Source organism: Sanguibacter massiliensis (assembly GCF_900240335.1).
GTDB lineage: Bacteria > Actinomycetota > Actinomycetes > Actinomycetales > Cellulomonadaceae > Flavimobilis > Flavimobilis massiliensis.
The window spans coordinates 2,877,318-2,990,759 of record NZ_LT964979.1; the positions used below are offsets into that span (position 1 = coordinate 2,877,318).

A 113,442-nucleotide genomic window follows, 5' to 3' on the forward strand; every position below is an offset into this window, starting at 1 on the left:
AGCGCCTCGTCGAGCTGCGCCTCCGTGACCTCGCCGCGCTCGACGAAGCCGAGGTCGACGACCGCCTGACGGACGGTGACGCCCGTCTTGACGGCGTGCTTGGCGACCTTCGCGGCCGCCTCGTAGCCGATGACGCGGTTGAGGGGCGTGACGATCGACGGTGACGACTCGGCGAGCGCGCGCGCCCGCTCCTCGTTCGCCGTGATGCCCGCGACCGTGCGGTCCGCGAGGACGCGCGACGCGTTGGTGAGCAGACGGATCGACTCGAGGATCGACGACGCGATGACGGGGATCTGGACATTGAGCTCGAACGAGCCCGACGCGCCCGCCCACGCGACCGTCGCGTCGTTGCCGACGACGCGCGCCGCGACCATAAGAACGGCCTCGGGCACGACGGGGTTGACCTTGCCCGGCATGATCGACGAGCCCGGCTGCAGGTCGGGGATGAAGATCTCGCCGAGGCCCGTGTTGGGGCCCGAGCCCATCCAACGGATGTCGTTGCAGATCTTCGTGAGCGAGACCGCGATCGTGCGGAGCGCGCCCGAGAGCTCGACGAGGCCGTCGCGCGAGGACTGCGCCTCGAAGTGGTCGCGCGCCTCGGTGAGGGGCAGGCCCGTGTCCTCGACGAGGAGTGCGATGACACGCTGCGGGAAGCCGGCCGGGGTGTTGATGCCGGTGCCGACAGCGGTGCCGCCAAGCGGGACCTCGGCCGCGCGGGGGAGCGCGGCCTCGAGGCGCTCGATGCCATAGCGGATCGCGGCCGCGTAGCCGCCGAACTCCTGGCCGAGCGTCACGGGCGTCGCGTCCATGAGGTGGGTGCGGCCCGCCTTGACGACCCCGGCGAACTCGGTGGCCTTCGCGCCGATCGCCTCGGCGAGGTGCTCGAGCGCGGGCACGAGGTCGCCGACGACGCCCGCGGTCGCGGCGACGTGCGCCGACGTGGGGAAGACGTCGTTCGACGACTGCGACGCGTTGACGTGGTCGTTGGGGTGGACCTCGCGGCCGAGGTGGCGGGTCGCGAGGGTCGCGAGCACCTCGTTCGTGTTCATGTTCGACGACGTGCCTGAGCCTGTCTGGTAGACGTCGACGGGGAAGTGCGCGTCGTGCTGGCCGGTCGCGACCTCGTCGGCGGCTGCGACGATCGCGTCGGCGACGTCCTGCGGGAGGACGCCGAGCTCGGCGTTGGCGCGGGCGGCGGCCTTCTTGATGCGCGCGAGCGCCTCGATGTGGCCGCGCTCGAGCACCGAGCCGGAGATCGGGAAGTTCTCGACGGCCCGCTGCGTCTGCGCGCGGTAGAGCGCAGCAGCGGGGACGCGGACCTCTCCCATCGTGTCGTGCTCGATGCGGAAGTCAGCGTCCTGGGCAGGGATCGGCGCGTCGCCGACGGCGTTGTCAGTCATAGGTCCATCGTGCCGCACGACGCGCCCCGGTCTCGACCGGGGAAGCGCCGTGAAAATCGGGACCTGGGTCACACCGCCGCGCTCCTCCTCAGAGGGTGACGGGCTCCTCGCCGACGTCGCCCTTGACGGAGAGCAGTGTCGCGCGGCCGTCCGCGAGGGTGTACTCGACGCCGACGATCGCGACCGTTCCCGCGTCGACCTCGGCCTTGATCGCGGCCGAGTACCCGTAGAGCTGGTCGACGGTGTGGCGCACGTGCTGGCGGCGCAGGGTGTCGGGGTCGGTGAAGTCGACGCCCTCGGCGGTCGCGCCGACGATCGACGGGATGACGCGGTCGACGACCGCGCGCACGAACCCGTCGGCCTGATCGCCCGTCGAGAGGGTGTGCGCCGCGGCGGCGATCGCACCGCACGAGTCGTGCGCGAGGACGACGATGAGCTGAGCGTCGAGCACGCCGATGCCGTACTCGATCGACCCGATGACGGTCGTGTCGAGGACGTGGCCGGCCGTGCGGACGACGAAGGCGTCGCCGAGGCCCTGGTCGAAGATGATCTCGGCGGCGACACGCGAGTCGGAGCAGCCGAAGATCACCGCGAAGGGGTTCTGGGCGACGGCGAGCTCGGCGCGCCGCGCGGCGCCCTGCGACGGATGGAGCATCGTGTCGGAGACGAAGCGCGCGTTGCCTGCCTTGAGCGCCCGCCATGCAGCGGCGGGGGACTCGGTGGGCTTGGTCGAGGAGGTGGTCGCGTTCATGTTCGTCATTGTGCGCCTGTCCTCCGGTTGCCGCAGGTCCGTCCATGTGACGTCCGACACGCGGGACGGCCGTTCTGGCAGGTGGACCGCCGGTGGGAGGGCTCGCTGGTCAGACGGGCTCGGGCCCGTCGAGCTCCGCGCGTCGCGGCGGGTTCGCGCCCGCACGTGACGTCGTGATCGCTGCGGCCTTCACCGCACGTGCGACGACGTCCCGCAGGAGGTCGGGCTCGATGGCGAGCAGCGCCGCACGGCGCGGCGCGCCGAGCAGGTCGTGGCTCCACAGGCCGTCGATGAGCGTGCCCGTGAACGCGTCGCCCGCGCCGACCGTGTCGGCGATCTCGACGGGGACGCCGGGGACGTCGACGCGACCCGCCGCGGACCATGTGCTCGCGCCGTCAGCACCCCGCGTGAGGACGACGATCGCCCCCGACCGCTTGTGCCACAGTGCCGCCGTGACCTCGGGGTCCCGGTGCGGGTAGAGCCACGCAAGACCCGCGTGCGAGACCTTGACGACGTCCGCGAGCATGAGGAACCGCTCGACGCCCGGCGCGGCCGTGAGCGGCCGCCCGAGGATCGCGGGCCGCACGTTCGGGTCGAACGTCACCGTCGAGACGCGCCGCTGCACGGCGAGCAGGTCCGCGACCGCGTCGGCACCCGGCGCGAGGGCGGTCGCGAGCGACCCCGTGTGAACGACGAGCGTGTCCGGGGCGACGTCGATGCGGTGCGGCAGCCGCCACTCGATCTCGAAGTCATAGCTCGCGGTGCCTGACGCGTCGAGCGTCGCGGTCGCGATCGACGTCTCCGGTGCGCCCGTCGAGCCGAGGTGCAGCCCGACACGGGACCCCTCGAGCCAGCGGCGCACCATCGCTCCGTACGCGTCCTCGCCGATCCACGTGAGCAGCTCGACGTCACGCGCGAGCCGACCGAGCGTCAGCGCGACGTTCGCCGGGCTGCCGCCCGGGTGCTCGTCGACCGAGCCGTCCGTGCGCCGCACCGTGTCGATGAGAGCTTCGCCGACGACGAGCGCACGACCCGCCGGCCCTGCGAGGACCGGCGTCGAACCCGTCGTCGGCAGTGGTTCGTGAGGGGTCACGCCTCGTCCCCATCCGCAGCCCGGCCCTCACGGGTCGCGGCGTCAAGACGCTCACGAGCGCCGTCGAGCCACTCCTGGCAGCGCGCGGCCAGCGCCTCGCCACGCTCCCAGAGCGCGAGGCTCGCCTCGAGGGTCTCGCCGCCGGCCTCGAGGCGGGCGACGACCTGGACGAGTTCGTCACGGGCCTGCTCGTACGAGAGGGCAGCGACATCGGGGAGCGGGGTCTCGGACACGGGTCCACCGTAGCGGCAGCCGCCGACATCCGCGGAAAGCAGGCGACCAACGGCCCACCAGCGTGCCACCCTGGGCGCATGAACGAGCACGAGCACGTGGCACCGGGCTGGGACGACGCGGCCGACACCCTGCGCGGCCTCGCCGCACGCGACCGGTTCTCCGGCGTCGTCGTCGTCGAGGGAGCAGGCGGGCCGCGGCTGCGTCTTGCGCTCGGCGTCGCGGACCGCGCGGCCGGCCGGCCCGTGACGTTCCACGACCGCTTCGGCACCGCGAGCGTCTCGAAGATGCTCACCGCGGCGGCCGTGCTCGACGCGCACGTCGCAGGCCTGCTCGACCTCGACGCCCCGGTCGTCGACCTCCTGCCCGCCGCGCGTCGGCCCCGCACGCTCGACCCGCGCGTCACCGTGCGGCACCTGCTCACGCACACCTCGGGCATCGGCGATTACGCCGAGGAGGACGACACCCAGCCCGGCTATGTCCCTGACTACGCCGCGCTGTGGCGCACGATCCCGTCCGTGACGATGGAACGGCCGGACGACTTCCTCCCGCTCTACACCGACCTGCCGCCCGTCGACGAGCCGGGTGCGGCGTTCCACTACTCCAACAGCGGCTACGTGCTCCTCGCGGCGCTCCTCGAGGAGGTGACGGGCGACGCGTTCGTCGACCGCGTGACCGAACGCGTCCTCGTCCCCACGGGCATGACGTCGAGCGGCTACCTGCGCCTCGACGAGGCGCAGCCTGACGTGGCGACCGGTTACCTGCCGCGACGTCGCGGCGCACCGTGGCGCTCGAACGTCCTGGCCATGCCCGTCGTCGGCGGGGGCGACGGCGGCTGCTTCCTCACGGCTGACGACGCGACGCGCTTCGCCCGCGCGCTTGGGGACGGCACGCTGCTCGGAGGCGAGGTCGCGCGCCTCATGCGCACCCCGGGTCCGCGCATCGACGTCGACGCGTCGATGGGGCACGGCGTCTACCTGCTCGAGGACGGCGCGCTCGGGCACGACGGCGGTGACCCCGGCGTCGAGGCGTACGTCCGCTACGACGTCCCGACCGACGCAACCGTCGTCATCCTCTGCAACGGCGAGGGGATGCTCGACGGCGCGTGGCGGGCGGTGCGGGAGGCGTTGCGCGGGTAGGCCCGCGCGCCAGCGCGCGCCTGTGGAGAACGGCGCTCCGCCGGGATCTTCACGCGCGGTTCGGCGTCCTCCACGAGCGGCTCAGCGCGCCTCGGCGGCGACCTCGCCGTCCGCGAGGCGCACCCGCAACGCGTCGCCCGCCGTCACCTGGCCGGGCTCCCGCAGCACCGAGCCGTCCGCGAGCTGGACGACCGCGTACCCGCGCTCGAGCACCGCCGCGGGGGACAGCGCCCGCACCTGGGCACGCAACGTCGCGACGTCCGCGCCGCCGCGGAGGAGCGCGGCGGCGAACGCCGACCGGCCGCGCTCGCGGACCCGTTCGACGTCGGCCTCGCGCGCGTCGACCATCGACGCCGGCCGGGCGAGCGCGGGACGCGAACGGACCTGCTCGAGCCCCCTTACCTCGCGGTCGAGGAGCGCACGGACCGCGAGCGTCGCGCGCTGGCGTGCCTGGCGCAACCGCAGTCGCTCCTCCGAGACGTCGGGCACGATGCGCTTGGCCGCGTCCGTGGGCGTCGAAGCCCGGTAGTCGGCGACGAGGTCGAGCAGCGGCGCGTCGGTCTCGTGACCGATCGCCGAGACGAGCGGGGTGCGGCACGCCGCCGCGGCCCGCACGAGCGCCTCGTTCGAGAACGGCAGGAGGTCCTCGACCGCGCCGCCGCCACGCGCGACGACGACGACCTCGACCTCGGGCCGCGCGTCGAGCTCCGCGATCGCGGCGCTCACCTGGTGCACCGCGTCCTTGCCCTGAACAGCGACCTCGCGGATCTCGAAGCGGACCTGCGGCCAGCGGGCGCGCGCGTTGACGACGACGTCGTGCTCCGCCTTCGACTCGCGTCCGCACACGAGCCCGACGACGCGTGGGAGGAACGGCAGTGGCTTCTTGCGGTCCGCGTCGAAGAGCCCCTCGGCTGCGAGGACGTTCTTGAGGTGCTCGATGCGGGCGAGGAGCTCGCCCGTGCCGACGGGGCGGATCTCGTCGGCCTGCATCTGGAACGAGCCGCGGCCCTTCCAGAACGTCGGCGTCGCGTGGACGACGACGTGCGCGCCCTCCGTGAGGGGCACCTGCTGCTTGGCGAGGACGTTCGCGTACATCGCGACGGGCAGCGAGACGTCGGCGTCCGTGTCCCGCAGGGTGAGGAACGCCATCGACGCGCCCGGGCGGCGGTTGAGCTGGACGACCTGGCCCTCGACCCACGTGGGGCTCATACGCGCCATGTAGTCGGCGATCTTCTGAGAGAGCAGCCGGACGGGCCAGGGGTTCTCCGCGGTCGTGTCGAGGGCACGCGCGGGCAGCGGCGCGCGCCCGGCGGGGCGCTGGTCGTCGGAGGTCACGCGCCCATCATGCCCGCCCCCACCGACATCCGACCGCTCCCAGCAAACTGCGACCGCCCCCCGTAACCTCCGACCGCCCCGCCGGCCTCGACCCGGTCGCTCCTTCATCACCTCCTTCTTCTTCTTCTCTCTCTTCCGCGACTCGTAGGTCTGGAGCACCGTTCGATGGTGCTCGAGACCTACGAGTCGGTTCGCTCGGGAGCGGGCGGGAGAACTTCGAGGGGAGAGGGTGCGGAGGTGGGGTGCGTCACGGCCCGTCCGGAGCGCCTCACCTAGACTGGCCGGGTGACCACCACCTCTGCCTCGCCGGCCCCCGCGACCGACGCCCCGACGACCGGACGGGTCCTGCTCGCAGCCCCGCGCGGGTACTGCGCGGGCGTCGACCGTGCCGTCGTCGCCGTCGAGAAGGCCCTCGAGCACTACGGCGCCCCCATCTACGTGCGCAAGGAGATCGTCCACAACAAGTACGTCGTCGAGACGCTCGCCGAGCGCGGCGCGATCTTCGTCGACGAGACCGACGAGGTTCCTGAGGGCGCACGCGTCGTGTTCTCCGCGCACGGGGTGTCCCCGGCGGTCCACGAGGCGGCCGCAGCGCGCGCGCTCGAGACGATCGACGCGACGTGCCCGCTCGTCACGAAGGTCCACAAGGAGGCCGTGCGCTTCGCGGCTGACGACTACGACATCCTCCTCATCGGCCACGAGGGCCACGAGGAGGTCGAGGGCACCGCGGGCGAGGCCCCCGAGCACATCCAGATCGTCAACTCGCCCGACGAGGTCGACAAGGTCGTCGTGCGCGACCCGGACAAGGTCGTGTGGATCTCGCAGACGACGCTCTCGGTCGACGAGACGATGGAGACCGTCCGCCGGCTGCGTGAGCGCTTCCCGACGCTCCAGGACCCGCCGAGCGACGACATCTGCTACGCGACGCAGAACCGTCAGGTTGCCGTGAAGAAGCTCGCGCCGCGCTGCGAGCTCGTCATCGTCGTGGGTTCGCGCAACTCGTCGAACTCGGTGCGGCTCATGGAGGTCGCCAAGGAGGCCGGCGCCGACGACGCGCACCTCATCGACTACGCCAAGGAGATCGACCCGGCGTGGCTCGAGGGCGTGACGACGGTCGGTGTGACGTCGGGTGCGTCGGTTCCCGAGATCCTCGTCGAGGAGGTTCTGCGTTACCTCGCGGAGCGCGGCTACGGCGAGGTCGAGGAGGTCCGGACGGCGACGGAGGACCTCATGTTCTCGCTGCCGCGTGAGCTGCGCGGCGCGCTCAAGGCCGCGGGCCAGGGGTCGGGGCGTCCCGAGCGTGAGGGGCGGCGCGCGCTCAAGGTCGACGCTGTCTGACAGGTCCGTCCGCCGACGGCCGGTCGCCCCGTGCGGGTGACCGGCCGTCGGCGTTGACGGCGCAGGACGTCAGTCCGGGAAGATGCCGGTCGAGAGGTAGCGGTCGCCCCGGTCGGGGAGGATGACGACGATCGTCGCGTCCTCGACCTCGCGGGCGAGCCGCACGGCGACGGCGGTCGCGCCGCCTGCGGAGACTCCCGCGAAGATGCCTTCGCGCGCGGCGAGGGCGCGGGTCGTGTCCTCGGCCTCGGCCTGGGTGACGGAGCGGACCTCGTCGATGACCGACGGGTCGTGGATCGCGGGCAGGTACTCGGCGGGCCACGCCCGGATTCCGGCGATGCGTGCGCCCTCCGCAGGCTGCACGCCGACGATCCGGACGTCCGTGCTGCGCTCCTTGAGGTAGCGTCCGGCGCCGACGATCGTGCCTGTCGTCCCCATCGAGGAGACGAGGTGCGTGACACGGCCTCGTGTTGCCTCCCAGATCTCGGGGCCAGTCGTGCGGTGGTGGGCGTCGGGGTTGTCGGGGTTGGAGAACTGGTCGAGGACGACGCCCTCGCCGCGGGCGGCCATAGCGGCGACGAGGTCGCGTGCGTGCTCCATGCCGAGCGCGGGGTCGGTGAGGACGAGCTCGGCGCCGTACGCGCGCATGGTGCGGGCGCGCTCGACGGAGAGGTCGCCGGGCATGACGAGGATCATGCGGTACCCCTTGATGGCGGCGGCCATGGCGAGCGCGATGCCGGTGTTGCCGCTCGTCGCCTCGACGAGCGTGTCGCCGGGGCGAATGGTGCCGCGTTCCTCGGCGCGCTGGATCATGTTGAGCGCGGGGCGGTCCTTGACGGAGCCGGCGGGGTTGGTGCCCTCGAGCTTGGCAAGGACGACGGTGCCGGTCGCGGCGTCCTCCGCGAGGCGTTGCAGGCGCACGAGGGGGGTGCGGCCGACGGTGTCCTCGAGCGTGGGGTAGTCGGGCCCGGTCATGGGTGTCCTTCCGTCGGCGGTGCTCAGCCCAGGTTACGCACGTCCGGGGTGACGTCATCGCTGGGGTCGTCGTCGTCCCGCGTGGCGAGCACCGAGAGCAGAGGGTTCGCGGGAGGGGGAGCGTCGAGCTCGGCGTCGGTGACGCCGAGGTCGCGGAACCTCCGTGCCGTGACGAGGACACGGGTCTCGAGGGAGCCGACGGCCTGGTTGTACGCGCCGGCCGCGGACTCGATCGCGCGACCGACCTTGCCGAGGTGTCCGGAGAGCGTGCTGAGCCGCGTGTGGAGCTCGCGGCCGAGCGTGAGGACCTGCTGCGCGTTCTCAGCGAGGGTCTCCTCGCGCCACGCGTGCGCGACGGTGCGCAGGAGCGCGAGCAGCGTCATGGGGGTTGCGACGACGACGTTCTTCGAGAACGCGTGCTCGACGAGCCCGCCGTCGGCCTCGAGCGCCGCGTGGAGGAACGGCTCGGCGGGCACGAAGAGCACGACGAACTCGGGCGACGGGGCGAGATGCTCCCAGTAGCGCTTGCCGCCGAGGTCGTCGATGTGCCGCCGTACGGCGCGGGCGTGCGCCGCGAGCCGCTCGGCGCGCACCGCCGGGTCGTCGGACTCGCACGCCTCGAGGTAGGCGTTGAAGGGCACCTTGGCGTCGACGACGACGTTCTTGCCGCCCGCGAGCCGCACGACCATGTCGGGGCGGAGGGCACCGTCGTCGGTGCGGACATGGACCTGCTCGTCGAAGTCGACGCGGTCGAGGAGCCCCGCGGCCTCGACGACGCGGCGGAGCTGGGTCTCCCCCCAGCGGCCGCGGACGTCGCTCGTACGGAGCGCGGCGACGAGCCGGCCAGTCTCGGCGCGGAGGCGCTCGGACGACTCCCGCATGGCGCGCACCTGCTCGCCGAGGCTTGCGCTGCTCGCGAGCCGCGCGCGCTCGGCAGCCGTCACCTCGGTGCGCAGCTGGCCGAGGGTCGTCGCGATGGGGTCGACGAGCGCCCGCACGGACTCCTCGCGCCGCAGCATGTCGGCCTGCCCGGCGACCTGCGTGGCCCGCAGCCGCTGCTCGGCCAGGCCGAGGAACTGCTCCGAGCTCGACGCGAGGGCCTCGGCGGCGAGCACGCGGAAGCGGTCCTCGGCGCGCTTGCCAGCCTCGACCTCCGCGGCGAGACGCTCCGCGCCCGCGCGGCGCTCTGCCTCGAGCTCGGCGCCGAGCCGTTCGGCGCGCAGCGCGTGCTCGCGGTCCGCGCGGGCTCCGCGCACGACCGCACCGAGGTAGCCGAGAGCAGCGCCCACGAGCAGCGCCGCGAGGAGAGCAACAGGGTCGTCCATGTCGCTGAGCCAAGCACGTGCCACCGACATTCGCGCGAACGTTAGGCTCAGCGCATGGATGCATCAGGCGCGCCACCGCTCGCGATCGAGGCGCGCGACCTCTGGCGACGCTTCGGGACGACGGTCGCGGTCGCAGGGATCGACCTTCTCGTGCCCACGGGCTCGTTCTACGGCGTCGTCGGCCCCAACGGTGCGGGCAAGACGACGACGCTCTCGATGATCACCGGCCTCCTGCGACCCGACGCGGGGCACGTGAGCATCCACGGCACCGACCTGTGGGCCGATCCAGATGTCGCGAAGCGACTCCTCGGCGCGCTGCCCGACGGCGTCCGGCTCTTCGACCGCCTCACGGGCGCGCAGCTCATCACGTACGCGGGCCTGCTGCGCGGCCTCGACCGCGACGTCGTCGCCTCCCGCACCGCCGAGCTCCTCGCCGCGCTTGACCTTGAGCAGGCGGGCAGCACGCTCGTCTCCGACTACTCGGCGGGCATGACGAAGAAGGTCGCGCTCGCGACCGCGATCGTCCACGGGCCGCGCGTCATGGTGCTCGACGAGCCGTTCGAAGCCGTCGACCCGGTGTCGGCCGCTAACATCCGTGACATTCTCCGGCAGTTCGTCGCGGGCGGCGGCACCGTCGTCGTCTCGTCGCACGTCATGGAGCTCGTCGAGCGCATGTGCGACCACGTCGCGATCGTCGCCGCGGGCCGCGTCCTTGCTGCGGGGACGGTCGACGAGGTGCGCGGCACCGCGACGCTCGAGGACCGGTTCGTCGAGCTCGTCGGCGGTCGCCGCACGTCTGAGGGGCTGCAGTGGTTGCACACGTCGTGAGGCTGCGGCTCACGCTGTGGGCCGGAAGCCTGCGCGCGAGCCCGTGGCAGATCGTCGGGCTCGCGCTGGGACTGCTCAACGCCGTGCTCGTCTCGCTCGTGCTCGTCGGATCGATGGCGTACACGCGGACGATCGCCGAGGAGACGTGGGACGTCACGCTCATCGTCGGTGGTGCGCTCGTCGTCGTCGGCTGGTGGGTCGTGCCGCTGCTCGCGTTCGGTGTGGACTCGGCGCTCGACCCGCGCCGGTTCGCGCTGCTCGCCGTGCCGCGCAGGCCGCTGCTCGCGGGACTCGCGGTCGCGGGCCTCCTCGGCATCCCGGGGCTCACGACGCTCGCGGTCGCGACGGCCGGGCTGCTCGTGTGGGTGCCTGACATCCTCCCGATCATCGTCGGGCTCGTGCTGCTCCCCGTCGTCATGCTCACGTGCATCGCCGGCTCACGGGCGTTCGCGCTCCTCATGGAGCCGTTGCTCGCGGCGCGGCGCTTCCGGGAGGTCGTGGGCGTGCTCGCGCTCGCCCCGATCGTCGTCGTCGCGCCCGCGCTCGGGCAGTCGCTGCGCGCGCTGCGGCGCGGCGCGGACGTCGCGCCCGCGCTCATCGAGATCGTCGGCTGGACGCCGCCCGGCGCGGTGTGGGCCGTGCAGGTCGACGTCGCCCAGGGGCGCTGGGGCCGGGCTGCGGCGCACCTCGCGATCGCGCTCGTCACGGCGGCGCTGCTCGTCAAGCTGTGGGACGTCGGGCTCGAGCGAGCGCTCACGACGCCGCCGCCGCGCCCCAACGTCGTCGCGCAGCACGGCCCGGGCTGGTTCGGTCGCCTGCCAGCGACGCCGACGGGTGCGGTGCTCGCGCGCAGCCTCACGTACTGGGCGCGCGACTCCCGGTACATATCGAACCTCACGGTGCTGCCCGTGCTCGTCGTCGCGCTGCACGTCCTGTCGCAGGGTGCGGCCCCGGTGACGACGATCATCGCCCCGGCGATCGTCGCGTTCACGCTCGGCTGGGCGGTCGTCGCGGACGTCGCGATGGACTCCTCGGCGTTCTGGCTGCACGCGTCGGCGGGGGTGCGGGGGATCGCGGACCGGACGGGGCGGGCGCTCGCCGTGCTTGTCGTCGGCGTGCCGGCGGTCGTCGTCACGTTCGTCGCCGGTGCGTGGCGGGCGGACCGCTGGGGCCTTGCGCCCGCGTCGCTTGGGCTGTCGGCGGTGCTGCTGGGGGCGTCCCTCGGGATCTCGTCGCTCGTCTCGGCGTGGGTGCTGTTCGCGGTGCCGGCGCCGGGGGACGGGCCGTTCTCGACGCCGCACGGCTCGGCGACCGCGAACCTCTTCGTGCAGTCGCTCGCGTGGATCGTCGTCATGGTCCTCGCGACGCCGTCGATTGTGTTGACGGTGTACGCGTGGCGCGGCTCGGCGGCGGCGGGGTGGGGCGGTCTCGCGCTCGGGCTGACGCTCGGCGTCGGGCTGCTCGTCGCGGGGCTGCGGGTCGGGGCACGCATCTACGACGCGCGCGTCCCCGAGCTCGTCCACGCGTTGCGCACGCGCGGCTGAGGTCGCCGGCTCGGCGTCTCGTCCGCGCCGGTCGGCCCGCGGTGTCGGGGCTGCCGGTGTTCAGGCTGTGGCGGCGGTTGGTGCGGTTCCGTCGGGCAGCGTCGTGCGGCCTGCGAGCCACAGCGCGACGAGCCCGAGCAGCGTCGTGAGTCCGAACCCGAGGAGGTAGCCGCCGATGCCGAGGGCGTTGACGACGACGTGCACGGCCGCGCCCGTGAGCGCGATCGCGAGGGACATGCCGAGCGCGTCGGAGACCTGGAGCGCGGACGTCGCGGCGCCGTGCTCGGCGGGCGGGGCGACGTCGAGGACGAGCACCGAGAGCGTCGGGTAGACCATGCCGACGCCGAGCCCGGCGAGCGCCCACGCGACCCAGCCGACGGCGAGCGGCGTGCCGGGCAGCGCGATGGTCGCTGACGCGGCGATGCCGACGATGCTCAGCGTCGTGCCGAGCCGCAGGTACGTGAGCGACGACGCGAGGTTGCGGCCACGCAGCTGGGACCCGAGGGCCCACGTGACGGCCGCGACGGTGAGGATCGTGCCGGAGCGTGTGGGGCTGAGGCCGCGCTCGGTCTGGAGGATGAGCGGCAGCATGACCTCGGTCGCGAAGTAGGCGGCGGCGATGACGCCGCGCAGCCCGACGACGGCCGGCAGGCCGCGCCGGGCGCGGAGCGTGCCCGGCGGCAGGAGGAAGTGCGCGGCGACGAGCGCCGCGAGCAGACCTGCGGCACCGACGACGACGCCTGCGGTCCCGTCGCGCTCGGTCGCGAGGGTGACGACGGTGACGCCGACGCCTGCGACGGCGCCCCAGCCGATGCGCCGGACGCCCGCGCGCGTCGTGGCGGCGTCGGGCAGGGTCTCGGGGCCGGGGACGTGCCATGTCGTCCGCAGGACGACGGCGGCCGCGGGTGCGGCGACGAGCGCGACCGCGCCGAACACCCAGCGCCACCCGATCGTGTCGACGACGAGCCCCGCGACCACGGGCCCGACGAGCGAGGGCACGACCCACGCGGCGGCGAACCATGCGAAGACTCGGGCGCGCTGCGCGGGCGCGAAGGCGCGCGCGACGACCATGTAGAGCGCGACGACGTACGCGCCCTGCCCGAGGCCTTGAAGAGCACGCCCGAGGAGCAGCAGGCTCATCGACGGCGTGAACGCGGCGATGACGAGGCCCGCGGCGAACGTCACGACGCCGAGCAGCATGGGCAGCGCAGGGCGCGCCCGGTCGGCCACGACGCCTGCCGCCACCATGCCGACGACGCTCGTCGCGACCGTCAGCGCGAACGCGGCCGAGTACAGCGCCATGCCGTCGAGCGCTCGGGCGATCGTCGCCATGGCCGTCGCGACGGCGAGCGACTCGAACGCTCCGGCGGTGATGAGGGTGACCATCCCAACGACGAGCATGGTCTGGCGGGGCGCGGAGGACGGCAGGTCGTGCACCGGCCAACCCTAGCCCCCGTAGACTGTGTGCCCGTGGCCCTCACTATCGGAATCGCCGGTCTTCCCAACGTCGGCAAGTCGACTCTCTTCAACGCCCTCACCCGCGCGCAGGTGCTCGCCGCGAACTATCCGTTCGCGACGATCGAGCCCAACGTCGGTGTCGTGCCGCTCCCGGACGAGCGCCTCACGGTGCTCGCAGGGATCTTCGGCTCGGAGCGCATCCTGCCCGCGACCGTGTCGTTCGTCGACATCGCTGGCATCGTGCGCGGCGCGTCCGAGGGTGAGGGGCTCGGCAACAAGTTCCTCGCGAACATCCGTGAGGCCGACGCGATCTGCCAGGTGACCCGTGCGTTCGCGGACCCCGACGTCGTGCACGTCGACGGCAAGGTCTCGCCCAAGGACGACATCGAGACGATCAACACCGAGCTCATCCTCGCGGACCTCCAGACCCTCGAGAAGGCGGTCCCGCGCATGGAGAAGGAGGTGAAGATCAAGAAGGGCGACCCCGTGCTCCTCGCGGCGGCGCTCAAGGCGCAGGCCATTCTCGAGTCTGGTCGCACCCTCTTCTCCGCCGCCGCGTCCGAGAAGCTCGACCTCACCGAGATCGCCTCGCTGCAGCTCATGACGGCCAAGCCGTTCATCTACGTCTTTAACACCGACGACGCGGGCCTCGCCGACGAGGCCATGCAGGCCGAGCTCCGCGAGCTCGTCGCGCCCGCCGACGCGATCTTCCTCGACGCGAAGTTCGAGTCCGAGCTCGTCGAGCTCGACGAGGACGAGGCCGCCGAGATGCTCGCCGAGAACGGCCAGGACGAGTCCGGCCTCGACCAGCTCGCGAAGGTCGGCTTCCGCACGCTCGGCCTGCAGACGTACCTCACGGCCGGCCCCAAGGAGTCGCGCGCCTGGACGATCCGCCAGGGCTGGACCGCCCCGCAGGCCGCCGGCGTCATCCACACCGACTTCGAGCGTGGCTTCATCAAGGCCGAGGTCATCGGGTTCGACGACCTCGTCGAGGCGGGCTCCGTCGCTGCCGCGCGCTCCGCGGGCAAGGCGCGCGTCGAGGGCAAGGACTATGTGATGCAGGACGGGGACGTGGTGGAGTTTAGGTTTAACGTCTAGCGTTATTGACGCTATGCGTTATATGCTGGCCTCGTGATCAGATCGTTCGGCAGCAAGGACACCGAACGCATCTGGCATGAGTAGTACGTCAAGCGCGTCGATCGGACGGTGCAGCGGGCGACCCTACGGAAGCTCGAGCTGATCCATGCGGCGAAGGACGTCGAGGATTTCCGGATCCGCCGGGCAACCGGTTGGAGCAGCTCGTCGGCGACCGTCGAGGGCAGCACAGCATCCGAGTCAACACTCAATGGCGCATCTGCTTCGTCTGGAGAGAAAGAGGGGCAGAAGATGTCGAACTCGTCGACTACCACTGAGACCGACTTGATCGAGCCGATCCATCCGGGAGAGATCCTGATGGAGGACTTCATCGAGGGCTTCGGGATCACGCAGAATAAGCTCGCTGTCTCGATCGGGGTGCCGCCGCGTCGGATCAACGAGATCGTGCACGGCAAGCGTGGCATCACAGCAGACACGGCGATCCGTCTGGCGCGATACTTTGGCACGTCCGAGGAATTCTGGATGACCCTGCAGTCGAACTACGAGCTGCGGATGGAGCGCCGTGCTCTGCGGGACAAGGTTGCCGCGATCACTCCGCTGAAGGTCGCATGAGCGGCGAGTCAACCATGGCATTTCGTCAGCTTCGTGCGGGTGACGCTGCTGCGGTCAAGGGGGGCATGATCGCCGCGTCCGGAGATCGCGCGAGCAGGGATGAGACAACTGTGTTCGCGGGGCCTGACATCCGAGCGTGCTTCTTCGGGGATTCATTCGTCGCTGGAGTGGGCGATTCGAGCGGGCTTGGTTGGGTGGGGCGCGTTACTGCAACAGCTCGGTCCAAAGGGCACAGGCTGACGTCTTACAACCTCGGCGTACGGAGCGAGACGTCTATTCAGGTTGCATCCCGAATTCCGCTTGAAGCGCCGCCGAGGTGGTCGGATGCCGAAGACGCCCGCCTCGTTGTCTCGTTCGGCGTCAATGACACGAGTGACGTCGGAGGGCGTCTACGAGCATCCGTCGAAGATGGTCTCAGGGCTGTTCGGAGTGCGGCGCAGAGCATTTCGCCGGAGCGGTTCTTACTTGTTGGGCCGCCAGCCGTCGCTGATGATCAGCAGAACTCGCTGATCGAGACTCGGGATCGGTCCCTTCAATCAGAGACAGGGGTCCTCGGTATCCGGTTCGTCTCCACATTCCGCCCGACACGCGATTCGAGGATGTGGCGGCATCAAGTGGCGGTCGGGGATGGTTTCCACCCGGATGCCGATGGGTACGAGTTGCTAGCGTCGATAATTGAGCCTGTCTTGCTGGACTGGTTGGCTCCTTTGGAGCATGATCCAAATGTTCCGTGACAATGAAACACGGTGGAGTTCCGCTTTAACGTATAGCCCCCTCGAGCTCAGCGCAGGGGGCGGTGCAGGGGCTGCTCGTGGTCTTTCCAGACAGACTCGCTCGGCCCGCAAGTGTTCAACTGCGAACACCCTAGAGTGGACAGATGAACTCCGTTTCCGAGCCACTCTCTGACACCGCTCGGCGTCGGATTGTGTCGGGGTGGGCGAGCGTGATCGGTGTGCCTGCCCAGGACATCCGCAAGGATGAGTGGGTCTTCGTTGAACGGGCGGATATCGAGGCTGTCGTTGTCGTGCGTGTCGAAGGGTACGGTTTCGCGGCTGCACCTCCGGAACACGTGGAGCTGCTTCGTCACGCACCCCCAGAGTCGCTCCTTGATGCAGCCGCTCTCGCGAGGATGCTTCCTGCAGGCGCTGACCCCATCGGTAGCGCTGACCTTCTCTTCGCCGACAGCAGTCCACGGCTGACGCGGATCGGTGCTTGTGCCTCCGGGCCGGAGGATATGGCCACCCTGCGGAGTCAAGTGAGCGCATCCGAGTGGCAAGAGAGCGGCATCGAGGAAACAGAACGCCAGTGGACCGCGATGGCTCCGGCCGGGAGCCCTGCTGCGGTCGCAGGCTTCAAACGCTGGCGTTCGGAGCTCGCCCAGATGGCGGTCCTCGCAAGTCCGGCGCACCGAGGGGCGGGCTTCGCCTATGCCACCGCAGCTGTAGCGACGCAGGAGGCGTTGGGGATCGGTCTGGTCGCACAGTGGCGCAGTCGTCAGGGAAACGAGGCATCCCGCCGGCTCGCACAGCGATTGGGTTTCACCCAACTCGGCGTACAAGTGGCAGTCACGCTGAAGCGATAGGTGACCGGCCGTTTGCCAACGACGCGACTCGAGGGACTGATGGTGCGATCCGACGAACGCACGTGACCGGGCTACGACTACCCACGAGTCACCCGCGACGTAGAGGTTATTCAGCTACGGAATGTGGTCGAGTTCAGGTTTAACGTCTAGCGTTATTGACGCCGGTCGTTATATCCTGGTCTCGTGATCAGATCGTTCGGGAGCAAGGACACCGAACGATTGTGGCGTCGTGAGCGAGTGCGCTCGATCGATCATCGGATCCATCGGGTCGCACTGCGCAAGCTTCGTCAGGTGGGATCGGCGGAGTCCATCGAGGATCTTCGGGTCCCGCCGGGCAACCGGCTCGAAGCGCTGAAGGGCGACCGCGCCGGGCAGCACAGCATCAGGATCAACGACGAGTGGCGGATCTGGTTCGTGCGGACCGACGCAGGACCGGAGGAGGTGGAGATCGTTGACTACCACTGAGAAGATTGCCCCGATCCACCCTGGGGAGGTCCTCATGGAGGACTTCATCGAGGGCTTCGGGATCACGCAGAACAAGCTCGCCGTGTCGATCGGCGTCCCGCCTCGGCGGATCAACGAGATCGTGCATGGCAAGCGGGGGATCACGGCGGACACCGCGCTCCGGCTCGGCAAGCTCTTCGGCACCACCGCACAGTTCTGGCTGAACCTGCAGACGCTCTACGACCTCGACCTCGCAGAGGATCGCGCGGCTGAGCAGATCGACGCCATCGTGCCGCTGCAATCCGCATGACCTTCAGCGGGATGGACGCCGCTGAGGTAGTCCGAGTCGTTGGCTGGCTCGAGGAGCGATCAGTCGTCTACCAGGTCAACGGCGGGTGGGCCGTTGACGCTCTGCACGGTTCCCAGACCAGATCACATGGTGATCTGGATGTGTTCGTCGACTCGACGACGGTCGACGCCTTCATGGAATGGTTGCTCGGTCGCGGATACAGCATCGTGGAGGACTGGCGTCCGATCCGAGTTGAGCTGCGCGCCGGCGACAGGGCGGTCGACATCCATCCGATGGACGTGGACTGTGTCGGCGACGGGGTCCAGCAGGGCTTCGGTGAAGACTCGTTCGTCCACCGAGCGCGCGAGCGCGCGGTCGGAGTGATCGGAGATCGCTCGGTAGTTGTCGCGTGCGCCGCGCGACTCATGGCGCTGAGGCTCGGTTACGACCTCCGGCCGGAGGACCGCCACGATCTCGACGTGCTTGGGAGGTTGGTCGCCGACCACTCTTGAGGTCCGTGGCGGGCAGTTGACGCAGATGGTTGTCCGTGCCGGAACTCAGTGGAATTCCGCTTCAACGTCTGACGTGTTCCGGTCGTTGAGCCGGCCGCAGGCGAGACGAAACGTACCTATGCTGGCCTCATGATTGACGAGTGGCGACGCGTGTACAGAGAGTCGACGATGGTGGGCTGGGACTTCTCGACCCTCGACGGGCAGCTTAGCGCCGACGAACCGTGGTGGGACTTCGAACAGGATTGCTTCTCCGCCATTGCTTCTGCACGGCGGATTGCGGACCTTGGGACCGGTGGCGGTGAGAGGCTGCTGGACCTGCTGGGCTCGGACGACATCACGGGCAAGAGCATCATCGCCACTGAGGGTTGGGAACCGAACGTCGCGGTAGCGCACCGCGCTCTTGCCTCGCGGGGCATCGCAGTTGTCAGGTACGACTCTGAGCAGGACACGCGGATGCCGTTTGCCGACAGCAGCTTCGATCTCGTGATGTCCCGCCATGAGTCGATTGATCCGCAGGAGATTGCACGGGTGCTGGCTCCCGGGGGTCGATTGTTGACGCAACAGGTCGACGGGCATGATGCGGAGGAGGTCCACGAATGGTTCGGTCAGCCGTTTGAGTATCCGCATGTGACTTCGCGTCGCTTCGTCGATGACATTGAGTCGGCGGGCCTGAATGTTGACGTCGTGGACGATTGGCATGGAACGATGGAGTTCGAGAGCGTGACGGCGCTGATCACGTATCTTGCCTTGACTCCTTGGGATGCGCCGAACTTCTCCGTATCTGAGCACGAGGCCCAGCTGTTGGCGCTGGACGAAGATCGCCCGATCAAGGTGACTCAGCGGCGTTTCCGCGTGTACGCGACGAAGCCGTAGGCCGATGAAGCTGGAGGGTTGGGCCGCACACCGTCAACGCTCACGCAGCGCGGCGGGGACTGAGGCAGATCGGATCGAGACGATCCGCCCGGGAGAGATCCTGATGGAGGACTTCATCGAGGGTTTCGGGATCACGCAAAACAAGCTTGCGGTGTCGATCGGTGTGCCCCCGCGCCGGATCAACGAGATCGTGCACGGCAAGCGCGGGATCAGTGAGGACACAGCTTTCCGTTTCGCGCGCTACTTCGGCACGTCCGAGGAGTTTTGGGTGAACTTACAGTCGAACTATGAGCTGCGGCTCGAGCGTCGAGCGCTGCGCGACATGGTCGCGGCGATCACGCCACTGCGCTTGACGTGATGGACCGCACAGTGCTGCGCCCCGACGGCGTCTGGATCGCGGTCACCGACCTCGGTGGCGATGGCCCCACCGTCGTACTGTTGCACGGCCTCGCGGGGAGTTCACGCGAACTGTTGCCCACGGCGCATGCGCTACCGGGCTATCGTGTGCTGCTCGTAGACCAGCGGGGGCACGGCGCGAGCACGCGGCTTCCCGATGATCTGTCGCGCGATGCCTTCGTCGGAGACGTCGTCGCAGTGATTGAGGAACTCGTCCCTGGGCGGCGGGCGACGCTTGTCGGGCAGTCGATGGGAGCCCACACCGCGTTCCTTGTCGCGGCGGCGAGGCCAGACCTGGTCGAGGGGCTCGTGATGCTGGAAGGGCACGTGGCGGGCAACGGTGATCCGGGAGAAGCTGCCGGACTCGGCAGCTACTTCGAGTCCTGGCCGGTGCCGTTCGAAGACGAAGCTGCCGCGCGGGGGTTCCTCGGTGATGACGCGATCGTCAATGCCTGGGTGGCCGACCTTCTTCAGGCCGATGATGGCCTGGTGCCGCGCTTCGATGCCTCGGTCATGCAGCGCACGATCGAGGCCGTCCATGAGCCGCGCTGGCAGGAGTGGGAGGCTCTGCAGGTTCCGACGCTCGCGGTCTTCGCAAAGCATGGGATGTTCAGCGATGCCGATAAGGACGAACTGGTCCGTCGCAGGCCTGAAACGGAGAGAGTAGATCTGGCCGACGGCAGCCATGACGCCCACCTTGACGCTTTCGACGAGTGGACCGATGTGCTCCATCACTGGCTGTCCCGCGATCAGACCGGGCCGTTGCGACCCAGCGGCCGCTGAGGTTGGTCCGTGCCGGAACTTGGTCGAGTTCCGGTTCTCGAACTGAACCTTTGGGGCGTTCTGGCGGATTCCTCCGACGGTGGCGCCAGCGATCTCACAGGATGCTGATCCTCGATTTCTGTGGTGATAGGTTTCTTCGATGCGCGAGTTGACATGGGATGGCTTTCGCAATGCCCGGGACCTCGGAGGAATGTCGACGCCGCTCGCGCCAGGGGGTACGACGCTGCATCGGCGCATCGCGCGGGGGCCGCGACGTGAGTCCCTCACGGAAGCCGGTTGGCGCGACGCTGCGGGGTGGGGATTGCGTTCGATAGTTGACCTGAGATGTGCCTACGAAACGGGTGCACGGGAGACAGATCCCGTGGCCCGGTCGCCGCGCGAGCTATCGATCACCTTGGCTCCGACGGAAGATCAGAATGATCCCGAGTTCCGTGAGGTCTGCTTTCCGATTCTGGACTCACCGGAGTATTGGAGGCACAACGTTCGTATACTCCCGGCCCTTGTTCGGGTGGCCCTCGAGGCGATCGCTTGGTCTGAGCCGGGCGTGCTCGTGCACTGTTCCGCTGGGCGGGATCGAACAGGCATGATCACGGCGATCCTGCTCGCCAATGCAGGAGTGAGCGCGTCTGACATCGTCGCGGACTATGAGGTGTCCGTGCGGGCAATGGCTGGGACTGCTGCGCACGGTGGGCCGACTCATGACCGTCAGGCATCGTGGTCGAGTTCCGAGGTGAGTGATTGGCTAGCTGAAGTGAGATCGCATGTTCGAGCGTTCGTTGGTGCGCCGGACGCACTAATGGATGCCATAGGGGTGGGGAGCGAGACGAAGCAAGCGCTCCGAGCGTTGCTTATCGAATAGTCGCAGCAAAGGTTGCTCCGTGCCGGAGCGCGGTGGAGTTCCGGTTTAACGTCTAGCGTTAATGACGGACTCCGTCATACACTGGGCACGTGATCAGATCGTTCGGGAGCAAGGACACCGAGCGCATCTGGCACGAGCAGTACGTCAAGCGCGTCGACCGCACCGTGCAACGGGCGGCTCTGCGGAAGCTCGAGCTGATCCATGCCGCCGGGGACGTCGAGGATCTCCGGATCCCGCCGGGGAACCGACTGGAGCGGCTCGTCGGCGACCGTCGTGGACAGCACAGCATTCGTGTGAACGCGCAATGGCGTCTCTGCTTCGTCTGGAGAGATGGAGGTGCAGAAGATGTCGAACTCGTCGACTACCACTGAGGCCGACCTGATCGAGCCGATCCATCCGGGGGAGATCCTCATGGAGGACTTCATCGAGGGCTTCGGGATCACGCAGAACAAGCTCGCCGTGTCGATCGGTGTGCCGCCGCGCCGGATCAACGAGATCGTGCACGGCAAGCGGGGGATCACCGCTGATACGGCGATCCGTCTGGCGCGCTACTTCGGAACGTCCGAGGAGCTCTGGATGAATCTGCAGTCGAACTACGAGCTCCGGCTCGAGCGCCGTGCACTGCGCGACAAGGTTGCCGCGATCACGCCGTTGCATGTCGCATGACCGGGCGTCTCATCGTGATCTCCGGCCTTCCCGGCGTCGGAAAGACAAGCGTGGCCGAGATCATCGCGGCGAGCACGGGGTCGGTCCACCTGTCCATCGACACCGTCGAGGAGTCGCTCCTTGCATGCGGTCTGCCGGCAGGGTGGGAAGTAGGTGTCGCGGCGTACGAGGCGGCGCGTGCAATGGCGGAGCAGAATCTGCGGCTCGGTCACGATGTCGTCGTTGATGCGGTCAACGACAGTGACGAGGCTCGGCAGACATGGCGGACGGCGGCCTCGCGAACAGGTGCACGCATCGAGTTCGTGTACCTCATGATCTCCGATGCGCGGGAGCATGAGCGAAGGCTCCGCGGCAGAAATCGCGGACTCACCCACGTCGGCGAGCCGACCTGGTCGGACGTGCAGCGCCGTCGCGCTGATTACGCCGCGTGGTCCGATGAGGTCGTGGAGTTCGATACGGCTGCGCGGACTGCGGACGAGGTTGCAGACGCGCTCGCTGCGCATCTCGGCGCGTAATGCGGGAACGTCATCGCTGATGGTTCTCCGTGTCGGAACGCAGTGGAGTTCCGATTTAACGTCTAGCGTTAATGACGCACCCCGTTATACACTGGTCGAGTGATCAGATCGTTCGGCAGCACGGACACCGAGCGCATCTGGCATGAGCAGTACGTCAAGCGCGTTGACCGGACGGCGAGAGGGCGACCTTGCGGAAGTTCGAGCTGATTCATGCGGCGAAGGATGTCGAGGACCTCAGGGTCCCGCCAGGTAACCGCCTGGAGCGTCTGGTCGGTGACCGACGCGGGCAGCACAGCATCCGCGTGAACGCGCAATGGCGTCTCTGCTTCGTCTGGAGAGATGGAGGTGCGGACAATGTCGAACTCGTCGACTACCACTGAGGACGACCTGATCGAGCCGATCCACCCTGGGGAGATCCTCATGGAGGACTTCATCGAGGGCTTCGGGATCGCGCAGAACAAGCTCGCCGTGTCCATCGGTGTGCCGCCGCGGCGCATCAACGAGATCGTGCACGGCAAGCGGGGTATCACGGCTGATACCGCGATCCGCCTGGCGCGGTACTTCGGCACGTCCGAGGAGTTCTGGATGAACCTGCAGTCTCACTTTGAACTGCGGATGGAACGGCGGGCACTCCGCGACAACGTCGAGGCGATCACCCCGTTGCAGTCCGCGTGAACGGAACAGCCTCGACCATCGTCGGCTCCGAGACCTCTCGGCTGATCTTCATCCGAGGCAACTCGGGCAGCGGGAAGCCGAGTCTTGCGAAGGCCATTCGTGCCGCTCGTCCGCGCGGCGTGGCGATCATCGGTCACGACGTTCTGCGTCGTGAGATCCTGCACGTGCGCGATCACCCAGGTGCCCTGAGCGTGCCGTACATCGACATGTCGGCACGCTTCGCCCTTGACCAAGGTCTCCACGTGATCGTCGAAGGGATCCTGCATTCCGAGATCTACGGAGACATGTTGGCGCGTCTGCGTTCCGACCATCGAGGCGTGACTCGCTCCTACTGCTATGAACTCGGGCTGGACGAGACTCTGAGAAGGCATCGCACCAAGCCTTTGGCAGACGAAGTGACCGAGGAGATCGTCGCTTCCTGGTACCGCAGCGTCGATCGCGTGCCGGAACTCGACGAGGCCGTCCTCGGTGCAGGTCTTAGCGCCAGTGACGCTCTCGAGCGAGTCCTCGTCGACGTGGGCTGGGGTCGACGGGAAGGTGGCTCCTCGGAGTTAGGGTACTGAGGGCCATCGGCGTGGGTGATGGTCCTTGGTGACGGAACTCGGTGGAGTTCCGGTTTAATGTATAAAGAAGAATTCCTCCGCGTGGCGGAGGGATTCTGAGGTACTCGTACCAGTCCAAGCCCGGTGCTCGTGGGCTCCACGGCACGGTTTCAGCCGTGACTAGCCACGTGCTATTGAAGCCTTAGCTGGCCGAGCGCGATTGGCACTATCACTGACGGTAGTCGATGGTGACGACGCCAAGGCAGCTGAGTTGTACATGTGGGCTTGGCATCTAGCCGGAACACTTCGCTCGACGATCTCGTTCGTAGAGGTTGCTGTTGGCAACACTCTTGATGCTCAAGTGGTCCCGTGGAATGCGGCGCAGCCCGGTCAGGACTGGGCGCTATGAGACGGTACTGCAGTTGCTCTATGTGTTGACCGGGCCAAAAAGGCTTAAGTAGCTCTTCACGATCGAGGGTGTAGGGCGGGTCTGATCCGCCAGTTTCCAGCAGGGATCTGGAGATCCGATTAGTGAGGTTGCGGAACCCGCGGGCGGAGACGTGAAGGTGTTCGAGTCTGCCGTTGAGTGCGTCGGACGATCCGTTGCTGGTGCCGGGTCGGGTGCGAGCCACGCCCGGCGGCAGCGAGACCGAGACCGTCGAACCGAGCGAAGGTGGTCAGATCGGGCTGGTCGAACCCTGCCGGTGGGGTAGCGTCAGTCATGTCGAGGTCTTTCGGATGGAGGGAGTAGGAACCTCCATCCTCGGAAGACCTAGATGCCTATCCGGGAACCGACGCGCCGATCCGACCTACACGCTCATCTGCGAAGAGTTGCTCAACGGTTGTCATCGACTTAGTTGACACCCCTACATGTGGGGCGTCATGGGGTTTCCTAATCTAAAGTAATGCGATCTCTCGTTCCTGAGCTCACGATATGCGGCTTACTTGGATAGAGGTGATAAAGCTCAGATTCAAATGTTCGTCCTTTCGGGGGGGTGCACGAGGATAAGTTGCAATTATGGAATGTGACAAATTCACCAAAAGTGGCTTCAGAAAAATCGACGGAGCGAAGGCACTCATCTGGCGACGGGTGGGTGTCATAGATTCCGTTGAAACAGGTGTCTTCAATTTTCCCAACGAACTTGCAGTTGGCAAATTTGCTACCGTTAAAGTTCACCCTTTTTAAGATGCACTTAATGAACGTGCAATCGATGAAAGTGGTGCCATTGAAGTCTTTTCCCTGAAATTTGCACCTATCGAATATGCAGTTTTTGTACACCCCGTTATTGCTTGCAAATGTGGTGTTCGTCAGGTTGACTTGAGTGAATGTGCAAGACTCAAAGTTCGAATCATAGAAGATCTTTGACCCATCCAGGATCGATTTGCTAAAGTGGCAGCCCACGAAAGATACATTCTCAAAAATCGCACTATCGAAGTCGGTGCTTGAAAAATCGTAGTCTTCAAAGGTGGCCCCCGAGAACTTTGTTTTTAGTTCTAGTTTTACACCCCTGTATTCATTGTTCATTCAAAAGTCTCCAATGATTGTGTCGCCGGAAAACGCTGGCCCCTTTTCCAGGGGCATCATCATACTTCTTCTGGTGGGTGTCGCGCTCCCGGCCGTTTTCAGTTGTGAAATGCCAGGGCAGTGTCATGCGGTCTAGGTAGGACTCTTGCGTCAGGATCCCCGCCGCTCTTGGCGGTCGCAGTCCCATCCGGTGTTACCCAGACCTGCTCACCCCCGCCCGCCAGATACTCACCACGCACGGGGCGTGGTGGAGTTCCGGTTCGACGTGTGACCCGCGAACCCCGCGCATCGAGCTGACCGCCGCCCCAGCCCGTGCGGCCAGTGTCGTGGCGCAGGACCCGCCGACGCCCGCCCTCTGGGACGTGACTGTCTCGACAACACTCATCACAGCAGTACCGCGGACCGTTCTGCGCCAGCGACGCGACGCTCCGTATCACCGCGAGCCGTGAACAGCCTCCTTGATGCATGACACCGGGCACTCCCGTAACGTTGAGGGTATGAATGGGGCGTTTTCAAGGAGTCGAGCGAAGGTGCCACCGGCGCAAGCTGGCCGACTCGACTCCACGGACCGCCGGTACGAGCCTTTCGTGCGCCTCGTCCCTGCCCCAGTGCGGCGGGTGGCCTCGTCGTGGCGGTGGGATGCGCCGGACGGGGGCGGTTCGTGGGGCCTGCACATCGAGCACGTGGGTGCCCCGGCGGCTCCGGTCCGAATGTTGCTGGTCCATGGGGCGGGAGGGAACGCGGCGGCGATGTGGCCCTACGCTGCACACCTGAGTCGCCTGGGTGTTCGGGTGACGGTGGTGGATCTGCCCGGTTACGGGCGAACGATCCGGGTGCGGCGTGGACGCCGCAGCGTCAGTTATGGCGACTGGCAGCAGTTGCTCGTCGATCTCGTGGGTCGCGAGCATGACGAGCGGCCACTTGTCCTCGTTGGGGCGAGCATGGGTGGTGCCCTCGCGGTCGACACGGCTGCAGTGACCGGACTGGCCAAGCGGGTCATCGCGACCTGCCTGCTCGACCCGAGTCGGCCGGGCACCGCTGCCGCCATCGTGCGAGCCCCGTGGATAGCGCGGCTGGGATTGCCACTGCTGCGGTTCGCTCGGGGGCCAGCGGCGAATCTACGGATCCCGGTCCGCGTGCTGACCCCTATGTCTGCGATGTCAAACGACCCTGGCCTCAGTCATGCAGTGCTCACCGACCGGCGCGGCGGTGGTGGCTCGATGCCGGTGGGCTGGTACCGCTCGTTCCTCGAGGCAGGTCCGGCTGTTCCACCCGAGCAATACCAAGGACCACCGGTCGTGCTGTTGCATCCGGCCGAGGATCGTTGGACTACGCCGGAGCTCAGCCTCGACTACCTCGGTCGACTTCACGGCAAGACCCGCGTCGTGATGCTTCCTGGCTGCGGCCACTTCCCCCTCGAGGAGCCCGGCCTCCAGGTCCTCCTGGACGCGGTTTCGGATGAGATTGAACAGGTGCTGGATGACCAGCGGAGAGGCCGCTGAGTCGGCCATGCGCGGTGAGGGACCGTAGTCCTGAGGCCGGTCTGGCCTGGTGAGGCGTGTATGCGTTCCCAGTCGTGGCGACGTCGTGGAGTTCCGGTTCAATGTGTGACCCGCGAACCCCGAGCATCGGTCTGACCGCGGCCCCGGCTGCCTCGGGATGAGGGCGTTGGGGCGTCGTCGCGCCGGGGGCGTGTGCCCCCCTGCAGTTTCGTCGCACTTGGAACTCTCTGGATCGTTCGCGATTGAGGTGAGGTCGTCCGGCCGGATAACGTTTTTCTGGACAGTTTGTCCGGTGATGCGCACGTACCCACCGCTCGGCGAGATGAACGGAGCACGATGGACATCCACGAGGCAGCGATCGACGCGTACGTCCACGGGGACGCGACCTGACTTGGGTCACGTTCTCCACAGCCGGAAGAGCGCGGTTCGTTGACCTGCGATGATGCGCGCGATTCTGTGGATTGGTGCCTCGGTTGAGGCACTAAGTATTCTCCAGGGATGGTGTGGGTCCGGCGAGTGCGGACGGCGTCGGGCGCGACGGCCGTGCAGATCGTGGAATCCGTGCAGGGCCGACGCCGGATCGTGCGCCATGTTGGCTCAGCCCACGACGAGGTCACGCTGGCGATGCTCCTGCAGGAAGCCGACGGGTTGATCGTCGACGACGCTCAGATGCAGCTTGATCTGGGTCTGCACTCCACGGGTCGCCACGTTGCGCTGCTGCCCGAGCCGACCGCACCTGAACTTCTCCCGGAGCCACCAGCGCCCCGCGGCCGGCCGGCGCGTCCCCCACGGGTGACCCGCTCCTTCTCCGGGCTGCTCTATGAGGTCCTTGCGGGAGTCTTCGACGACCTCGGCTTCGACGTCGTGGCCGATGAGACCTTTCGGGACCTGGTCATCGCGCGGATCGTTGAGCCCACCTCCCTGCTCGACGTCGACCGGGTCCTTGCTGACCTGGGTCGAGTGTCGGCGTCGCTCTCGACGCGCAAGCGCACGCTCAAGCGCGCCCATGACGGCCGCTACCGGGACCTGATCGCCACCGCCTGCTTCGCTCACGCACGCAGCCGCGGAGACATCTCGCTGGTGCTCTATGACGTGACGACGTTGTACTTCGAGGCCGAGAAGGAAGACGACCTGCGCAAGGTCGGGTTCTCCAAGGAGCGCCGGGTCGACCCGCAGATTGTCGTGGGACTGCTCGTGGACCGCACCGGGTTCCCGCTCGAGATCGGCTGCTTCGAGGGCAACAAGGCCGAGACTCACACGCTTGTGCCCATCATCAAGTCCTTCCAGGCCCGCCACGGCATCGAGGCCATGGTCGTCGTCGCAGACGCCGGCATGCTCTCGGCGAAGAACCTTCACGAGCTGGAGGATGCGGGGCTGTCCTTCATCGTCGGGGCCCGTCAGACCTCCGCGCCGCTGGACCTGGCCTCTCACTACCGCTGGAACGGCACCGCGATGGTCGAGGGGCAGATCATCGACACCCTCACTCCCAAGCATCGCGGCGCACGGGCGGACAACGACACCCAGCAGCGCGCCGAACCGGTCCGGAGGCCGCAGGGGGCCCCCGCCTCATGGCGGGCGGTGTGGGCGTACCCGACCAAGAGATTCGTCCGGGACAACAAGACCCTCACCCTGCAGGAGAACCGCGCCCGAGCGGTCATCGAGGGCGACAAGGCCGCCCGCGGCACGCGTTTCGTCAAGACCTCCGGCAGCGCCCGCAGCCTGGACGAGGCCGCCCTTGCGCGGGCCCGGATGGTGGCCGGGCTCAAGGGCTACGTCACCAACATCCCCGCGGCGATCATGCCAGCCGGAGAGGTCATCTCCAGCTACCACGACCTGTGGCACGTGGAGGCGTCCTTCCGGATGTCCAAGACGGACCTTCGAGCCCGTCCGTTCTTCGCACGCACCCGCGAAGCCATCGAGGCCCACCTCACCATCGTGTTCACCGCACTGGCGGTCTCCCGCACGATCCAGGACCGCACGGGCCTCTCGATCCGCAAGGTTCTGCGCGATCTACGGCCATTGCGCTCAGCAACCATCGAAGCTGGGGGCGTCGTCACCGACGTCGCCCCCGCAATCCCGGCTGACAAGCAGGCGTTGCTCGACGCGCTCAGGACACCGTCGTCAGGGCACTAAGGCGTTTGACCCAACTCAGGACNATTGCGCTCAGCAACCATCGAAGCTGGGGGCGTCGTCACCGACGTCGCCCCCGCAATCCCGGCTGACAAGCAGGCGTTGCTCGACGCGCTCAGGACACCGTCGTCAGGGCACTAAGGCGTTTGACCCAACTCAGGTCCACGGGGACGCGAGCGCCCCGGAGCGATTTTGGGCCTACGGCGCGGCGCTGAGTTTCGCGGGAGGTGCCGACAACGCGGGACTGGTGGGCGCCGTCGAGAACTACCTCGCCAGCGGATCTGCAGATGACCTTGCCGCGGCCGAAGCGGCGTTCGAGCTGTTGGGGCTCGAGCCTGTCGCCGCTCTCGTCAAGCATGCTCATGCTGAGTACGTGCGCATGCGACCTGACGGTCCGTCGCAGGAGCTCGACGACGCGGACGAGCAGCTCTGGGACGAGCTCGACGCGCAGTGGTTCACGCTCGGTGTCACGGAGCGGCTCGACAGTTTCTCCGGCACCATGCGCGACGATCTCGCCTGACGGGTTGTCCCGGCGTGACGTGCGCGTCGGAGCCACCCTCAGTGGCGTGGTCTCCACCTGGCGTACGGTGCGGAGGGGCGCGGTGGCGTCGCCCCGTGCCGAGACCGCCAAGGAGCCCGATCCTATGTCTGACACCCTTCCCGCATGCCCCGAGTGTTCCGAGGCCTACACGTACGAGCAGGGCGCGCTGCTTGTCTGCCCGATGTGCGGCTACGAGTGGTCCGCCTCGGAGCCGTCGGATGTCCTGGGCGTGGCCGTCCGCGACGCCGTCGGCAACGAGCTCGCCGACGGCGACACTGTGACGATCGTCAAGGACCTCAAGGTTTCCGGCGCCGGCGGTGGGTCGATCAAGGTCGGCACGAAGGTCAAGGGCATCCGCCTGCTCGCCGAGCCCGTCAACGGTCATGACATCGACGCGACCGTGCCTGGCTTCGGGCGCATGCAGCTGAAGTCGTCGGTCGTGAAGAAGGCCTGAGCAGCGGGCGGCTGCCGCCGCCAGGGCGCAGCGCGGCACTCGTCTCCAGGCGTCGACGACCATACTTCAGTTGCGGCTGTATAGTCATCATGTGCTGACCATTGCCTCGCGTCTCGACGTCATGAACCGGCTCGGCCGGGCCATGGCGGACCCGACGCGCTCCCGGATCCTCCTCACGCTGCTCGACGCCCCCGGCTACCCGGCCGAACTCGCGCGCGAGCTCGGGCTCACCCGCTCGAACGTCTCCAACCACCTCACGTGCCTGCGCGACTGCGGCATCGTCGTCGCCGAGCCCGAGGGGCGCCGGACGCGCTACGAAATCGCCCACCCGCACCTCGCCGCGGCGCTCCTCGCGCTCGTCGACGTCACCCTCGCGGTCGACGAGGACGCGCCGTGCCTCGACGTCGAGTGCACCGTGCCCGGATGCTGCGACGCCGGAGGCAACCGATGACCGCCCTCGCGCTCGACCCCGCGCGCACCGCGGCCCTGCGTCGACGGATCAGGATCGTCGTCGCGATCACGATCACGTGGAACGTCATCGAGGCGTGCGTCGCCCTGCTCGCGGGGTCTGCCGCGTCGTCAGCCGCGCTCATCGGGTTCGGCCTCGACTCGATCGTCGAGGTGCTCTCGGCCGCGGCGGTCGCGTGGCAGTTCTCCGCGCCCGACCCGCAGAGTCGCGAGAAGGTGACGCTCCGCGTCATCGCGGTCTCGTTCTTCGCGCTCGCCGCGTACGTCACCGTCGACGCCCTCCTGTCGCTTACGGGCATGCGCGATCCCGAGCACTCGCCGGTCGGCATCGCCGTCGCAGCGCTCAGCCTCGTCGTCATGCCGTTCCTCAGCTGGTTCGAGCGCCGGACGGGCCGCGAGCTCGGCTCGGCGTCGGCGATCGCCGACTCCAAGCAGACGCTCATCTGCACCTACCTCTCGGCGGCGCTGCTCGTCGGACTCCTGCTCAACGCCCTGCTCGGTTGGGCGTGGGCCGACTCCGTCGCGGCCCTCGTCATCGCGGTGCTCGCCGTCCGTGAGGGCCTCGAGGCGTGGAAGGGCGACCCGTGCTGCGCGACGCCACTCTCCGTGCTCACGGGCGAGCGCGAGGCCCCCGCCTGCGACGACGACTGCTGCTGACGTTCTCCCGCTCCTGCCGAGCGGCTGCCAGAGCGTCATGATGAACGCATGAGCCCCGACTCCCAGCATGCAGCCGCCGAGATCGACGCGATCGTCGCCGCCGCCGGCGGGTGGCGCGGCGACGCGCTCGCCCGCCTCCGCCGCGTCGTCCTCAGCGCCGACGAGGGGATCGTCGAGGAGATCAAGTGGCGCAAGCCCTCGAAGCCCGAGGGTGTCGCGACGTGGGTGTGCGACGGCAACGTCGCGATGGCCGACATCCTCAAGGCGGCCGTGCGGCTGACGTTCCCCCAGGGTGCCCGGCTCGACGACCCGGCAGGCCTCTTCAACGCGCGCCTCGACGGGAAGACGGTCCGCGCGATCGACCTCGCCGAGGGCGACAAGATCGACGACGACGCCCTCCGCCAGCTCGTGCGCGACGCCGTCCGCGTCAACCGCGGCGGCTGAGCGGTCAGGCAGCTCTACGCAGTGAACGTCTGCGTGAGCGTCCGCTCGTCGCCCACCCATCGCAGGCGACCGAGCGCGCCGTTGACGAGCAGCCCCTCGGGCGCGTGGGCCCGCGCGAACGCGGGCACGTCGCCGTACGGGGAGCCGACGACGTCGCTCAGCGTGAGGGGCGTCATGAGCGTCGAGATGTCGGAGAGCCCGACGAGCCACGTGGGCTCGGACGCGTCGATCGCGTCCCAGTCGAGCAGCGGCAGGAGGTCGGTCGCGGTGTCGCCGCCGTCAGGGCGGCACGACCGCCCTGACGGCGGGGTCCGTGAGGAAGGCGGTGAGCTCGCGCGCGCGGTCGGCGGCGGGGGCGCTCACGTGAGCGCTGCCGTCCATGCACCTCCCGACGACGACGCGGAAGCCGTGGGCACGCAGGCCCGCGACGGCGACATCGATGCGTGCCTGCAGCGACGCCGGGACGCCGCACGAGGGCGAGGTGACGGCGATGAGGTCGCCGGGGGCGAGCGGCGCAGGGAAGCGGATGGGCATGCACCCAGGCTCGGGCCGCTGCGCCCAGCCGGCGATCTGACGCGCTGCTGCGCGGGCGCGCGTGAGCCGTGGGTCGTTCGGCTCGGCCATGACCGCGAATCGGCATCATGCATGCCTGTTCGGTAGCGGGTGCTGTACGTTCACCCGGAGCGCCCGCACAACGAGGAGGAACGGCATGGTGGGTCCTACCCTCGTGCTCGTCAGGCACGAGGAGCTCTCCGGGGTGCACCTCGACGGCCTGCGTCGAATGTTCGACGGCGAGTACGCGCGGGACTTCGGTGACTGGGACCCGGAGCAGCCGTACGGATACGCGCCGCACGACATTTATGTCATCGCGCGAGATCATCGGGGGATCGTCGGCCACGTCGGATGGGCCCGGCGCACCATCGTCGTCGGTGCACGTCACGTGGTCATCGCAGGGGTCGGGGGAGTGATCGTCGCTGGCCGCGCACGAGGGAGCCGCCTCGGATCGATCCTCATGGACGTGACGGCCGGGTCGATCGCGGACGCGTACCAGCAGTTTCTGGTGACGCGGCGGACTTGGCTCGAGAGCGAGAACCGTCGCCTCGGCCCCAACCGGGGTGAGGGAGACCTCGGGGAGCAACAGTTGTGACGTCTGCTTTCTCAACGAGGGTGCCGGGGTCGGCCACTCGGCTGCCCGTCGTCACGACGGGGAGGGACGTCGTGCCGCTCGTCGAGCCCGGAGCGGTAGAGACGTGACCATGAGCGGACGACTCCCCGACAAGGTGGGTCGCGCCTATGCGGCACGCGCCTCCGAGTACGTCGAACGGCTCGGCGGCCTCGAGATGATGTCAGCCGTCGACATCGAGACGATCACTCGCTGGGGTCGGCAGCGCCAAGGCGCGGTGCTCGACGCCGGGTGCGGACCAGGCCACTGGACCGCGCACCTTGACGGTCTCGGCTGTGACGTCACGGGGCTCGATGTGGTTCCGGCCTTCCTCGACAGCGCACGCGCAAGGTTCCCCGAGGTGCGGTTCCGGCTCGGCGATCTTGACCGGCTCCCGTACGCGTCCGAGAGCCTCAACGGGGTCCTCGCCTGGTACTCCCTCATCCACACACCGCCCGAGTCGCTGCCGACGGTCGTGCGGGAGCTCGCACGATCCCTCGAGCCGGAGGGGTCGTTGCTCGTCGGATGGTTCCTCGGAGAGCGCGTCGAGGCGTTCGACCATGCTGTCGTCACGGCGTACACGTGGCCGGTCGACGAGATGACGCGTCTGCTCGACGACGCTGGCCTTGAGGTCGTCGCGGTGCAGACGCGGCATGACGCAGGTGCTCGTCCCCATGCTGACGCCGTCGCGACGCGGCGCGCGGTCCATGTCGCCCGGTGAGGCCGACGACTGTGAGCGCCCGTGCACACGATTCGTGTGCACAGGCCCGAACAGAGCGCAGCCTCGGGGAGCGGCTCAGCGTGGGACGGGTCCCGCCGACGTCGCCGTCGGGTCGAGGCTTCGCCGGAGCAGCTCCGCGCGCGCCTCGACATCGATCCGCCAGCCGAACCCTCGGCGGGACAGGCGCCAGCGTTCGTCGTCCGTCCGCGTCCGGACAGGGCTGACGACGGCGTCCCCGAGCCGGACCACGCGACCAGAGGGAAGCCGCACGACGAGCGCCGTCACCTCGGTCCGCAACGGGCCTGTCGTGACGAGGCCGCCCGCGAATGACGACGCGCCCGGACGCGCGGTCCGTGAGTCGCCAGAGGTAGCCCTCCATCTTCACGCCGGTGCGCGGACCCGTCGACAGCGTCCAGGTCGACGTGGGTGGATGATCGGACGGTCGGTACGGACGGAAGGACGACCCATGGCCGTGACGGTCTTCTCGCGAGGTGTGTGGTTCCCGACGGTCGTCCGGGCGGGTGACGCCCTGCGGCTCGAACTCGCTGCGGGCGCCGACGCGCTCCATGATCCGCGCGTGCTCGGCTTCCCGATCCGCGCTGAGCACGCCGACGTCCTGCGGGCGGAGCTCGCGCGCGACCTGCTGCTGTGGAGCGCGCTCCTGCCGTTGTGGGACGACGCCGGTATCCGTGGTCCGCTCGACGAGGGCGCGGCCGTCGCGCTGCTCGACCCGGTTCTGCTCGCGCCGCCGGAGGAGGTCGACGCGCTGTTCCGCACGATCCGCTGGTCGCGCGAGCAGCTCGTCGCGCACGGAGCGGACGTCGTGCTGCTCGAGCGCGGAGAGGTCCACGCGTCGCTCGCGCACGCGACGGTCGAGCGTGACCAGGGCCGTGTCGACGCCTACCGGTAGGCGCGTCCTCGCCGCACACGGTTCTGATGAGGGGTTCCCGCCACGGCGGGACGCGGAGCGGGTCCTAGTCCGCGGTCTCCCCGAGCAGCAGCCAGCGCACCGCTCGTCGGCTGAGGAGGAGCGAGACGGCGAGGAACGTCACGGGGAAGAACCCTCCGAGGCTCACGGCGTCGCCGAAGAGCAGCTTGACGAGCCGGAGGATCACGAGCTTGCTGCCGGCGGCGACGACCCACAGGGCGAGCACGCTCGCGACCTTGCCGCCCGTGCTCGACGCTGCGCGCAGGCGCCCGAGGATGGCGCTCTTGGCGACGAGCACGACCTCGAGCGACAACTCGAGGAGGAGAGGGTGTGACCTGGCCCGACGGCCGGCGCTGCGTCGTCGACGGGGCGTCGATGGCGGTCCAGGTCTCGGGCTACGTCATCGTCGTGCGGTCAGCGTGTCACGGTGGCATGAGCCGTGCGCGCGGTGCAGGCTGTCTGGAGCCGACGACGGGGGAGAACGATGGACGACTGGCGCGACGACCGAGTGCGGGCGGCGCTCGAGGGGCGCAACCCGACGGTGCTCGCAGAACTCGACGCGGCGTTCGCCGTGATCGGTGACGTCCAGTGGCTGCCGGGGTACTCCCTCGCGCTCACGAAGGTTCCGGGCGTCGACCGGCTCTCGGACCTGCCGCGCGGGGAGCGCATCCGCTTCCTCTCGGACACCGACCTCGTCGCGACGGCGGTCGAGAACGTCTGCGCGCGGCGCGACGCGGGCTACCGGCGTGTCAACGTCGAGATCCTCGGCAACGCCGACGCGTTTCTCCACGCGCACGTGTGGCCGCGGTACACCTGGGAACCTGCGGAGCTTGTGCGCAAGCCGGTGTGGCTCTACTCCCCGGACCGGTGGAGCGACCAGGCGCACGCGCTCGGGCCGCAGCACGACGGTCTGCGTGCGGAGCTCGAGGCGGAGCTGGCCGCGCTTGCGTAGCGGGCGTGGTCGCGGGGGTCGGGGCGCTCGCCCCGACCCCCGCGACCTCGTTCAGGCGGCGGGCTTGCCGATGCGGACGCGCCAGACCTCGGGGCCCTGCTCGAGGTAGTCCCACGTGTACCGGCCGGGGAACTCGGCGTCGAACTGGTACCAGAGCGGCTTGGGGTCGTGGTCGTTGACGAGCTCGAACCCGTGACCGCTCTCGAGCGCGTGGTAGGTCTGCAGGATCAGCTCGTGGCGGCGCTGCGGCACGTCGTTGCGGACGTCGAGCTGCGGGTCGTTGCTCATGTTCTCTCCTGGGTGGGGTGTGCCGTGGCCGTGCTGGCGCACGGTTCCGTGGGCAGGCGGACGAGGTGGTGCATCGTGCCGTTGACGCGTTCGGCCTGGCGCGGGTGCTCGTCCCGCAGCGCGAGCCAGGCGCGGGCTGCGAGCCGGTTGGCGGCGTCGGGCCGGCCTGCGCTGCCGAGCGCACGCAGGGCTCGCAGGAGGACGTCGACCGTCGCGACGAGCGTGTCGTCGTCGGGCGCTGCCATCGGGCACCTCCTCATTTTCTACAGGTGATTCCGTAGTAACTAGGACCCTACACCGCGCGCACGCCACCCGCGCCGGTCGACCCCACGTCCGCGTATACCGAGCCGCATACTCACCGCATGGCGACGACGATCTAGGTCTCGGCCGAGCTCCGCGACCGCATCGCACGCTGACCTGCGCCGTGGCCATCATCGTGCCCGGCACGACCGTCGATCGCGGCTGGCCCAACCACGTGCCGCTCCGCGGGCCTCACCTCGACCTCCCACGCCCGACGTTCGCGATGACCGAGCAGCCCCGCACGGTGGGCCGGGAACGCATCGTCGACGTCGCAGGAGTCGTCGACGTCGCGACCATGCGCGACGTCGACGCGTGACTGCGTGACTTCTTCGGCCTGCGCTGAGCGCGCCGGACCACGTCAGCCGACGAGCACCGGGACGCTCGCCCAGCCGCCGACGGGCGCGACCTCGCGCACCGGCTCGGCCGCGTCGTCGAGCGCGAGCGTGCTCGTGCCCGCGAGCAGCGCCCGCACGAGCGTCCGCAGCTCGATCGTCGCGAGCGTCCGACCCGGGCACACGTGCGCACCAATCCCGTAGACAAGGTTGTGAGGCGCGTTGCCCGCGGCATCGAGCACGTCAGGGTCGCCGAACACGTTCTCGTCACGGTTCGCCGACGTCCAGTGGAGCTTGACCTTCGCACCCGCCGGGATCTGCACGCCGTCGAGCTCGACGGGGCACGTCGTGACTCGGCGGTTGCCGATGAACGGCGAGTCGCGGCGCAGGAGCTCGTCGCAGATCGCGTCGAGCTCGACGTCCGAGACACCCGAGCGCAGGCGCGCCTGGAGCGCGGGAGCGGTCGCGAGGCCGTGGACGAGCACACCCGTGCACAGCGCGATCGACCCGAGGTCGCCACCCGTCCAGTTGCGCAGCACCGACACGACGTCGTCGTGCGCGATCGGTGCCCCGTCGATCGTCACGGCGAGCAGCTGGTCGGTGACGTCCGCGTCCGGCGACGCGTCGGGCGACCGGCCGGCGAGGACCTCGCGGATGATGTCGTCGAAGTGCTCGGCGACCTGCCGCGTGCGCGCGAGGTCACCCGAGCGGGTCGCCGCGTAGTTCTCGCCGATCCACGCGACGAGACGATCCTCGACGTCGGTGGGCCAGCCGAGCCACGCGCTCTGCGCGCGGACCGCGAACAGCGCGCCGATGCCGCCGACCGCGTCGATCGACGTGCCGCGCGGCAGGCTCGCGACGAGCTCGGCGGCCACGCGCTCGAACACGGGCACGTGCCGGGCGAGCGCTCCGGCGCTCAGCAGGGGGTCGAGCGCCTCCCGGAACGCCGAGTGCTCGGCCCCGTCGAGCCCGTTGGGCACCTGCCGGAAGCGCGAGGCAGCGCTCGAGAACGACGCGGCGTCGAGCGCCGCGCGCCGCACGAGGTCGTGGCGCAGCAGCACCCACTCGTCACGATCGTTGCGGACGATGCCGTGCGCGGGCCGCAGCTCGTCGGTGTACTCGCGCAGGTCGCGGCCGGCAGGCGAGATACCGTCAGGGACGTGGAAGGACATGCACCCAGCATGCCCGCTCGCGGCTCGCGCCGCACCGGAGACCCCCGTGCAAAACCGGTCGCGGCGACGAGCCCCGCCCCTCGCGGTCCCCACGGACCAGCTCCGGTTCCCTCTGTCGGAGCGCCACGTGCAGCCCTGGCAGCGCCCGCGCAGGGGGCGGTAGGTTCGGACGGACATGAAGGGGTGATCGCCATGAGCTTCCGTCCGCCTCCTCCCGTGCTCGGCGCGCTCGCGCTCGCGGCGCAGTGCGCGCTCGCCGGTCGGAGCTCGCCGACGCGGGCCTCGACGGTCGCGGCGACGGCCGTCGGCGTCGGTGCGGCGTGCCTCGGCGGGGGAGCGGTCCTGCGGTTCCACGCACGGGGCACGACGCTCGACCCGGTCCACGTCGGTGCGAGCGCGCTCGTCGTCAACGGCCCCAACATGTACACGCGCAACCCGATGTACCTCGCGCTGGCCGGCGCGCTCACGTCGTTAGCGGTCTGGCGGCGCTCACCGGTCGCGCTCGTGCCCGTCGCGGCGTTCCTGCTCGCGGTCGACCGGCTGCAGGTGCCGCTCGAGGAAGCGGTGCTGCGCGAGCGGTTCGGCGACGAGTACGCGCGGTACACGGCGTCGACGCCACGGTGGGTCGGAGCGTGCTCGGCGTCGCGTTCCGCGGACGCGGGCACGTGAGGCACCACCCCGAGATCGAGGGGCTCTCGCCCGGGTACTTCGCGCTCGTCATGGGCACAGGTATCGTCTCGATCGGACTGCACGAGGTCGGCGCCTCCGCCGCGTCGAGCGTGCTGCTCGTCATCGCCGCGCTCGCCTACGTCGTCCTGTGGGTCCTCTACGTGTGGCGTGCGATCGCCTACCCGCACGCGGTGCAGCGCGACCTGCGCAACCCCGAGACCGCGTTCGCGTACTTCACGATCGTCGCCGCGACCGACGTCCTCGCGGTGCGGCTCGTCCTCGTGGGGCTCGTCGCCGTCGCGGTCCCGCTCGTCGTCGTCGGGGCCGCGCTGTGGTTCGTCTTCGGCTACCTCCTGCCGTGGCAGGTGCTCATGACGCGTGACGGCGGTCGGATCCTCGCGCGGACGAACGGCACGTGGTTCATTTGGGCCGTCGCGAGCCAGTCCCTCGCGGTTGCGATGACCGTCATCCACCCGCACGTGTCGACGGGGCAGGCGTGGGTCGGGATCCTCGCCGTGCTCTCGTGGTCAGTCGGGGTGGCGCTCTACGGCGGCGTCGGGGTGCTCGTACTCCTGCGGATCGTCCACTACGGCATCACGCCGCGCGAGTTCGAGCCGCCGTACTGGGTCGCGATGGGGGCGATGGCGATCGCGGTCGTCGCGGGCAGCAACATCGTCGCCATGGGGTCGACGCCCATGGTCGACGCGACGCGCGCGCTCATCGCGGGGACCGTCGCGGTGTTCTGGAGCTTCTGCCTGTGGCTCGTGCCGGTGCTCGTGGGGGCGGGCTTCTGGCGACACGTCGTCCACCGGGTGCCGCTCGTCTACGTGCCGACGCTGTGGTCGATCGTCTTCCCGGTGGGGATGTTCGCGGTCGCGTCGCTCAACCTCGGCCGTGTCGACAGGCTGCCGCTCGTCGAGTCGCTCGGCAAGGTCGCGCTCGGGATCGCCCTGCTCGTGTGGGCGGTCGTGCTCGTCGCGATGCTCCGCCACGTCGCGCTCGCGACGTGGCGCGGCCGGGGTGCGGTGGAGCATCCTGCCGCGTAGGGAGCGGCCCCGCGCAGGTCAGTCGGCCGACGGCCGGCGGCGGGCCTGCTTCGTCTCGGCACGTTCACGCTTCGCCTGGAGGCGGCGTCGCTGGGAGCCAGCGGTCCGGCGGGTCGCGCGGCGGACGACCGGGGGAGCGACGGCCTCGCGCAGGAGCGCCGCGAGTCGTTCACGTGCGGCCCGACGGTTGCGGTGCTGCGCGCGGTGCTCAGAGGAGTCGACGGTGAGGACCGTCCCGGCGAGCCGCGGCGCGAGCGCGGCGAGGACGCGGGCCCGCTGGGTGTCGTCGAGCGCGGTCGTCGTCGCAAGGTCGAGGCTCAGCTGGACGCGCGAGTCCGACGTGTTGACGCCCTGACCGCCCGGCCCCGAGGAGTGGGAGAACTGCTCGACGAGCTCGCTCGCGGGGATGTGCAGCCCGCGGGGCGCGCCGGGCGCGGGCAGCACGACGAGGTCCTCCACGGGCTATGCGTCCGTCAGGGTCGCGGCGCCGGGGAACGCCCCGACCTCGGGCGTGTCGCCACCGGCGTCGTGGTCACGAGCGTCGTCCCCATGCGCGTCGCCTTCACCAGCGTCGCCGTCACCAGCGTCGCCGTCACCGGCGTCGGACGCCGCGGCGCGGGCCGCGTGGAGCAGCCCCGCCCAGCGCTCGAGGAACGCGCGCTCGTCGAGGCGCTTGCGGCGCATCCAACCGGTGACCTCGTCGTTGCACTTGCTCGCGTTGCACGAGCGGCACGCGGGCACGACGTTCTCGGCGGTGTAGCGACCGCCGCGGGAGACGGGAAGGACGCAGTCCTTCTGGAGCGCGACCCCGTCCGCGCCGCAGTACGCGCAGCCCTGCCATGCCTCGAGGAGGGCCTGCCACTCGGCGGTGGTGAGGTCGTTCGTCACGGCGGCGAGACGACGCTTGCGGCGTCGGGCGTACGTCGCGGCGCGCGTGCGAGGAGGCATGCTCCTGACCCTAGCCCGACGCGCCCCCGCCCCGTGGTGGCGGGCCGAGGGCGCGTCGATGCGTGTCAGGCCTCCTGCTGTGTAGCAGTACCAGAAGCCGTCCTCGGAGTCGGCGATCTTGTTGCTCGCGTTCGTCGCGTCGACGACGAGCGTGCGGTCGTCGCCGAGGACGGCGGAGCCGCCGGAGCCGACGCCGATGTGGTCGATCTTCCAGCGTCCCGGGGCGCCGCCGGGTGCGGCGGCGTCCGCGGCAACTGCCGCGGGGGCCAGCGCGCCGGTCGCGAGCACGACGGCGCCGAACGCGGCCCAGGCTCGCCGGGCATGGGTGGGGGTACGTCTCACTGCAGCTCCTCGTCGAGTGGTGAACCCGTGTCGTCGTTGGCACGGCGCGGCGAGAAAGCGGTTGCTAGCCGGACGCTCGAAAGGCTAGCAGTCCGCGGGAGCGTGTGCATGGGCACGACGGAAACCGGGTTCCGTCGGGCGGGCGGGTGCGGGTGGAAGTCGCGAGCCGTGCGTGCCGGCGTCAGTGCGTCGGGCCGTCCGCGACGACGAGGTCGTCGGGAACGTCGAGGAAGGCCTCGACGATCGCGCGCAGCCCCGCCGCCGTCGTCACGAGCGGCGTCTGCGGACTGCCGACCGGACCGTGCTCGTCCCACGGCACGTGGACGAACGCGGCGCGACGTCCGGCGGCCGCGCGCGACCAGGCGCCGAGGTGGTAGGCGACTGCGTTGCAGACGTAGGCGCCGGCCGTGAGCGATGTGCCGGCCGAGGCGCCCGCGGCGGTCGCCGCGGCGGCGGCCGCCTTGACGGGCCCGCGGAGGAGGTAGGCGTCCGGGCCCGTGGGGTCGAGCGGCTCGCCGGCCGGGCGGTGCCCGTCGTCGTCGGGGATGCGCGCGTCGGCGAGGTTGACGGCGACGCGCTCGACGGTGAGGCCCGCGCGCCCGCCCGCGAGACCCGTCGCGACGACGAGCGCAGGGGCGTGCTCGGGGACGAGGCGCGCGAACTCGTCGCGCGCTCGTGCGAACGCGACGGAGAGGGTCGCGGTGACGAGGCGTTCAGGGCGGTCCCACGCGGCGGCGACGAGCGCGACCGCCTTGGCGGACGGGTTGCACCGTGCGCCGTCGAAGGGATTGAAGCCGGTGAGGAGCACGGTGGTCATGAGGACGAGCCTAGGGCGGCGTGCGTGTGCCAGGGAGCAGCGGAAGCGTGCAGGTGGGGGACCTTCGTCCCGGTCGTCGGACAATTCTGTCCGAGACTTGATACCGCGGGTACTGAGTAACGAATTGGACTCACCCGACATTCCTGGGATGTGTTCCGGGCCACGGTAGAAATGCGCGCATCGTGGTCACATTGCGTCCGCACCTTGAGATTAGGAGATGTTCTCGCAGTTCACGAGGCCGAGCGGCGGCGGGCTCGGAGCAGTTGCCCCGTGTTTCATCCGTGTTCCGTCTTTGTAACGATGCCCCGCCTACAGGAGAAAGTGGCCCGCGTCACCGGATTTGCTGTGTACGGTTTCGGGGAACCACAAGTTGGTTCTTGACGTGGCGCACGACGGCACGGGGGTGGCTGCCCCCACGTCGGGACCCGACGACCCGGGGTCGTGCGTCGTTCACCGAGGAGGAACATTGAAGATCAGGAAGTTTGCGGCTCCGCTCGCGCTCCTGGCGTCCGGCGCGCTGGTGCTCAGCGCGTGCGGCACGTCCGAGGACCCGAAGCCGGGCGCATCGAACACCACGACGAGCCCGGGTGGCTCCGCCGCTCCCGAGGGTCCCGGCAAGGCCGACCTCGGTGAGGTCTCGACGAAGGACGACACCATCTCGTACACCCTCGGTGGCGAGGAGTGGCTCGGGTACAACAACATGACGCCCGAGACGTACTCGACGTACAACTCGGTCATCAACGACCGTCTCATCGGTGGCTTCATCTACTTCGGCGTCGACGGCTCGATCCACCAGGACCCCGAGTACGGCACGTTCAAGCTCACGTCCGAGGAGCCGATGACGGTCGAGTACACGCTCGCCGACAACGCGGCCTGGTCCGACGGCACGCCGATCGCCTACGAGGACTACCTCCTCGACTGGGCGGCCCAGGCGATCACTGACGGCGAGGACGAGAAGGGCAACCCCAAGCCGCTCTTCAACCACGTCGGTGGCCTCGACTTCGGCACCCGCGTCCTCGAGGGCCCCAAGGGCGAGGTCGGCGGCAAGACGTTCACGTACGAGTACAAGGACCCGTACCCGGACTACCAGCTCCAGGTCAACGGTGCGTTCCCGTCGCACGTCGTCGCTGAGCAGGCCGGCATGACGGTCGAGGAGCTCGTCAAGGCGATCCAGGACAAGGACGTCGAGAAGCTCCGCCCCGCCGCGAAGTTCTGGAACGAGGGCTGGCTCTCGCCCACGCCCGGCACCCTCCCCGACCCGGCAATCACGCCGGTCTCCGGCCCCTACAAGCTGAAGTCGTGGACGGCCGGCCAGTCCGTCACGCTCGAGGCCAACGAGAAGTACTTCGGCACGCCTGCCGCGACGAAGACGCTCGTCTACCGCTTCCTCTCGCCTGACACCCACGTCCAGGCGCTCGCCAACGGTGACCTCAACGTCATCGAGCCGCAGGCCGTCGTCGACACCGTCGCGCAGATCGAGGCCCTCGGCGACTCCGTGAAGACCGAGGCGGGTCAGTCCCTCACGTGGGAGCACCTCGACTTCAACTTCAACAGCGGCGTGTTCAAGGACTCGCTCGAGCTGCGTGAGGCGTTTGCCATGTGCGTGCCGCGTCAGCAGATCGTCGACAACCTCATCAAGCCGGTCGACCCCGAGGCCGTCGTCATGAACGCCCGCGAGGTCTTCCCGTTCCAGGACAACTACGCTGACGTCGTCGGCACCTCCTACGACGGCCGTTACGACAAGGTCGACATCGAGGGCGCCAAGGCGAAGATCGCCGCCTCCGGTGTCGAGGGCCCGATCAAGGTCCGCATCGGCTACTCGGCCCCGAACCCGCGCCGTACCAACGAGGTCGCACTCATCAAGTCCTCGTGCGACGAGGCTGGCTTCGAGATTGAGGACGTCGGCAACAAGGACTTCTTCGCGAAGACCCTGCCGAACGGTGACTACGAGGTCGCGCTCTTCGCGTGGGCCGGCTCCGGCCAGATCGTCTCGGGCCAGAACATCTACGCCTCGACCGGCCAGCAGAACTACGGCGGCTACAAGAACGACAAGGTCGACGCCGCCTGGGAGGCGCTCGGCTCGACGCTCGACACTGCCAAGCAGCAGGAGCAGGTGAAGATCATCGAGAAGGAGCTCTGGGACACCCTCTACGGCATCCCCGTCTTCGCTCACCCGGGTCTCGTCGCCTACGACGCCACGATCTCGAACGTCCGCAAGACGGCGACCCAGTCGACCGTCGCGTGGAACGCCGAGCAGTGGGTCCGCGCGTCCTGACCGACGCACGGCGGCTCACGAGCCGTCATGACAGCCTGACGCGCCCGACGCATTAGGCTTGCACAGCAAGACCGCTGGGGTGAGGTCCATTGCGACCTCACCCCAGCGGCGCGAGGATGCCACCGAACCGCCCCCGACCGGGACGGCTCGGCGACGGTGCCGTGCCGACCATCCCCGCACCATCCAGAGACGTGAAGGAATCGTCCGTGGCCAAGTTCATCCTGCGTAGGCTCGGAGCCTCGTTCCTGGTGCTGCTCGGCGGCTCGATGCTGCTGTTCTTCCTCGTGACCATCTCGGGCGACCCACTCGCCGACCTGCGAGAGTCGAACGACAAGAACAAGGACTACCTCATCCGCCAGCGGACCGAGTTCATGGGGCTCGAGCAGCCCTGGTTCCAGCGGTACGGCGTGTGGCTCGGCGGCGTCGCGAGGTGCGTGACGCTCAGCTGTGACCTCGGCACCAACATGAACGGCACCGATGTCGGAAGCCTCCTGGGCAACGCCGCCCAGTCGACGCTCCGGCTCGTGGTCCTCGCGACCGTGCTCGCGATCGTCATCGGCGTCATCGTCGGCATCACGACCGCGATCCGCCAGTACTCGGGCTTCGACTACGTCGTGACCTTCCTCGCGTTCCTCTTCTTCTCGCTCCCCGTCTTCTGGGCCGCGGTCCTCCTCAAGCAGTACGGAGCGATCGAGTTCAACGACTGGATCAAGGATCCGACGTTCACGCTCGCGCAGATCGCCGGCACCGCGGTAGTCCTCGCCCTCATCCTCCAGGGCGTTCTCGGCGGCCCATGGAAGCGTCGCGCGCTCACCGCGGGAGTCACACTCGTGTTCGTCATCGCCGCGATGTCGTACTTCTCCGCGACCGAGTGGTTCCGCCGCCCCATGCTCGGCATCGCCTTCGTCATCATCGTCGGACTCGGCGCAGCCGTCGGCGGGACCGCGCTCTTCACCGGCATCCGCAACCGCCGCGTCCTCTACGCGACGCTCGGCACTGTCGCCGCCGGTGCGGTGAGCCACATCATCGTCGTCCCGCTCCTCATCGACGGCGGCTGGGGCACGATCTTCGGGCTCCTGCCCGTCGCGATCCTCATCTCGGGCGCCATCGGCTGGTTCGTCGGCGGCTACTCGCGCCGCGCCGCGGTGACGCTGTCGATCTCCGTCGCGGTCATCATGGGCATGCTGACGATCGCCGACGTCGCGAGCCGTCACTGGGCGTCGCTCCTCGGTCTCAAGCCCCGTCCCATCTCGACGATCGGTTCGGAGACCCCGAACTTCTCGGGTGGCTTCTGGGAGTCCTTCCTCGACAAGGGCGCTCAGATCATCCTCCCGACGGTCGTCCTCACGCTCATCTCGATCGCCTCGTACACCCGCTACACGCGGTCCTCGATGCTCGAGGTCATGAACCAGGACTACATCCGCACGGCACGGTCGAAGGGCCTCTCCGAGCGGGTCGTCATCGTCAAGCACGGTTTCCGCAACGCGCTCATCCCCATCACGACGATCGTCGCGTTCGACTTCGCCGGACTCATCGGCGGCGCCATCATCACCGAGCAGGTCTTCGGCTGGAAGGGCATGGGTGAGCTCTTCCAGACCGGCCTCAACCATGTCGACCCCGCCCCTGTCATGGCGTTCTTCCTCGTCACAGGCACCGCGGCGATCCTCATGAACCTCGTGGCCGACCTCGCGTACGCCGCGCTCGACCCCCGGATCAGGCGGTGAGGACCTTGATCACCTCGCAGACCGCCGACCACCACGCCCCCAGCGGAGCCCGCCATGACTGACCCGAACAAGCCCGCCGCGCACGAGAACCTCCAGACCCCGAGCCCGGGCATCGGGGGCGTCGAGCCCGTCGTCGCAGGCACCGACCTCGACGTCGAGAAGGCAGCGCCCGACTCCACACAGAAGTCGTACTCGCAGGGCCAACTCGTCCTGCGTCGCTTCCTGCGCCACAAGGGCGCGATGACCTCACTCGTCATCCTCCTCTTCATCGTCGTCGTCGCCTACTCCTCGATCGGGTTCGGACCCTTCCCCGGCTGGTGGGACAAGGACTTTGCCAAGGCCGCTGACGTCGTCAACGGCGGCCGGCCCACGCTCCAGCTGTGGCCCTTCAGCCTCGGCGAACACCCGTTCGGCCAGGACGACACGGGCAAGGACTACTTCGCCCTCGCGATGCGCGGGACGCAGATCTCGATCCTCATCGCGCTCACCGTCGGCCTCGGCTCGACGCTCATCGGCACGCTCATCGGCGGGATCGCCGGCTATTTCCGTGGCTGGGTCGAGTCGGTGCTCATGCGCCTCACCGACCTCGTCATCGTCATCCCGCTGCTCGTGCTCGCCGCGGTCCTCGGCAAGATCGCCGGTCAGTGGGGTGCGGCAGGCCTCGCCGTCGTCCTCGCCCTCGTGACCTGGACGGGCCTCGCACGACTCGTGCGCGGCGAGGTGCTCTCCCTGCGCGAGCGCGAGTTCGTCGCCTCCGCCCTCGCGATCGGTGCATCTCCGCGCCGCATCATCTTCAAGCACATCCTGCCGAACACGGTCGGGGTCATCATCGTCTCCGCGACCCTCGCGATCGCCTCGGCGATCCTCCTCGAGACGTCGCTCAGCTTCCTGAGCTACGGAGTCCAGCCGCCGGACGTGTCGCTCGGCACGCTCATCTCGACGTACCAGGGTGCGTTCTCGACGCGGCCGTGGCTCTTCTGGTGGCCCGGCATGCTGATCCTCGCGATCGCGCTGTGCGTGAACTTCATCGGTGACGGGCTGCGCGACGCGTTCGACCCGCGCCAGAACAGGAGCAAGGACTGATGAGCGTCGACACCACCCAGGACCCGGTCCTCTCATTCACCGACCTCGACGTCAAGTTCCGCACCGAGTTCGGTTCCGTCCACGCGGTCAAGGGCATCAGCCTCGAGGTCCGCCCGGGCGAGGTCCTCGCCCTCGTCGGCGAGTCCGGCTCGGGCAAGTCCGTGACGTCGATGACGGCGCTCGGCCTCCTGCCGGGCAACGCTCGGATCTCCGGTCGCGTCACCGTCGGCGACAAGGTCGTCGGCGAGCTCGACGACGCCGCGCTGCGCCGCATGCGCGGCAACGACATCGCCATGGTCTTCCAGGAGCCCATGACGGCACTCAACCCCGTCCTGACGATCGGGTCGCAGCTCACCGAGTCGCTCGAGCTCCACGACGTCGCGCACGGCAAGGAGGCCGACGTCCGCGCGGTCGAGCTCCTCCGCATGGTCGGCATCCCCGAGCCCGAGCGCCGCGTCACGCAGTTCCCCCACGAACTCTCGGGCGGTCAGCGTCAGCGCGTCGTCATCGCCATGGCGCTCGCATGTGACCCGCAGGTCATCGTCGCCGACGAGCCCACGACGGCGCTCGACGTCACGGTTCAGGCCGACATCCTCGACCTCCTGCGGTCGCTCAAGGAGAAGCTCGACACCGGCATCCTCCTCATCACCCACAACATGGGTGTCGTCGCCGACATGGCAGACCGCGTCGCGGTCATGCTCAAGGGCGAGATCGTCGAGGAGGGGACGGCCGACGAGGTCCTCAACCACGCGCAGCACCCGTACACGAAGCGTCTGCTCGCCGCCGTGCCGCACCTCGGTCAGGGCCCCGAGCAGTTCGGCATCGCCGTGCCCGGCGCGCCCGCGGAGGCGAGCGCCGAGGCCGAGAAGCCCGCGCTCGCGCTCGACGTGCGCAACCTCGTCGTCGAGTACCAGCGGCTCGGCAAAACGCCGTTCCGTGCCGTCGACGACGTCTCGTTCCACGTCGCCCCGGGCGAGATCGTCGGCCTTGTCGGCGAGTCCGGCTCGGGCAAGTCCACGATCGCGCGCTGCGCCCTCGGGCTCATCCCGGCGGCCGGTGGCGAGGTCGAGATCTTCGGCACCGACCTCTACCGTGCGCACGGCAAGGCCGAGAAGGCGATCCGCCGGCGTGTGGGCGTCGTCTTCCAGGACCCGGCGTCGTCGCTCAACCCGCGCTTCCCCATCGGCGACTGCATCGCGGAGCCGCTCGTCGTCCACAAGGTCGGCAACCGCAAGAGTCAGCTCGCACGTGTCAGGGAGCTGCTCGACGCGGTCGAGCTGCCGCGCGACGTCATCAACCGCTACCCGCACGAGCTCTCGGGCGGTCAGCGTCAGCGCGTGAGCATCGCGCGCGCCCTGACGCTCGACCCGCAGCTGCTCGTCGCCGACGAGCCGACGAGCGCGCTCGACGTCTCCGTGCAGGCGCAGGTGCTCAAGATGTTCCTCGCGCTGCAGGAGCGGTACCAGTTCGGCTGCATCTTCGTGAGCCACGACCTCGCGGTCATCGACATGCTCGCGGACCGCGTCGTCGTCCTCCAGAACGGCAAGATCGTCGAGCAGGGCCCGCGCGAGGACGTCCTCGGGCACCCGCGCGAGGAGTACACGCGCCGCCTCATCGCCGCCGCGCCCGTCCCGGAGCCGGGCGAGCAGCGTCGGCGTCGCGAGGAGCGCCACGCGCTCCTCGCCGAGCTGGGCGACCAGGTCGCCGAGCTCAAGGTCGACTGAGGGACATGACGGGCCTCGCGAGGCTCGCGGGTCGTCGCGCTGCGGCGGCCCGCGGGCCTCTCGTCGCGCTCGGGGTCCTTGCGGCGCTCGTCGTCGCGTGCGTCGTCGGCGTGCTCGGCCAGGTCGAGCAGGGCGTCCGCGACGTCGTGCGAGACTCCGCGGCACTCAACGGCGACGGCGGCAGGCTCGTCCTGCGGACGCGCCTGCTCGCCGACGCCGCCACGCAGGACCGCACGGTCCGGGACCTCGTCGGGGACGCGACCCGCGGCGCACGGACCGTCGTCGAGCGTGCGCAGTCGCCCGACGCCGCTGACACCCCCTTCGTCACGTGGACGGTGTCGGTCGACAGGGCGACCGTCGAGCCCGACGACGTCGAGCGGCTCGCGGGCGGCCTCGGAGCGCTCGAGGCCGCGTTCAAGGCGTCCGACGCGCAGTCCCGTGGCGTCGTCGTCAGCGGAGGGCTCGTCGCGACGACGACGAGCCTCGCCGCGCGTGTCGGCGCGTTCCGGCAGGTCGCGATCGTTCCCGTGCTCGTGCTCGGGGTCGTGGGTGCCGTCGGGCTCGGGCGGGTCGCGCGCCAGCTCGTCGCCGGACGTCGGCCCGAGGACGCGCTCCTAGCGTCCCGCGGCGTGAGCGGGCGCCAGCTCCGCGCGCTTGCCGGGCTCGAGACGGGAGCGGTCACGACGCTCGGCGCGGCTCTCGGCGGAGGCGCCGCCTATGCGCTGCTCGCCGCGACGACCGGAGCCGTCGCCGGACTCGGTCCACGTGCCCTCGTCGCGGGCGCCGTCACGGTGCTCGTCGCGACCGTGACGACGACCGTCCTGGCGGGACGGCAGCTCGACGACATCGTGCGTGCCGAGCCGCGCGGGAGCGTCGCCGCCGGCCCCGTCGTCACTGCCGCCGGGCTTGCCGTGCTCGCCGTCGCCGCGGGGTGGCGCCTCGCGGTCGCGGGGGAGGGCACGCCCGACGTGCTCGCGGTGAGCGCCCCCGGCGTGCTGCTCGTCGTCCTCGTGCTGCTCGGCGTCCAGGCGACCGGTCCGGCGTTCGGGCTTCTCGCGCGGCGCGCGGCCCGGGGCCGCGGACTCGATCGCGTCCTCGCGCTCCGCTCCGCGGCGCGTCGACACGGGGTGAGGCTTCCTGCTCTCGTCGTCGGTCTCGCCGCCGGGACGCTCGTGCTCGCGAGCAGCTTCGGGGCGTCCGTGACGCTCGGTGGTGCCAGGCTCGCGACGCTCGCCGCAGGCGCCGACGTCCGGGTCACGGTCGCGTCGAGCGGACCCGTGACGGCCGCCGACGTCGACCGCGCGCCCGGTACGGCCGCTGGCGCGGTCGCGGGCGCGGCCGTCGTCGTGCGGCCCGGGAGCGTCGGCTCCGACGAGGTCACCGTCGTCGCAGCCCGCCCGGGCGACCTCGAGGCCGTCCTGCGTGACGGCGCGGGCCTCACGGATGCGCTCGCCGGAGGACCGCACCTCGGCGGCCCCGCGGTCGGCGAGGGCGGTCTCACCGTGCCCGTGCACGCCCGGCTCGACCTTCCGGGCCCGCTCGAGGAGGGCTTCAGCACCGAGAACCTCTCGCTCCGCGTCACCGGCAGCGCGTGGTTCGTCGACACCGACGGACGGTGGGCATTCGTGAGGGCGGACGGCGTCGAGCTCGAGGCCGTCGGCGCGGAAGCGTCGGGCACGCTGCGCCTCGAGGCGCCCGACCCGGGGCCGTGGCACGTGGTCGCTCTCGATGTCGCGGCCGACGACGTCCTCCACAGCGGCTCGTCCGACGACGCGAGCCTCGCCGGAGCGGGCGGCGCCATCACCGTCGAGGTCGGCGCGGTGACGGGGGCCGACGGGCCCGCCGGGCCGCCGACATGGGAGCGCGAGCCTGCCTGGACCCCAGCGGACGAGGTCCCCGCAGGCACGTCCCTGCGCTGGGTCGCACCCGGAGGGGCCACGGACCCCGCGGCGCCGGTCCTGCCCGGCGTCATCGACACGACGCTCGCCCGTGCGCTCGACCTCGCCGTCGGCGGGACCCTCCCCGTGACCGTCGCCGGGACGACCGTCGACGTCCGCGTGGGCGAGATCCGCGACACCGTGCCGGGCGCGCCCGCACCCGCGGTGCTCGTCGACGCCGACGCTCTGCGCACGGCTCAGGTCGCGGCGGGCGGCGCCGCGCTGCGCTCCGAGGAGGTCTGGCTCCGCGCCGACGCGCCCGACGAGACCGCGGCCGCGGCTGCCAGCGAGCTCGCCGCCGACCTCGTCGCGGCCGGATCCTGGGGCACGACGCACGACGACGTCGCCACCGTCGCCGAGCCCCGCGGTACCGACGTGCCCGCCGCGTTCTGGACCGCCGGCCTCGCGACCGTGCTGCTCGCGCTCGCCGGGCTGCGTTCGACGACGGCGGCGCAGGCGGCCACCCGCGCGGGGGAGACCGTCGCGCTCCGGGCACTCGGGCTCGACGGCCGGCGCCAAGGGCGGCTGCGGACGGCCGAGGCCGCCTGGGTGCTCGGCGCGGGCACTGTCGTCGGCCTCGCTGTGGGGGCGGTCGTTGCGCTCGTCGCGACGCCCGTGCTCGTGCGGGCAGCGACGGGGAGCGTCGGCACGATGCCCCTCGCGTTCGACGTCCCGCCGCTGCTCGCGGGTCTGGCTGTGCTCGCCGCGGGAGCCGCCGGGCTCGTCGCGCTCCACGCCCGGACCGTCGTGCGGCAGGCCGAGGACCGCGACCTGCGGGAGGTGTCGGCATGAGCCACATGTCCTCGCGTGCATCGCTCCTCGTCCGCAGCCTGCGCCACCGCGTCGGCGCAGGCGTCGTCGTTGCGCTCGTCGCCCTCCTCGGCGCCGGCGTCGTCACTCTCTGGCCCCGCGGCGTCGCCGCGATGGAGGCCGAGGTCGTCGGAGCCCGGGTCGGAACGTCCACGGACCTCGCACGCGACCTCACCGTACGGACGTCGAGCTGGGCGTTCGACGAGGCCGAGGCGTCCGGCCTCGAGGGCACCATGCAGCGGGTCCTCGGTCCCGCGCAGGCGTATCTCCTCGCGCTGCGGGACGCGATCCCCGAGCCGGCACGACGCCTCGTCGGCGAACCTCAGGTGCGGCTGTCCGACGCGACCGACCCGCTCGCGCAGGTCGCCGACGGTCCCGGGTCCGACGTCCGCTTCCCCGAGCTCGTCCGCGTGGCTGCCCCGGGCTTCCTCGAGCGCGTCCGGCTCGTCGAGGGGCGCGTCCCGAGCGACGCCGTGCCGCGTCCGGGAGAGCCCACCGAGACGCTCGTCTCGGCCGACGGCGCGGCGCGGCTCGGGTGGGACGTCGGCGAGGTCCGCGGTGCGACCCTCAGCGACGGTGGGTACACCCTCGTCGGGACGTACGAGGTCCTCGACCCGTCCGACGGCTACTGGCTCCACACGCCCGCGGGCGCCGGGCCCGCGGTCCTCGAGGACCTCGACAGGGGAGTGACGGTCCGGGTCCTCGGCATCGTCGACCCCGAGGTCCTCGCGATGACGGCGGCGCGACCCGTGCTCGACGCATGGTTCCCCGTGAGCGGCGAGGGAGTCGCCGACCCGACGACGGTCGCGGCGCAGCTGCGCGCGGCGGCGGCGTCCGCGTCCGCCGACCTCGGGGGCGTGCGCTTCTCGACGGGCATGCCCGACCTCCTCGACGGCGTGGTCGCCGACGTCGCGACGTCGCGCACGCTCGCCTCGTTCGCGCTCGCCGGCCCGCTCGCGGCCCTCGCGCTCGCACTCGGCGTCGGCACGCAGGGACTCGTCGCACGGCGGCGCGAGGATGCTGCGCTCGCGCGGGCCCGCGGTGCGTCAGGGCTCCAGGTGCGCGGCCTCGCAGCGCTGCAGACCTGGTGCGTCGCGCTGCCCGCGGCCGCCCTCGGCGCGGCCGCTGCCGCGGCTCTCGGCAGCGGTGTCGGACCGGGCGCGCCGGGCGACCTGCTCGGTGCGGTGCTCGTCGGGACCGCCCCCGGCCTGCTCGCCGCCGCGCTCGTCGCCCCGCCCCGGGCGTCCGTCGCACGCACGAGGATCGTGCGTGCGCTGCGGGTCACGGGAGCCGTCGTGCTCGTCGTCGCGGCCGCCGTCGTCACCGTGCTCGCCCTCGTCGGGAGGCTCCCGTCCGACGATCCGCTCGTCGTCGCGCTGCCCGCGCTCCTTGCCGCCGCGACCGCCGTCCTCGTCGTCGCGCTCGTCCGGCCGCTGCTCGGCCTGCTCGTCGCGGCCGCCCGCCGGCGTCCGGGGCCGGGAGCGCTCGTCGGCCTCGCCCGCGCGGCGCGCGGCCGGCCGGGCGTCGTCGCGGGGATCCTCGCGCTCGTCGTCGGGACGGGCGTCGTCGTCCAGGCGACCGCGCTCCTCACGACGGTGCGCGCGGGCGCGGCCGACGGCGCGTGGCAGGCGACCGGGGCAGACCTCCGGCTCTCCGGGCCACGCATGACGCCCGAGCTCGTCGCCCAGGTCGAGGCCGTCGACGGTGTGCGGCTCGCGGTCGCCGCCGAGGTCGTCACCCCGGCCGACCTGCGCCGTGGTGCGTCGGGCGCGAACGTCGAGCTGCTCGCGGTCGACACCGCCCGGCGCGCCCGCCGCGACGCCGCGGGCTACCGTCACGCGCTGCCCGACGGCCTCACGACGGCGGACGGTCCCGTGCCGGTCGTCGTCTCGACGTCCGTCCGGGCCGACACGGGCGGAGCGCTGCCCGACGGCACGACGCTCCAGGTCGACGGCCTGCGGCTCCCCGTCGTCGAGGCCGCGTCACGCGACGTCGTCGCAGGTCTTGGACGCGGCTCGCGGTGGATCCTCGCCGACACGGGCGCGCTCGCCGCCCACGGCCTCACCCGCTCGGCCCCGGCCGTCCTCCTCGTCGACGTCGAGGACTCGCTCGACGTCGCGGCCGTCACCGCCCTCGGCGACCGCCTCGCGGAGATCGTCGGGACGGGCGACGTCCGCTCGTTCGCCCCCGTGCGCGACGCCCGCCTCGCCGACCCGACCGTCGCGTGGCTCGTCCGCGGCGTCCTCGTCGGCGCCGGTGTCGCGGTGCTCGCGGTCCTCGCGGCGCTCGTCGCCGCGCTCGCCGCCGCCGCCCCGGTGCGCCGACGCACGCTCGCGACCCTCCGCAGCGTCGGCGCGAGCACACGCGACGTGAGGGCCGCCGTCGCGGCCGAGCTCACCGGCTGGGTCGTCCTTGGCGTCGTCGTCGGCGCCGCGCTCGGCCTCGGCCTCACGCTCGTCGCCGTCGGCGTCGTCGACCTGCCGACGTTCCTCGCGGCGCGCGAGGTCCCGCCGCGCGTCGACCTCCTCGCGCTCGGCGTCGTCGTCGGCGCGGTCGCCGCCGCCGTCGCGGCCGCGACGTTCCTCACCGTGCGTGGCGGGGACCACCGCGCACGCGACGCCGCCCTGCTCGCCGAGGAAGAGGGATGACCGCCATGACCGTCCGCACCGCCGAGGAGGCACCATGACCGCCGTCTGGGACGAGGCCCGCACCGACGAGACCGAGCCCGACATCCTCTGCCGCGACCTCGTGCGCATCTTCGTCACCGAGGGCGTCGAGGTGCAGGCCCTCCAGGGCCTCACGCTGCGCGTCGAGCGCGGCGAGGTCGTCGCGCTCGTCGGAGCCTCCGGCTCCGGCAAGTCGACGCTCCTGTCGATCCTCTCGGGCCTCGACCGCCCGACGGGCGGTGCGGCACGCGTCGCCGGCCAGGACCTCGTCGCGATGACCCGCGCCGAGCGCGTCGCCTTCCAGCGGCACCGCGTCGGGTTCGTCTGGCAGCAGACCGCGCGCAACCTCCTGCCGTACCTCACGGCCACGCAGAACGTCGTCGTCCCCATGGCCCTCGCGGGGACGCCGCGGCGGACCGCGGCCCGCGCCGCACGGGCTGCGGAGCTCCTCGCGCTGCTTGGCGTCACGCACGTCGCCGACCGGCTGCCCGCGCACATGTCCGGCGGCGAGCAGCAGCGCGTCGCGATCGCGGTCGCGCTCGCGAACGACCCCCGCGTCCTCCTCGCCGACGAGCCGACCGGCGAGCTCGACGAGGCGACGAGCGCCGAGGTCCTCGAGGCGTTCCGCAACGCGAACGCCGAGCTTGGCACGACCGTCCTCGTCGTCACCCACGACCCCGCGGTCGCCGACCACGTCTCCCGCACCGTCCGCATCCGCGACGGCCGCACGTCCCTCGAGGTGCTGCGCCGGCGCGAGGTCGGCGCCGACGGTGTCGCTCGCGACCTCGTCGAGGAGTTCGCCGTGCTCGCCCCCGTCGGACGCATGCAGCTGCCGCCCGAGTTCGTCACGCAGCTCGGCCTGCGCGACCGCGTGCGCCTCGACCTCGAGCCCGACCACGTGAGCGTGTGGCCCGGCACGGGACCGTCGCCCGCCGCACCCCCGAACACCACGTCCCCGACCGCCATGTCCCCGTCGACGTCGGCCGGTGTCAGCCCCGCGGGCCGCCACGCCGCGACCGAGGAGCAGTCATGACCGAGGTGCTGCTGCGCGCGCACGACGTCTCGCGCGAGTTCCGCACGCCAGCGGGCGTCGTTCACGCCGTCGTCGGGGTGAGCCTCGAGGTCCGCGCGGGCGAGCTCGTCGTCGTCCGCGGACGCTCGGGCGCGGGCAAGACGACGCTCCTCGGCATGCTTGCGGGGGCCGATGTCCCCACGTCCGGAGCGGTCGAGCGACCCGCGGGGCCGGGGGAGACGGGCTACGTCATGCAGACCTTCGGGCTCGTCGACGTGCTCTCCGCCGCCGAGAACGTCGAGCTGCCGTTGCGCGTCGCGCGCACGCCGTCGGCCGAGCGCGACGAGCGCGTGCGCGACGCGCTCGCGACCGTCGGCCTCGCCCGCCACGGGCACCAGCGTCCCGCCGAGCTCTCGGGAGGACAGCGCCAGCGTGTCGCGATCGCCCGTGCGCTCGTCACCCGGCCCCGGCTGCTCGTCGCCGACGAGCCGACGGGCCAGCTCGACTCGGTAACCGCGGGCGCCGTCATGGACGTCCTGCGGGAGCTCACACGCTCGGGCGGCGTCGCCGCGATCGTTGCGACGCACGACCCGATCCTCGTCGAGCGCGCCGACCGCGTGCTCGACCTCCACGACGGGCGCCTCGCGGGCGTCTGAGTGGCGGCGACCGCCGCGAGGAGGGTCACGTCGTGGACGTCACACGGCGCGCCGGGTTGCGCGGGCGTTAGGATGGACCGTTGCGCAGCGGAGATGCGCGCGACACCCCCACCCCCTGACGGAACGGTTACTCCTATGTCTGTGCGCTCCGACCTGCGCAACGTGGCGATCGTCGCCCACGTCGACCACGGCAAGACGACGATGGTTGACGCCATGCTGCACACCTCCGGAGCCTTCGGTGCGCACGACCACGTCGACGAGCGCGCGATGGACTCGGGCGACCTCGAGCGCGAGAAGGGCATCACGATCCTCGCGAAGAACACGGCGGTCCGGTACACCGGTCCGTCGGCCGCGGAGTTCGGGCACCCCGAGGGCATCACCATCAACGTCATCGACACCCCCGGTCACGCCGACTTCGGTGGCGAGGTCGAGCGCGGCCTGTCGATGGTCGACGGCGTCGTCCTCCTCGTCGACTCCTCCGAGGGTCCCCTCCCGCAGACCCGCTTCGTGCTCCGCAAGGCGCTCGCCGCGAAGCTCCCGGTCATCCTCGTCGTCAACAAGGTCGACCGTTCCGACGCGCGCATCGACCACGTCGTCGCCGAGGCGACCGACCTCCTCCTCGGCCTCGCGTCCGACCTCCAGGACGAGGTCCCGGACCTCGACCTCGACTCCGTGCTCGACGTCCCCGTCGTCTTCGCCGCCGCGAAGGCCAAGCGCGCCTCTCTCAACCAGCCGGCCGACGGCTCGCTCCCTGACGCCGAGGACCTCGAGCCGCTCTTCCGCACGATCCTCGAGAAGATCCCCGCGCCGACGTACGAGGACGACGCGCCGCTCCAGGCCCACGTCACGAACCTCGACGCGTCCCCGTTCCTCGGCCGCCTCGCGCTCCTGCGCGTCTTCAACGGCACGATCCGCAAGGGCCAGACGGTCGCGTGGGCACGCCACGACGGCACGCTCCAGAACGTCCGCATCACCGAGCTCCTCGCGACGAAGGCGCTCACGCGTGTTCCCGCGGAGTCGGCGGGCCCCGGCGACATCGTCGCCGTCGCCGGCATCGAGGACATCACCATCGGCGAGACGCTCACGGACCCGGACGACCCGCGTCCGCTGCCGCTCATCACGGTCGACGACCCGGCCATCTCCATGACGATCGGCATCAACACGTCGCCGCTCGCCGGCAAGGGCGGCAAGGGCCACAAGGTCACGGCCCGCCAGGTCAAGGACCGCCTCGACGCCGAGCTCATCGGTAACGTCTCGCTCCGCGTCCTGCCGACCGAGCGTCCCGACGCGTGGGAGGTCCAGGGCCGTGGCGAGCTCGCGCTCGCGATCCTCGTCGAGCAGATGCGCCGCGAGGGCTTCGAGCTCACCGTCGGCAAGCCCCAGGTCGTCACGAAGAAGATCGACGGCAAGGTCCACGAGCCGATCGAGCGCATGACGATCGACGTCCCCGAGGAGTTCCTCGGCGCCGTCACGCAGCTCATGGCGCAGCGCAAGGGCCGCATGGAGAGCATGACGAATCACGGCACCGGCTGGGTGCGCATGGAGTTCATGGTCCCCGCGCGCGGCCTCATCGGCTTCCGCACGCGCTTCCTCACGGAGACGCGCGGCACGGGCATCGCCTCCTCGCTCGCCGAGGGCTACGAGCCGTGGGCCGGCCAGATCGAGACCCGCGTGACGGGCTCGCTCGTCGCCGACCGCGCGGGCAAGGTCACGCCCTACGCGATGATCAACCTCCAGGAGCGCGGCTCGTTCTTCGTCGAGCCGACCGCCGAGGTGTACGAGGGCCAGGTCGTCGGGGAGAACTCCCGCAACGAGGACATGGACGTCAACATCACCAAGGAGAAGAAGCTCACGAACATGCGTGCGGCCTCCTCCGACAACTTCGAGAACCTCGTGCCGCCGCGCCGGCTCACGCTCGAGGAGTCCCTCGAGTTCACGCAGGAGGACGAGTGCGTCGAGGTGACGCCCGAGATCGTCCGTATCCGCAAGGTTGTCCTTGACCAGACCGAGCGGGGCCGCGCCGCCTCGCGCGCCAAGAAGTCCTGACACGCGGCTGACGTGCGCCTCCTCGCGGTCCACGCCCACCCCGACGACGAGACCCTGTCCACAGGGCCTCTGCTCGCGGCGTGGGCGCGGACGGGGGAGGCGTTCGTCGTCACGTGCACGCGCGGCGAGCGCGGGGAGGTCCTTGGGCCGCTCGACGCTCTCGAGGGCGACGGCCCCGCGCTCGCGGCGCACCGCGAGACCGAGCTCGCGGCGGCTCTGGCCGCGCTCGGCGTCCGCGGCCACGCGTTCCTCGACACGCTGCCCGTGCCCGCCGGGGCGCGGGCACTTCCGGGGACCGTCGTCGACTCGGGGATGCGGTGGGTCGATGCCCCGGGCGGCACCGCGGGTCCCGCCGACGACGCGGGCACGGACGCCCTGACGAGCGTGCCGCTCGACGACGCGGCCACCGTGCTCGCCGCGCACGTGCGGGAGCTCGCGCCCGACGTCGTCGTTACGTACGATGCCGGCGGCGGCTACGGCCACCCCGACCACGTGCGCACGCACGAGGTGACGGTGCGGGCGCTCGCGCTGCTCGCCGCGGTGGGCGACGACGTCCCGCCGCTCCTGTGCCCGTCGACGCCGCCCGCGACGGACGTCGCCGTGCGCGCACACCTCGCCGCCGCGCCCTGGGTCACGGACGTGCGCGCGGCCCACGGGCTCAGCCTGCCCGCCGCGGGCAGCCGGCCCGCCGTCGTCGCCGACCGCGAGATCGTCGTCGAGGTCGACCTTGCGCCCGTGCTTGACGCGGTGCTCGGCGCGCTCCGCGCGCATGCGACCCAGGTGACGGCCGTGACCGCCGCCCCGTCCTCGGACGAGGTGCTCGCGGCCGTTCTCGCGCTCTCGAACCTCGTCGTCCAGGGCCTGCCGCGCACCGTGTCCTACGCGCTGCTCGGTGCGGACGGCCATCGTCCGGACGCCCCCGGCACAACGCGCTGGGCGCGCACGATCCTCCCTCCCGGCGTCCGACGGGTAGCGTGAACGGATGACGCCGCACCGGATCCTCCACCTGCTCGCCGCGCTCGCCGTCGGGGTGACCGTCGGCGCGCTCGGGACCTTCGGGCACCGTTCGCTCGTGCCGTGGGGGCTCGTCCTCGGGATCGTCGCGAGCGTCGCGGCGGCCGTCTGGCTCCGCGCGACCTTCGGCCCCGTGCCCGTCATGGCGTACGTCGTCGGCTGGGTCGTCGCCGTCCAAGTGCTCGCCGCGGGCGGCCCGGGCGGGGACGCGCAGGTCGTCGCCGACACGACCGGGTACGTGTGGGTGTACGGGACCGTCCTGCTCGTCATCGCGACGCTGTGGCTGCCGCGGTCATGGTTCGCGGACGTCGAGGCGAGATGGCCAAGAGCACGTCGAGAGGTCCCAGCGGCCGCGGACGACCAGAACGTAGGATGATCCAGCGCATCAGGGAGCGCACCAAGGGGGGCGTGGCCACGTGCCACGACGGCAGGAACGGATGAACGTATGACGCAGGACCGCACCGGGACCGGAGCACAGAAGGGCTCTCCGCTCGACAAGTTCGAGGCGGAGGCACCCAAGGAGCGCACGGGCCGCGGCCTCAAGGTCGCGCTGTGGAGCGCGCTCGGCGCCGTCGTCCTCGCAGGAGGGTACGTCACCGCGCAGGTCGTCACGGCCGACAAGATCCCCCGCGGCACGACCGTCGCGGGAGTCGACATCGGCGGCAGGAGCCGCGCCGACGCCGTCGCGCTGCTCGACGCGCAGCTCGGGAAGCGCGCGACCGCCCCGATCACCGTCACCGCGGGCGAACTCACGTCCGAGCTCGACCCCGTGGAGGCAGGGCTCGGCCTCGACGCCCGCGGCACGGTCGCGGGACTCACCGGGTTCTCGCTCGCTCCCGCCGACCTCGTCCGCTCCCTCTTCGGAGGCGACGAGATCGCACCGTCGATCACCCTCGACGACGAGTTGCTCCGCAAGGAGATCGGCGAGACCGCCGAGAGCCTGCGGACCGAGCCCGTCGACGGCAAGGTCGCGTTCGTCGACGGCCGCGTCGAGGCGGTCCCCGCCGTCCCCGGGCTCGAGGTCGACCTTGAGCGTGCGCGGACGAAGATCCTCGACACCTACCTCACGGTGACGGGCCCCGTGGACCTGCCGACCGCCCAGGTCGAGCCCGCGATCACCCAGGCCGAGACCGACGCCGCGCAGAAGACCGGCACGGCGCTCGTCTCCGCGCCCGTCCGCGTCGAGGTCGACGGCCAGAAGGCCGAGCTCCCCATCTCCGTGCTCGGCGCGGCCGCGACGTTCGTCGCGAAAGACGGGACCCTCGCGCTCGACCTCGACAAGGACATGCTCGCGAAGGCCGTCCTCGACCGGACGAGCGACCTCGAGACCAAGGCGACGGCCGCGAAGTTCGTCTTCAAGGACGGCAAGCCCACGATCTCGGGCGGGAAGTCGGGTCTCGCGCTCGACCGCGACGCGCTCGCCGCGTCCGTCCTCGCAGCCGGGACGGCCCCCGGGACGCGGACCGCGACGGCCGCGCTCGTCGAGACCGAGTCCGAGAGTTCCCGCAAGGCGCTCGAGGAGCTCGGGGTGAAGAAGGTCGTCGCGGAGTTCTCGACGCCGCTCACCGACTCGTACGCGGCACGCAACGCGAACCTCACGCTCGCCGCGAAGAAGATCACGGGCCAGCTCATCAAGCCGGGCGACGAGTGGTCGCTCACCGAGACGCTCAGCCCCATCACGCTCGAGGCGGGCTACGTCAACGCGGGTGTCATCGACCGGGGGCGCCTCCAGGACGGCGTGGGCGGCGGCCTCTCGCAGATGGCGACGACGACGTACAACGCGTTCTTTTTCGCGGGCGTCGACATCCTCGAGCACCGCCCGCACAGCTTCTACTTCTCGCGCTACCCCGAGGGGCGCGAGTCGACGATGTATGTCGGGTCGATCGACATGCGCATCAAGAATGACACCCCGTACGGCATCCTCATGCAGTCGTGGGTGAAGGACGGCAAGGTCACCGTCAAGCTGTGGTCGACGCCCCATTACACGGTGGACTCGGCGACGTCGCCGCGTCGTGAGGTCGTCCAGCCCCGGACGGTCTACTCGACCGAGAAGGGCTGCATCGCGCAGGGCGCAGGCCAGCCGGGCTTCGCCGTGACGGTGACGCGCAAGGTGTCGCTCGACGGCACGGTCGTCAAGGACGAGTCGAACGCATGGCGTTACACGCCGCAGAACCGTTACGTGTGCGGCCCTGACCCGGCGACGCAGAAGCCCAAGAAGTCCGACGACGACTGAGACGCCGCCCTGCCTGCGGCGTCCGCTCGGTAGGATCGCTGCGCGGCCCGTCCTGGGCCACCAGCAGCGGGAGGGACGGCAGCGATGCTCGGCAGGAGCGAACGGGAGTCGGGCGCACACGCCCTCGCGGCGGCGCGCCAGGGCGCGTGGGACACGCACGAGAACCTCGACGAGCCGAGCGACCTGCTCGACCTCGGCGCGATGACGGCCGCGCTCGCGACGGTCTCCCGCATTGAGGGGCTGCGCGGCGTCATGCACGTCGGCCACCCGGCCGCGCCCGACCACGACCTCGAGCGTGCGCTCCTCGCGAGCTCGGCGTCGCTGCGGGTCACGGCCGTCGAGGCCGTCGCGTCCCGCTGGGTGTGGGTCGCGCGCGGCACGGAGCTCGACGGGCACGTTGTCGTCGACGAGGCGGGCATGCGGGACTGCCGCCACCAGCTGCGGACCCTGGGCGCGAGCCCCCACCTCGTGCCGGCCCGCACGCCGCTCGCGGAGCGCGTCGCGCTCGCGGGGGAGCACGGGTCGCTCGTCGTCGAGCGTGACCACGTGCCCGACGGTTTCACCGAGGTTGCCGGGTCGTCCGCACTGAGCGAGCGTGCCCCGCTCTGGTACGGCCTCGTCGAGCCGGTCCCCGATCCCGCGGACTTCGACGCGCCCGCGCAGGTGTGGCTCGCGTTCGGGCCGCGCGACGACCACAAGGGGTCGCTCAAGCTCACGCTGTCGCTCGTCTCGGAGGCCGGCATCGACCTCCAGCACCTGCGGTCGCAGCCGTCGGCTGACGGCCCGCACGTCTTCTTCGCGTCGTTCTCGGTGCCGACGTCGGCGCCGCTGCGCGCGCTCAAGGCCGAGCTGTCGGAGCGGGGTGTCGCGCACCGCGTGCTCGGCGTCATGGCTGGTGAGGTCTTCGAGCCCGGGCCGGCCGCGGTCGAGCCCGTGTGGACGTCGAGGGACTGAGCAGAGCCGTGGCCTCGCTCGCGTACCTCGGCCCTGAGGGCACCTTCACGCATGCGGCGGCGCTCGCGCTGCCCGGCCGCGGCACGCCCGTCCCGCGGCCGCTCGTCACGGACGTCTACGACGACGTCGCGGCAGGCCGCGCGGACGCGGGCGTCGTCGCGATCGAGAGTTCAGTCGAGGGGTACGTCGTGCCGTCGCTCGACGCGATCGTCGCGGCGCGCGACGTCGTCGCGATCGACGAGGTGACGGTCGACGTCGCGTTCGACGCGTTCACGCACCCCGACGCGGTGACGCCGACTGAGGTGACGGCGCACCCCCACGGCCTTGCACAGTGCGCCTCGTGGATCGCCGCGCGGGGGCTTACCGCCGTGCCGGCGTCGTCGAACGCGGCCGCGTGCCGGGACGTGCAGCCACACCAGGTCGCGCTCGGGCCGGCGCTGTGCGGGGAGCTCTACGGGCTCACGACCCTCGCGCGCGGCGTGCAGGACTTCGCGGGCGCCCGGACGCGGTTCCTCGTCGTCACGGACCGTGGGGCGGCGCGCGCCGAGCTTGCCGCCCGTCATGACGACGGCGGCGCGTGGCGGACCATGCTCGCGATCACGCCGCACGAGATCGGTCCGGGTGTTCTCGCGCGCATCACGGCGGCGTTCGGGGAGCGGGGCGTCAACATGTCCTCGCTCATCACGCGGCCGCTCAAGGCGCAGGAGGGCACGTACGTCTTCGTCGTGACGCTCGACGGCGCGCCGTGGGAGGAGGGCGTGCGCGCGCTCCTCGCGCAGCTGCTCGGTGCGGGGGACTCGCTCAAGACGCTCGGGGTGTTCCCGGCGCGGCCCGGGACGGACGCGGGCTTCGACACGTCGCGCGTCCCCGCCGGTTCGGTGCGTGCCGGGGACGATGACGTGACGCTCGCGCGGGAGCTCCTGTGGTGAGCGGGCGCGCCACCGGTGCGACCTCCGCTTCGTCTGACGTGTCCTCCGACGCGGCGGCTCCTTGGGAGGGAGGGCCGATGCGTCGCGTCGGCGTCGTCTCCCTCGGGCTCATCGGCGGCTCGGTCGCGCGACGTCTCGTCGCGGCCGGCGTCGAGGTGCACGCGTGGAACCCGTCGCTGCCGGCGCTCGAGGCCGCGGCCGCCGACGGCGTCGTGCCCGCGCGCACGATCGCCGAGCTCTGCGCGGCGGAGCCCGACGTGCTGCTGCTCGCGCCGCCGCTGCGCGCGATGGCGGACATCGCGCACGAGGTCGCCGCGCACGTGCGCGGCGGGACGGTCGTCACGGACGCCGGATCGGTCAAGGGGGCGGTCGCGCGCGTCGTGCGCGAGGCCGGTCTCGCCGCGCGGTTCGTGGGCGCGCACCCCATGGCGGGCACGGAGCAGGCGGGTTACGCGGCCTCGGACGCGACGCTGCTCGACGGCGCCCGGTGGGCGCTCACGCTCGAGGACGACACGAGGCTTGACGCGTTCTGCCGTGTCGCGCAGCTCGTCACGGGACCGCTCGGCGGGGTCGTGAGGGTGACGACGCCCGCGGTGCACGACGAGGCCGTTGCGCTCGTCAGCCATGTCCCGCACGTCGTCGCGAGCGAGCTGCTGCGGCTCGTCGGCGGCTCGGACCACGCGGACCTCGCGCTTGCGCTCGCGGCGGGGTCCTTCCGCGACGGGACGCGCGTCGCGGGCACGCACCCGCGCCGCACCGAGGCGATGGTGACGGACAACGCGGCCGCGGTCGCGCCCGTCCTGCGGCGAGCGGCTGCGGACCTCGTCGCGCTCGCGGAGCGGCTCGAGGCGGGGGCGCCGGTCGGTTCGTTCTTCGACGACGCGGCGGCGGTGCGCGCGGGGGCCCGCGTCGCGGGTCCGGACGACGCACGGACGACGCTGGCGCTCGACCCGGCGACGTGGCAGGCGGAGCTCCTCGCGCGTCCGACGTCGCTCGTCGTCGGCGCGGACGAGCGTACGCGCACCCTCACGCTCACGACCCCCTGACGCCCCGCCCGACACCACCCCTTCCGACTCGTCGGCCCGGAGCACCGTTCGACGGTGCTGGAGCCCTACGAATCGGTCGGGGATGCCTCGTCGGGGGCGTGGCGCGGGCGGCGCCGCGCGGGCGGCGGCGGAACCGGCTTGCCGATCGCGATCTCCGCGCCCGGCACCTCGACCTCCTCGCCCGATCGGGTCCGCAGGACGAGACCCGACGCGTCCGTGCGGACGATCTCGCCGAGGACGTCGGTGTAGCGGTGGGTGTCGCCCGAGATCGTGCGGCGCACCATGACGCGCGTCCCGACGGTCCAGGAGCGCCACGGGGGAAGGTCGGGGGAGGTCACGGACCGATTCTAGGACGACCACCCTGCGGACACCTGGGGCCTGATGTCCGCAGGAGGGCCTCGGCGGGGGATACTGGAGCCTGAACTTTCAAGGAGGTCGGACCGTGACGTATGTGATCGCGCAGCCCTGCGTCGACGTCAAGGACAAGGCGTGCGTCGAGGAGTGCCCTGTCGACTGCATCTACGAGGGCAACCGCTCGCTGTACATCCACCCCGACGAGTGCGTCGACTGTGGTGCCTGCGAGCCGGTGTGCCCCGTCGAGGCCATCTACTACGAGGACGACGTCCCGGAGGAGTGGAGCGACTACTACGGCGCGAACGTCCACTTCTTCGACACGCTCGGCTCGCCGGGCGGTGCCGCGAAGATGGGTCTCATCGACATGGACCACCCGCTCATCGCCGCGCTCCCGCCCCAGGCGGAGTGACGTCGCGCCCCGTGGAGGCGCTGAGACTGGCAGCAGGAGCCGGACCGTCGACCGACGGTCTGGCTCCTGCTGTCTGCGCGTGCGGCGTGACGGTCCCGCATCGCGGAACGGTGTGCACGGCATGCCGGGCGAGGCAGACGATCGGGACGTGAATCTCCTCGTCGTGGGACGGGGCCCTGTGGCCCAGGTCCTCGCAGCCTCCGCCCGCCGCTCGACCGAGGTTGTCCTCGCGACGCGGGACGATGTCCCGGGCGCGATCGACCTCGACGTCGCGCGCCACGGCCGCGAGCCCCGGCCGTCCCGGCGGACCCTGCTGCCGACGCTTCCGCTCGCTGAGGCGTCCGCGCGCTCGTGGGACGTCGTGCTCACGACGGCACCGGTCGACGCAGCCGCCCTCGCGTCCCTGCTCGCGGCGTCGCCCGGGGCTGCGCTCGCGTCGGTCACGCAGGTCCCGTCCGAGGCCGACGCCGTCGCACGGGCGGCCGCCGGCCGGCCGTGGGGCCTCGTGGCACCGGGCTTCCTCGCGCAGGGGAGGGACGCTGTGCGATGGTGGCAGCCGGGCGGGCTGGGCGTCGGGCTCGCGGGTGAGGCGGCCGACACGCTCCGGCTAGCCCTCGACCCGCACCGGCTGCGCCTCAGGGACGTCCCACCCTTCGCGCCGCTGCACGCAGCCGTCGTCCCCATGGCGGCGGTCGCGGTCCTCGAGGCCCATGGCTGGGACCGGCGTCGGGCTGCGGCGGACGCACGGCGCGTCGTCGCGGTCGTGCAGGAGGCGGGGCAGGCGCTCGCGGTCGCGTACGGCGGGCGGCCAGCGTGGGCGGCTGCGCCCGTCGTCTCATCGGTCCTGCGGCTCCTGCACCGAGTCACGCCGTTCGACGTCGACGCGTACGTGCGCGACCACTTCGGGCGGCACGGCGCGCAGACGCGCACGCTGCTCGGCGACTGGGTGCGCCTGGGCGAGTGCTTCGACCGGCCGGCACGGACGACGGCCGCGCTGCTCGCCGAGCTGCGCGTCGCCGACGAGAGGCGCGCTGTGGCCGTCTGACGTCGGGTCAGGCCGTCCCGGCCCACCCGGGCGCGCGCGTGACGACGTCTCCGACGACGGTGATCGCGGGTGCCCGGACGCCTGCCGCGATGGCGATCTCCCCGATGGTTTCGAGCGTGCCGAGCGTCGTGCGGGCGCGTGGGCCGAAGCCATCCTCGAGGACGGCGGCGGGCGTGCGCGGGTCGCGGCCGCGTGCGACGAGCTCGGTCGCGGTCGTCGTGAGCCGGCCGAGCCCCATGAGGAGGACGAGCGTGTGGTCGGGGGCGTCGGGCACGGCGCCGAGGTCGTCGTGGCCGGTGAGCACCGTGAATCCGCGGGAGAGGCCGCGGTGCGTCACGGGGATGCCAGCGGCGGCGAGGACGGCGATCGCGCTCGTCACCCCGGGGACGACCTCGACGGGCACCCCTGCGGCCGCGCACGCGTCGAGCTCCTCGCCGCCGCGCCCGAAGACGTAGGGGTCGCCGCCCTTAAGGCGCACGACGCGCGCGCCGTCGAGGGCACGCGCGACGAGCAGCGCGTTGATGTCCTCCTGCGGGACCGGGTGCGTGCCGGCGGTCTTGCCGACGTCGATGACCTCGACGTCGTCGCGCGCGTGCTCGAGCGCGGCGCGCGGCGCGAGCCGGTCGAGCACGACGACGTCGGCGCGCGCGAGGAGCTCCGCGGCGCGGAGCGTGAGCAGCCCGGCATCTCCGGGACCTGGCCCTTATACACCTCTGACGCTGCCGACGACTCCTTACGTGTAGATNGGCGGGGACGGCGGGGCGGGGGTGCGGCATCAGAAGTACCCCTCCTTCTTGCGGTCCTCCATGGCGGCCTCGGAGATGCGGTCGTCGGCGCGGGTCGCGCCGCGCTCGGTGATGCGGGTCGTCGCGACCTCGGCGATGACGTCGGCGACGGTCGTCGCGTCCGACGAGACGGCGCCCGTGCACGACATGTCGCCGACGGTGCGGTAGCGCACGACCTCGGTGCGGACGGACGCGGCCTCGGCGTCGGTGCGCGGTGCGGAGTACGGGCCGACGGCGAGGAGCATGCCGTCGCGGTCGAAGACTTCGCGCTCGTGCGCGTAGTAGAGCCCGGGCAGCGCGATGTTCTCGCGCTCGATGTAGCGCCACACGTCGAGCTCGGTCCAGTTCGACAGGGGGAACGCGCGGACGTGCTCGCCCGGACGGTGTCGCCCGTTGTAGAGGTTCCACAGCTCGGGTCGCTGGTTGCGCGGGTCCCACTGTCCGAACTCGTCGCGTAGGGACAGGACGCGCTCCTTGGCGCGCGCCTTCTCCTCGTCGCGTCGTCCGCCGCCGAAGACGGCGTCGAAGCGTCCGCCGGAGATCGCGTCGAGCAGCGGCTGGGTCTGCAGGGGGTTGCGGGTGCCGTCGGCACGCTCCTGGAGGCGCCCGTCGTCGAGGTAGTCCTGGACGGAGGCGACGACGAGGCGCAGACCGAGCCGCTCGACCTCGGCGTCGCGGTACGCGAGGACCTCGGGGAAGTTGTGCCCGGTGTCGACGTGGACGACGGGGAAGGGCACGGGCGCGGGCCAGAAGGCCTTGGCCGCGAGGTGGAGCATGACGACGGAGTCCTTGCCGCCCGAGAAGAGCAGCGCGGGCCGCTCGAACTCGGCGACGACCTCACGGATGATGTGGATCGCCTCGGACTCGAGGAGGTCGAGGTGGCTGAGGGTGTACGGCGCGGCCTGCACAGCAGGGGCGTCGGTCGTCGTCGTCATGCGTGGAGCCCACATTCTGTCTTGTCGAGCCCGGCCCAGCGGCCGGAGCGCGGGTCCTCGCCGGGGGCGACCCGGCGGGTGCACGGTGCGCAGCCGATCGACGGGTAACCGTCGTCGAGCAGCGGGTTGATGAGCACCGCGTGCTTCGCCGCGTAGGCGAGGAGGTCGTCGAACGACCAGGCGGCGAGAGGGTTGATCTTCACGAGGCGGTTCTTCTCGTCCCACGTGACGAGCGGTGTGCCCGTCCGGGTGGGGGCCTCGTCGCGGCGGACGCCCGTCACCCAGGCCTCGTAGCCGCCGAGGGCGGCGTGGAGTGGGGCGACCTTGCGGAGCGCGCAGCACAGTCCGGGGTCCCGCTCGTGGAGGCGCGGTCCGTACTGGGCGTCCTGCTCGGCGACGGACTGCGCCGCGGCGACGTCGACGACCGTGATGGGCATGCTGCCCGCGGCGGCGTCGCGCGTGCCGAGGGTCTCGGGGAAGTGGTAGCCGGTCTCGAGGAAGAGGACGTCGACCCACGGGGCATGCTGCGCGACGACGTGGGGCAGGACGAGGTCTGCCATCGAGCATGCGACGGCGAGGAGGTCGCCGAACGTCTCGGATGCCCAGGCGGCGACCTCGTCGGCGGTCGCCTCGGGGCCGTCGGCGGGGGAGAGCAGGGCGGCGCCCTCGGCGGCGAGCCGCCTGAGCTCGTCGTCGCTGCGTCGTCGGGTGCCGCGGAGGGCGCGGGCGGCTGCGTGCGCGGCGCGCGCCTGCTCGTGCTCGGCCGCGCGGGCTCGGCCTGCGGCACCCAACGCTGCGAGGTCACCGGTACGTCCCTGCGCGACGACGCCAGGTCCCGTGCCCGTGACGGCGACGCCGCGCGGGGCGCGGCCGAAGGGCCCGGGGAGGTCGACGGTGCTCACTGGAGCACCTCGTCGTCGACGCGCAGCGCCCAGTCGGCGAACGTCTCGTCGCCCACGTGCTCGTCGTCGTAGCGGCGCACGACGCGCTCGACGTAGTCAGCGACGCCGTCGGCCGTGATCTTGAGCCCGCGGACGGTGCGCCCGAGGCCGCCCTCGTCGCGTTCGTGCCCCTGGAGCCCGCCGCCGAGGTGCACCTGGAACCCGGGGACCTGCTCGCCGTCGTCGTTCGTGACGAGCTGGCCCTTGAGGCCGATGTCGCCGACCTGCGTGCGGGCGCACGCGTTGGGGCAGCCGTTGATGTTGAGGAGGATCGGGGCGCGGTCGCCGCGGTCGAGCCGTGCCTCGAGCGCGTCGACGGTCGCGCGGGCCGTCGCCTTGGTCTCGACGATCGCGAGCTTGCAGTACTCGATGCCGGTGCACGCGATCGTGTCGCGGCGCCACGGGCTCGCGTGCGTCTCGAGCCCGGTCGCGCGTAGCCCGTCGACCAGCGCGTCGACCTGCCCGCGGGGGACGTCGAGCACGAGGAGCTTCTGGTGGGGCGTGAGCCGGACGCGTGCGGAGCCTGCGGCCTCGGCGAGCCGGGCGACCTCGAGGAGGGTCTCGCCCGAGACGCGTCCCGCATAGGGAGCTGCGCCGACGTAGAAGCGTCCGTCCTTCTGCTCGTGGACACCGATGTGGTCGCCGGGGCGCGGGGCCGGGGCGGGGGCGGGGCCGTCGGCGAGCGCGTGGCCGAGGTACTCGGTCTCGAGGATGTCCCGGAACTTGGCGGGCCCCCAGTCGGCCATGAGGAACTTCAGGCGTGCCTTGTTGCGCAGGCGGCGGAAGCCGTAGTCGCGGAAGATCGAGGTGACGCCGACCCAGACGTCGAGCACCTGCTCCTCGGTGACGAACGCTCCGAGGCGTTCGGCGAGGCGGGGCTGGGCGGAGAGACCTCCTCCGACCCAGAGGTCGTAGCCGGGGCCGAGCTCGGGGTGGACGACGCCGACGAACGCGACGTCGTTGATCTCGTGGAGGACGTCGAGGCTGGGGTGCCCGGTGAGGGCGGTCTTGTACTTGCGCGGGAGGTTCGAGAAGGCGGGGTCGCCGATGTAGCGCTCGGCGATCGCTCGGATCGCGGGGGTCGGGTCGAGGATCTCGTCCTTGGCGACGCCGGCGACGGGGCTGCCGAGGATGACGCGGGGGACGTCGCCGCACGCCTCGGTCGTGTGGAGCCCGACGGCTTCGAGGCGTCGCCAGATCTCGGGGACGTCGCGGACGTCGACCCAGTGGAGCTGGATGTTGTGGCGGTCGGTGATGTCGGCGGTGTCGCGCGCGAAGTCGACGGAGATCTGGCCGATGACGCGCAGCTGCTCGGTCGTGAGGGCGCCGCCGTCGACGCGCACGCGCATCATGAAGAACTCGTCCTCGAGCTCGTGCGGCTCGAGCTGGGCGGTGCGGCCGCCGTCGATGCCGGGACGGCGCTGGGTGTAGAGGCCCCACCAGCGGAAGCGTCCGTGGAGGTCCTCCTTGGGGATCGACTCGAAGCCGCCGGCGGCGTAGATCGTCTCGATGCGCTCGCGGACGTTGAGGCCGTCGTCGGCCTGCTTGAGGACCTCGTTGGCGTTGAGGGGCTCGGTGCCGTCGATCTTCCACTGGCCCTGGGGCCGGGTGGAGCGGGAGGGCTTGGCGACGCCGCGCGAGGCGCGAGGCGTCGCCTCGGCGTTGCCGGGTGCGGTCGTGGTCATGGTGTCCCCTCGGTCGGTGCGTGGTGCGTGATCCAGAACCTAGGAAGTGAGGACCCCCGGAACAACCCGTCCCGCCATCCGGGACGACTTGATCTGGCGCCCCGTCACCCCGGGCAGTCCCGGCCCTGTCTCGCGATCAGGTACGGCGGGGGTTCCGGAGGTAGTGGGGTCGTAGGGTTGCCGGGTGACGGACGGCAGGGTGACGGCAGACATCGGGTGCGCGCCTGCGCACGCCCATGAGGAGGACGTATGGGCCTGAGCCCGCTCACCGGCATCGACTTCCCGTGGGACCTCCTCGAGCCCGCGAAGGCTCGTGCGGCAGCGCACCCGGACGGGATTGTCGACCTCTCGGTCGGCACGCCGGTCGACGCGACCCCGGACGTCGTGCGCCGCGCGCTCGAGTCCGCGTCGGACGCACACGGCTACCCGCTCACGGCGGGCACCCCGGCGCTGCGTGCCGCGATCGCGGGCTGGTTCGCGCGCCGTCGAGGCGTCGAGATCACGCCCGACGCGACCCTGCCGACCGTCGGCTCCAAGGAGCTCGTCGGCCTCCTGCCGTCGATGCTCGGCCTCGGAGCGGGCGACACCGTCGTCCATCCGGCCGTCGCCTACCCGACGTACGAGGTCGGAGCGCGGCTCGCGGGCGCGTCCGCCCTCGCGACGGACGACGTGCGCGAATGGGACGGACGCGAGGGCATGCGGCTCGTCTGGGTGAACTCGCCGGGCAACCCGCACGGCCGCGTCGCTGACGTCGCCGAGCTGCGCGCGGTCGTCGAGGCTGCCCGACGCACGGGCGCGGTCGTCGTCTCGGACGAGTGCTACGCCGAGCTCGGTTGGGGACCCGGCGCCCACGACCCGCGGTCGGTGCCGAGCCTGCTCGACCCGCGCGTGTGCGGGGGCGACCACACGGGCCTGCTCGTCACGTACTCGTTGTCGAAGCAGTCGAGCATGGCGGGCTACCGTGCGGCGTTCGTCGCGGGAGATCCGGCGCTCGTCGGGGAGCTGCTCGCGCTGCGCAAGCAGCTCGGGCTCATCGTCCCGGCTCCGGTCCAGGCGGCGATGGTCGCGGCGCTCGATGACGACGGGCACGTCGCGGCGCAGCGCGAGCGGTACCGGGCGCGGCGTGACCTTCTTGGCGGAGCCTTGGCGACGGCCGGGTTCGTCGTCGACCACTCCGAGGCGGGGCTTTACCTCTGGGCGCGCCCGGTCGGTGAGCCCGTCGACTGCTGGGTCACGGTCGAGCGCCTCGCGGGGCTCGGGCTGCTCGTCGCCCCGGGGGCGTTCTACGGGCCCGCGGGAGCGGGTCACGTGCGGGTCGCGCTCACGGTGAGCGACGAGCGCGCGGCCGCTGCTGCGACCCGTCTCCGGGCGCTCGCCGGAGCATGACCCCGCAGGTTGGGACGTTCGTCCCAGGTTTTGTGACGCTCATCACCTGATTCTGACCCGCAGATGACCCGTGAGGATTGGTCCGCGGCCGCTCCCCGCGGGTACCGTCGACCCAGACGGTCGACGCAGCCCGCCGAAGATGGGGTTCCCAGGTCCGCAGCGCGGACCTCCGCACCCGCGGACGCTTCCGGGAGGTCGTCGACGCTCACGGACGAAAGCGGCCGCAGCCCCCGGGCCACGGCCCCAAGGAAGGACACCATGACCCAGAACGCGCAGACCGGTGTGACGCTCACCGTCGGTCAGGTCACCCAGGACCTCCCCGTCGTCCCCGCGACCGAGGGCAACGACGGCATCGTCGTCTCCTCGCTCCTCGGCACGACCGGCAAGGTGACACTCGACCCGGGCTTCACGAACACGGCGTCGTGCGAATCCGGGATCACGTACATCGACGGCGGCGAGGGCATCCTCCGCTACCGGGGCTACCCGATCGACCAGCTCGCGGAGAACTCGACGTTCCTCGAGGTCGCGTACCTCCTCATCCACGGCGAGCTGCCGTCGGTGGCCGAGCTCGAGGCGTTCGTCACGCGCGTCAACCGGCACACGCTCGTCCACGAGGACTTCCGCACGTTTATGGGGACCTTCCCGCGCAACGCGCACCCCATGGCCGTCATGGCGTCCGCGATCAACGCGCTCTCGACGTTCTACCCGGAGTCCCTCGACCCGTTCGACGACGAGACGGTCGAGCTCGCGAGCGTCCTCCTCCTCGCGAAGACCCGCACGATCACGTCGTACGTGCACCGCCGCTCGATCGGTGAGCCGCTGCTCTACCCGGACTACTCGCGCGGGTACGTTGACGACTTCCTCCGCATGAGCTTCGCGCAGCCGTACATGCCGTACGAGGCCGACCCGATCGTCGTCGACGCGCTCGACACGCTTCTCATCCTCCACGCCGACCACGAGCAGAACTGCTCGACGTCGACGGTCCGCATGGTCGGCTCGGCGCACGCGAACCTCTACGCGTCGGTCGCGGCCGGCATCAACGCGCTCTCGGGCCCGCTCCACGGCGGCGCGAACGAGGCGGTGCTGTCGATGCTCACGGAGCTCAAGAAGTCCGGCGACGACGTCGACACGTACATGACGCGCGTCAAGAACAAGGAGGCGGGCGTCCGCCTCATGGGCTTCGGCCACCGCGTCTACAAGAACTACGACCCGCGCGCGGCGATCGTTAAGAAGAAGGCGTACGCGGTGCTCGACGCCCTCGGTGCGCGCGACGAGCTCCTCGACATCGCGCTGCGGCTCGAGGAGATCGCGCTCAGCGACGAGTACTTCATCGAGCGCAAGCTCTACCCGAACGTCGACTTCTACACGGGCCTCATCTACAAGGCCATGGGTTTCAGCCCGGCGATGTTCACGCCGCTGTTCGCGCTCGGCCGGATGCCCGGCTGGATTGCGCAGTGGCGCGAGATGATGAAGGACCCGTCGACGAAGATCGGCCGTCCGCGCCAGGTCTACACGGGCGCCACCGAGCGCGCGTATGTGCCGGTCGGGAACCGCTGACACTCACGTCCGACGCACGGGCGCGGGACTGCCACGGCAGTCCCGCGCCCGTTGTCGTGTTGTGCCCTCCCAGGGCCCACGCTCCCGGGTCGAAGCGCCCGGGACGACGAAGGCCCCGGAGCGATGCTCCGGGGCCTTGCGTGTGCCGTTCTCCGGCCGCTCCGAGCGGATGCTCAGGCGTTGGGGCGCTTGCCGTGGTTGGCGGCGCTGCCCTTGCGGCTGCGACGCTTGCGTCCGCGCTTGCTCATGGTGACTCCAAGTCCTCGTGTCGTGCTGGCCGTCGTCCATCGTCCCACACCGGCGGCGGTGCGTGCGAACCTGTCCGCCACCCCGGGGCACGGAGGCTCAAGTCGGACGCTCCTGAGGCCGATACTGTCTAGCGTGAACGCCACGCCGCAGTCCGTCATCCCGTTGCTCCACGCCGTCGTGAAGGCCGAGGCGTCGGACCTCCACGTCAAGGTCGGCTCCGCGCCGCGCGTGCGTGTCGACGGTCGCCTCCGGCGCCTCCAGGTGCCCGTGCTCACGCCGATGGACACGGACCACATGCTCTCGCAGGTCCTGCCGTCGGACCTCGTCGACCAGTTCGAGCGGACGCACGAGGCGGACTTCGCGTACTCGGTCGCGGGCGTCGGCCGATTCCGCGTCAACGCCTACCAGGCGCGCGGGACGACGGCAATGGTGTTCCGTCTCGTCGGCATGGGCACGTCAAGCCTCGCCGAGCTCGGCGTCCCGGGGATCGTCGGGGACCTTGCGCTCGAGCCGCGCGGCCTCGTGCTCGTCACCGGCCCGACGGGTGCGGGCAAGACGACGACGCTCGCAGCGATGGTCGACCTCATCAACTCTCACCGTGAGGTGAACATCATCACGATCGAGGACCCGATTGAGGTTCTCCACGAGGACAAGAAGGCGATCATCTCGCAGCGCGAGGTGCGTCAGGACACGAAGGACTTCTCGACGGCGCTGCGTGCCGCGATGCGCCAGGACCCGGACGTCATCCTCGTCGGTGAGATGCGTGACATCGAGACCGTGCGTGCGGCTCTCCAGGCGGCGGAGACGGGTCACCTCGTGCTCTCGACCCTCCACACGCTCGACGCGCAGGAGACGGTCAACCGCATCGTCGACTTCTTCCCGCCGTACGAGCAGCTGCAGATCCGTACGGCGCTCTCGCAGATGCTGCGTGGCATCGTCTCGCAGCGCCTCGTGCGGACGGTCGACGACAGCCGCTGCCCGTCGGTCGAGGTCATGGTCAACACGGGGCGCACGGCCGACGCGATCGTCAACCCGCTCGACAACCCGCCGCTCGCGGACCTCATCGCGGAAGGCGGCTATTACAAGATGCAGACGTTCGACCAGCACCTGTGCGAGCTCGTGGTCTCGGGTCGCATCACATACGACGAGGCGATCGGCTCGTCGTCGAACCCGCAGGACCTCACCCTGTCGCTGCGTGGTCTGGGCGTCGAGGTCTGATCGTCCGTCACCGTCGTGCAGCGAGGCCCCGTCCGGACGGACGGGGCCTCGCAGCAAAACCGGGGGTTCGCGGAGCTTACGCGTCGGGGTCGGCGAGGCCGAGCCAGTGGTGCCAGCCCGAGTGGAGGACGAGCCACGCCATGAGGCCGTAGCCGGCCTGCTGGGGGAGGTCGTCGCCGCGGCCGGCGAGGTCGGCATGCCACTGGTCGTGGTTGACGAGGGGCGTGAACGTCTCGACGTACGGGACGCGTCGGCGCTGCGCGACGTCGCCGTAGGCGCGTGAGAGGTCGGCGAGGCGCTCGCCGTCGTCGTGCGTCCCGGGCGGGGGCCCGACGACGAGCGTGCGCAGGTGCCGCGCCTCGGCGACGTCGAGGATGTTCGCGAGGTTGAGCCGTGAGCGGGCGACGGAGAGCCCGGCGGTGAGGTCGTGCCGTCCGAGGGCGACGACGAGCCGCTGGTCGACGTCGGGATCGGTCGTGAGCCGGGGCTCGGTCTCGGCCTCCCAGCGTGCGGACAGGGTGGTCGACGTCTCGCCGGGGACGGCGAGGACGTAGTGCTCGACGTCGACCTCCGTCGTGCGGGCGACGACGCGTCCGACCCAGCCGAGGGCTCGGGGGTCGCCGACACCGGCGGCGAGCTCGTCGCCGACGACGACGATGCGCAGCTTCCTGGTCACGTGGGGGCCTCCTCGCAGGTTCGTCCCATCGTCACCCGTGGCGTGCGGCGCCGTGGCCGTGACACGCCGCGAGGCGGCTACCAGCGCTCGTGCACCGCGGCGCGGATGTCCCGCTCGTAGAGGCGGTGCACCGCGTCGTCGTACGCCGCGGGGAGAGGCGCTGCTGCGCCCGCCGCGGCGTTCGCGCGTGCCTGCTCGGGGGAGCGCGCGCCCGGGATGACGGTCGTCACGCCGTCGTGCTGCGCGAGCCATGCGAGGGCCGCCTGGGCGGCCGTGAGGCCCTCGGGGGCGAACGACGCGAGCTCGGCTGCGGCGGCGACGCCCGTCGCGAAGTCGACGCCCGCGAAGGTCTCGCCGACGTCGAAGGCCTCGCCGTTCCGGTTGAACGTGCGGTGGTCGTCGGCGGCGAACGTCGTCGTCGGCGTGTACCGGTTCGCGAGCAGGCCCGACGCGGGTGGGACGCGCGCGATGATCGCGACGCCACGCTCGGTCGCGGTCGGCACGACGTCGTCGAACGGCGCGAGCCGGAACGCGTTGAGGATGATCTGGACGCTCGCGAGCCCGGGGCGCTCGAGCGCCCGCATGGCCTCGGCACGCTTCTCGACGCTCACGCCCCACGACGCGATCGCGCCCTCGTCGACGAGGGTGCCGAGGGCGTCGAACACCTCGTCGTCCGCGTAGACGGACGTGGGCGGGCAGTGGAGCTGCACGAGCGGCAGGGTGTCGAGCCCGAGGTTGCGGCGGGACCGGTCCGTCCAGGCGCGAAGGTTCGTGAGTGAGTAGTTCTCGTGGAGCTGCGGCATGCGGCGTCCGGCCTTCGTCGCGACGAAGACGCCAGCGTCGGGCCGGGCGCGGAGGAACGAGCCGATGATCTGCTCGGAGCGACCGTCGCCGTAGACGTCGGCGGTGTCGAAGAACGTCACCCCTGACTCGAGCGCCGCGTCGAGGACCGCGTGAGCGTCCTTCTCGTCGACCTCGCCCCAGTCGGCGCCCAGCTGCCACGTGCCGAGGCCGATCGCCGAGACCTGCTGTCCGTCGCTCCATCGCTTCGTCTGCATGCTGCGAGCCTAGGCCTGACGGCGTGGAGCGAGGACCGAGCACGGGTTGGGGAGGGTCCGGGCCATGCCGACGAGCCGGACGCCCCGCCCCGCAGTCCTGTGACGTGCGGGAGGCCCGCACCCCGGGTGGGGTACGGGCCTCCCGCGGCGCACGGTCCGCGTCAGCGGGCGAACGCCGCCGTGAGGAGCTCCTCGGCCTGCCGCTGGTGCCGCTTCATCGTGCCGGCCGACGGCGACGCCGACGCGGGACGCGAGACGACCCGGATGAGGCGGCCGAGGGCCGTTTGGAGGTTCATCGCCATGAACGGCCACGGACCCTGGTTTTCGGGCTCGTCCTGGACCCACACGAGCTCGGCGTCACCGAACGGCGCGAGAGCTTCCGCGACGGCCTCGGTCTCGAGCGGGTAGAGCTGCTCGAGGCGGACGATCGCGGTGCGCTCGTCACCGAGCTTGGTGCGGCGCGCGAGCAGGTCGTAGTAGACGCGGCCCGAGCAGAGCAGCACGCGGTCGACCCCGTCGGCCTTGGCCGCCATGGTGGCGTCGCCGATGACCGGCCGGAACGTTCCGGTCGTGAAGTCCTCGACGCTCGACGCGGCGGCCTTGAGACGCAGCAGCTGCTTGGGCGTGAAGACGATGAGCGGACGACGCGGACGGTGGTACGCCTGGCGTCGCAGCAGGTGGAAGTGCGACGCGGGCGTCGACGGCTGCGCGATGAACATGTTGTCCTCGGCCGCGAGCTGGAGGAACCGCTCGATGCGGGCCGAGGAGTGGTCCGGTCCCTGGCCCTCGTAGCCGTGCGGCAGGAGCATGACGAGCGAGGAGTGCTGGCCCCACTTCTGCTCGGCGGAGGAGATGAACTCGTCGATGACGATCTGCGCGCCGTTGACGAAGTCGCCGAACTGCGCCTCCCAGAGGACGAGGGCGTCAGGACGCTCGACCGAGTAGCCGTACTCGAAGGCGAGGGCTGCGTACTCGGACAGCGAGGAGTCGTACACCCAGAACTTCGCCTGGTCCGGCGTGAGGTAGAGCAGCGGCGTCCACTCGGCGCCCGTCTCGCGGTCGTGCATGACGGCGTGACGCTGGACGAACGTGCCGCGGCGCGAGTCCTGCCCGGCGAGGCGCACTGGCGTGCCCTCGGTGAGGAGGGAGCCGAACGCGAGGAGCTCGCCGAAGCCCCAGTCGATGCCTCCTTCACGCGACATCTGCTCGCGCTTCTCGAGGAGCTGGGCGAGCTTGGGGTGGACGGTGAAGCCCTCGGGCGGGTTGACGTGGGTGCGTCCGACGAGCTCGACGACCGAGCGGTCGATCGCGGTCGTCCAGCCGACCATCGTGCCGGCGTCCTCACGCTGCGACTCGGGGATCTCGAGGCCGCGGACCGCCTCGGTGTGCGCGGGCGGCTGGAAGCCACCCTCCTTCGCCTCGGCGAAGACACGCTCGAGCTGCGCCTGGAAGTCCTGCGCGACCTGCTCGGCCTCGTCGTCGGTGATGTCCCCGCGCGAGACGAGGGTCTCCGTGTAGAGCTTGCGGGTCGAGCGCTTGGCATCGATGAGGTTGTACATGAGGGGCTGCGTCATCGACGGGTCGTCGCCCTCGTTGTGGCCGCGGCGGCGGTAGCAGACCATGTCGATGATGACGTCGCGGTCGAACTCCTCGCGGAACGCGAACGCGAGCTCGGCGACGCGGACGACGGCCTCGGGGTCGTCGCCGTTGACGTGGAAGATCGGGACCTGGAGGCCCTTGGCGACGTCGGTCGTGTAGAGGGTCGAGCGCGACGAGCCGGGGCCCGTCGTGAAACCGACCTGGTTGTTGATGATGATGTGGACCGTGCCGCCGGTGCGGTAGCCGCGCAGACCGGCGAGGTTGAGCGTCTCCTGGACGACGCCCTGGCCCGCGAAGGCCGCGTCGCCGTGGATGAGGATCGGCAGGACGGAGAAGCCGTCGCCGCCGAGGTCGATCTTGTCCTGCTTGGCGCGCACGACGCCCTCGAGCACGCCGTTGACGGCCTCGAGGTGCGAGGGGTTGGCCGCGAGGTAGACCTTCGTCGACTCGCCCGTGTCGGTCGTGAACGTGCCTTCGGTGCCGAGGTGGTACTTGACGTCGCCCGAGCCCTGGAACGTCTTGGGGTCGAGGTTGCCCTCGAACTCCGCGAAGATCTGCGAGTAGCTCTTGCCCGCGATGTTCGCGAGCACGTTGAGCCGGCCGCGGTGGGCCATGCCGATGCAGACCTCGTCGAGGCCTGCGCGTGCCGCGGAGTTGAGGACGCCGTCGAGGAGGGCGATGAGAGACTCGCCGCCCTCGAGCGAGAACCGCTTCTGCCCGACGAACTTCGTCTGGAGGAACGTCTCGAAGGCCTCGGCCGCGTTGAGCCGGCCGAGGATGCGCAGCTGCTCCTCGCGGGGCGTGCGCTCGTAGCCTGCCTCGAGGCGTGCCTGGAGCCACTTGCGCTGCGTGCGGTCGGCGAGGTGCATGTACTCGGCGCCGATCGTGCGGCAGTACGAGTCGCGCAGGAGGCCGAGGATGTTGCGCAGCGTGTCCTTCTGCTTACCGCCGAAGCCGCCCGTGGGGAACGTGCGGTCGAGGTCCCAGAGGGTGAGGCCGTGCGTCTGGACGTCGAGGTCGGGGTGGCGACGGACCCGGTACGTGAGCGGGTCCGTGTCGGCCATGAGGTGACCGCGCGAGCGGAACGCGTGGATGAGCTCGGCGACGCGCGCGGGCTTGGCGGCCTCGACGTCGTCGTCGACCGTGTTGTCGCGCACCCAGCGGACGGGCTCGTAGGGGATGTGGAGCGCCGCGAAGATGCGGTCGTAGAGGCCGTCCTCGCCGAGGAGCTTGTTGCCGAGGATGCGGAGGAACTCGCCCGAGTGCGCGCCCTGGATGATGCGGTGGTCGTACGTCGAGGTGAGTGTGAGCACCTTGGAAACGCCCATGCGCGCGAGGCGCTCGACCGAGGCACCCTGGAACTCGGCGGGGTAGTCCATGGCACCGACGCCGACGATCGTGCCCTGGCCCTGCATGAGGCGGGGCACGGAGTGGACGGTGCCGATCGTGCCGGGGTTCGTGAGCGAGATCGTCGTGCCCTGGAAGTCCGCGACCTCGAGCTTGCCGGCGCGGGCGCGGCGGACGATGTCCTCGTAGGCGGCCCAGAACCCGGCGAAGTCGAGGGTCTGTGCGGCCTTGACGGAGGGCACCATGAGCTGGCGCGAGCCGTCGGGCTTGGGGAGGTCGATCGCGATGCCGAGGTTGATGTCGGCGGGGTGGTGGATGGCGGGCTTGCCGTCGAGCTGCGTGTAGGACGCGTTCATCGCGGGCATCTCGGCGAGGGCCTCGACGAGGGCGAAGCCGATGATGTGCGTGAACGAGACCTTGCCGCCGCGACCGCGCGAGAGCGCGTTGTTGATGACGATGCGGTTGTCGACCATGAGCTTGGCGGGGACGGCGCGCACGGAGGTCGCGGTGGGGACCTCGAGGCTCGCCTCCATGTTCGTGACGACGCGTGCCGCGGGCCCGCGGAGCTTCTCGACGTTCTCGGTGCTCGTCGCGGCGGCCGCCGCGTCGGTGCGGGTGACGGGACGCTGCGCGTAGGGCGCGGTCGCGGGGGCCGCCGTCGGCACGGGCGGGACCGGCGTCGTGCCGTGGCCGGCCGGCGGCGTGGGCGGGGGGGCGGCGCGGCGCGCCGACCCCGGGGCCCCGCGGGGGGGCGGCGCGGGGGGGGTGGTCGCGCACGATCCCGTCGACGACGGGCAGGAGCCCCGCCTCGACGGCCGCCGGGTCCGTCGTCGTGAGGAGGACGACGAGCGCGCGCTGGCTGAGCCGCTCTCCGACGGCCGTGACGAGCGCGGGCCAGTCCNCTGCGGGGCTCGCAGGGGTCGCGGGGGGAGCTGTGACGTCGGACGTCACGGTCGTGCTCGGGCTGTAGTCCGCGAAGAACTCCCACCACGAGGGGTCGACGGAGTTCTTGTCCTGGAGGTACTGCTCGTAGAGCTCATCGACGAGCCACTCGTTCGCACCGAACGTGGCGCTCGCCCCGCTGATCGACGCTGATTCAGCATTTCCGGACACTTCGCAGATCGCCTCTTCCACTGCACTGGGTGGTCGTGCTCGCACGGTTCGCGCGTGCACGGCATCGGTCGGGACCACACTACGTGGCGGCGCCTGGGGCGAAGAGGGCTCGCGGGGCTCGCGGTCAGGCGGACCTGTGGCCGGGGCAAGGTCCGGCCCAAGGGTGGCCCGTCTAGGACCAAGGACTCATCCCTGAGGGCCATCAGTTGGTGAGGTGAGCGCTGGAGTGTGATGCATCTCACATTTCTGGGGCGGCGCTGTGGGCGACCGCTGTCCGCACCTCGGACGCGTGACGCACCGTCCGTCGGGCGAGGAGGGAGCGCGGCGCCCGCCCCCTGGGGGCGGGCACCGCGACCTCAGCCGAGGTCGCGCCGGAACGTCGTGAGCCTGCCGGCGACGGTGAGCACGGCCGCGTACCCGAGGAGGACGAGCGCGCCCTGCCACCACGGCAGGAGCGACCCCGGGCTCATGAGCGAGTAGATCGAGCCCTCGGCGAGAGCGTCGCCCGCAGCTCCCGGGAGGAACGCTGCGACGCGGCCCCCCGCCTCGCCGAGTCCGGCCGTGAGCCCCATGCGGGCGATGGGCTCGACGAACTGCGTGAACGCGAGAAGGACGACGAGCGCCGCGACCTGGTTGCTGAGGACCGAGCCGACGCCGACACCGACGAGGGTCCATAGCGTGAGCGCAACCGTCGAGAGCGCGACCGTCCGCCACACGTCGGGGGAATCGAGCATCGGGTCGCCCCCGCCGAGCGCGATGAGCGCGGCCCCGGCACCGACCGCGGCGAGCGACCCGACGAGCCCGTACGCGAGCCCGACGGGGAGTGCGCCGACGTGCTTGGCGACGAGCAGCCGCGTGCGCGACGGGTCGGCGAGGAGTGTCGGGACGATCGTGCGGTGTCGCAGGTCGCCCGTGACGGCGAGCGTGCCGATGATCGCGGGGAAGACGTAGCCGAGCGTCGTCCCGACCGCGTACACCGCGCGGGCGGTCGCGAGCGGGTCCGAGGCATCGACTCCCGCGTCCTGCGGGGTCGCGGTGAACGAGAAGCCCATGCCACCCGCGAGGAAGGCCATGTAGCCCGCCATGAGGACGAGCAGGACCCACCACATGCGCGTCGAGAAGAACTTCGCGACCTCGAGCCGCACCGCGCGCCTCATGCTGCCACCTCCGTCGTCTGGCCGGTGAGCCGGAGAAACACGTCCTCGAGGCCCGGTGCGTCCTCCGTGAGGAGGTGGAGCTCGACGCCCGCGGCGAACGCTGCGGCGCCGACCTCGGCGGCACGCACGTGGAGCAGCCGCAGGGCGCCCGGGGCGCCCGCGCCGGCCGGCTCGGACGCCCAGCCGCGTCGCGTGACGAGATCGGTGAGCGCCGCCCGGTCGGGGGAGTCGACGGTGACCGTGCGGACGGCGCGCGCCGCGAGCGCGGCGAGGGGCGAGGCGTGGACGAGGCGGCCGTGGGCGACGATGACGACGTCGTCGACCGAGTGCTGCACCTCGGAGAGGATGTGGCTCGAGACGAGGACCGTGCGGCCGCTGTCCGCGAAGCCCCGCATGAACGAGCGCAGCCAGGCGATGCCGGCGGGGTCGAGTCCGTTCGTCGGCTCGTCGAGGACGAGGATGTCGGGGTCGCCGAGGAGCGCGGTCGCGAGCGCGAGCCGCTGCCGCATGCCGGTCGAGTAGCCGCCGACGCGGCGGTGCGCGTCGGCGGTGAGCCCGACGAGCGCGAGGAGCTGCTCGACGCGTGCCGCGTCGGCTCCGGCGGCGGGCGCGAACATCTGCAGGTGTGCGCGGGCGCTGCGGCCGGGGTGGAAGGTCGAGGCCTCGAGTGCGACGCCGATGGTGCGGGCGGGGTCCGTGAGCTCGGTGTAGCGGACGCCGCCGATGGTGGCGGTTCCCGCCGTCGGGGTCGTGAGGCCGACGAGCATCCGCAGCGTCGTCGTCTTGCCGGCGCCGTTGGGGCCGAGGAATCCGGTGACGCGGCCGGGGGAGACGTCGAACGTGAGGTCCTCGACGGCGCGGACGGTGCCGAAGTGTTTGGTGAGGCCGCGGACGGACAATCGTGCCGGTGTGCGGGGCGGTGCGGAGGACGCTGTCATGCCGACCATCGTAGTTGTTCTAACTTCTCTAGAACAAGAGGGTCAGGCTGTCGGTTCGCGCCCCGCGCCCCGCAGGCCGCGCATCCGCGGTGCGGGCAACGACACCCGGAACGTCGCACCCTGCTCCGAGTCGACCACCTCGATGTCACCGTCGTGCAGCGCGACCGCCCATCGCACGATCGCGAGGCCGATGCCCGTCCCGCCCGACGTCCCCGCCGACGACGTCGCCGCAGGCGTCGTCCCGTGGACGAAACGCTCGAAGATCCGCGACCGGTCCGCCACCGCGATGCCCGGCCCCTCGTCAGCGACGTCGATGACCACCCGGTCCCCACGTCGCATCGCCGTGACCCGCACCGTCGACCCGTGCGGCGCATGCCGGATCGCATTGTGGAGAAGATTGACGAAGATCTGCGAGAGCCGGTCAGGATCGCCGGGCACCGTGAGGTTCTCCGGCGTGACATCGACCTCGAAGACGAGGTTCTTGCCCGCCTCGACCATCTCGACCTCGTCGACGACCGCGTCGAGGAACTCCGCGACGTCGACCGTCGCCACCCGGAGGTCCGCAGCACCCGCCTCGATCCGTGAGAGATCGAGTAGGTACGTGACAAGACGCGAGAGCCGCTCCGTCTGCGCGAGCGCCGCACCGAGGGACGCCGGCGTCGCCGGCGTTACCCCGTCGACGATGTTCTCGAGCTGGGCGCGCAACGCCGCGACCGGGGTGCGCAGCTCGTGCGACACGTTCGCGATGAGGTCCCGCCGCTGCTGGTCGCCCGTCGCGAGGTCGTCCGCCATCTGGTTGAACGCGACCGCAAGCTGCCCGACCTCGTCCCGGCTCGTCGCACGGACCCGCCGCGAGTAATCACCACCCGCCATCGCGCGCGCCGCCGCCGTCATCTCCCGCAGCGGCGACGTCATCCCCCGCGCGAGCACAAGCGTCACGACGATCGAGACGACGAGCGCGAGCGGGAACGTGCGCGTCGGCCCGAGGTGCATCCGCAGACCCACCCACGTGATGAGCGCCGCGAGCGCGTTCGTCGTGATGACGAGGACGCCGAGCTTCGTGCGGATCGACCGCAGGACGTCGAGTGGTCGGACGTCGGGCAGGTGCGGCCGCGGGACCCGGCCGTGACGACCGGGCGACGACACGCTCAGCCCTCCTGGCCCTCGTCGCCGTCGACCGGAGGTTCAAACGCGTAGCCGACGCCGTGGACCGTCCGGATGAGCTCGGCGCCGAGCTTGCGACGCACCGCCTTGATGTGGGAGTCGACCGTGCGCGTCCCGCTCGCGTCGACCCAGTCCCACACCTCGGCGAGCAGACGCTCACGCGTGAGTACGGTGCGCGGCGAGCTCGCGAGCATGACGAGCAGTTCGAACTCCGTCGGGGTGAGGTGGACCTCCTCGCCGGCGCGGTGCACCCGGCGCTGGTCGCGGTCGATCACCACGTCGCCCGCGACGATCGGCGGCTCGCCGACGGGCGAGGCCGCGGCCTGCTGCGCCCGGTCGACCCGCCGCAGGAGCGCCTTGAGACGTGCGACGAGCTCGCGCATCGAGAACGGCTTCGTCATGTAGTCGTCGGCGCCGACACCGAGGCCGATGAGCATGTCCGTCTCGTCGTCCCGAGCCGTGAGCATGAGGATCGGGACCGGGCGCTCCGCCTGGATGCGTCGGCACACCTCGAGCCCGTCGATGCCCGGGAGCATGACGTCGAGGACGACCGCGTCGGGCAGGACCCTCGTCGCCGCGGCGACGCCCGCGAGGCCGTCGCGTGCGACCTCGACGCGCCACCCCTCCGCGGTGAGGCGCTGTGCGATCGCCGTCGCGATCGTCGACTCGTCCTCGACGACGAGGATCGTCGTGCCGCGCGCGGCACCGGTGCTGGCTGCGTTGCTGCTCATACCCCAACATTCGCACAGGGGAGCGGCCGCGCGGTACTGCGGCGCGCAGGATGCCGCGCGAGGTCGGTACGATGCGTGGCACGGGTGCGACGCACCTTGCCCGGCACGTCCGGGCCGGACGACCAGGAGCGCGGCCAGTGCCGCGCCATGAAGGGGAGCGCGTGCTGGCCGACTGGCTGCTCGTCGCGTTTGGAGTCCTGCTCACCGGCGGGACAGCGGTCTTCGTCGCGAGCGAGTTCGCGCTCGTGACGATCGACCCGGCCGGGCTCGAGTCAGAGATCGCTCAGACCTCAGGGCCGGGCGGCCCTGACCGTCGGACACGGTCCGTCCTCGCGGCGCTCCGCTCACTGTCGACCGAGCTCTCGAGCTCGCAGGTCGGCATCACCGTGACGACGATCCTCCTCGGGTACACCGCGCAGCCTGCGCTGCAGCGCCTGCTCGAGCACGGCCTCGGGCTCACCGGTTGGGCGTCGACCGCAGTCGCCGTCACGGCGACGGTCGTGGCGCTCGTCGTCGTCAACCTCTTCTCGATGCTCATGGGCGAGCTCATCCCCAAGAACTTCGCGCTCAGCGCGCCGCTTGCGACGGCGCGGCTCGTCGTCCCCGTGCAGCGGGTCTTCACGCGCGCCATGCGTCCCGTCATCACGGGGCTCAACGGCTCGGCGAACGCGCTCCTGCGGCGCATGGGCGTCGAGCCGCGCGAGGAGCTCTCGGGCGCACGCTCGGCTCCCGAGCTGCTCTCGCTCGTCCGCCGCTCGGCGCAGCAGGGCACGCTCGAGGCGTCGACGGCGCTCCTCCTCACGAACTCCCTCGAGCTCGAGCAGCTCGACGCGTCGGATGTCATGACGGACCGCACCCGGCTCGTCGTCCTCACGCGCGAGGACTCCGCGCAGCGCGTCGTCGAGCTCTCCCGCACGACGGGGCACTCGCGCTTCCCGGTCATCGACGGCTCGCGCGACGAGATCGTCGGGCTCGTCCACGTGAGGCGCGCTGTCGGCGTGCCGCGGGAACGGCGCGCCGAGGTGCCGGCGGCTGCGCTCATGGTCGACGCGCCGACGGTCCCCGAGACCGTGAGCCTCGGCCCGCTCCTCGTGACGCTGCGCGGGCTCGGTCTCCAGATGGCCGTCGTCGTCGACGAGTACGGCGGGACGGCGGGCGTCGTCACGCTCGAGGACGTCGTCGAGGAACTCGTCGGGGACGTCGCCGACGAGCACGACGTCCGTCGTGCGGGGGCGACGCGGCAGGCGGACGGCGCCTGGCTGCTCCCCGGCCTCCTGCGGCCCGACGAGCTCACCGAGCAGACGGGCCTCGTCGTGCCGGACTCGTCGGCGTACGAGACGCTCGGCGGGCTCGTCATGTCCCTCCTCGGCCGGCTGCCGGACGTCGGGGACGAGGTCGACGTCGACGGCGTGCACCTCGAGGTCGTCGGGATGCACGGTCGGCGGGTCGCGCGTCTGCGCGCCACGACCGTCGCCGGGACCGCCGAGGAGGACGCATGACCACCGGGACTGCCCTCCTCGTGGGCCTCGCGCTGCTCGTCGGTAACGCGTTCTTCGTTGGTGCGGAGTTCGCCGTGCTCTCGGCGCGGCGCTCGTCGATCGAGCCGCTCGCCGAGTCCGGCAACCGGCGCGCCGGACGGTGCTGTGGGCGATGGAGCACGTCTCGCTCATGCTCGCGTGCGCGCAGCTCGGCGTCACGGTGTGCTCGATCGGGCTCGGCATGGTCGCGGAGCCCGCGATCGCGCACGCGCTCGAGGCCCCGCTCGCGGCGCTCCACGTCCCGGGGGCGCTCGTCCATCCGATCGCGTTCACGATCGCGCTCGCGATCGTCGTCTATCTTCACGTCGTCCTCGGCGAGATGGTGCCGAAGAACCTCGCGGTGTCGGGACCAGACACGGCCGTCATGTGGTTCGGGCCTCCGCTCGTGTGGATCGCCCGGGCTGTCAACCCGCTCATCGTCGTCCTCAACCGGCTGGCGAACGTCTTCGTGCGGCTCGGCGGTGTCGAGCCGCGCGACGAGGTCGCGTCGGCGTTCACGGCCGAGCAGGTGCACTCGATCGTCGAGGTCTCGCGGCAGGAGGGCGTGCTCGTCGACGAGCAGGGGCTGCTCGCCGGCTCGCTCGAGTTCTCGGAACGGGTCGCCCGTGAGGTCATGGTGCCGACCGACGCGCTCACGTCGCTCGTCGTGGGCGCCACGCCCGACGACGTCGAGCACGCGGTCGCCCGGACGGGCTTCTCGCGGTTCCCGCTCGTCGCCGCGGAGGGCGGGCCCGTGACGGGCTACCTCCACCTCAAGGACGTGCTGTACGCGGGCGACGACGACCACGACGTCCCCGTGCCGCAGTGGCGTGCGCGGTCGCTCGCGACGGTGGGGCCCGACGACGAGGTCGAGGCGGTCCTCGCCGCGATGCAGCGAGACGGAGCGCATCTCGCGCTCGTCGTCGATGGCGGGCGGCAGATCGGGGTCGTCTTCCTCGAAGACATCCTCGAGGAGCTCGTGGGCGAGGTGCGGGACGCGATGCAGCGGGCCGACGACCGTCCGTAGTGCGGTGACGTGCGCGTCGAGGGACGAACGTCCTGGCGTCCGAGATGTGAGACCTGGATCGCAGTTGCGCAGGTGGTCTTGGCCGGGGGCCTCTGGCTCGTTATGATTCTGTGATCGACCAGGGGTCGGCGCGAGCCACACTCGTGCCGATGCAGGAGATACCGCCGCAACGGCAACCGTGTAGGACCCTCGGGGTCGAGCGCGGCCCGGACCGGCACCGGCCGGGTTCCGTCGACGGGGCCCGGACGGGGTAGCGTGACCCGTCGGGAATCCCCGGAGGGACGAGCACGAACCGTCGCGATCGCGGCGGCACGGACGAGAATGGAGGGGTCGTGAGCACGAGCAACCAGGTCGACGCTCAGGCTCCCGAGACCCGTCGTTCCCGCCGTGAGGCGGCTCTCCTCGAGGCGCGTGCCGCGACCGTTCCCGTCGTCGAGCGGCCCGCCACCACGGCGTCGGCCAGCTCCGTGCCGGTGCCCGTCGTCCGGCACGCCGCGACGGTCGGAGCGACGTCGCCGTACGGAACGCTCGGACGGCCGGCAGCACGGGTCGTCGTGCCGGATCTCGAGCCGGACGAGCCCGCTGCACCCACCGCGCACGCTGCGCCTTCCGCGACCGTCGCGACGCCTCTGTCCGCCCCGGCTGCGGTCACGCCGACCGTCCGACCCGTCGCTACCCGTCCCGCGGCCACCCGCCCGCACGACCTCCTCGGACGCCCCGCGCCTGCCACGAGCTGGACCCCGGTCCCGCAGCCGTCGGTCGCACGCAGCGCGGAGCTCAACCAGGCTGCCGTCGCAGCGCGTGACGCGCTCCGTGACGGCCGACGCCTCGCCGGCGTGACGCCCGCGCATCCGTCCGCGGTCACCGACACGGGCCCCCTGCCGCGCACCGCCCCGGCGATGCCTGCGACGGCGTCACCCGCGCGGGACACGGGCGCCGCTGCACCTCGTCCTATCTCCGCGGTGGACGCGCCCCAGGATCCCCGGGCCGTTCCCACGTCCGAGGCTCCCACGACCGAGACTCCTGCCCCCGCACGCCCGCACGGAGCGCGTCAGCTCACGCGACGTGAGCTGGTCGCGGCCGAGCGCCGCAAGGCCGGTCGTGCCGAGCCTCGGACGGCTCCGCGACGACCGTCCGCGACGCGCACGGCGCGGGTCGGTGTCCTCGCGACGCTCGCGATCGCGACGGTCGCCGTCCCGATCGTCCAGGCCGCCGGCAGCAAACCTGAGACGACCGTCGTCCGCGACTACGCGTCGGGCCGTGCCACGGTCGACGTCCTCATGAGTCCGCGCGGGCTCTCCGACAGCTCGGTCATCGTCGCCGACACCCTCGCGGGACGCGAGCTCAGTGTCGCCTCGCGGTCCGACTCGCGCACCGCGCTCCCGGGCTGCGACTCCTCCGTCACGGTCCCGACCTCCATCAACGGGCGCCTCTCGGGCGCGCAGCTGTGCAAGTTGCCGCAGGCAGGCCACTCGATGCAGCCGCAGGCCGCCATCGCCTTCACCGAGCTCAACACGCAGTTCGAGGTCCGGTTCGGCACCCCAATCTGCATCACCGACTCCTACCGGTCGCTCTCGAGCCAGTACTCCGTCGCCGCAAGCCGCGGCGCGTTCGCGGCACGTCCCGGGACGTCGCAGCACGGCCTGGGCCTCGCGCTCGACCTGTGCTCGAGCACGTACCGCGACTCCGCGAAGTGGTCGTGGCTCAAGGCGAACGGCCCGGTGTACGGCTTCGACAACCCTGCCTGGGCGCGTCGCGGAGGCTCCGGCATGTACGAGCCGTGGCACTGGGAGTACTTCCCGCTCGTCGACTATTGAGCTTCGCCTCGCACGCAGAAGGCCACCCCTCGGGGTGGCCTTCTGCGTGTCCGGGCGCGACGAGCTCTCCCGGGGCAGGGGGCGTGGGCCGACGGCGGCAGCCTGGTGGCAGCGCGCAGGTGCGTGCCGTGGACGTGAGAAGGGGGTGGCGGCCAGGACGGCCGCCACCCCCTTCCGGGTCAGGCAGGATCAGCGCTTGCGCGACGGCTTGCGGCCCTTGGGAGCCTCGGCGGGCTCGGCGCCCGCCTCGACCGCTGCGGCACCGACGGCCTTGCGCGACGCCTTGACCTCGGCGAACGACGTGCCGTAGTACGCCGCCTCCATGAGGATCTTCATGTCGTCGAGCATCGGCATGCGCGGGTTGGCGGGGGCGCACTGGTCCTCGTACGCGCCCATCGCGAGCTCGTCGAGCTTGGAGATGAAGAGCTCCTCGTCGACGCCCTGCGCCTGGAAGGACGCGGGGATGCCGACCTGCTCGCGCAGCGCCTCGACCGCGCGGGCGTAGGACTCGACACCCTCCTCCGGGGTGCTCGCCGGGAGGCCGAGGTGCTGGGCGATCTCCTGGAAGCGCTCGGGAGCGATGTAGTGCTCGTACTTCGGCCAGCTCGTGAGCTTGGTCGGGACGGTGCCGTTGTAGCGGATGACGTGCGGCAGGTACGTCGCGTTGGTGCGGCCGTGGACGAGCTTGAACATGCCGCCCGTGACGTGCGCCATCGCGTGGACGATGCCGAGGAACGCGTTGCCGAACGCCATGCCGGCGATCGTCGAGGCGTTGTGCATCTTCTCGCGCGCCTTGACGGTGCGCTCGTCGGTCGCGCCGGGGCCGCCCTTGACCGAGTCGACGATGTTCTCGAAGATCAGCTTGATCGCGTGGAGGCACAGGCCGTCGGTGTAGTCGTTCGCGTAGACGGAGACGTAGGCCTCGGTCGCGTGCGTGAGGGCGTCGAAGCCGGAGTCGGCGACGAGGAACGACGGCATCATCGACGTGAGGGCCGGGTCGACGATCGCGACGGTCGGCGTGAGCGCGTAGTCCGCGAGCGGGTACTTCTTGCCCTTCGCTGGGTCGGAGATCACCGCGAACGGCGTCATCTCGGAGCCGGTCCCCGAGGTCGTCGGGATGCAGACGAGCGAGGCCTTCTCACCGAGGTCGGGGAACTTGAAGGCGCGCTTGCGGACGTCGAAGAACTTCTCCTTCATGTCCGCGAACTCGATCTCGGGGTTCTCGTAGAGCAGCCACATGACCTTGGCGGCGTCCATGGGGGAGCCACCGCCGAGGGCGATGATGGTGTCCGGGTTGAAGTGCCGCATGAGGGCGGCACCCTTCTGGACGAAGTCGACGGTCGGCTCGGGCATGACGTCGTCGATGATCTGCAGCGCGATGCGCTCGCCACGGCGGTTGAGGACGTCGAGGACCTTGTCGACGAAGCCGAGCTTCGTCATCGTCGAGTCGGTGACGATCGTCACGCGCGAGATGCCGCGCATGTCGGCGAGGTAGCGGATCGCGTTGGGCTCGAAGTACGTCTTGGCCGGAACCTTGAACCACTGCAAGTTGTTGTTCCTCCGACCGATGCGCTTGATGTTGACGAGGTTGACCGCGGAGACGTTGTTCGACACCGAGTTGTGGCCGTAGGAGCCGCAGCCGAGCGTGAGCGACGGGATGAACGCGTTGTAGATGTCGCCGATGCCGCCGAGCGAACTGGGCGCGTTCGTGATGATGCGGACGGCCTTGATGCGCGAGCCGAACTCGCGGATGACGGCCTGGTCCTCGGAGTGGATCGAACCGGAGTGGCCGAGGCCGTCGAACTCGACCATCTGCTCGGAGAGGCGGATGCCCTCCTCGGCGCCGTCGGCGCGGAGCACGGCGAGGACGGGGCAGAGCTTCTCACGGGTGAGGGGCTCGTCGGGTCCGACCTTGCTGACCTCCGCGAGGATGATCGAGGTTTCCTCGGGGACGGAGAAGCCGGCCTTCTCGGCGATCCACTGGGGGGACTGACCGACGACGGCGGGGTTGAGCTTCGCGCCGGCGCAGTTCTCGCCGCCTGCGGTGACGCCGAAGATGAACTCCTCGAGCATCGCCTTCTCGGCGGGGGTCGCGCGGTAGGCGTGGAGCTTGGCGAACTCGGCCATCGCGTCGTCGTAGATGGGGGCGTCGAGGATGACGGCCTGCTCGGAGGCGCAGATCATGCCGTTGTCGAACGCCTTGGAGAGAACGACGTCGTTGACGGCGCGCTTGAGCTTGGCGGAACGCTCGATGAAGGCGGGGACGTTGCCCGCTCCGACGCCGAGGGCCGGCTTGCCGCACGAGTAGGCGGCACGGACCATCGCGTTGCCGCCGGTCGCGAGGATGAGTGCGACGCCGGGGTGGTTCATGAGGGTGCTCGTCGCCTCGAGCGACGGCTGCTCGACCCACTGGACGCAGTCGGCGGGGGCGCCGGCCTCGACCGCGGCGTCGCGCACGACCTTCGCGGCGGCGACGGAGGAGGCTTGGGCGGAGGGGTGGAAGCCGAAGACGATGGGGTTGCGGGTCTTGAGGGCGATGAGCGCCTTGAAGATCGTCGTCGACGTCGGGTTGGTGACGGGGGTGACGCCGCAGATGACGCCGACGGGCTCGGCGATCTCGGTGATGCCGGTGATCTCGTCCTCGCCGACGATGCCGACGGTGCGCATCTTGAGCATCGAGTTGGTGACGTGCTCGCACGCGAAGATGTTCTTCACGGCCTTGTCCTCGAAGACGCCGCGGCCGGTCTCCTCGACCGCGAGGACGGCGAGCTCGCCGTGCTGCGAGAGGGCGGCGACGGAGGCCTTCTTGACGATGTGGTCGACCTGCTCCTGGTCGAGGAGCATGAACGCGTCGAGGGCCTTCTGGCCGCGGGTGACGAGCGCGTCGATGGCCTGGGCGACGGGGCTGGTGGTGCCGGGTCCGGCGGTGGTGGTCATTGCCTGATCCTCTGTGCGGTGTGGGGGTGCTTGTGTGGTCTCATGTCCAACCTAGGTGGGTGGTGAACGTCACTCGCATGTCAAAGGTCCCACCTTTTGGCATGAGGGCGCGGCTGGCGCCCCCGGTTCGGCCCGGTTGCACGTCGATGCAGGTCGGAGGTCCTAGGCGTGGCGCTCGCGGCCGAGGCGATGCCGTGTGACGTACACCCGACCTGCGACACCGAACCCGAGGACGAGCGCCGCGACCGCGAGGGCGTCCCGAGGGAGCGTCGCCACGAGGGTCGCGCAGCCGAGCAAGCCGGCAGCGGGAACCCAGCGGGGCACGAGCCGCTCGTCGCGCGGCTGCGTCCACGCCGCCGCGTTCGCGACGCCGTAGTAGAGCAGGACGCCCGCTGACGACGCGCCGAGCATGCCGCGCAGGTCCGTCGTGCACACGAGGACCGCGACGATCGTGCCGACGAGCAGCGTCGCCGCCGTCGGCGTGCCGCGGCGCGCGTCGACGTGCGCGAGCGCGCGCGGCAGGTCGCCCTCGCGTGCCATGGCGAGCGTCGTGCGCCCGACACCGGCGAGCAGCGCGAGCAGCGCGCCTCCCGACGCGGTGACGGCAGCGACGCCGACGACCGGCACGAGCCACCCGGCGTCCACGGCCTGCGCCGTGTCGACGAGCGGCGCGCCCGACGCGGCGAGGGCCGCCGGACCGAGTGCGACGAGCGCAGCGGCCGCGACCGCCGCGACGACGGTGACCGCGCCGACGAGCGCGAGCATCACCGCCCGCGGGATCGTCCGCGTCGGGTCGCGCACCTCCTCGCCGAGCGTCGCGACGCGCGCGTAGCCGGCGAGGGCGAAGAAGAGCAGGCCCGCTGCTCCGAGGACGCCGGTGACGCCAGGCTCGTTGAGTGCAGCACCGCCGGGCGCATCCGCAGCGGGCGCCGTCACGGGCGCGTCGGGCACGCCGAGCGTCCCCGTTAGGCCTGCGACCGCCACGATGGTGACGAGCGCACCGAGCGCGAGCAGCGTGACGACGAGGAGGACGCGCGTCGCGCGCGCCGTCCGCGTCACCCCCGCCATATCGATCGCAACGAGCACCACGACCGCGACGAGCGCGACGACCCTCTCGTGCTCCGGCCACGCGTACGCCCCGAGGGTGAGCGCCATCGCGGCGCAGCTCGCGGTCTTCCCGACGACGAACCCCCAGCCCGCGAGGAAACCCCACCACGGGCCGAGCCGCGCTCGGCCGTACGCGTACGCTCCGCCCGCGACCGGGTGACGGGCAGCCAGCTGGGCCGTCGACAGGGCGTTGGCCGTCGCGACGAGAGCCGCAAGACCGAGCGCGACGAGGAGCCACCGGCCGGCGAGCCCCGCCGCGGGGGCGAGCGCCGCGAAGACGCCCGCGCCGAGCATCGATCCGAGGCCGAGCGTCACGGCGTCGACAAGTCCGAGACGGCGGGCGAGGGGAGCGGAGGTCACCAGGCGACGCTAGCGCGGGAAGGTGGACGGGAGGTGACCGCTCCGGCCGCGTCTGGGGTCGTACCGGCGCGGGACAGACATGCGGGGGCAGGGCCGACTACGACGACGCCCCGGTCTCCGCGTGGGGGACCGGGACGTGGTGGGTGCCCTCGACAGGATTCGAACCTACGACCTTCTGCTCCGGAGGCCTGCGGTTGGTGTGTCCCACCGCCCTGCTCACCGGCTCCTGCCTTGAAACTGACATCGTCCCTACTCCTGGCCTCGCCTCGATCGTGTGGTTCTTCGACCATGCGCCCGCGTCCGGCGGGTGTCCACGGGTGTGGCACCCAGAAAAGTGTGTCTGGCTCGGGTTGGCGTCGCCGCGGCGACAAGGTCAGTGTCGGACCGCTGCGGGCCCATCGTGCGACTCCCCGGACCGCTCGAGGTGCCCACCGGAGTTGAGGGAGATCGGTGCTCCCGCGTTCGCTTGGTGGACTCGTGCACCAGACGTGGGTGCTCTCGGAAACTAAGCTCCCAGCGGGACCCGTCCTGGTATGTGAAGGCACCGAAGAGGTCGTCGGATGAGTGGCCGCTGAAGTCGTCGGGAGTCCCGAAGTCTTCCGAGATGTCCACGTCCCACGTCTCTCCCGTAGAAAGGAGCGACCGCGGGGAGACGGCCCGGTCCTTGCCTCGGACAACCGTGAACTCGACGTCGATGATGGGGAAGGAGCCTCGGTTGGTAATACGCGCAGACCTTGTTTCGCCCCGGGTCTGATGGAGGCTCTCATTACTGGGAAGGACGATGAGAGTCATGGCAGCACCGAGGAAGTACAGCGTTGAGCTCCAGCGTCGGGCGACGCGGATGGCGATGGACGCCAGGAAGGACCCCTCAGCCGCTCGTGGGGCGATCAAGCGGGTCGCCGATCCGCTGGGGGTTCACCCCGAAGCGTTGCGGACTTGGGTCCGGCAGGCCGAGATCGACGGCGGCGTCCGATCGGGTACTACGACCGATGACGCTATCCGGCTGGCCGAGCTCGAGCGTGAGGTCCGCGAGCTGCGCCGGGCGAACGAGATCTTGAAGACGAGCGCAGCTTTTTTCGCGGCCGCGGAGCTCGACCGCAAGATCAAGTAGAGGTGCCCACCGCGGTGCTGGTCGACTACATCGACCAGCACCGCGACCGGTTCGGGGTCGAGCCGATCTGCACCGTCCTCAAGGACGCCGGCGTGCAGATCGCCCCGAGCACCTACTACGCCGCCAAGAAGCGCCCGCCCTCGGCACGTGCCCTGCGGGACGCCGAGTTGATCGTCGACATCAAGACTGCGCACAAGGCCAACCTCGGGGTCTACGGCGCCCGCAAGATCCACGCTGAGCTCAACTGTGAGGGGCTCACGGTTGCCAGGTGCACCGTCGAGCGGCTGATGCGGGCCGAGGGCCTGCGCGGCATCGGTCGGGAGAAGACCCGCAAAACCACCATCGGCGACGGCGCCGAGACCGAGCGGCCCGAGGATCTCGTAGACCGTAAGTTCGGATCTGGCGCTCGACGCCCTCGACATGGGCCTGTGGGCACGGCAACGCGCCGGCCAAGACGTCACCGGCCTGATCCACCACAGCGACAGAGGAGTCCAATATCGAGCGGTTCGCTATACCGAGGGGCTCGCCGAGGCCGAGGCCGTCGCGTCCGTCGGGTCGAAGGGCGACAGCTGCGACAACGCCATGGCTGAGGCGCTGAACTCGCTGTTCAAGGCCGAGTGCATCCGCAACCCGGTCATGCGGCCCCAAGGCGGCTGGAAGAACGTCGGTGACGTCGAGATCGCCGTTGCCGAATATGTCGACTGGTTCAACCATCGACGGCTTCACGGCGAGATCGGACTCGTCCCACCAGCCGAGTTCGAGACCCACCACTGGGCATCCCAGCCCACGAAGCACTACCGTCAGAACCCGGTCCTCTCCGAGGTCGGATCCAACTAACCGAGCCTCTACGAAACCCGGGGCGAAACATCTCGACCCTGCACCGCCCAGCGGCGATCGACCCGTGGCGCGAAGATCATTGGCTCTGGAGGTACGGATTCGAGGTTGTGCTCGGGAACCCCGAGGACCGGTACAATGCCAACATCGACTGGCACCAAGTCACGCAACCCTGGCTTCGCGAAGCAGTAAAGGCACTTGCGAGACGCCGGCTCGTAACCAACGAGCGGTCCTGGAACACGATCCTCACGTGGTCAAAGGGAATGCGTCACTTGTCCGCCTACCTTGATTCCGAGGGAATCGACCGGCCCGCACTACTCGATCGCGAGATCTTCCTCGACTATCTGGCTGCGACGCGGGACGGAGGCGCATCCAAGAGCCTGCTCATGCAGGTAAACACGGTTTCGAGCGTGCTGGCCGATCTTCGCCACGACGGGTACCTACCGGATCTTGGGTCAGAGGCGTTCCTTCGCTGGGGCGAGAACTCGGTCACGAGAGTGGCGGCACCACGACTTTCCCGGCGGACATCGTCGACAGCATCGACCGCATGCTCGATGAAGACGAGGAGCTCGACGAAGTGGTCCGTGTCATGCTCAAACTCAATCGTTGGGGCGGTCTGCGTATCAGTGAACTCGTCGCGCTTCAATTGGACTGCCTGCGAGTCAACCACACAGGCGGCGTGTGGGTTGAGTACTACATGACAAAGACAAAGGACTGGCGCCGGTTCCCGCTTCCCGAGGGCCTGGCCCAACTTCTACGGGATCACCAGTCATACGTGCGCAGCATCTTCGGCGAAGAGGCCCATTTCATGTTCCGATCGTTGAAGCGCTCCTCTCGAGTGTCTGAAGTCATCCGGCCCTGGTCAACGGCAGGATTGCGCAACCACACCTACAAGGCGTTCATCCGCAACGGAATTTCCAAGTCGGCCATTACAGGCGAGTACGTCTCCGGCGCATCTATCCACAGGTCCGCCACACTATCGGCACGGCTCTCCTCAACAGCAACTGGACCCAGACCGAAGTGCAGGAGTTCCTCGCGCACAGATCGCAGACTATGACCCAGCACTACGCGGCAATCACCGACGACACGCTCAACCGCAAGGCACGAGAGTTCCATGAAAAGCAGAGAATCGACAAGACACGATCTGCGACGGAGCCACACGACGACGCCGCTGTCGAACGAATGCGCGCCAAGTTCACAGCTGTGCTCCCTGATGGCAAATGCCTGTCGCCGCCGGTCCAGGGGTGCGACTTCCGACAGAACCCGTGCAACACTTGCTCCTTCTATGACCCCGACGAAGAGAACTTCGGCGAAACGCACATGAACCATCGACGAATGCTCCAGCTCACCGTGATCCAGCACCAGGACGATCCTGCCCGCCGCGCAATCAACCAGGCAAACCTCGACGCCCTAAACCACCGAGTCCCGGAGAAGCCGTGAGCGAACCGCACGAACTTGGAGCAGCTCGAACGGCACAACTGGTTTCAGCCGCCGCTACCCGCGCGCAGAACAAGCGCGCCGACGTTAGGCGCGCTCTTATGAAACTTCGGTCCAAGGGAGGGCCGTTCGACCTCTCGACGGTAGCTGAGAATGCGGGTTGCTCGACAAGCTACCTACGCAAACATCCCGACCTCTTCGCTGAGATCCGCTCATTGGCGCACGCGTCACCTGCACGCACGGCGCGCCGGGGGTCAGTTGAAGCGTCGAGTGTCGCGTCATTGCGGACCAAACTGCAACTTGCGACGGGGAGGCTCCGGGAGATTGAGCGGGAGTTGGGCTGGCTCCGCGATGAGAACGCCGCACTGCGGGGTGAGGTGCTCGATCTGCGACGGGAGTCTTTCCGATAGTATGCCTCGGAGGAGCGGCCGACCGTGATGGCGATAGCACAATGCGGCGCGCTCGACATGCCCCCCAGGTCAGAGGTCACCGGAAGCCTGCTGCGTGCCCAGTGCCCAGTGCCCAGTGCCCAGACCAGAGTACCGCCCATGGATTCGACGAAGGTGAATCTACACGCAAACCGCATTCTACTCATGGGGGTAAGAGTAGATCGCACGTCACTCCCCGTGCCATTGACTCAGATGTTCGGGCGGAAGCAATGCATGCTGCAATCTGGGCATCTGGCGATATTCGCTGTCAGGGCTGCGGCGATGATTCGACGTGCGACGCATCTACCCCTTCATGGCGCACAGCCAAACGGGTACGAAGGGGCAGCTGACTAACCAAGAAGCTCGCAACCCATACACCGAGGTAGACAGCCAATAGGACGACCGGACCCTTGGAGAAGAGAAGTATGGGAAGAATAAGCGCGACGGATGAGACTGCGTTTCGTCGAACCGATCTTCTGGAGACCGCCCATCCAGCCCACCCGCCTGCGGCAGCTCCGAAAACTACAGCCATGATTGCCAGCTGCCACAGTGGAACATACATGATGCACGACTCCTACGAGCTCGGGGGAGGGGCATGCCTGCCCCTCCCCCGAGCCTACATGGTGGTGTTCTACCGGCAGTTGCGCTTGTACGTGAGCGTGGAGACGAGCATCGGTGCCACCAGGATCTTCGCGCAGCCATTCGCCTTGACGGCTCGCTTCGCTCCCTCCGAGATGTTCACCGCGTTGCCAGCGCACAGAACGGACAGGATCGGCCCAATCGCGAGCCCGGCAGCGCCGCAGAGGAACTGAGCGACCTGGGTGTCCTGGGCGGAACGTGTCTCGGACTTCGAGAGGTAGATCGTCGGAATCCCATAGCTGTGGCCGTAGGTCGGGTCGGCAACGATCGGGTAGGCCGTTGATGCGTCAGGAGTCACCGTCTGCACAAGTGCCGTGCCGTCGATGCGGTAGGTCGTATCGACGCTCGCACCACTTGAGTCAACCGCCCATGCTGGCGCGACGCGACCGACCACGAGCACGCCGAGCCCAAGGTCCTTCACCAGCTCGATCGAGCCGTCCGCCGCCGCGCGCGGCGCGATGCCCTCACCGAAGGCGTAGGTGAACTCATGCTGGGCATCGGCATCGGGGATGACTGTCTGCAGTCGCACAGAACCGTCCTCGAGGACCTGAACGGCCGCGTCGACCCCTTGCGCGCCTTCGTAGACGATCGTCCCGTCAGCGGCCACGGTGCCCCCGTCGAGACCCAGGTCGGACGGCAGGTTGATCTCCCAGTCGAGGCTGGGGTCGTCCGTCGACCGCACGGCGATCGGCTCAGTGGCGTCGACCGGAACGCTGACCTGGACGTCTCCCACCAGGTGTTCGATTCCGTCGGCCTCCGCCACTCCCGTGAGGACTTCGCCCTGGTCTGGGGCGACGTCTGCGATGAGTCGCGCCGTCGATTCCGTCGGGTCCTCTGCGGCATTCGCGGCGGGGAGGCCCGCAGTGAAGAGCGCAACGCTGGCCGTAGTCGCTACCAGCACACTCACAAGTTTCCGGCTCACAAAAGCTCCTTTGAGTCTGTAGCCGCCGATGTCGGCGAACTCGGCTAAACGGTACCAGCGCTCCGCTCTTCATACCAGGGGTTGGCCAGGTCGCGGGAAGCGGTGTAGCAGTTCGCTTCGGCAGGCAGTGAGTGTCAGAGGTCGGGACTGCTGCACGAACAGGTGACACCCACCCGCGGTGCTGACCAGCACCGCTGAGAGGATGTCTCCATGTCTAAGCGCTATCCCCGCGAGTTCCGCGATGATGTCGTGCGCGTCGCCCTCGCGCGCGACCCCGGCGTGTCACTGGCACGCATCGCCGCCGACTTCGGCGTCGGCAAGTCCTCCTTGCAGAACTTCGATTCGAGAGGCCGCCGAGGCTGCCCCCGCCGCGACGTCCGCAGAGGTCCCCTCTGAGGCCCTGGAGGCTCGCGAGCTGCGTCGTCGGGTCAAGCTGCTGGAGCCGGAGAACGAGGTCCTGCGCCGTGCTGCGGCCTACTTCGCTCAGGCGCACCTGCCGGGAAAATGACCTACCCGCTCGCCGGAGAGCTTGCCGCTGACGGTGTCCCCGTCGCGGTGACGTGTCGGGTGCTTCATCTCGCTCGCCAGCCCTACTGCCGCTGGTTCGAACGGCCTGTGACCTCGGCCGAGATCGTGGAGGCCTACCGCGCGAACGCGCTCTTCGACGCCCACCGTGACGACCCGGAGTTCGGCCACCGTCTCCTGGCCGACGAAGCCCGCACGGCCGGGCAGCCGATGGCTGATCGCACTGCGTGGCGTATCACCTCGGCCAACGGCTGGTGGTCGGCGTTCGGTAAGAAGAAGAGCAAGAACGGCAAGCGGCCGGGCCCTCCGGTCCACGACGACCTGTGCGCTCAGGTCGACGAGCACGGCCGCACTCGGCATGTCTTTGCCGCCGATCGCCCCGACGAGCTGTGGTTGACCGACATCACCGAGCACACGACTGCCGAGGGCAAGGTCTACATGTGCGCGATCAAGGACGCGTTCTCCGGGAGGATCGTGGGCTACTCGATCGACTCTGGGATGAAGTCTCGGCTGGTCGTGCGCGCGATCGAGAACGCAGTCGCCATGCGCGGGAACGTGGCCGGATGCATCGTTCACTCCGACAGGGGAAGTCAGTTCCGCAGCCGCAAGGTGCTGCGCGTCCTGGCCCGTCACAGCCTCGTCGGATCCATGGGGTGGGTCGGGGCGGCCGGCGACAACGCGGCGATGGACTCGTTCTTCGCGTTGCTGCAGAAGAACGTCCTTGACCGCCGTCGTTGGGCGACGCGGTCTGAGCTGCGGATCGCGATCGTCACCTGGATCGAGAGGACCTATCACCGTCGCCGGCGGCAGGTCCGACTGGGGCGGTTGACCCCGATCGAGTTCGAGACCATCATGACCACTCAGGTCGCACTCGCAGCCTGAACCTAACTGTCACCTGTTCGTGCAGCAGTCCCCATCGTGCGACTCCCCCGGACCGCTCGAGGTGCCCGCCGGAGTTGAGGGAGATCGGTGCTCCCGCGTTCGCTTGGTGGACTCGTGCACCAGACGTGGGTGCTCTCGGAAACTAAGCTCCCAGCGGGACCCGTCCTGGTATGTGAAGGCACCGAAGAGGTCGTCGGATGAGTGGCCGCTGAAGTCGTCGGGAGTCCCGAAGTCTTCCGAGATGTCCACGTCCCACGTCTCTCCCGTAGAAAGGAGCGACCGCGGGGAGACGGCCCGGTCCTTGCCTCGGACAACCGTGATCTCGACGTCGGTGATGGGGAAGGAGCCTCGGTTGGTAATACGCGCAGACCTTGTTTCGCCCCGGGTCTGATGGAGGCTCTCATTACTGGGAAGGACGATNTCGGATGAGTGGCCGCTGAAGTCGTCGGGAGTCCCGAAGTCTTCCGAGATGTCCACGTCCCACGTCTCTCCCGTAGAAAGGAGCGACCGCGGGGAGACGGCCCGGTCCTTGCCTCGGACAACCGTGATCTCGACGTCGGTGATGGGGAAGGAGCCTCGGTTGGTAATACGCGCAGACCTGCCGCCTTGCTCCCAGTCCTTCACGCTGAGCTCAACCAAGCGCACGTGATCCAGCCGGTGCAACAGCCGCGTCAGTCGGTCGTTTGCCCGCGTGGAATGCCATGCGACGAATCCGAGGGCGATCGTGTCGACGCCGCTGAATCACTCACCCCAAGTTCCAAGTTCCATGAGCGCGATCCTTGCACCTGCCGCAGCTTGACGACATGGTCGGCGGCGATCCGCCCTGCCAGTTTATCTCGGAGCGCACAGACCGAGGTCAGGGAAAGTCGTGGTCAGCCCCGTGGCGCGGTTGACTGCGGATCGCGCGTTGTCTCGCAGCACAGTCGCCTCGACCACCGAGGCTCCGTGGAACCGGATGCACCCCGGTGGCCTTCGTAGTGTCGGACCCAGGCTGTACTGTGAATCACAGCGTTGAAAGACGTTTGACGGGCCGGGTGCAGCAACACCCGACCCGTCGTGACAACAGCATCTTCAGGTGCGACCCGTTGTCGTAAGTTCTTGGCGAACTTGCCTGCAATCCTCGCACAAAGTTGTGGGGATGCCTGGCAAGAGGCACACGGGTCGCGTCTCCTACCACAAGGGCCGCCTCGGTGTCGGTCCGGAACGGAGCATCATGCCGACCACCCTCGAGAGTGCCTTCTCCGAGTTCGACGAGAGCCTCAACCTCGACGCCTTCGAACGTCGTCGCGCCCAGGACCGCCACCGCGAGCTTCGAGACGTCCTCGAAGCCACCGACTGGGTCGCCGGATCGTTCCTGCAGGGATCCTTCGCCCGCAAGACGATGCTCAAGCCGCTCACGGACATCGACATCGTCATTCTCCTCGACGTCGAAGCGCACCCCGAGCTTCGCGGCCCTGACGGTCCGGAACGCGCGATGAACCTCTTCCGCGCTGCGGTCAAGGACCACTGGCCTGGCGCACAGTTCGACATCGGTGACCCGCCTGCCGGCAAAGCGCTACGCGTCCACTTCGACGACGTCCACTTCACGGTCGACCTCGTCCCGGGGATCGATGCTCCCGGGCGCCGCGTTCTCATCGGTGACCGATTCGACCGTGAGTGGACCGACTCCAACACACGAATCCAGATCGACCGAGTCACCGAGCGTAACAAGAGGTGCAACAGCAAGTTCGTCCACCAGGTGCGCATGCTCAAGTCGTTCCGTGGCACCCAGCCGGAACTCGACTTCGTCTCAGGCATCGTCATGGAGTCCCTGGCCTTTCAGGTGATCCATGAGCCGATGCTGCACGCCGAAGCGCTCGCGGCAGTCCTGGAGGCAGCACCCAGCCTCCTCCGTGGCAAGCTTCTGGAGCCTGCGGGCGAGGATGACATCACAGAGAAGTGGAGCGAGCACGAACGGGACATCGCTATCGCTGTGTTCACCCGTCGCGCGGTACAGGCGCGCGAGGCGCAGGAACTGGCGGCAGCCGGCGACCCACACTCGTCGATCGATGTCTGGCACGACATCCTCGGCGATCCCTTCCCGGCCGCGCCGCCCCGCAGCCCCAAGGACGTCGTGACGGCGCTGGCTTCGGGAAGCTTCACCTCGACACAGCGACCCAGCTCCACGCTCGCGGGCGTCATCCCGGGAAGGCCGACGCGGGCATGGCGATCCAACTGACTGACGTTCTCGAGGATCCGGCGGGCACCTCCCGGCGTATCGAGGATGCCATGGCGGGAGTGCACATCACATCGGTGAGGACGTTCGAGGACACGGTCATCCTCAACGTCGCCTTCGATGCACTGCCCGAGCTGGCGGACTTCCCAGCAGAGAACGTCCGCATCCGGATCCACCGAAGCGGTGAGCTCGAAGCTGTGCCGGGCCGTTCCGACCGCCCCTGGGAGCACCGCGAACGTCCACGTGGACCCGAGGGCTATGGAGGGGCGCTCTGCCTCTACTACGTCGACGACCCGCGCGAGCTGCGATGGTCGTGGGACGACGGGCTCGAGGAGTACATCCACATCGTTCGCCGCCACCTCATCTTCGAAGAGTGGTTTCGGCGCACCGGGGACTGGCCGACGGAAGACGCACCGCACGGGCGGCCCGCGCAAGGGAAGCACCCCATCCGTACGGCTGAACTGCGCAAGGACCTGGCGCGATGGCGATAACGATGGCTGCGGCCGCCACCGAGGCGGCCGCAGCCAGTCCCGCGTGGAGTCAGCTTCTCCTGGCGGTCCTGGGCTCATCCGTTGCGGGTGGACTACTCACGACCGCCCTCGGTTCGTTGCGGGCATCGGCGGAAGTGCGCAGAGACGGCTATGCCCGCGCTACCAGCGTCCTCGTCCGGAGAACCGAGTATGCCTACCGCGTCCGACGGAGAACATCGGACGACCCCGCGACGCTCGCCGAGCTCACCCACCTCGGAAGCGAGATCCAAGAAGAACTGGCCTGGTGTCGGGCTTGGGTGGCCGCGGAGAGCGCGGCCGTCTCCGCAGTGTTCGACGGCGTGTGCAGCGAGATCTCCCAGGAAGCTTCGGCCTGGCTTCGCGAGGCATGGACCTTGCCCCCGGTGAGCCGCCCCACCGAGATGAACCTCGGTGAATGGGGTCCTCGCGCAGGACGCGATCAGATCGCCCGATTCCAGTCCGCCACGCGGTTTCGCTTCGGTTGGCGGCGGACGATCCCCGCGTGGATCGTGAAGCGGTGGCTGAGGCGCAAGGAGGACACATCGAGAAGCGTGGCGACGATGGGGCCAGCGAGCGACGCGACATGATGAGACATCGAGAGTCCGCCCGCAAGAAGTACTTGACTCTTGCGACCAGGCTGGGTCGGCGAGCACTTGACGAGGGGCGTTCGAGGAATGCTACGGAGATGTGAGAGATGACTGACGGGGCACTTGATGCCTCGACGCCGCCGAGTGGCTACGGCGCGAGCATGATCGCGACAAGCAGCGCGATGGTCATCGCCAGTGTCATGCCGACGAGACAGCCTGTGACACCTACGGGTTTGCTGGTCGCGAGTGAGTCGCCCGTTGATGCCGGGGTGTTTGCGTTTCCGAGTTCGAGATCGCCTCCAAGCAGTGTGATTGGAGCACTCGTGGGCTCGAGCGCACGTGAGATGAAGGTGACCCTTCCGCCGTGCTCGAAGAGCAGCGAACCTGCAGGGGGTACGTCGATCGACTGATCAAGCCACCGGATAGTCCCCTGGCGGCCCGACACCCGCTGGATGACAGTGACGACAAGCCCACCCGGAATGTGGTGCTCCGAGGCCACGACCTCGACTGCGCGGGCGGTTGCCCAAGCCTTGCGGCTCGTCGCGGTCCGGGCATCGGGCATGGTGAGTTCCCCATCTCGCGGAGACTCCCAGGCGCTCTCAGAGATGTGGCTCGGAGGGATGCATGGGTGCTTCGTCCACGGCGGCCCGATGACGTCGAAGTAGACGCGGGATCCATGGTGATTCGCGTAGAAGTATGTGTCGTGACCACACACCGGGCACTTCGAGTTCGGGGCGACGAGGTACGGGATCGAGCGTGACGCTGGAGGGATCGGTGCGACCGGGCCTGTGGCCACCCTTCGGGGCGGCACATACCCCCGTGGCCGGACATATCGCGGCGTGTGCCAGTCTCCATACGGCCCGTCGCGAGTGACCTTGTGGGCCTTGACCCAGTACCTTGTTCCGTCCTTGCGTGTGCGCCAATGACCGCTGCGCCAGAAGGTCGTCATCACACCCGTCCCAAGACGCGGGGCGTGTGAAGACGAGACTTTGGTTGCCGACGAGCCATGAACACCTCCCCTACATCGAGTCGATCACCCCGTCGACGTCGGACATCGTTGCCACGACCTCGTACGCGAGGTCCGTGACTCCGAGTCGTTCCGCGACGGTGGCGAAGTGGAGCTTGCCGGCGATGGTCTTCGGTTCCTGGAATCCGCCAAGGAGTGCCGTGTTCGTCTCGCTCTTGGTCTCGAAGACGATGTAACGACCGCCGTCAGGGAGTTCGATCAGCACCGCCCAGTCAGGGTTGTACCGGCCGAACGGCGTTGGGATGGTGAATCGGGACGGCAGCTTGACGAACGCTTTGACGTCATCGCGGGTGAGGAGCGCGAGGGAGAACTCGCGCTCGACGGCCGAGTCGACGACGACGTGCGCGTAGGGCGACTTGGCGCTGAAGTCGATCGCGGCACCGTCGGAACCGGCGACGACGTTTCCTCCCTGGCCCACGTATCCCTGGAGGTCCTCGCTTTCGAGGAGGGTGAGCGGGTACCAGCGGTCAACGTCGGGACGGTTGTCCGCCACGAGGTCGTACTGAAGGCCATTGACGAGGAACTGATTCTTGGTCTCGTTGAGCAGCTTGGAGACGCGGTCGACATAGGCCTGGGGGTTCTGGCGGAACTGGGGGAGTGTGCCGGAGTCCGTGAGGACGTTGGCAATCGTCGCTCGCGTGAGCTGCGTGCGGTCGGCGAGCACCGAGAGGATGTCCGGCAGGTCCTCGCTGTCGGTGTAGACGACGTCCGTGCGACGAACGCTCGAGAGCTCGGCAGACAACCCGCTCTGGTCGATGCTCGTGACGAGCGAGGTCTGCCATTCGCCCTTGCGCTTCGGGACGGCCGGCATCTGGCGGAGCTTCTCGACGAGAGTCTTTCGGAGTTCGTCCTCGTCGACCTCGAGGCGGTACTCGGTCCGGTGCTTGATCCGGTTCCAGAGAGCCCGGAACTCCGGGCTCTCCAGCCGTTCCTTGACGACCGGGACGACGACCCGCTCAGAGGCCTTCTTGATCTCGATCGGCTTGGCAAGGCGCTTGAGCAGGCCGAGCAGTGCGATCTGGCCGGCCTCGCTCGGGACCGCGTCGGCGACGAGCGCGTTGAGCTCGTCGCTGTCGTCCTGGATCGCGGTGCGAAGCGACTCCTGGACCAGACCTGCCGCGTCGACATAGCCGGCCAACGTCAGGGCGGTGAAGAGGTTCTGTGCCGCAGCGTTGCCGACCGGGACGACTGCCCCGTCGTTGTCCAGGTCCTTGTAGGTGACGCGTGCGAAGCCGTCGACGGTGACCTTGCCGAACTCGATGCCGAGGTCCTCGGCCAGCTCGCGCTGGAGGTTCTCTGCGAACTCCTCGAAGGATTCGTTGGCGATGACGGTGAGCCTGTTGACGCCGAAGCCCCGCACGCGGTTGCCGGTGCCGTCGACGGCGAGCCGTAGCCCACGTCCGAGCGACTGGCGGCGCCACCGTTCGGAGCCCATGTTCCGCAGGACGCAGATCTGGAAGACGTTGGGGTTGTCCCAGCCTTCCTGGAGCGCGGAGTGGCTGAAGATGAAGCGGATCGGGGTTCCCGGGGTGGTGAGGCCGACCTTGTCCTTCATGATCTGCGAGTACGCGAGTTCTGCCTGCTGACGTCCGGCGGCGGTGTTCTCCGCTGTGTCGACGAGGCGACGTGCACCGCTCTTCTTGCTCTGGTCGATCGAGAAGTAGCCCTGGTGGGCCGCCTGCGCGACGGCGTCGGCAGGTTGCTCGGGCAGGATCGTCAGGAACTCCGGCTCGACGGAGACGCGGGCGGACTCCTCCTCGAAGATCTGCGCGTACTCGCCGGGCTGTGCATTGCCGTCCTCGTCGTACATGCGGTATTTGGCGACGGAGTCGACGAAGAAGAGGCTGAGCACCTTGATGGGGAGGCCGCTGAAGGCGAACTCCTTCTCCTTGCGCAGATGCTGACGGATCGTCTGCGCGATCATCTGGCGCGCGCGCTCGCCGAGGTCCACCTCGGCGCCGATCGACTCGCCCGGGTGGAGGGGCTCGGCGACGGTGTCGAATCGGATGTGCTCGGGGGAGATGCCGAGGGCGGTGACGTTGAGGTTCCGGTAGATCTCTCGTCCGGTGACGTCCGCCAGGTTGGAGTCGGACCTCACGGTCTCGACCTTGCGGACGATCTTGCCGCCCTGCTCCTTGTCGACCTCGATGCGCGCCGTGAAGCCGCCGGCGGTCCTCTTGACGCTCTTCAGCTGGACGTACGGGGTGGTGCCGCTGGACTCGGTGACGAGCGAGTCGACCTCGATCTGCTTGACGAGCTGCTTCTCGTAGGCGGCGATGGCGTCGAGGCGGTAGACGAGGTTGCCCTTGTCGAACTTCGGGTGCGTTGCGGAGTAGCGCAGTACGGCGAGGGGCGTGAACTTCGCGATCGCGAGACGGCCCGCCCCCGGCTTCTTCTTGGGGTTACCGTCATCCCCATAGACGCTCTGGGGCTCGTCGATGATGACGACCGGGCGTGTGGCCGCGATGAGGTCGATCGGGCGCTCGTCGTCGAGGTCCTCGGACGGCTTGTGGATAGTGTTCGATGCCTTGTTGATCGCGGCGACGGTGACGACCATGATCTCGATGCCCGACGACGTCGCGAACGTGCGTACACGCGAGGGATTGCCGCCGTCGTAGCGGAAGAACTCCATTGGTGTCTCGTTGCCGTAGATCCCGCCGAGGTGCTCCCTGAGCATCGAAATCGACGCCAACACGCCCTCGAGGATGGCGACCGATGGGACGACGACGACGAACTTGGTGAACCCGCAGCGCTGATTGAGCTCGTAGATGGTTCGCAAGTACACGTAGGTCTTCCCAGTTCCGGTCTCCATCTCGACCGTGAAGTTCGTCGACGATAGCCCTGGTTCCGGGGGGAACCCATTGGACTCCTGGACCACGTGGAGGTTTGCCAGCAGCGATGCGTTGTCGAGTACAAGCCGGTTAGCGAACCCGGTGTCGGCGAGTCCTTGGAAGCCGCCGTGAAGTGACGGGTGTGCGTATACATCGAACACACCCGTGAGTGGGTCCTGGCCCTTAAACAGTCCGACAACGGCATCGATCGCTGAGCGCTGATAGTCGAGGTCTGCTTCGAAGGTGAACTTCATCGCCTCAGATGCTCCGGAACGTCGTGAAACCGGCCTGCTTGATCGCGGCCTCGAGGTTCAGCTTCGCGGATGAGGTCGCGAACCCGGTGTCGCGCACGACGATCGTCACGTCGGAGTCCACAGGGTTCTCCTCACGCCAATCGACCAGCGCGCGTGCGACCTCGATGGAGCGTTCCGTCGAGACGTCTTCTCCGAAGTATGCGTAGAGAGTGCCACCACCCACGCAGTAGAGACGAGAGCCAGCGACGTCCCGCGACTCGACCGTCGTGGTGAGTTCAACGCCGAGCCGAAGCATCGTCTCGACGAGGAGGTCGTCCGTCGTGCGCCCTTCGATGAGGTTGTCCACGGACCCAAGAAGATCCATCTCCCCGGTCCCATCCCATGGCCTCAGATTGGATGGAGCCAGGCGGTACGAGCGAAAGCCGAGATCGATTTTGGGTGTGTCAGCAGTCGCGCCGTCCGAGAGCGATTTCACGGCACGACGGAGGCGATCTCTGGTGATGTCGGCGATGGTTGAGTAGCCTGGCTTGGCTACAGGTTCGTCCAGTTGCACCAGAATATATCGCCGATTGCCTCCGTCGGCTCGATTTAGCTGCATGGCGGCGTGCCCTGTAGATCCTGATCCAGCGAAGAAATCGAGGATCAAGGCGTTGCTGTTCCCACGCGTGACGAGGTTCATCCAGCGCTCGAGGACCTCGGTGTCCTTGGTGTGCTCAAAGGGTGGGCCGTCTGGGAACAGCCTCTGAAGTGTTACCGTCGCAGCATTTCGGTCGCGAATGAAGAACGAACTTGCCACCTCGCTGTCCAGCTCTTCGAGCCAGATTATTCCCCCAGGCTGCGTGGATTCGTCCGGTCCGAAATGGACGCGGCCCGCGTTCACGGCTGCATCCATGGCGGCGCGATCCGCATAGATCCAGCCGCGAATCGGAACGGCGACGGGCTTTCCGGTCTTAGGGTGCGGGTATGGGAACTTTGGGCCGCCTCGTCCAGGCCACGAAATGTTCCCGTCGACGCGGATTGGCCGCCCCTGGTCGTCCATCGTCGAGTATCTCGTCACGGAATCGCTTGGAATCCCAGATCGTTTGAATTCTCGCAGCCACCGGCGCCACTCCCTCTGCGCTGCTGGGTGGTCGCCGTTATGCCGCTCCCAAATTTCTGCAGCCGCCGTGAGGGCCTCGTCGATGCCGCCCTTTGGTTCTCGCCAGCGAATTCCGGATGCGCGGAGCGCCTTCTCGTTCTTTGCGTAGATCAGCATGTAGTCGTGTCCGACGGAGACATATCGAGAGTCGTTCTTCCTTCCGCCTTGCCAAATAATGTTTGCGATGAAGTTCTCGGCGCCCATTACTCGGTCCAACAGAAGTTTGAATCGTGCATGCTCAGTATCATCGATCGCCGCGATCAGGACGCCGTTCTCCTTGAGAAGCGAGTGAGCGACCAAGAGTCTTGGGTACATCATCGAGAGCCACTTTGCGTGTTTCGCGGAGGAGAGTCGTCGCTCTTCGGCGCGCTCGGAGCCTTCGCCGACTTGCGTGGCGCCAGCCTCATCTCGCAGGCCCGCCGCGGACTCGTGCTCGCGGAAAGTCGACATTCGCTTGTCGTCGTACACAAAATCTCCGGCCGTGTTGTACGGCGGGTCGATGTAGATGACGTCGACCTTGCCCGTGTATCCACGGCGCAGAAGACGAAGGACCTCGAGGTTGTCGCCTTCGATGATGATGTTCTTCGTCGAGTCCCAGTCGACCGACTCATCCGGACGGGGGAGCAGCGTGCCTGTTGCCGGCAGCGTCGACAGTCGGCGAGCTTCGGACATGCCAACCCAGCGGAGGCCCGACGGCTCGGAGCCAGCGGGCTCGGCGTCGTCGCCCAGGAGGTCGCGCAGCACATCGAGGTCCACCTTGCCGTCCGCGACGGCATCGGGAAAGAGGCTTGCCAGAAGCGCGATGTTGCCGTCAATCTCGCCGAGCGTCTTCGCCTCGCCCACAGGAGTGAACTCGATGCTGCCGTCTGACTGGGAGGTTGTCACTTGTCATCCTCGGTTGGATCGGTCGGTGGAACTGTCGGTGCTGGGGGCGCGGCGAGCCGGGCCTCGAGGGCGTCGATGCTCGTACGAAGGGTACGCGCGCGGGCGTTGAGGTCGATCCTTCGCTGCATCGACGGCTCCCGTGCGGCAACTCGCGCAACAGTGGTGAGTTCGTTCGTCGCCGCGGTGATCTGTCGTCGGAGCCCGATCGCTTCGGCCGCCGACAGTGAGAGCCTGGGGAACTTCCCGTCCGCGGCAACTGCTCGAACGAGGTCGTTGTGAAGCGTCCCAAGGTCGGTGCGAGAGAGGCGCGCGATGTGGAGCGATCCTGTTGCGAAGCGTTCGGGTGACGCGATCAGGTGCTCCTCAACGACGGACCTCCCCGCGTCCGTCTGGCTCAGACGGGTCAGCGCTACCGACAGGCTCGCGGTGCCTGCGCTCTCGTCATAGAGGCCGAGGATCGAGGGCCGTGGCATCGACCTGTGGAGCAGCTCGGCGACGCGAACCGTGTCACGCCTCTTGGCTCCTTCAACGACGTTGATCTCGATCACCGGGATCATGTCGACGCGTCGATCAGGAGTCTCGACCGCAGCTGCCCCGACCGTCGTCGGACTGAGAACTGCGGTGATCCTGGCGCTGGAGATGACTCTGCCCAGCAGCCGAGCATCGGCGGATGACGACCCCTCCCACTGCGCGACGATGTCCTTCTTCGTTAGACGATGCGACTGGCGCGCGCGATCCGGCAGCCCGAGCAGGTCCGCCACACGCATCGACTCGGTGCTCACGGGACGATCGCTAACCATGCGACCACGTCGACCGAACCAAGCCCTGCCACCGAGGCGTCGGTGCCGAGACGGGACGGAGCGGGGGAGAACACTGACGCAGCCAACGTCTGGTCACTGTGACCGGACGTCGCCGTGACCGCTGCGTCGAGGAGGGTCCTGTAGTGGGACATGTCTCGGCCGTGACGCGTAGCCTTCTCGAAGTCAGCGAACGCTTCCGGGTCGGGATCTGTGCGGTCGAGGCCATGGCGCCGCAGCACGTCGAGTGCCAACTTCGGTTCTTCGACCTTGTGGGCAAGCACACCGTCATCACCGACGTATGCGAGCACGTAGGGTGCGAGCGGGTATCCGGACCCGAACGGCGGCGCGCCCTCCCTCAGGCGCAGAAGGAATACCGCTCCGGGCGTGAGGCCTTCACTCGAAAGGGTTGCATCAAACCGTGCCACGCCGAACAGTGCGAGCGGCCACTCGTCAATCCGCCGGAGCTCCGCCCGGGGTCGCGACGCGGCGTCCATGCGGAAGTCCGAGAGCGTGAGGTCCGTGATCGAGAGCCCGCCGGCGAGATCCTCCATCGTGGGAGAGGCGTTCTTCAGCTGCTCGAGCTGTCGCCGCCGGTAGTCGAGATCATTCATCTCGGAGGAGTCCAGGACGTTCTCCTCGCCCGTGGCAGAGACATCCAACAGCTTCATCCGGCTCGCGACTCGCCCTTCGAGATTGATGTAGGCGTCGAGGTCCTCGGTCGGCCAGAAGTTCACGAGTTGCACGCTCGTGTTCTGCGAGCCGAGACGGTCGACGCGTCCGAAGCGCTGCACGATCCGCACTGGATTCCAGTGGATGTCGTAGTTGACGACCGTGTCGCAGTCCTGGAGGTTCTGGCCCTCCGAGATCGTGTCGGTCGCGATGATGAAGTCCACGACCTCGGCGTCCTTGGAACCGCCCTTCGACAGCGGCGAGAACGCCGCGAGCACGGAGTGCATGTCGCGGCGCGACAGCGCAGCCGTCGTGCGGGTCGACTGTCCCGTGATGAGTGCGACGTGCACGCCCAGCTCCGCCACCGCCCACTCGGCGATGTGCTTGTAGAGGTACTCGGCGGTGTCGCTGAACGCAGTGAACACCAGCGCCTTGTGATTGCCAGCGTTGAACGGGTTCTCGACCTTGGTCCGGAGAAATGTGCGCAGCTCAGCGAGCTTGGCATCGCGAGCAGCATCAACCCGCGTCACATCAGCCAGGAGAGTGGTGATCGTCGCGCGGTCGGCCTCGAGGTCCTGACGCCACCGCGTGCGATCGACGTCCTTGAGGAAGACCTTGACGTTGCCACCTACGACATCGTCCAGCTCGGGGTCCTCCAGGCTGAGCAGCGTCGCCGCCCCGGCATCCGTGATCGAGAGTCCGTCGCTTCCGCTCGCCTCGAAGGTGTCGAGCGTCTCGATCGACGCGTCGACGACGGACAGCACCTTGGCCAGAGTGAGGGCGAACGAGTGCACAGACGACTCGAGCCGCTTGAGCAGCCCTATCCGAAGCAGGTGGACCACGTTGTCCTCACGGTCCGTCTGCACCCACTTACGCTTGCCGCCCGTGCGCAGCGAGCGGTCGTAGAGTTCCGCATACTGCGCGACGTGGGCTGCGTGGACGTAGCTCGTCGGCTTGTAGGCCGCGAGAGTGAGACGCAGGATCGATCGGTTGATCTGCTCAAGCGAGCTCATTGAACCGTCGAGGTCGATGCCGGGGGAGAGGTTGATGGGGCTCAGCCGCACCGGGAACTTCCCGGTGTCGGCCACGCCGTAGTACTTCTCAATGTGCTTGCGAGACCGCGCGATTGTCAGCAGGTCCAGAAGGCGGATGTAGTCCATCCCCAGGGTGCTCACCAGCGACCTCGCGGTGCGCTGGGCCTCAGGAGCCTTCTGCCAGGCATTGAACCTCGACTGTGCCTGCCTCAGCGTCTGACCGATGTCCTTGATGCCCTCGTGCGAGAGCGCCCCGTCATCGCCCTCGGTTGCAAACAGCACCTGGTTGCGCAGGTCGGCAAGCCGCGTGTTGACGGGTGTCGCCGACAGCATGAGGACCTTGGTACGGACGCCAGTACGCACGACCTCGTCCATGAGCCGCTCGTAGCGCGTCGTCCGACCGTCAACCTGCGGGTTGTTGCGGAAGTTGTGCGACTCGTCAATGACGACGAGGTCATAGTTGCCCCACGCGATGTGCGACAGATCGATGTCGCCGCTCATCCCGCTCGTTCGCGAGAGGTCCGTGTGATTGAGGACGTCGAAGTTGAACCTGTCGGCCACGAGCGGGTTGCGCTCGTCATTGGCGCGGAACAGAGTCCAGTTCTCACGCAGGCGCTTCGGCGCGAGAACGAGAACGCGGTCGTTCCGCAGCTCGTAGTACTTGATGACCGCGAGAGCCTCAAACGTCTTTCCGAGACCCACGCTGTCCGCGATGATGCAGCCGTTGTGGCGCTCGAGCTTCTCGATCGCGCCGAGAACACCGTCACGCTGGAACTTGTAGAGCTTTTTCCACACCTCGGTGTCGAAGAACCCGGTCCGGCCGCGTGCCTCGGTCTCCTCGCCCGCCTCCTCGACGAAGTCGCTGAAGAGCGTCGTGAGGATGCGCAGGTAGACCGACTCCGGGGACCTGTCTTCGTAGAGCGCCCGGGCAGCGTCGAGGAAGCTCTCCTGCGCGGGCACCGAGGCCGCATGGTGCCACGTGCGCTCGAAGTGCTCGCCGATCTGCGCGACCTGATCGACGTCGGTGAACTCGAGAGGCAGGTGAAGACTCGATGACGCGACCAGGCCAAGGCTCTCGGCCTCGATGCCAGCGCCCTGGATCGCATAAGGAGACGGTCCGTGAACCGTCGTCGAGGTGTCCCTGGTCTTAAGATTCAGCCGACGAGCCTGGAGACGCTGCTCGGCCCACTCGACGAACTCCCGAGCGACCCGGTGCTGGTCAAGCCGCGCACGCAGGAGGTTCTCGTCGTCAAGACCGTTGAGAGGGAGATTCTCGGTGTTCCGACCCCACAGCAAGAGTCGCATATCGACGTCGGCGAGTTCGTCCTTGAGCGCGTCGTGAACGAAGATCGAGAACGACTCCGAGAGCGAGTCGAGCGACGTCGCATCGCGCAGATGCCGGCGCAGGCTATCGAGCGGCCGATCGTCCTCGAACGTCACGCAATGCCTCCCTGGACTCACACGCGCTCGGCGGGCCGTCCCCTGTGACGACTTGAGCGCAACGTCAGACTACCGACATCTCACGCTCGCGAAAGAACCGTGAGACCGCCCGGCAGTTAAGGGCGATACGGTAGGCGCCAACCCGCCGGACCTGACGCGACAGAGTGTCGCACTCCACCTTCGCCACCATGGAGCCCGCCAATGTCGACGTCGCCGGTCTGGGAGAACTACATGGCGCCCGCACTGCGCGTCCTGTCGGACGGCGTCGTACGGAAGTCCCGTGACATCGTGGAGGACGCCGCAGACCTCCTCGGGGTGAGTGCAGAGCAGCGGGCCGCGCTCATCGACTCCGGCCTGCCGCGGTATCTCAACCGCGGAAACTGGGCCCTCTCCTACCTCAAGCGGGCTGGCGCCGTCGACAGGCCTGCACGCGGGCAGTACGTCATCACCCAGCAAGGTCGTGACCTGCTCGCAGCACTTCCTGGCGGCATCACTGAGCGTGACCTCCGGGCGGTGCCGGGCTATGTCTCTCCTCGGGGTAGGGGACGCGCCACGACGACGGCCGAGGCAGCCCTTGCCACTCCGGAGCCTGCGGACGAGCCGACCCTCTCGCCGACCGAGCAGATCGAGGACGGCGTCGCCCGCCTCCACGCGGCGGTCGCCGCCGACCTTCTCGACCGTCTGCACGCGCAGTCGCCCGCCTTCTTTGAGCAAGCCGTGCTCGACCTGCTCATGGCCATGGGCTACGGCGGGACCGAAGGCCGCGCCACCCGTACCCAGCTGTCGAACGACGGCGGCATCGACGGCATCATCGACCAGGATGCCCTCGGCCTGAGCCGTGTCTACGTCCAGGCGAAGCGCTACGGCCTGGACTCCTCCGTCGGCAGCCCAGAGATCCAGGGTTTCGTCGGGGCACTCCATGGCAACCAGGCCAACCAGGGTGTCTTCATCACGACCGCGTCGTTCAGCAAGAAGGCGCGTGACTACGCGAGCAACGTTGCTACGCGCGTCGTCCTCATCGACGGATCCCGGCTCGCGGCGCTCATGATCCGCTATGGCGTCGGCGTCCAGGTGCGTCGCACCGTGAACATCGTCGAGATCGACGAGGACTTCTTCGAGCAGCCTTACTGACATCAGGCCGCTGCCAGGTGGCTCGCGTCGAGTTCAGCGCGGACCGGCGCGCGTACGGGGCGCTGCCGTCGTCGCACGCCCCGGAAACGCAAGAACCCCGGACTCCGCGAGGGGAGTCCGGGGCCTGAACGTGCCCTCGACAGTGTGATGGCTCAGCACATCCGCGACAGGTGTCTCAAGACATCCGCGACACCATGTCTCACGACATCGACGACACCGCCCGTGCGGCGGATGCTCAGCCATGTCCAAAGCCAAGATCGTCCTC

At 69.7% G+C, this 113,442-nt stretch carries 100 protein-coding genes, 7 pseudogenes and 1 other annotated feature (1 of these 108 cut by a window edge); of the genes and pseudogenes, 67 read left to right on the forward strand and 40 right to left on the reverse strand.

Annotation, left to right across the window (positions count from 1 at the left end; all coding sequences use genetic code 11):
• From C1729_RS13215 to C1729_RS13230, 4 genes are all read right to left on the reverse strand, one after another.
• Nucleotides 1-1,400, reverse strand: the 5' portion of a protein-coding gene (locus C1729_RS13215; RefSeq protein WP_102510344.1) for a class II fumarate hydratase. It extends 37 nt beyond the left edge of the window; only the first 1,400 of its 1,437 coding nucleotides appear in the window; the start codon lies at nt 1,398-1,400; its stop codon lies beyond the left edge, outside the window.
• A gap of 88 nt (nt 1,401-1,488) precedes the next feature.
• Entirely contained in the window at nt 1,489-2,151 is a 663-nt protein-coding gene (locus tag C1729_RS13220) for a carbonic anhydrase (protein WP_102510702.1), read from the reverse strand.
• A 109-nt stretch (nt 2,152-2,260) separates the two neighbouring features.
• The gene (locus C1729_RS13225) at nt 2,261-3,244 is read right to left on the reverse strand and encodes a PfkB family carbohydrate kinase (RefSeq protein ID WP_242493843.1); all 984 of its coding nucleotides are present in this window, start codon (nt 3,242-3,244) and stop codon (nt 2,261-2,263) included.
• On the reverse strand, nt 3,241-3,477 hold the full coding sequence (locus tag C1729_RS13230; protein WP_102510345.1) for an exodeoxyribonuclease VII small subunit: 237 nt from the start codon (nt 3,475-3,477) through the stop codon (nt 3,241-3,243). Before C1729_RS13230 ends, C1729_RS13225 begins: the two co-directional genes overlap by 4 nt.
• Nucleotides 3,478-3,555: 78 nt before the next feature.
• Here C1729_RS13230 and C1729_RS13235 point away from each other — a divergent pair, with 78 nt between their 5' ends.
• Nucleotides 3,556-4,614, forward strand: a complete 1,059-nt coding sequence (locus C1729_RS13235) for a serine hydrolase domain-containing protein (protein ID WP_102510346.1) — start codon at nt 3,556-3,558, stop codon at nt 4,612-4,614.
• Nucleotides 4,615-4,695: 81 nt separating this feature from the next.
• Here C1729_RS13235 and xseA read toward each other — a convergent pair whose 3' ends face one another.
• Complete coding sequence (xseA, locus tag C1729_RS13240; RefSeq protein WP_242493844.1) at nt 4,696-5,949, reverse strand: exodeoxyribonuclease VII large subunit; 1,254 nt, start codon at nt 5,947-5,949, stop codon at nt 4,696-4,698.
• A gap of 285 nt (nt 5,950-6,234) precedes the next feature.
• On the opposite strand from xseA, the gene C1729_RS13245 reads away from it, so the two are divergent.
• A complete protein-coding gene (locus C1729_RS13245; protein WP_102510347.1) occupies nt 6,235-7,287 on the forward strand; it encodes a 4-hydroxy-3-methylbut-2-enyl diphosphate reductase in 1,053 nt (350 codons plus the stop codon).
• 69 nt (nt 7,288-7,356) lie between these two features.
• On the opposite strand, the gene cysM is transcribed toward C1729_RS13245, so the two are convergent.
• Together cysM and C1729_RS13255 are read right to left on the reverse strand one after the other, a co-directional pair.
• A complete protein-coding gene (cysM, locus tag C1729_RS13250; protein ID WP_102510348.1) occupies nt 7,357-8,262 on the reverse strand; it encodes a cysteine synthase CysM in 906 nt (301 codons plus the stop codon).
• Nucleotides 8,263-8,285: 23 nt separating this feature from the next.
• Complete coding sequence (locus C1729_RS13255; protein WP_102510349.1) at nt 8,286-9,587, reverse strand: DNA recombination protein RmuC; 1,302 nt, start codon at nt 9,585-9,587, stop codon at nt 8,286-8,288.
• A 54-nt stretch (nt 9,588-9,641) separates the two neighbouring features.
• Here C1729_RS13255 and C1729_RS13260 point away from each other — a divergent pair, with 54 nt between their 5' ends.
• Entirely contained in the window at nt 9,642-10,415 is a 774-nt protein-coding gene (locus C1729_RS13260) for an ABC transporter ATP-binding protein (protein WP_102510350.1), read from the forward strand.
• Nucleotides 10,397-11,959, forward strand: a complete 1,563-nt coding sequence (locus tag C1729_RS13265; protein WP_129590761.1) for a hypothetical protein — start codon at nt 10,397-10,399, stop codon at nt 11,957-11,959. The genes C1729_RS13260 and C1729_RS13265 overlap by 19 nt, the downstream gene beginning before the upstream one ends.
• Before the next feature lie 60 nt (nt 11,960-12,019).
• Here C1729_RS13265 and C1729_RS13270 read toward each other — a convergent pair whose 3' ends face one another.
• Nucleotides 12,020-13,396 carry an MFS transporter gene (locus C1729_RS13270; RefSeq protein WP_129590762.1) on the reverse strand — a complete coding sequence of 459 codons (1,377 nt, stop codon included), beginning with the start codon at nt 13,394-13,396 and terminating at the stop codon, nt 12,020-12,022.
• Between the two features lie 33 nt (nt 13,397-13,429).
• On the opposite strand from C1729_RS13270, the gene ychF reads away from it, so the two are divergent.
• From ychF to C1729_RS13355, 18 genes are all read left to right on the forward strand, one after another.
• Complete coding sequence (gene ychF / locus C1729_RS13275) at nt 13,430-14,515, forward strand: redox-regulated ATPase YchF (protein ID WP_102510705.1); 1,086 nt, start codon at nt 13,430-13,432, stop codon at nt 14,513-14,515.
• A 191-nt stretch (nt 14,516-14,706) separates the two neighbouring features.
• Nucleotides 14,707-14,829 (forward strand): type II toxin-antitoxin system RelE/ParE family toxin, encoded by a 123-nt coding sequence (locus C1729_RS13280; RefSeq protein WP_277985820.1) that lies wholly within the window; start codon nt 14,707-14,709, stop codon nt 14,827-14,829.
• Nucleotides 14,804-15,124: a HigA family addiction module antitoxin gene (locus C1729_RS13285; RefSeq protein WP_102510353.1), complete on the forward strand. Its 321-nt coding sequence runs from the start codon at nt 14,804-14,806 to the stop codon at nt 15,122-15,124. The genes C1729_RS13280 and C1729_RS13285 overlap by 26 nt, the downstream gene beginning before the upstream one ends.
• Before the next feature lie 65 nt (nt 15,125-15,189).
• Entirely contained in the window at nt 15,190-15,858 is a 669-nt protein-coding gene (locus C1729_RS15410; RefSeq protein ID WP_165375509.1) for a GDSL-type esterase/lipase family protein, read from the forward strand.
• Nucleotides 15,859-16,001: 143 nt separating this feature from the next.
• Entirely contained in the window at nt 16,002-16,706 is a 705-nt protein-coding gene (locus tag C1729_RS14390; RefSeq protein WP_129590763.1) for a GNAT family N-acetyltransferase, read from the forward strand.
• A 183-nt stretch (nt 16,707-16,889) separates the two neighbouring features.
• Nucleotides 16,890-17,171: a type II toxin-antitoxin system RelE/ParE family toxin gene (locus C1729_RS13295; protein ID WP_096798691.1), complete on the forward strand. Its 282-nt coding sequence runs from the start codon at nt 16,890-16,892 to the stop codon at nt 17,169-17,171.
• Nucleotides 17,158-17,460 (forward strand): HigA family addiction module antitoxin, encoded by a 303-nt coding sequence (locus tag C1729_RS13300; RefSeq protein WP_077342947.1) that lies wholly within the window; start codon nt 17,158-17,160, stop codon nt 17,458-17,460. The genes C1729_RS13295 and C1729_RS13300 overlap by 14 nt, the downstream gene beginning before the upstream one ends.
• A gap of 11 nt (nt 17,461-17,471) precedes the next feature.
• On the forward strand, nt 17,472-17,951 hold the full coding sequence (locus C1729_RS13305; protein ID WP_242493845.1) for a nucleotidyltransferase domain-containing protein: 480 nt from the start codon (nt 17,472-17,474) through the stop codon (nt 17,949-17,951).
• Between the two features lie 129 nt (nt 17,952-18,080).
• The gene (locus tag C1729_RS13310) at nt 18,081-18,824 is read left to right on the forward strand and encodes a class I SAM-dependent methyltransferase (RefSeq protein ID WP_165375510.1); all 744 of its coding nucleotides are present in this window, start codon (nt 18,081-18,083) and stop codon (nt 18,822-18,824) included.
• A gap of 4 nt (nt 18,825-18,828) precedes the next feature.
• On the forward strand, nt 18,829-19,182 hold the full coding sequence (locus C1729_RS13315; RefSeq protein ID WP_102510356.1) for a HigA family addiction module antitoxin: 354 nt from the start codon (nt 18,829-18,831) through the stop codon (nt 19,180-19,182).
• The gene (locus tag C1729_RS13320; protein WP_102510357.1) at nt 19,182-20,003 is read left to right on the forward strand and encodes an alpha/beta fold hydrolase; all 822 of its coding nucleotides are present in this window, start codon (nt 19,182-19,184) and stop codon (nt 20,001-20,003) included. Before C1729_RS13315 ends, C1729_RS13320 begins: the two co-directional genes overlap by 1 nt.
• 139 nt (nt 20,004-20,142) lie before the next feature.
• Complete coding sequence (locus C1729_RS13325; RefSeq protein WP_102510358.1) at nt 20,143-20,862, forward strand: tyrosine-protein phosphatase; 720 nt, start codon at nt 20,143-20,145, stop codon at nt 20,860-20,862.
• Nucleotides 20,863-20,951: 89 nt separating this feature from the next.
• Nucleotides 20,952-21,233, forward strand: coding sequence for a type II toxin-antitoxin system RelE/ParE family toxin (locus C1729_RS13330; RefSeq protein WP_102510359.1), 282 nt, complete (start codon nt 20,952-20,954; stop codon nt 21,231-21,233).
• Nucleotides 21,208-21,528, forward strand: coding sequence for a HigA family addiction module antitoxin (locus tag C1729_RS13335; RefSeq protein ID WP_102510360.1), 321 nt, complete (start codon nt 21,208-21,210; stop codon nt 21,526-21,528). The genes C1729_RS13330 and C1729_RS13335 overlap by 26 nt, the downstream gene beginning before the upstream one ends.
• On the forward strand, nt 21,525-22,043 hold the full coding sequence (locus C1729_RS13340) for a P-loop nucleotide/nucleoside kinase family protein (protein WP_102510361.1): 519 nt from the start codon (nt 21,525-21,527) through the stop codon (nt 22,041-22,043). Before C1729_RS13335 ends, C1729_RS13340 begins: the two co-directional genes overlap by 4 nt.
• Nucleotides 22,044-22,231: 188 nt before the next feature.
• Nucleotides 22,232-22,423 carry a type II toxin-antitoxin system RelE/ParE family toxin gene (locus C1729_RS13345; RefSeq protein ID WP_242493847.1) on the forward strand — a complete coding sequence of 64 codons (192 nt, stop codon included), beginning with the start codon at nt 22,232-22,234 and terminating at the stop codon, nt 22,421-22,423.
• Nucleotides 22,398-22,718, forward strand: a complete 321-nt coding sequence (locus tag C1729_RS13350) for a HigA family addiction module antitoxin (protein ID WP_102510362.1) — start codon at nt 22,398-22,400, stop codon at nt 22,716-22,718. Before C1729_RS13345 ends, C1729_RS13350 begins: the two co-directional genes overlap by 26 nt.
• On the forward strand, nt 22,715-23,281 hold the full coding sequence (locus tag C1729_RS13355) for a kinase (RefSeq protein ID WP_207204622.1): 567 nt from the start codon (nt 22,715-22,717) through the stop codon (nt 23,279-23,281). Before C1729_RS13350 ends, C1729_RS13355 begins: the two co-directional genes overlap by 4 nt.
• 464 nt (nt 23,282-23,745) lie before the next feature.
• Here C1729_RS13355 and C1729_RS13360 read toward each other — a convergent pair.
• Nucleotides 23,746-23,880 (reverse strand): annotated as a pseudogene (locus C1729_RS13360) (ISL3 family transposase); the annotation flags it as partial.
• 272 nt (nt 23,881-24,152) lie between these two features.
• On the reverse strand, nt 24,153-24,785 hold the full coding sequence (locus tag C1729_RS15415; protein WP_102510364.1) for a pentapeptide repeat-containing protein: 633 nt from the start codon (nt 24,783-24,785) through the stop codon (nt 24,153-24,155).
• A 710-nt stretch (nt 24,786-25,495) separates the two neighbouring features.
• Between C1729_RS15415 and C1729_RS13375 the strand changes: the two genes are divergently transcribed.
• The 7 genes from C1729_RS13375 to C1729_RS13405 all read left to right on the forward strand — a co-directional run bounded on the left by C1729_RS13375 (nt 25,496) and on the right by C1729_RS13405 (nt 30,981).
• On the forward strand, nt 25,496-26,287 hold the full coding sequence (locus tag C1729_RS13375) for an alpha/beta hydrolase (protein ID WP_277985825.1): 792 nt from the start codon (nt 25,496-25,498) through the stop codon (nt 26,285-26,287).
• Nucleotides 26,288-26,785: 498 nt separating this feature from the next.
• Nucleotides 26,786-28,420 (forward strand): IS1634 family transposase, encoded by a 1,635-nt coding sequence (locus tag C1729_RS13380; RefSeq protein ID WP_102510366.1) that lies wholly within the window; start codon nt 26,786-26,788, stop codon nt 28,418-28,420.
• Nucleotides 28,421-28,505: 85 nt separating this feature from the next.
• Nucleotides 28,506-28,937 (forward strand): DMP19 family protein, encoded by a 432-nt coding sequence (locus C1729_RS15420; protein ID WP_422917663.1) that lies wholly within the window; start codon nt 28,506-28,508, stop codon nt 28,935-28,937.
• A 124-nt stretch (nt 28,938-29,061) separates the two neighbouring features.
• Entirely contained in the window at nt 29,062-29,412 is a 351-nt protein-coding gene (locus C1729_RS13390; RefSeq protein WP_102510368.1) for a zinc ribbon domain-containing protein YjdM, read from the forward strand.
• A 91-nt stretch (nt 29,413-29,503) separates the two neighbouring features.
• On the forward strand, nt 29,504-29,863 hold the full coding sequence (cmtR, locus tag C1729_RS13395; protein WP_102510369.1) for a Cd(II)/Pb(II)-sensing metalloregulatory transcriptional regulator CmtR: 360 nt from the start codon (nt 29,504-29,506) through the stop codon (nt 29,861-29,863).
• Entirely contained in the window at nt 29,860-30,537 is a 678-nt protein-coding gene (locus tag C1729_RS13400; RefSeq protein ID WP_102510370.1) for a cation efflux transmembrane domain-containing protein, read from the forward strand. The genes cmtR and C1729_RS13400 overlap by 4 nt, the downstream gene beginning before the upstream one ends.
• 48 nt (nt 30,538-30,585) lie before the next feature.
• Nucleotides 30,586-30,981 (forward strand): DUF1801 domain-containing protein, encoded by a 396-nt coding sequence (locus C1729_RS13405; protein WP_102510371.1) that lies wholly within the window; start codon nt 30,586-30,588, stop codon nt 30,979-30,981.
• 14 nt (nt 30,982-30,995) lie between these two features.
• Here C1729_RS13405 and C1729_RS14810 read toward each other — a convergent pair whose 3' ends face one another.
• Both C1729_RS14810 and C1729_RS14815 read right to left on the reverse strand, forming a co-directional pair.
• Complete coding sequence (locus tag C1729_RS14810) at nt 30,996-31,157, reverse strand: hypothetical protein (RefSeq protein WP_242493906.1); 162 nt, start codon at nt 31,155-31,157, stop codon at nt 30,996-30,998.
• Between the two features lie 103 nt (nt 31,158-31,260).
• On the reverse strand, nt 31,261-31,605 hold the full coding sequence (locus C1729_RS14815) for an LD-carboxypeptidase (protein ID WP_207204624.1): 345 nt from the start codon (nt 31,603-31,605) through the stop codon (nt 31,261-31,263).
• Nucleotides 31,606-31,690: 85 nt separating this feature from the next.
• On the opposite strand from C1729_RS14815, the gene C1729_RS13415 reads away from it, so the two are divergent.
• The 3 genes from C1729_RS13415 (at nt 31,691) to C1729_RS13430 (ending at nt 33,774) form a co-directional block, all read left to right on the forward strand.
• A complete protein-coding gene (locus C1729_RS13415) occupies nt 31,691-32,128 on the forward strand; it encodes a GNAT family protein (protein ID WP_102510372.1) in 438 nt (145 codons plus the stop codon).
• 109 nt (nt 32,129-32,237) lie between these two features.
• The gene (locus C1729_RS13420) at nt 32,238-32,864 is read left to right on the forward strand and encodes a class I SAM-dependent methyltransferase (protein ID WP_102510373.1); all 627 of its coding nucleotides are present in this window, start codon (nt 32,238-32,240) and stop codon (nt 32,862-32,864) included.
• 466 nt (nt 32,865-33,330) lie between these two features.
• Nucleotides 33,331-33,774 carry a DUF6357 family protein gene (locus C1729_RS13430; RefSeq protein WP_102510375.1) on the forward strand — a complete coding sequence of 148 codons (444 nt, stop codon included), beginning with the start codon at nt 33,331-33,333 and terminating at the stop codon, nt 33,772-33,774.
• 64 nt (nt 33,775-33,838) lie between these two features.
• On the opposite strand, the gene C1729_RS13435 is transcribed toward C1729_RS13430, so the two are convergent.
• Entirely contained in the window at nt 33,839-34,105 is a 267-nt protein-coding gene (locus C1729_RS13435) for a hypothetical protein (RefSeq protein WP_102510376.1), read from the reverse strand.
• Between the two features lie 171 nt (nt 34,106-34,276).
• On the opposite strand from C1729_RS13435, the gene C1729_RS13440 reads away from it, so the two are divergent.
• Nucleotides 34,277-34,744: an HIT family protein gene (locus C1729_RS13440; protein ID WP_102510377.1), complete on the forward strand. Its 468-nt coding sequence runs from the start codon at nt 34,277-34,279 to the stop codon at nt 34,742-34,744.
• A 51-nt stretch (nt 34,745-34,795) separates the two neighbouring features.
• On the opposite strand, the gene C1729_RS13445 is transcribed toward C1729_RS13440, so the two are convergent.
• Together C1729_RS13445 and C1729_RS13450 are read right to left on the reverse strand one after the other, a co-directional pair.
• Nucleotides 34,796-35,032 carry a DUF2249 domain-containing protein gene (locus tag C1729_RS13445; protein ID WP_102510378.1) on the reverse strand — a complete coding sequence of 79 codons (237 nt, stop codon included), beginning with the start codon at nt 35,030-35,032 and terminating at the stop codon, nt 34,796-34,798.
• Nucleotides 35,029-35,277 carry a hypothetical protein gene (locus tag C1729_RS13450; protein WP_102510379.1) on the reverse strand — a complete coding sequence of 83 codons (249 nt, stop codon included), beginning with the start codon at nt 35,275-35,277 and terminating at the stop codon, nt 35,029-35,031. Before C1729_RS13450 ends, C1729_RS13445 begins: the two co-directional genes overlap by 4 nt.
• A gap of 179 nt (nt 35,278-35,456) precedes the next feature.
• Between C1729_RS13450 and C1729_RS13455 the strand changes: the two genes are divergently transcribed.
• Nucleotides 35,457-35,648, forward strand: coding sequence for a type II toxin-antitoxin system PemK/MazF family toxin (locus C1729_RS13455; protein WP_207204625.1), 192 nt, complete (start codon nt 35,457-35,459; stop codon nt 35,646-35,648).
• Nucleotides 35,649-35,690: 42 nt separating this feature from the next.
• Here C1729_RS13455 and C1729_RS13460 read toward each other — a convergent pair whose 3' ends face one another.
• Nucleotides 35,691-36,836 (reverse strand): cytochrome P450, encoded by a 1,146-nt coding sequence (locus C1729_RS13460; RefSeq protein WP_102510380.1) that lies wholly within the window; start codon nt 36,834-36,836, stop codon nt 35,691-35,693.
• Between the two features lie 192 nt (nt 36,837-37,028).
• Here C1729_RS13460 and C1729_RS13465 point away from each other — a divergent pair, with 192 nt between their 5' ends.
• Both C1729_RS13465 and C1729_RS13470 read left to right on the forward strand, forming a co-directional pair.
• A complete protein-coding gene (locus C1729_RS13465; protein WP_102510708.1) occupies nt 37,029-37,505 on the forward strand; it encodes a methyltransferase family protein in 477 nt (158 codons plus the stop codon).
• Complete coding sequence (locus tag C1729_RS13470; protein WP_242493848.1) at nt 37,502-38,551, forward strand: tellurite resistance/C4-dicarboxylate transporter family protein; 1,050 nt, start codon at nt 37,502-37,504, stop codon at nt 38,549-38,551. Before C1729_RS13465 ends, C1729_RS13470 begins: the two co-directional genes overlap by 4 nt.
• Nucleotides 38,552-38,569: 18 nt before the next feature.
• On the opposite strand, the gene arfB is transcribed toward C1729_RS13470, so the two are convergent.
• The 3 genes from arfB to C1729_RS13485 all read right to left on the reverse strand — a co-directional run bounded on the left by arfB (nt 38,570) and on the right by C1729_RS13485 (nt 40,658).
• Complete coding sequence (arfB, locus tag C1729_RS13475; protein ID WP_102510381.1) at nt 38,570-39,010, reverse strand: alternative ribosome rescue aminoacyl-tRNA hydrolase ArfB; 441 nt, start codon at nt 39,008-39,010, stop codon at nt 38,570-38,572.
• Nucleotides 39,011-39,013: 3 nt separating this feature from the next.
• Nucleotides 39,014-39,841 carry an HNH endonuclease gene (locus tag C1729_RS15295; protein WP_340637956.1) on the reverse strand — a complete coding sequence of 276 codons (828 nt, stop codon included), beginning with the start codon at nt 39,839-39,841 and terminating at the stop codon, nt 39,014-39,016.
• A gap of 181 nt (nt 39,842-40,022) precedes the next feature.
• Nucleotides 40,023-40,658: a pyroglutamyl-peptidase I gene (locus tag C1729_RS13485; protein ID WP_102510382.1), complete on the reverse strand. Its 636-nt coding sequence runs from the start codon at nt 40,656-40,658 to the stop codon at nt 40,023-40,025.
• Between the two features lie 466 nt (nt 40,659-41,124).
• Between C1729_RS13485 and C1729_RS13490 the strand changes: the two genes are divergently transcribed.
• The 15 genes from C1729_RS13490 (at nt 41,125) to C1729_RS13565 (ending at nt 62,767) form a co-directional block, all read left to right on the forward strand.
• Nucleotides 41,125-42,933: an ABC transporter family substrate-binding protein gene (locus tag C1729_RS13490; protein ID WP_102510383.1), complete on the forward strand. Its 1,809-nt coding sequence runs from the start codon at nt 41,125-41,127 to the stop codon at nt 42,931-42,933.
• A 206-nt stretch (nt 42,934-43,139) separates the two neighbouring features.
• Nucleotides 43,140-44,657, forward strand: coding sequence for an ABC transporter permease (locus C1729_RS13495; protein ID WP_102510384.1), 1,518 nt, complete (start codon nt 43,140-43,142; stop codon nt 44,655-44,657).
• A gap of 54 nt (nt 44,658-44,711) precedes the next feature.
• Nucleotides 44,712-45,740: an ABC transporter permease gene (locus C1729_RS13500; protein ID WP_102510385.1), complete on the forward strand. Its 1,029-nt coding sequence runs from the start codon at nt 44,712-44,714 to the stop codon at nt 45,738-45,740.
• Entirely contained in the window at nt 45,740-47,464 is a 1,725-nt protein-coding gene (locus tag C1729_RS13505) for an ABC transporter ATP-binding protein (protein ID WP_102510386.1), read from the forward strand. Before C1729_RS13500 ends, C1729_RS13505 begins: the two co-directional genes overlap by 1 nt.
• 5 nt (nt 47,465-47,469) lie before the next feature.
• Nucleotides 47,470-50,193 carry an FtsX-like permease family protein gene (locus C1729_RS13510; RefSeq protein WP_102510387.1) on the forward strand — a complete coding sequence of 908 codons (2,724 nt, stop codon included), beginning with the start codon at nt 47,470-47,472 and terminating at the stop codon, nt 50,191-50,193.
• On the forward strand, nt 50,190-52,859 hold the full coding sequence (locus C1729_RS13515; RefSeq protein ID WP_129590765.1) for an FtsX-like permease family protein: 2,670 nt from the start codon (nt 50,190-50,192) through the stop codon (nt 52,857-52,859). The genes C1729_RS13510 and C1729_RS13515 overlap by 4 nt, the downstream gene beginning before the upstream one ends.
• 34 nt (nt 52,860-52,893) lie before the next feature.
• Nucleotides 52,894-53,910, forward strand: coding sequence for an ABC transporter ATP-binding protein (locus tag C1729_RS13520; protein ID WP_102510389.1), 1,017 nt, complete (start codon nt 52,894-52,896; stop codon nt 53,908-53,910).
• On the forward strand, nt 53,907-54,545 hold the full coding sequence (locus C1729_RS13525) for an ABC transporter ATP-binding protein (RefSeq protein ID WP_102510390.1): 639 nt from the start codon (nt 53,907-53,909) through the stop codon (nt 54,543-54,545). Before C1729_RS13520 ends, C1729_RS13525 begins: the two co-directional genes overlap by 4 nt.
• Nucleotides 54,546-54,680: 135 nt before the next feature.
• The gene (typA, locus tag C1729_RS13530) at nt 54,681-56,591 is read left to right on the forward strand and encodes a translational GTPase TypA (RefSeq protein ID WP_102510391.1); all 1,911 of its coding nucleotides are present in this window, start codon (nt 54,681-54,683) and stop codon (nt 56,589-56,591) included.
• Nucleotides 56,592-56,603: 12 nt separating this feature from the next.
• Nucleotides 56,604-57,569 carry a PIG-L family deacetylase gene (locus tag C1729_RS13535; protein ID WP_102510392.1) on the forward strand — a complete coding sequence of 322 codons (966 nt, stop codon included), beginning with the start codon at nt 56,604-56,606 and terminating at the stop codon, nt 57,567-57,569.
• Between the two features lie 4 nt (nt 57,570-57,573).
• Entirely contained in the window at nt 57,574-57,981 is a 408-nt protein-coding gene (locus C1729_RS13540) for a DUF6113 family protein (protein WP_102510393.1), read from the forward strand.
• 69 nt (nt 57,982-58,050) lie between these two features.
• Nucleotides 58,051-59,838 (forward strand): VanW family protein, encoded by a 1,788-nt coding sequence (locus C1729_RS13545; protein WP_102510394.1) that lies wholly within the window; start codon nt 58,051-58,053, stop codon nt 59,836-59,838.
• 84 nt (nt 59,839-59,922) lie between these two features.
• The gene (locus C1729_RS14680) at nt 59,923-60,792 is read left to right on the forward strand and encodes a hypothetical protein (protein WP_102510396.1); all 870 of its coding nucleotides are present in this window, start codon (nt 59,923-59,925) and stop codon (nt 60,790-60,792) included.
• 8 nt (nt 60,793-60,800) lie between these two features.
• Nucleotides 60,801-61,721, forward strand: coding sequence for a prephenate dehydratase (locus C1729_RS13560; protein WP_242493849.1), 921 nt, complete (start codon nt 60,801-60,803; stop codon nt 61,719-61,721).
• Nucleotides 61,722-61,798: 77 nt separating this feature from the next.
• Nucleotides 61,799-62,767, forward strand: coding sequence for a prephenate dehydrogenase (locus C1729_RS13565; RefSeq protein ID WP_102510397.1), 969 nt, complete (start codon nt 61,799-61,801; stop codon nt 62,765-62,767).
• 65 nt (nt 62,768-62,832) lie between these two features.
• Here C1729_RS13565 and C1729_RS13570 read toward each other — a convergent pair whose 3' ends face one another.
• Nucleotides 62,833-63,105: a putative acetyltransferase gene (locus C1729_RS13570; RefSeq protein ID WP_242493850.1), complete on the reverse strand. Its 273-nt coding sequence runs from the start codon at nt 63,103-63,105 to the stop codon at nt 62,833-62,835.
• A gap of 104 nt (nt 63,106-63,209) precedes the next feature.
• On the opposite strand from C1729_RS13570, the gene fdxA reads away from it, so the two are divergent.
• Nucleotides 63,210-63,530 (forward strand): ferredoxin, encoded by a 321-nt coding sequence (fdxA, locus tag C1729_RS13575; protein WP_102510398.1) that lies wholly within the window; start codon nt 63,210-63,212, stop codon nt 63,528-63,530.
• A gap of 148 nt (nt 63,531-63,678) precedes the next feature.
• Entirely contained in the window at nt 63,679-64,575 is an 897-nt protein-coding gene (locus C1729_RS13580; protein WP_102510399.1) for a hypothetical protein, read from the forward strand.
• Between the two features lie 7 nt (nt 64,576-64,582).
• On the opposite strand, the pseudogene cobA reads toward C1729_RS13580, so the two are convergent.
• From cobA to C1729_RS13600, 4 genes and pseudogenes are all read right to left on the reverse strand, one after another.
• Nucleotides 64,583-65,266, reverse strand: a pseudogene (gene cobA / locus C1729_RS13585) (uroporphyrinogen-III C-methyltransferase); the annotation flags it as partial.
• Nucleotides 65,267-65,350: 84 nt separating this feature from the next.
• The gene (cysD, locus tag C1729_RS13590) at nt 65,351-66,295 is read right to left on the reverse strand and encodes a sulfate adenylyltransferase subunit CysD (RefSeq protein ID WP_102510401.1); all 945 of its coding nucleotides are present in this window, start codon (nt 66,293-66,295) and stop codon (nt 65,351-65,353) included.
• Nucleotides 66,292-67,086 (reverse strand): phosphoadenylyl-sulfate reductase, encoded by a 795-nt coding sequence (locus C1729_RS13595; protein WP_102510713.1) that lies wholly within the window; start codon nt 67,084-67,086, stop codon nt 66,292-66,294. Before C1729_RS13595 ends, cysD begins: the two co-directional genes overlap by 4 nt.
• A gap of 107 nt (nt 67,087-67,193) precedes the next feature.
• Entirely contained in the window at nt 67,194-68,921 is a 1,728-nt protein-coding gene (locus tag C1729_RS13600; RefSeq protein WP_102510402.1) for a nitrite/sulfite reductase, read from the reverse strand.
• Between the two features lie 249 nt (nt 68,922-69,170).
• Between C1729_RS13600 and dapC the strand changes: the two genes are divergently transcribed.
• Nucleotides 69,171-70,307: a succinyldiaminopimelate transaminase gene (dapC, locus tag C1729_RS13605; protein WP_102510403.1), complete on the forward strand. Its 1,137-nt coding sequence runs from the start codon at nt 69,171-69,173 to the stop codon at nt 70,305-70,307.
• A 258-nt stretch (nt 70,308-70,565) separates the two neighbouring features.
• Complete coding sequence (locus C1729_RS13610; protein ID WP_102510404.1) at nt 70,566-71,864, forward strand: citrate synthase; 1,299 nt, start codon at nt 70,566-70,568, stop codon at nt 71,862-71,864.
• Nucleotides 71,865-72,037: 173 nt separating this feature from the next.
• Here the strand turns inward: C1729_RS13610 and C1729_RS15425 are convergent, their stop codons facing one another.
• On the reverse strand, nt 72,038-72,112 hold the full coding sequence (locus C1729_RS15425; protein ID WP_156968370.1) for a 50S ribosomal protein bL37: 75 nt from the start codon (nt 72,110-72,112) through the stop codon (nt 72,038-72,040).
• A gap of 133 nt (nt 72,113-72,245) precedes the next feature.
• Here C1729_RS15425 and C1729_RS13615 point away from each other — a divergent pair, with 133 nt between their 5' ends.
• Nucleotides 72,246-73,331 carry a type IV pilus twitching motility protein PilT gene (locus C1729_RS13615; RefSeq protein WP_242493852.1) on the forward strand — a complete coding sequence of 362 codons (1,086 nt, stop codon included), beginning with the start codon at nt 72,246-72,248 and terminating at the stop codon, nt 73,329-73,331.
• A 76-nt stretch (nt 73,332-73,407) separates the two neighbouring features.
• On the opposite strand, the gene C1729_RS13620 is transcribed toward C1729_RS13615, so the two are convergent.
• From C1729_RS13620 to C1729_RS13655, 7 genes and pseudogenes are all read right to left on the reverse strand, one after another.
• Nucleotides 73,408-74,007 (reverse strand): GDSL-type esterase/lipase family protein, encoded by a 600-nt coding sequence (locus C1729_RS13620; protein WP_242493853.1) that lies wholly within the window; start codon nt 74,005-74,007, stop codon nt 73,408-73,410.
• 77 nt (nt 74,008-74,084) lie between these two features.
• A complete protein-coding gene (locus C1729_RS13625) occupies nt 74,085-75,065 on the reverse strand; it encodes an aldo/keto reductase (RefSeq protein WP_102510406.1) in 981 nt (326 codons plus the stop codon).
• A 161-nt stretch (nt 75,066-75,226) separates the two neighbouring features.
• Nucleotides 75,227-79,124, reverse strand: a pseudogene (locus C1729_RS13630) (multifunctional oxoglutarate decarboxylase/oxoglutarate dehydrogenase thiamine pyrophosphate-binding subunit/dihydrolipoyllysine-residue succinyltransferase subunit).
• 356 nt (nt 79,125-79,480) lie between these two features.
• Complete coding sequence (locus C1729_RS13640; RefSeq protein WP_102510408.1) at nt 79,481-80,281, reverse strand: ABC transporter permease subunit; 801 nt, start codon at nt 80,279-80,281, stop codon at nt 79,481-79,483.
• On the reverse strand, nt 80,278-81,219 hold the full coding sequence (locus tag C1729_RS13645; RefSeq protein WP_102510409.1) for an ATP-binding cassette domain-containing protein: 942 nt from the start codon (nt 81,217-81,219) through the stop codon (nt 80,278-80,280). Before C1729_RS13645 ends, C1729_RS13640 begins: the two co-directional genes overlap by 4 nt.
• Nucleotides 81,220-81,261: 42 nt before the next feature.
• The gene (locus C1729_RS13650; protein ID WP_102510410.1) at nt 81,262-82,365 is read right to left on the reverse strand and encodes a sensor histidine kinase; all 1,104 of its coding nucleotides are present in this window, start codon (nt 82,363-82,365) and stop codon (nt 81,262-81,264) included.
• Between the two features lie 2 nt (nt 82,366-82,367).
• Nucleotides 82,368-83,114 (reverse strand): response regulator transcription factor, encoded by a 747-nt coding sequence (locus C1729_RS13655; RefSeq protein ID WP_102510411.1) that lies wholly within the window; start codon nt 83,112-83,114, stop codon nt 82,368-82,370.
• A gap of 161 nt (nt 83,115-83,275) precedes the next feature.
• Between C1729_RS13655 and C1729_RS13660 the strand changes: the two genes are divergently transcribed.
• The 3 genes and pseudogenes from C1729_RS13660 (at nt 83,276) to C1729_RS13670 (ending at nt 87,475) form a co-directional block, all read left to right on the forward strand.
• Nucleotides 83,276-84,613, forward strand: coding sequence for a hemolysin family protein (locus C1729_RS13660; protein WP_102510412.1), 1,338 nt, complete (start codon nt 83,276-83,278; stop codon nt 84,611-84,613).
• Nucleotides 84,610-85,658, forward strand: a pseudogene (locus C1729_RS13665) (hemolysin family protein). The gene C1729_RS13660 and the pseudogene C1729_RS13665 overlap by 4 nt, the downstream one beginning before the upstream one ends.
• 332 nt (nt 85,659-85,990) lie before the next feature.
• Nucleotides 85,991-87,475 carry a M15 family metallopeptidase gene (locus C1729_RS13670; protein WP_102510413.1) on the forward strand — a complete coding sequence of 495 codons (1,485 nt, stop codon included), beginning with the start codon at nt 85,991-85,993 and terminating at the stop codon, nt 87,473-87,475.
• 189 nt (nt 87,476-87,664) lie between these two features.
• Here C1729_RS13670 and adhE read toward each other — a convergent pair whose 3' ends face one another.
• Together adhE and C1729_RS13680 are read right to left on the reverse strand one after the other, a co-directional pair.
• The gene (gene adhE, locus C1729_RS13675) at nt 87,665-90,412 is read right to left on the reverse strand and encodes a bifunctional acetaldehyde-CoA/alcohol dehydrogenase (protein WP_102510414.1); all 2,748 of its coding nucleotides are present in this window, start codon (nt 90,410-90,412) and stop codon (nt 87,665-87,667) included.
• A 162-nt stretch (nt 90,413-90,574) separates the two neighbouring features.
• The gene (locus C1729_RS13680) at nt 90,575-91,879 is read right to left on the reverse strand and encodes an APC family permease (RefSeq protein WP_207204626.1); all 1,305 of its coding nucleotides are present in this window, start codon (nt 91,877-91,879) and stop codon (nt 90,575-90,577) included.
• 790 nt (nt 91,880-92,669) lie between these two features.
• Here C1729_RS13680 and C1729_RS13685 point away from each other — a divergent pair.
• The 3 genes and pseudogenes from C1729_RS13685 (at nt 92,670) to C1729_RS13695 (ending at nt 95,264) form a co-directional block, all read left to right on the forward strand.
• Nucleotides 92,670-93,827, forward strand: a pseudogene (locus C1729_RS13685) (IS3 family transposase).
• Nucleotides 92,948-93,097 (forward strand) — a sequence feature (AL1L pseudoknot). It overlaps the preceding pseudogene by 150 nt.
• Before the next feature lie 535 nt (nt 93,828-94,362).
• A pseudogene (locus C1729_RS15430) lies at nt 94,363-94,644 on the forward strand (tyrosine-type recombinase/integrase); the annotation flags it as partial.
• Nucleotides 94,645-94,877: 233 nt separating this feature from the next.
• Entirely contained in the window at nt 94,878-95,264 is a 387-nt protein-coding gene (locus tag C1729_RS13695) for a hypothetical protein (protein WP_207204627.1), read from the forward strand.
• Nucleotides 95,265-96,320: 1,056 nt separating this feature from the next.
• On the opposite strand, the gene C1729_RS13700 is transcribed toward C1729_RS13695, so the two are convergent.
• Nucleotides 96,321-97,250, reverse strand: coding sequence for a hypothetical protein (locus C1729_RS13700; protein WP_129590768.1), 930 nt, complete (start codon nt 97,248-97,250; stop codon nt 96,321-96,323).
• 210 nt (nt 97,251-97,460) lie between these two features.
• Between C1729_RS13700 and C1729_RS13705 the strand changes: the two are divergent.
• The 4 genes and pseudogenes from C1729_RS13705 to C1729_RS13725 all read left to right on the forward strand — a co-directional run bounded on the left by C1729_RS13705 (nt 97,461) and on the right by C1729_RS13725 (nt 101,968).
• Nucleotides 97,461-98,657, forward strand: a pseudogene (locus C1729_RS13705) (IS3 family transposase).
• A gap of 1,138 nt (nt 98,658-99,795) precedes the next feature.
• Nucleotides 99,796-100,875, forward strand: coding sequence for a nucleotidyltransferase domain-containing protein (locus C1729_RS13715; protein ID WP_207204628.1), 1,080 nt, complete (start codon nt 99,796-99,798; stop codon nt 100,873-100,875).
• A 50-nt stretch (nt 100,876-100,925) separates the two neighbouring features.
• On the forward strand, nt 100,926-101,363 hold the full coding sequence (locus C1729_RS13720) for a hypothetical protein (protein ID WP_102510419.1): 438 nt from the start codon (nt 100,926-100,928) through the stop codon (nt 101,361-101,363).
• The gene (locus C1729_RS13725) at nt 101,354-101,968 is read left to right on the forward strand and encodes a hypothetical protein (protein ID WP_129590770.1); all 615 of its coding nucleotides are present in this window, start codon (nt 101,354-101,356) and stop codon (nt 101,966-101,968) included. The genes C1729_RS13720 and C1729_RS13725 overlap by 10 nt, the downstream gene beginning before the upstream one ends.
• A 148-nt stretch (nt 101,969-102,116) precedes the next feature.
• Here the strand turns inward: C1729_RS13725 and C1729_RS14405 are convergent, their stop codons facing one another.
• The 5 genes from C1729_RS14405 to C1729_RS13750 all read right to left on the reverse strand — a co-directional run bounded on the left by C1729_RS14405 (nt 102,117) and on the right by C1729_RS13750 (nt 112,046).
• Nucleotides 102,117-102,530 (reverse strand): hypothetical protein, encoded by a 414-nt coding sequence (locus tag C1729_RS14405; protein ID WP_129590771.1) that lies wholly within the window; start codon nt 102,528-102,530, stop codon nt 102,117-102,119.
• A 457-nt stretch (nt 102,531-102,987) separates the two neighbouring features.
• Nucleotides 102,988-106,080, reverse strand: coding sequence for a restriction endonuclease (locus tag C1729_RS13735; RefSeq protein ID WP_102510422.1), 3,093 nt, complete (start codon nt 106,078-106,080; stop codon nt 102,988-102,990).
• Nucleotides 106,081-106,084: 4 nt separating this feature from the next.
• A complete protein-coding gene (locus tag C1729_RS13740; RefSeq protein WP_102510423.1) occupies nt 106,085-108,103 on the reverse strand; it encodes a site-specific DNA-methyltransferase in 2,019 nt (672 codons plus the stop codon).
• Nucleotides 108,100-108,864 (reverse strand): DUF4391 domain-containing protein, encoded by a 765-nt coding sequence (locus C1729_RS13745; RefSeq protein WP_165375512.1) that lies wholly within the window; start codon nt 108,862-108,864, stop codon nt 108,100-108,102. Before C1729_RS13745 ends, C1729_RS13740 begins: the two co-directional genes overlap by 4 nt.
• A gap of 17 nt (nt 108,865-108,881) precedes the next feature.
• Nucleotides 108,882-112,046, reverse strand: a complete 3,165-nt coding sequence (locus C1729_RS13750; protein WP_102510425.1) for a helicase-related protein — start codon at nt 112,044-112,046, stop codon at nt 108,882-108,884.
• Between the two features lie 201 nt (nt 112,047-112,247).
• Between C1729_RS13750 and C1729_RS13755 the strand changes: the two genes are divergently transcribed.
• A complete protein-coding gene (locus C1729_RS13755) occupies nt 112,248-113,177 on the forward strand; it encodes a restriction endonuclease (RefSeq protein WP_102510426.1) in 930 nt (309 codons plus the stop codon).
• Nucleotides 113,178-113,442: the final 265 nt, after the last annotated feature.

What these genes read in the sequence shown, in the direction of transcription:
- C1729_RS14815 (WP_207204624.1), bottom strand. Translation starts at nt 31,605, where the DNA reads ATGGCCGAGCCGAACGACCCACGGCTCACGCGCGCCCGCGCAGCAGCG.
- C1729_RS13325 (WP_102510358.1), top strand. Translation starts at nt 20,143, where the DNA reads ATGCGCGAGTTGACATGGGATGGCTTTCGCAATGCCCGGGACCTCGGA.
- C1729_RS13430 (WP_102510375.1), top strand. Translation starts at nt 33,331, where the DNA reads ATGGCCGTGACGGTCTTCTCGCGAGGTGTGTGGTTCCCGACGGTCGTC.
- C1729_RS13400 (WP_102510370.1), top strand. Translation starts at nt 29,860, where the DNA reads ATGACCGCCCTCGCGCTCGACCCCGCGCGCACCGCGGCCCTGCGTCGA.
- C1729_RS13755 (WP_102510426.1), top strand. Translation starts at nt 112,248, where the DNA reads ATGTCGACGTCGCCGGTCTGGGAGAACTACATGGCGCCCGCACTGCGC.
- C1729_RS13720 (WP_102510419.1), top strand. Translation starts at nt 100,926, where the DNA reads ATGGCGGGAGTGCACATCACATCGGTGAGGACGTTCGAGGACACGGTC.
- C1729_RS13610 (WP_102510404.1), top strand. Translation starts at nt 70,566, where the DNA reads ATGACCCAGAACGCGCAGACCGGTGTGACGCTCACCGTCGGTCAGGTC.
- C1729_RS13505 (WP_102510386.1), top strand. Translation starts at nt 45,740, where the DNA reads ATGAGCGTCGACACCACCCAGGACCCGGTCCTCTCATTCACCGACCTC.
- C1729_RS14680 (WP_102510396.1), top strand. Translation starts at nt 59,923, where the DNA reads ATGCTCGGCAGGAGCGAACGGGAGTCGGGCGCACACGCCCTCGCGGCG.
- C1729_RS13520 (WP_102510389.1), top strand. Translation starts at nt 52,894, where the DNA reads ATGACCGCCGTCTGGGACGAGGCCCGCACCGACGAGACCGAGCCCGAC.
- C1729_RS13460 (WP_102510380.1), bottom strand. Translation starts at nt 36,836, where the DNA reads ATGTCCTTCCACGTCCCTGACGGTATCTCGCCTGCCGGCCGCGACCTG.
- C1729_RS13220 (WP_102510702.1), bottom strand. Translation starts at nt 2,151, where the DNA reads ATGAACGCGACCACCTCCTCGACCAAGCCCACCGAGTCCCCCGCCGCT.
- C1729_RS13440 (WP_102510377.1), top strand. Translation starts at nt 34,277, where the DNA reads ATGGACGACTGGCGCGACGACCGAGTGCGGGCGGCGCTCGAGGGGCGC.
- C1729_RS13445 (WP_102510378.1), bottom strand. Translation starts at nt 35,032, where the DNA reads ATGAGCAACGACCCGCAGCTCGACGTCCGCAACGACGTGCCGCAGCGC.
- C1729_RS13285 (WP_102510353.1), top strand. Translation starts at nt 14,804, where the DNA reads ATGTCGAACTCGTCGACTACCACTGAGACCGACTTGATCGAGCCGATC.
- C1729_RS13450 (WP_102510379.1), bottom strand. Translation starts at nt 35,277, where the DNA reads ATGGCAGCGCCCGACGACGACACGCTCGTCGCGACGGTCGACGTCCTC.
- C1729_RS13510 (WP_102510387.1), top strand. Translation starts at nt 47,470, where the DNA reads ATGACGGGCCTCGCGAGGCTCGCGGGTCGTCGCGCTGCGGCGGCCCGC.
- C1729_RS13695 (WP_207204627.1), top strand. Translation starts at nt 94,878, where the DNA reads ATGACCCAGCACTACGCGGCAATCACCGACGACACGCTCAACCGCAAG.
- cysD (WP_102510401.1), bottom strand. Translation starts at nt 66,295, where the DNA reads ATGACGACGACGACCGACGCCCCTGCTGTGCAGGCCGCGCCGTACACC.
- C1729_RS15415 (WP_102510364.1), bottom strand. Translation starts at nt 24,785, where the DNA reads ATGAACAATGAATACAGGGGTGTAAAACTAGAACTAAAAACAAAGTTC.
- C1729_RS13420 (WP_102510373.1), top strand. Translation starts at nt 32,238, where the DNA reads ATGAGCGGACGACTCCCCGACAAGGTGGGTCGCGCCTATGCGGCACGC.
- C1729_RS13350 (WP_102510362.1), top strand. Translation starts at nt 22,398, where the DNA reads ATGTCGAACTCGTCGACTACCACTGAGGACGACCTGATCGAGCCGATC.
- C1729_RS13255 (WP_102510349.1), bottom strand. Translation starts at nt 9,587, where the DNA reads ATGGACGACCCTGTTGCTCTCCTCGCGGCGCTGCTCGTGGGCGCTGCT.
- C1729_RS13375 (WP_277985825.1), top strand. Translation starts at nt 25,496, where the DNA reads ATGTTGCTGGTCCATGGGGCGGGAGGGAACGCGGCGGCGATGTGGCCC.
- C1729_RS13335 (WP_102510360.1), top strand. Translation starts at nt 21,208, where the DNA reads ATGTCGAACTCGTCGACTACCACTGAGGCCGACCTGATCGAGCCGATC.
- C1729_RS13465 (WP_102510708.1), top strand. Translation starts at nt 37,029, where the DNA reads ATGAGCTTCCGTCCGCCTCCTCCCGTGCTCGGCGCGCTCGCGCTCGCG.
- C1729_RS13315 (WP_102510356.1), top strand. Translation starts at nt 18,829, where the DNA reads ATGAAGCTGGAGGGTTGGGCCGCACACCGTCAACGCTCACGCAGCGCG.
- C1729_RS13545 (WP_102510394.1), top strand. Translation starts at nt 58,051, where the DNA reads ATGACGCAGGACCGCACCGGGACCGGAGCACAGAAGGGCTCTCCGCTC.
- C1729_RS13600 (WP_102510402.1), bottom strand. Translation starts at nt 68,921, where the DNA reads ATGACCACGACCGCACCCGGCAACGCCGAGGCGACGCCTCGCGCCTCG.
- C1729_RS13525 (WP_102510390.1), top strand. Translation starts at nt 53,907, where the DNA reads ATGACCGAGGTGCTGCTGCGCGCGCACGACGTCTCGCGCGAGTTCCGC.
- C1729_RS13485 (WP_102510382.1), bottom strand. Translation starts at nt 40,658, where the DNA reads ATGACCACCGTGCTCCTCACCGGCTTCAATCCCTTCGACGGCGCACGG.
- C1729_RS13260 (WP_102510350.1), top strand. Translation starts at nt 9,642, where the DNA reads ATGGATGCATCAGGCGCGCCACCGCTCGCGATCGAGGCGCGCGACCTC.
- C1729_RS13310 (WP_165375510.1), top strand. Translation starts at nt 18,081, where the DNA reads ATGATTGACGAGTGGCGACGCGTGTACAGAGAGTCGACGATGGTGGGC.
- dapC (WP_102510403.1), top strand. Translation starts at nt 69,171, where the DNA reads ATGGGCCTGAGCCCGCTCACCGGCATCGACTTCCCGTGGGACCTCCTC.
- C1729_RS13655 (WP_102510411.1), bottom strand. Translation starts at nt 83,114, where the DNA reads ATGAGCAGCAACGCAGCCAGCACCGGTGCCGCGCGCGGCACGACGATC.
- C1729_RS14405 (WP_129590771.1), bottom strand. Translation starts at nt 102,530, where the DNA reads ATGCCCGATGCCCGGACCGCGACGAGCCGCAAGGCTTGGGCAACCGCC.
- C1729_RS13235 (WP_102510346.1), top strand. Translation starts at nt 3,556, where the DNA reads ATGAACGAGCACGAGCACGTGGCACCGGGCTGGGACGACGCGGCCGAC.
- C1729_RS13715 (WP_207204628.1), top strand. Translation starts at nt 99,796, where the DNA reads ATGCCTGGCAAGAGGCACACGGGTCGCGTCTCCTACCACAAGGGCCGC.
- C1729_RS14390 (WP_129590763.1), top strand. Translation starts at nt 16,002, where the DNA reads ATGAACTCCGTTTCCGAGCCACTCTCTGACACCGCTCGGCGTCGGATT.
- C1729_RS13305 (WP_242493845.1), top strand. Translation starts at nt 17,472, where the DNA reads ATGGACGCCGCTGAGGTAGTCCGAGTCGTTGGCTGGCTCGAGGAGCGA.
- C1729_RS13515 (WP_129590765.1), top strand. Translation starts at nt 50,190, where the DNA reads ATGAGCCACATGTCCTCGCGTGCATCGCTCCTCGTCCGCAGCCTGCGC.
- C1729_RS14810 (WP_242493906.1), bottom strand. Translation starts at nt 31,157, where the DNA reads ATGACGCCCCTCACGCTGAGCGACGTCGTCGGCTCCCCGTACGGCGAC.
- typA (WP_102510391.1), top strand. Translation starts at nt 54,681, where the DNA reads ATGTCTGTGCGCTCCGACCTGCGCAACGTGGCGATCGTCGCCCACGTC.
- adhE (WP_102510414.1), bottom strand. Translation starts at nt 90,412, where the DNA reads ATGACCACCACCGCCGGACCCGGCACCACCAGCCCCGTCGCCCAGGCC.
- C1729_RS13340 (WP_102510361.1), top strand. Translation starts at nt 21,525, where the DNA reads ATGACCGGGCGTCTCATCGTGATCTCCGGCCTTCCCGGCGTCGGAAAG.
- C1729_RS13500 (WP_102510385.1), top strand. Translation starts at nt 44,712, where the DNA reads ATGACTGACCCGAACAAGCCCGCCGCGCACGAGAACCTCCAGACCCCG.
- C1729_RS13320 (WP_102510357.1), top strand. Translation starts at nt 19,182, where the DNA reads ATGGACCGCACAGTGCTGCGCCCCGACGGCGTCTGGATCGCGGTCACC.
- cysM (WP_102510348.1), bottom strand. Translation starts at nt 8,262, where the DNA reads ATGACCGGGCCCGACTACCCCACGCTCGAGGACACCGTCGGCCGCACC.
- C1729_RS13415 (WP_102510372.1), top strand. Translation starts at nt 31,691, where the DNA reads ATGGTGGGTCCTACCCTCGTGCTCGTCAGGCACGAGGAGCTCTCCGGG.
- C1729_RS13625 (WP_102510406.1), bottom strand. Translation starts at nt 75,065, where the DNA reads ATGCAGACGAAGCGATGGAGCGACGGACAGCAGGTCTCGGCGATCGGC.
- C1729_RS13405 (WP_102510371.1), top strand. Translation starts at nt 30,586, where the DNA reads ATGAGCCCCGACTCCCAGCATGCAGCCGCCGAGATCGACGCGATCGTC.
- C1729_RS13725 (WP_129590770.1), top strand. Translation starts at nt 101,354, where the DNA reads ATGGCGATAACGATGGCTGCGGCCGCCACCGAGGCGGCCGCAGCCAGT.
- C1729_RS13390 (WP_102510368.1), top strand. Translation starts at nt 29,062, where the DNA reads ATGTCTGACACCCTTCCCGCATGCCCCGAGTGTTCCGAGGCCTACACG.
- C1729_RS13735 (WP_102510422.1), bottom strand. Translation starts at nt 106,080, where the DNA reads ATGAAGTTCACCTTCGAAGCAGACCTCGACTATCAGCGCTCAGCGATC.
- C1729_RS13540 (WP_102510393.1), top strand. Translation starts at nt 57,574, where the DNA reads ATGACGCCGCACCGGATCCTCCACCTGCTCGCCGCGCTCGCCGTCGGG.
- C1729_RS13565 (WP_102510397.1), top strand. Translation starts at nt 61,799, where the DNA reads ATGCGTCGCGTCGGCGTCGTCTCCCTCGGGCTCATCGGCGGCTCGGTC.
- C1729_RS13640 (WP_102510408.1), bottom strand. Translation starts at nt 80,281, where the DNA reads ATGAGGCGCGCGGTGCGGCTCGAGGTCGCGAAGTTCTTCTCGACGCGC.
- C1729_RS13645 (WP_102510409.1), bottom strand. Translation starts at nt 81,219, where the DNA reads ATGACAGCGTCCTCCGCACCGCCCCGCACACCGGCACGATTGTCCGTC.
- C1729_RS15410 (WP_165375509.1), top strand. Translation starts at nt 15,190, where the DNA reads ATGATCGCCGCGTCCGGAGATCGCGCGAGCAGGGATGAGACAACTGTG.
- C1729_RS13380 (WP_102510366.1), top strand. Translation starts at nt 26,786, where the DNA reads ATGGTGTGGGTCCGGCGAGTGCGGACGGCGTCGGGCGCGACGGCCGTG.